This is a genomic window from Microbacterium sp. LWO12-1.2, from assembly GCF_040675875.1.
Lineage (GTDB): Bacteria > Actinomycetota > Actinomycetes > Actinomycetales > Microbacteriaceae > Microbacterium.
Genome location: NZ_JBEGII010000001.1, coordinates 1,631,720 through 1,744,981 on the forward strand (window position 1 = coordinate 1,631,720; position 113,262 = coordinate 1,744,981).

At 67.0% G+C, this 113,262-nt stretch carries 114 protein-coding genes and 1 tRNA gene (2 of these 115 only partly in view); 46 read left to right on the forward strand and 69 right to left on the reverse strand.

Features of this window, described 5'->3' with window-relative positions:
- A protein-coding gene (gene rpsA / locus MRBLWO12_RS07795; RefSeq protein WP_141871675.1) for a 30S ribosomal protein S1 crosses the window boundary here: on the reverse strand, positions 1-917 show its 5' portion. 541 nt of this gene lie to the left of the window's left edge; the window shows 917 of its 1,458 coding nt (coding positions 1-917); it begins with the start codon at positions 915-917; the stop codon falls past the left edge of the window.
- Positions 918-1,153: 236 nt separating this feature from the next.
- Here rpsA and MRBLWO12_RS07800 point away from each other — a divergent pair, with 236 nt between their 5' ends.
- Both MRBLWO12_RS07800 and MRBLWO12_RS07805 read left to right on the forward strand, forming a co-directional pair.
- Complete coding sequence (locus tag MRBLWO12_RS07800) at positions 1,154-1,711, forward strand: hypothetical protein (protein WP_363554266.1); 558 nt, start codon at positions 1,154-1,156, stop codon at positions 1,709-1,711.
- A gap of 35 nt (positions 1,712-1,746) precedes the next feature.
- A complete protein-coding gene (locus MRBLWO12_RS07805) occupies positions 1,747-2,526 on the forward strand; it encodes a hypothetical protein (protein WP_363554268.1) in 780 nt (259 codons plus the stop codon).
- A gap of 30 nt (positions 2,527-2,556) precedes the next feature.
- Here the strand turns inward: MRBLWO12_RS07805 and MRBLWO12_RS07810 are convergent, their stop codons facing one another.
- On the reverse strand, positions 2,557-3,282 hold the full coding sequence (locus MRBLWO12_RS07810; protein ID WP_363554270.1) for a hypothetical protein: 726 nt from the start codon (positions 3,280-3,282) through the stop codon (positions 2,557-2,559).
- Between the two features lie 86 nt (positions 3,283-3,368).
- Between MRBLWO12_RS07810 and MRBLWO12_RS07815 the strand changes: the two genes are divergently transcribed.
- Positions 3,369-4,298 carry a 5'-3' exonuclease gene (locus MRBLWO12_RS07815; protein WP_363554272.1) on the forward strand — a complete coding sequence of 310 codons (930 nt, stop codon included), beginning with the start codon at positions 3,369-3,371 and terminating at the stop codon, positions 4,296-4,298.
- Positions 4,299-4,306: 8 nt separating this feature from the next.
- Here MRBLWO12_RS07815 and MRBLWO12_RS07820 read toward each other — a convergent pair whose 3' ends face one another.
- Together MRBLWO12_RS07820 and trpD are read right to left on the reverse strand one after the other, a co-directional pair.
- Positions 4,307-5,293 (reverse strand): PHP domain-containing protein, encoded by a 987-nt coding sequence (locus tag MRBLWO12_RS07820; protein ID WP_363554274.1) that lies wholly within the window; start codon positions 5,291-5,293, stop codon positions 4,307-4,309.
- A gap of 9 nt (positions 5,294-5,302) precedes the next feature.
- On the reverse strand, positions 5,303-6,367 hold the full coding sequence (gene trpD / locus MRBLWO12_RS07825; protein ID WP_363554276.1) for an anthranilate phosphoribosyltransferase: 1,065 nt from the start codon (positions 6,365-6,367) through the stop codon (positions 5,303-5,305).
- Positions 6,368-6,654: 287 nt separating this feature from the next.
- Here trpD and MRBLWO12_RS07830 point away from each other — a divergent pair, with 287 nt between their 5' ends.
- From MRBLWO12_RS07830 to MRBLWO12_RS07860, 7 genes are all read left to right on the forward strand, one after another.
- Positions 6,655-7,212 (forward strand): cytochrome c oxidase subunit 3, encoded by a 558-nt coding sequence (locus MRBLWO12_RS07830; protein WP_363558556.1) that lies wholly within the window; start codon positions 6,655-6,657, stop codon positions 7,210-7,212.
- Positions 7,213-7,232: 20 nt separating this feature from the next.
- On the forward strand, positions 7,233-8,036 hold the full coding sequence (locus MRBLWO12_RS07835; protein ID WP_363554278.1) for a c-type cytochrome: 804 nt from the start codon (positions 7,233-7,235) through the stop codon (positions 8,034-8,036).
- 36 nt (positions 8,037-8,072) lie between these two features.
- On the forward strand, positions 8,073-9,149 hold the full coding sequence (locus tag MRBLWO12_RS07840) for a ubiquinol-cytochrome c reductase iron-sulfur subunit (RefSeq protein ID WP_363554280.1): 1,077 nt from the start codon (positions 8,073-8,075) through the stop codon (positions 9,147-9,149).
- Positions 9,146-10,960: a cytochrome b gene (locus MRBLWO12_RS07845; RefSeq protein ID WP_363554282.1), complete on the forward strand. Its 1,815-nt coding sequence runs from the start codon at positions 9,146-9,148 to the stop codon at positions 10,958-10,960. The genes MRBLWO12_RS07840 and MRBLWO12_RS07845 overlap by 4 nt, the downstream gene beginning before the upstream one ends.
- A gap of 81 nt (positions 10,961-11,041) precedes the next feature.
- Positions 11,042-11,455, forward strand: coding sequence for a RidA family protein (locus tag MRBLWO12_RS07850; RefSeq protein ID WP_363554284.1), 414 nt, complete (start codon positions 11,042-11,044; stop codon positions 11,453-11,455).
- Positions 11,452-11,955 (forward strand): GNAT family N-acetyltransferase, encoded by a 504-nt coding sequence (locus MRBLWO12_RS07855; RefSeq protein WP_363554286.1) that lies wholly within the window; start codon positions 11,452-11,454, stop codon positions 11,953-11,955. Before MRBLWO12_RS07850 ends, MRBLWO12_RS07855 begins: the two co-directional genes overlap by 4 nt.
- 85 nt (positions 11,956-12,040) lie before the next feature.
- Positions 12,041-12,460: a rhodanese-like domain-containing protein gene (locus MRBLWO12_RS07860; RefSeq protein WP_363554288.1), complete on the forward strand. Its 420-nt coding sequence runs from the start codon at positions 12,041-12,043 to the stop codon at positions 12,458-12,460.
- Positions 12,461-12,520: 60 nt separating this feature from the next.
- Here MRBLWO12_RS07860 and MRBLWO12_RS07865 read toward each other — a convergent pair whose 3' ends face one another.
- The 5 genes from MRBLWO12_RS07865 to MRBLWO12_RS07885 all read right to left on the reverse strand — a co-directional run bounded on the left by MRBLWO12_RS07865 (position 12,521) and on the right by MRBLWO12_RS07885 (position 17,615).
- Entirely contained in the window at positions 12,521-12,955 is a 435-nt protein-coding gene (locus MRBLWO12_RS07865; RefSeq protein WP_363554290.1) for a cytochrome c oxidase subunit 4, read from the reverse strand.
- 3 nt (positions 12,956-12,958) lie between these two features.
- Positions 12,959-14,692, reverse strand: a complete 1,734-nt coding sequence (ctaD, locus tag MRBLWO12_RS07870) for a cytochrome c oxidase subunit I (protein WP_363554292.1) — start codon at positions 14,690-14,692, stop codon at positions 12,959-12,961.
- Between the two features lie 3 nt (positions 14,693-14,695).
- Positions 14,696-15,592 carry a cytochrome c oxidase subunit II gene (gene coxB / locus MRBLWO12_RS07875; protein WP_363554294.1) on the reverse strand — a complete coding sequence of 299 codons (897 nt, stop codon included), beginning with the start codon at positions 15,590-15,592 and terminating at the stop codon, positions 14,696-14,698.
- A gap of 142 nt (positions 15,593-15,734) precedes the next feature.
- The gene (gene erpA, locus MRBLWO12_RS07880; RefSeq protein WP_363554296.1) at positions 15,735-16,103 is read right to left on the reverse strand and encodes an iron-sulfur cluster insertion protein ErpA; all 369 of its coding nucleotides are present in this window, start codon (positions 16,101-16,103) and stop codon (positions 15,735-15,737) included.
- A gap of 102 nt (positions 16,104-16,205) precedes the next feature.
- Positions 16,206-17,615, reverse strand: coding sequence for a dipeptidase (locus MRBLWO12_RS07885; RefSeq protein WP_363554298.1), 1,410 nt, complete (start codon positions 17,613-17,615; stop codon positions 16,206-16,208).
- A 46-nt stretch (positions 17,616-17,661) separates the two neighbouring features.
- Here MRBLWO12_RS07885 and MRBLWO12_RS07890 point away from each other — a divergent pair, with 46 nt between their 5' ends.
- Positions 17,662-18,234: a DUF3043 domain-containing protein gene (locus MRBLWO12_RS07890; RefSeq protein WP_363554300.1), complete on the forward strand. Its 573-nt coding sequence runs from the start codon at positions 17,662-17,664 to the stop codon at positions 18,232-18,234.
- A 66-nt stretch (positions 18,235-18,300) separates the two neighbouring features.
- Here MRBLWO12_RS07890 and MRBLWO12_RS07895 read toward each other — a convergent pair whose 3' ends face one another.
- From MRBLWO12_RS07895 to MRBLWO12_RS08025, 27 genes are all read right to left on the reverse strand, one after another.
- Complete coding sequence (locus tag MRBLWO12_RS07895) at positions 18,301-19,323, reverse strand: quinone-dependent dihydroorotate dehydrogenase (RefSeq protein ID WP_363554302.1); 1,023 nt, start codon at positions 19,321-19,323, stop codon at positions 18,301-18,303.
- Between the two features lie 10 nt (positions 19,324-19,333).
- Positions 19,334-19,804, reverse strand: a complete 471-nt coding sequence (nrdR, locus tag MRBLWO12_RS07900) for a transcriptional regulator NrdR (RefSeq protein ID WP_363554304.1) — start codon at positions 19,802-19,804, stop codon at positions 19,334-19,336.
- A 9-nt stretch (positions 19,805-19,813) separates the two neighbouring features.
- Positions 19,814-21,118: a histidinol dehydrogenase gene (gene hisD, locus MRBLWO12_RS07905; protein WP_363554306.1), complete on the reverse strand. Its 1,305-nt coding sequence runs from the start codon at positions 21,116-21,118 to the stop codon at positions 19,814-19,816.
- Between the two features lie 2 nt (positions 21,119-21,120).
- A complete protein-coding gene (locus MRBLWO12_RS07910; protein ID WP_363554308.1) occupies positions 21,121-22,323 on the reverse strand; it encodes a hypothetical protein in 1,203 nt (400 codons plus the stop codon).
- Positions 22,324-22,395: 72 nt separating this feature from the next.
- Positions 22,396-25,914, reverse strand: coding sequence for a DNA polymerase III subunit alpha (dnaE, locus tag MRBLWO12_RS07915; protein ID WP_363554310.1), 3,519 nt, complete (start codon positions 25,912-25,914; stop codon positions 22,396-22,398).
- 75 nt (positions 25,915-25,989) lie between these two features.
- Positions 25,990-27,003 carry a hypothetical protein gene (locus tag MRBLWO12_RS07920; protein WP_363554312.1) on the reverse strand — a complete coding sequence of 338 codons (1,014 nt, stop codon included), beginning with the start codon at positions 27,001-27,003 and terminating at the stop codon, positions 25,990-25,992.
- A complete protein-coding gene (locus tag MRBLWO12_RS07925; RefSeq protein ID WP_363554313.1) occupies positions 26,978-27,583 on the reverse strand; it encodes an RNA polymerase sigma factor in 606 nt (201 codons plus the stop codon). Before MRBLWO12_RS07925 ends, MRBLWO12_RS07920 begins: the two co-directional genes overlap by 26 nt.
- Positions 27,584-27,634: 51 nt before the next feature.
- Positions 27,635-28,213 carry a GNAT family N-acetyltransferase gene (locus tag MRBLWO12_RS07930; protein ID WP_363554315.1) on the reverse strand — a complete coding sequence of 193 codons (579 nt, stop codon included), beginning with the start codon at positions 28,211-28,213 and terminating at the stop codon, positions 27,635-27,637.
- A gap of 45 nt (positions 28,214-28,258) precedes the next feature.
- Positions 28,259-29,179, reverse strand: coding sequence for an RluA family pseudouridine synthase (locus MRBLWO12_RS07935; RefSeq protein WP_363554317.1), 921 nt, complete (start codon positions 29,177-29,179; stop codon positions 28,259-28,261).
- Between the two features lie 3 nt (positions 29,180-29,182).
- Positions 29,183-29,845 (reverse strand): signal peptidase II, encoded by a 663-nt coding sequence (gene lspA, locus MRBLWO12_RS07940; protein WP_363554319.1) that lies wholly within the window; start codon positions 29,843-29,845, stop codon positions 29,183-29,185.
- A gap of 10 nt (positions 29,846-29,855) precedes the next feature.
- Positions 29,856-30,464, reverse strand: coding sequence for a DivIVA domain-containing protein (locus tag MRBLWO12_RS07945; RefSeq protein ID WP_363554321.1), 609 nt, complete (start codon positions 30,462-30,464; stop codon positions 29,856-29,858).
- 151 nt (positions 30,465-30,615) lie between these two features.
- A complete protein-coding gene (locus tag MRBLWO12_RS07950) occupies positions 30,616-30,912 on the reverse strand; it encodes a YggT family protein (RefSeq protein ID WP_363554323.1) in 297 nt (98 codons plus the stop codon).
- Between the two features lie 3 nt (positions 30,913-30,915).
- Positions 30,916-31,389 (reverse strand): cell division protein SepF, encoded by a 474-nt coding sequence (locus MRBLWO12_RS07955; RefSeq protein ID WP_363554325.1) that lies wholly within the window; start codon positions 31,387-31,389, stop codon positions 30,916-30,918.
- A 42-nt stretch (positions 31,390-31,431) separates the two neighbouring features.
- Entirely contained in the window at positions 31,432-32,136 is a 705-nt protein-coding gene (locus tag MRBLWO12_RS07960; protein ID WP_363554327.1) for a YggS family pyridoxal phosphate-dependent enzyme, read from the reverse strand.
- Entirely contained in the window at positions 32,133-33,275 is a 1,143-nt protein-coding gene (gene ftsZ / locus MRBLWO12_RS07965) for a cell division protein FtsZ (RefSeq protein WP_363554329.1), read from the reverse strand. The genes MRBLWO12_RS07960 and ftsZ overlap by 4 nt, the downstream gene beginning before the upstream one ends.
- Positions 33,276-33,500: 225 nt before the next feature.
- Positions 33,501-34,436 carry an FtsQ-type POTRA domain-containing protein gene (locus MRBLWO12_RS07970; protein ID WP_363554331.1) on the reverse strand — a complete coding sequence of 312 codons (936 nt, stop codon included), beginning with the start codon at positions 34,434-34,436 and terminating at the stop codon, positions 33,501-33,503.
- Between the two features lie 3 nt (positions 34,437-34,439).
- Positions 34,440-35,840: a UDP-N-acetylmuramate--L-alanine ligase gene (murC, locus tag MRBLWO12_RS07975; RefSeq protein ID WP_363554333.1), complete on the reverse strand. Its 1,401-nt coding sequence runs from the start codon at positions 35,838-35,840 to the stop codon at positions 34,440-34,442.
- Between the two features lie 12 nt (positions 35,841-35,852).
- Entirely contained in the window at positions 35,853-36,932 is a 1,080-nt protein-coding gene (locus MRBLWO12_RS07980; protein WP_363554335.1) for a UDP-N-acetylglucosamine--N-acetylmuramyl-(pentapeptide) pyrophosphoryl-undecaprenol N-acetylglucosamine transferase, read from the reverse strand.
- Complete coding sequence (gene ftsW, locus MRBLWO12_RS07985; RefSeq protein ID WP_363554337.1) at positions 36,929-38,170, reverse strand: putative lipid II flippase FtsW; 1,242 nt, start codon at positions 38,168-38,170, stop codon at positions 36,929-36,931. Before ftsW ends, MRBLWO12_RS07980 begins: the two co-directional genes overlap by 4 nt.
- Positions 38,139-39,674, reverse strand: coding sequence for a UDP-N-acetylmuramoyl-L-alanine--D-glutamate ligase (gene murD / locus MRBLWO12_RS07990; RefSeq protein WP_363554339.1), 1,536 nt, complete (start codon positions 39,672-39,674; stop codon positions 38,139-38,141). Before murD ends, ftsW begins: the two co-directional genes overlap by 32 nt.
- Positions 39,664-40,770: a phospho-N-acetylmuramoyl-pentapeptide-transferase gene (gene mraY / locus MRBLWO12_RS07995; protein WP_363554341.1), complete on the reverse strand. Its 1,107-nt coding sequence runs from the start codon at positions 40,768-40,770 to the stop codon at positions 39,664-39,666. The genes murD and mraY overlap by 11 nt, the downstream gene beginning before the upstream one ends.
- Positions 40,767-42,179, reverse strand: coding sequence for a UDP-N-acetylmuramoyl-tripeptide--D-alanyl-D-alanine ligase (locus MRBLWO12_RS08000; RefSeq protein WP_363554343.1), 1,413 nt, complete (start codon positions 42,177-42,179; stop codon positions 40,767-40,769). The genes mraY and MRBLWO12_RS08000 overlap by 4 nt, the downstream gene beginning before the upstream one ends.
- 27 nt (positions 42,180-42,206) lie before the next feature.
- A complete protein-coding gene (locus MRBLWO12_RS08005; protein WP_363554345.1) occupies positions 42,207-43,973 on the reverse strand; it encodes a peptidoglycan D,D-transpeptidase FtsI family protein in 1,767 nt (588 codons plus the stop codon).
- A gap of 43 nt (positions 43,974-44,016) precedes the next feature.
- The gene (locus tag MRBLWO12_RS08010; protein WP_363554347.1) at positions 44,017-44,583 is read right to left on the reverse strand and encodes a hypothetical protein; all 567 of its coding nucleotides are present in this window, start codon (positions 44,581-44,583) and stop codon (positions 44,017-44,019) included.
- Positions 44,580-45,518: a 16S rRNA (cytosine(1402)-N(4))-methyltransferase RsmH gene (gene rsmH / locus MRBLWO12_RS08015; protein WP_363554349.1), complete on the reverse strand. Its 939-nt coding sequence runs from the start codon at positions 45,516-45,518 to the stop codon at positions 44,580-44,582. The genes MRBLWO12_RS08010 and rsmH overlap by 4 nt, the downstream gene beginning before the upstream one ends.
- Positions 45,519-45,620: 102 nt before the next feature.
- Positions 45,621-46,052 (reverse strand): division/cell wall cluster transcriptional repressor MraZ, encoded by a 432-nt coding sequence (gene mraZ, locus MRBLWO12_RS08020; RefSeq protein ID WP_029261553.1) that lies wholly within the window; start codon positions 46,050-46,052, stop codon positions 45,621-45,623.
- Between the two features lie 288 nt (positions 46,053-46,340).
- Entirely contained in the window at positions 46,341-46,715 is a 375-nt protein-coding gene (locus MRBLWO12_RS08025; RefSeq protein WP_363554352.1) for a DUF3040 domain-containing protein, read from the reverse strand.
- A 96-nt stretch (positions 46,716-46,811) separates the two neighbouring features.
- On the opposite strand from MRBLWO12_RS08025, the gene MRBLWO12_RS08030 reads away from it, so the two are divergent.
- Positions 46,812-47,900, forward strand: coding sequence for a polyprenyl synthetase family protein (locus MRBLWO12_RS08030; RefSeq protein WP_363554354.1), 1,089 nt, complete (start codon positions 46,812-46,814; stop codon positions 47,898-47,900).
- Positions 47,901-47,920: 20 nt separating this feature from the next.
- On the opposite strand, the gene MRBLWO12_RS08035 is transcribed toward MRBLWO12_RS08030, so the two are convergent.
- Entirely contained in the window at positions 47,921-48,280 is a 360-nt protein-coding gene (locus MRBLWO12_RS08035; RefSeq protein ID WP_414685459.1) for an Rv2175c family DNA-binding protein, read from the reverse strand.
- Positions 48,281-48,402: 122 nt separating this feature from the next.
- On the opposite strand from MRBLWO12_RS08035, the gene MRBLWO12_RS08040 reads away from it, so the two are divergent.
- The gene (locus MRBLWO12_RS08040; RefSeq protein WP_363554358.1) at positions 48,403-49,569 is read left to right on the forward strand and encodes a LysM peptidoglycan-binding domain-containing protein; all 1,167 of its coding nucleotides are present in this window, start codon (positions 48,403-48,405) and stop codon (positions 49,567-49,569) included.
- A 78-nt stretch (positions 49,570-49,647) separates the two neighbouring features.
- Complete coding sequence (gene pknB, locus MRBLWO12_RS08045) at positions 49,648-51,597, forward strand: Stk1 family PASTA domain-containing Ser/Thr kinase (RefSeq protein ID WP_363554360.1); 1,950 nt, start codon at positions 49,648-49,650, stop codon at positions 51,595-51,597.
- A gap of 82 nt (positions 51,598-51,679) precedes the next feature.
- Here pknB and MRBLWO12_RS08050 read toward each other — a convergent pair whose 3' ends face one another.
- Together MRBLWO12_RS08050 and MRBLWO12_RS08055 are read right to left on the reverse strand one after the other, a co-directional pair.
- Positions 51,680-53,020, reverse strand: a complete 1,341-nt coding sequence (locus tag MRBLWO12_RS08050; protein ID WP_141871630.1) for a class II 3-deoxy-7-phosphoheptulonate synthase — start codon at positions 53,018-53,020, stop codon at positions 51,680-51,682.
- Between the two features lie 37 nt (positions 53,021-53,057).
- The gene (locus MRBLWO12_RS08055) at positions 53,058-53,756 is read right to left on the reverse strand and encodes a lysophospholipid acyltransferase family protein (RefSeq protein WP_141871629.1); all 699 of its coding nucleotides are present in this window, start codon (positions 53,754-53,756) and stop codon (positions 53,058-53,060) included.
- Positions 53,757-53,906: 150 nt separating this feature from the next.
- On the opposite strand from MRBLWO12_RS08055, the gene MRBLWO12_RS08060 reads away from it, so the two are divergent.
- Entirely contained in the window at positions 53,907-55,739 is a 1,833-nt protein-coding gene (locus tag MRBLWO12_RS08060) for an AMP-dependent synthetase/ligase (RefSeq protein WP_363554362.1), read from the forward strand.
- A 90-nt stretch (positions 55,740-55,829) separates the two neighbouring features.
- Here the strand turns inward: MRBLWO12_RS08060 and def are convergent, their stop codons facing one another.
- The 3 genes from def to MRBLWO12_RS08075 form a co-directional block, all read right to left on the reverse strand.
- The gene (gene def / locus MRBLWO12_RS08065; RefSeq protein WP_363554364.1) at positions 55,830-56,321 is read right to left on the reverse strand and encodes a peptide deformylase; all 492 of its coding nucleotides are present in this window, start codon (positions 56,319-56,321) and stop codon (positions 55,830-55,832) included.
- On the reverse strand, positions 56,321-58,318 hold the full coding sequence (locus MRBLWO12_RS08070; protein WP_363554366.1) for a MinD/ParA family ATP-binding protein: 1,998 nt from the start codon (positions 58,316-58,318) through the stop codon (positions 56,321-56,323). The genes def and MRBLWO12_RS08070 overlap by 1 nt, the downstream gene beginning before the upstream one ends.
- A gap of 66 nt (positions 58,319-58,384) precedes the next feature.
- Complete coding sequence (locus tag MRBLWO12_RS08075) at positions 58,385-61,792, reverse strand: pyruvate carboxylase (protein WP_363554368.1); 3,408 nt, start codon at positions 61,790-61,792, stop codon at positions 58,385-58,387.
- A 93-nt stretch (positions 61,793-61,885) separates the two neighbouring features.
- Here MRBLWO12_RS08075 and MRBLWO12_RS08080 point away from each other — a divergent pair, with 93 nt between their 5' ends.
- Positions 61,886-62,698 carry a ParA family protein gene (locus MRBLWO12_RS08080; protein ID WP_141871624.1) on the forward strand — a complete coding sequence of 271 codons (813 nt, stop codon included), beginning with the start codon at positions 61,886-61,888 and terminating at the stop codon, positions 62,696-62,698.
- Positions 62,699-62,771: 73 nt separating this feature from the next.
- On the opposite strand, the gene MRBLWO12_RS08085 is transcribed toward MRBLWO12_RS08080, so the two are convergent.
- From MRBLWO12_RS08085 to MRBLWO12_RS08095, 3 genes are all read right to left on the reverse strand, one after another.
- The gene (locus MRBLWO12_RS08085) at positions 62,772-63,317 is read right to left on the reverse strand and encodes a MerR family transcriptional regulator (protein WP_141871623.1); all 546 of its coding nucleotides are present in this window, start codon (positions 63,315-63,317) and stop codon (positions 62,772-62,774) included.
- A 99-nt stretch (positions 63,318-63,416) separates the two neighbouring features.
- Positions 63,417-64,103: a MerR family transcriptional regulator gene (locus tag MRBLWO12_RS08090; protein WP_363554370.1), complete on the reverse strand. Its 687-nt coding sequence runs from the start codon at positions 64,101-64,103 to the stop codon at positions 63,417-63,419.
- Positions 64,103-64,588, reverse strand: a complete 486-nt coding sequence (locus MRBLWO12_RS08095; protein WP_363554372.1) for an FHA domain-containing protein — start codon at positions 64,586-64,588, stop codon at positions 64,103-64,105. Before MRBLWO12_RS08095 ends, MRBLWO12_RS08090 begins: the two co-directional genes overlap by 1 nt.
- A 100-nt stretch (positions 64,589-64,688) precedes the next feature.
- On the opposite strand from MRBLWO12_RS08095, the gene MRBLWO12_RS08100 reads away from it, so the two are divergent.
- Positions 64,689-65,339 (forward strand): copper resistance CopC family protein, encoded by a 651-nt coding sequence (locus MRBLWO12_RS08100; protein ID WP_363554374.1) that lies wholly within the window; start codon positions 64,689-64,691, stop codon positions 65,337-65,339.
- Positions 65,340-65,348: 9 nt separating this feature from the next.
- Positions 65,349-66,746: a dihydrolipoyl dehydrogenase gene (lpdA, locus tag MRBLWO12_RS08105; RefSeq protein ID WP_141871619.1), complete on the forward strand. Its 1,398-nt coding sequence runs from the start codon at positions 65,349-65,351 to the stop codon at positions 66,744-66,746.
- Positions 66,747-66,798: 52 nt separating this feature from the next.
- Here lpdA and MRBLWO12_RS08110 read toward each other — a convergent pair whose 3' ends face one another.
- From MRBLWO12_RS08110 to MRBLWO12_RS08135, 6 genes are all read right to left on the reverse strand, one after another.
- Positions 66,799-67,923 (reverse strand): FAD-dependent oxidoreductase, encoded by a 1,125-nt coding sequence (locus MRBLWO12_RS08110; RefSeq protein WP_363554376.1) that lies wholly within the window; start codon positions 67,921-67,923, stop codon positions 66,799-66,801.
- Positions 67,910-68,632 carry a methyltransferase domain-containing protein gene (locus MRBLWO12_RS08115; RefSeq protein WP_363554378.1) on the reverse strand — a complete coding sequence of 241 codons (723 nt, stop codon included), beginning with the start codon at positions 68,630-68,632 and terminating at the stop codon, positions 67,910-67,912. The genes MRBLWO12_RS08110 and MRBLWO12_RS08115 overlap by 14 nt, the downstream gene beginning before the upstream one ends.
- Positions 68,622-69,788, reverse strand: coding sequence for a type III polyketide synthase (locus MRBLWO12_RS08120; protein ID WP_363554380.1), 1,167 nt, complete (start codon positions 69,786-69,788; stop codon positions 68,622-68,624). The genes MRBLWO12_RS08115 and MRBLWO12_RS08120 overlap by 11 nt, the downstream gene beginning before the upstream one ends.
- 71 nt (positions 69,789-69,859) lie before the next feature.
- Positions 69,860-70,474: a CYTH domain-containing protein gene (locus tag MRBLWO12_RS08125; RefSeq protein ID WP_363554382.1), complete on the reverse strand. Its 615-nt coding sequence runs from the start codon at positions 70,472-70,474 to the stop codon at positions 69,860-69,862.
- On the reverse strand, positions 70,467-70,679 hold the full coding sequence (locus MRBLWO12_RS08130) for a response regulator (protein WP_363554384.1): 213 nt from the start codon (positions 70,677-70,679) through the stop codon (positions 70,467-70,469). The genes MRBLWO12_RS08125 and MRBLWO12_RS08130 overlap by 8 nt, the downstream gene beginning before the upstream one ends.
- Before the next feature lie 55 nt (positions 70,680-70,734).
- A complete protein-coding gene (locus MRBLWO12_RS08135) occupies positions 70,735-71,205 on the reverse strand; it encodes a prepilin peptidase (protein WP_363554386.1) in 471 nt (156 codons plus the stop codon).
- Between the two features lie 167 nt (positions 71,206-71,372).
- Here MRBLWO12_RS08135 and MRBLWO12_RS08140 point away from each other — a divergent pair, with 167 nt between their 5' ends.
- Genes MRBLWO12_RS08140 through MRBLWO12_RS08150 form a run of 3 tightly spaced genes read left to right on the forward strand, consistent with a single transcriptional unit; the run spans position 71,373 to position 77,205 of the window.
- Positions 71,373-72,206, forward strand: coding sequence for a hypothetical protein (locus MRBLWO12_RS08140; RefSeq protein ID WP_363554388.1), 834 nt, complete (start codon positions 71,373-71,375; stop codon positions 72,204-72,206).
- Positions 72,203-73,741, forward strand: a complete 1,539-nt coding sequence (locus MRBLWO12_RS08145; protein ID WP_363554390.1) for a DNA polymerase Y family protein — start codon at positions 72,203-72,205, stop codon at positions 73,739-73,741. The genes MRBLWO12_RS08140 and MRBLWO12_RS08145 overlap by 4 nt, the downstream gene beginning before the upstream one ends.
- The gene (locus MRBLWO12_RS08150) at positions 73,741-77,205 is read left to right on the forward strand and encodes an error-prone DNA polymerase (RefSeq protein WP_363554392.1); all 3,465 of its coding nucleotides are present in this window, start codon (positions 73,741-73,743) and stop codon (positions 77,203-77,205) included. The genes MRBLWO12_RS08145 and MRBLWO12_RS08150 overlap by 1 nt, the downstream gene beginning before the upstream one ends.
- Before the next feature lie 11 nt (positions 77,206-77,216).
- Here MRBLWO12_RS08150 and MRBLWO12_RS08155 read toward each other — a convergent pair whose 3' ends face one another.
- A complete protein-coding gene (locus MRBLWO12_RS08155; protein WP_363554394.1) occupies positions 77,217-77,600 on the reverse strand; it encodes a hypothetical protein in 384 nt (127 codons plus the stop codon).
- Between the two features lie 462 nt (positions 77,601-78,062).
- Here MRBLWO12_RS08155 and helR point away from each other — a divergent pair, with 462 nt between their 5' ends.
- The 3 genes from helR (at position 78,063) to MRBLWO12_RS08170 (ending at position 82,926) form a co-directional block, all read left to right on the forward strand.
- Complete coding sequence (gene helR / locus MRBLWO12_RS08160; RefSeq protein WP_363554396.1) at positions 78,063-80,207, forward strand: RNA polymerase recycling motor ATPase HelR; 2,145 nt, start codon at positions 78,063-78,065, stop codon at positions 80,205-80,207.
- Between the two features lie 166 nt (positions 80,208-80,373).
- A complete protein-coding gene (locus tag MRBLWO12_RS08165) occupies positions 80,374-81,561 on the forward strand; it encodes a serine hydrolase domain-containing protein (RefSeq protein ID WP_363554398.1) in 1,188 nt (395 codons plus the stop codon).
- Between the two features lie 198 nt (positions 81,562-81,759).
- Positions 81,760-82,926, forward strand: coding sequence for an ice-binding family protein (locus MRBLWO12_RS08170; protein WP_363554400.1), 1,167 nt, complete (start codon positions 81,760-81,762; stop codon positions 82,924-82,926).
- Here MRBLWO12_RS08170 and MRBLWO12_RS08175 read toward each other — a convergent pair.
- Positions 82,880-83,848 (reverse strand): DMT family transporter, encoded by a 969-nt coding sequence (locus tag MRBLWO12_RS08175; RefSeq protein WP_363554402.1) that lies wholly within the window; start codon positions 83,846-83,848, stop codon positions 82,880-82,882. The two genes, MRBLWO12_RS08170 and MRBLWO12_RS08175, sit on opposite strands and share 47 nt — an antisense overlap.
- A gap of 33 nt (positions 83,849-83,881) precedes the next feature.
- On the opposite strand from MRBLWO12_RS08175, the gene MRBLWO12_RS08180 reads away from it, so the two are divergent.
- Complete coding sequence (locus MRBLWO12_RS08180; RefSeq protein ID WP_363554404.1) at positions 83,882-84,478, forward strand: TetR/AcrR family transcriptional regulator; 597 nt, start codon at positions 83,882-83,884, stop codon at positions 84,476-84,478.
- Positions 84,479-84,489: 11 nt separating this feature from the next.
- Here MRBLWO12_RS08180 and MRBLWO12_RS08185 read toward each other — a convergent pair whose 3' ends face one another.
- A complete protein-coding gene (locus tag MRBLWO12_RS08185; protein ID WP_363554406.1) occupies positions 84,490-85,614 on the reverse strand; it encodes an FUSC family protein in 1,125 nt (374 codons plus the stop codon).
- Positions 85,615-85,773: 159 nt separating this feature from the next.
- Between MRBLWO12_RS08185 and MRBLWO12_RS08190 the strand changes: the two genes are divergently transcribed.
- Positions 85,774-86,223: a MepB family protein gene (locus MRBLWO12_RS08190; RefSeq protein WP_363554408.1), complete on the forward strand. Its 450-nt coding sequence runs from the start codon at positions 85,774-85,776 to the stop codon at positions 86,221-86,223.
- A 102-nt stretch (positions 86,224-86,325) separates the two neighbouring features.
- Here MRBLWO12_RS08190 and MRBLWO12_RS08195 read toward each other — a convergent pair whose 3' ends face one another.
- From MRBLWO12_RS08195 to MRBLWO12_RS08205, 3 genes are all read right to left on the reverse strand, one after another.
- Positions 86,326-87,771, reverse strand: a complete 1,446-nt coding sequence (locus MRBLWO12_RS08195; RefSeq protein WP_363554410.1) for a hypothetical protein — start codon at positions 87,769-87,771, stop codon at positions 86,326-86,328.
- 114 nt (positions 87,772-87,885) lie between these two features.
- A complete protein-coding gene (locus MRBLWO12_RS08200; protein ID WP_363554412.1) occupies positions 87,886-88,275 on the reverse strand; it encodes a hypothetical protein in 390 nt (129 codons plus the stop codon).
- A 185-nt stretch (positions 88,276-88,460) separates the two neighbouring features.
- The gene (locus MRBLWO12_RS08205; protein WP_363554414.1) at positions 88,461-88,664 is read right to left on the reverse strand and encodes a hypothetical protein; all 204 of its coding nucleotides are present in this window, start codon (positions 88,662-88,664) and stop codon (positions 88,461-88,463) included.
- A 140-nt stretch (positions 88,665-88,804) separates the two neighbouring features.
- Between MRBLWO12_RS08205 and MRBLWO12_RS08210 the strand changes: the two genes are divergently transcribed.
- Both MRBLWO12_RS08210 and MRBLWO12_RS08215 read left to right on the forward strand, forming a co-directional pair.
- Positions 88,805-89,653, forward strand: a complete 849-nt coding sequence (locus MRBLWO12_RS08210) for a hypothetical protein (RefSeq protein ID WP_363554416.1) — start codon at positions 88,805-88,807, stop codon at positions 89,651-89,653.
- 37 nt (positions 89,654-89,690) lie between these two features.
- A complete protein-coding gene (locus MRBLWO12_RS08215; protein WP_363554418.1) occupies positions 89,691-90,224 on the forward strand; it encodes a hypothetical protein in 534 nt (177 codons plus the stop codon).
- Here MRBLWO12_RS08215 and MRBLWO12_RS08220 read toward each other — a convergent pair.
- From MRBLWO12_RS08220 to MRBLWO12_RS08240, 5 genes are all read right to left on the reverse strand, one after another.
- Positions 90,221-90,553, reverse strand: a complete 333-nt coding sequence (locus tag MRBLWO12_RS08220; RefSeq protein ID WP_363554420.1) for a pentapeptide repeat-containing protein — start codon at positions 90,551-90,553, stop codon at positions 90,221-90,223. The genes MRBLWO12_RS08215 and MRBLWO12_RS08220 overlap by 4 nt on opposite strands.
- A gap of 227 nt (positions 90,554-90,780) precedes the next feature.
- Positions 90,781-91,632, reverse strand: a complete 852-nt coding sequence (locus MRBLWO12_RS08225) for a PhzF family phenazine biosynthesis protein (RefSeq protein WP_363554422.1) — start codon at positions 91,630-91,632, stop codon at positions 90,781-90,783.
- A 79-nt stretch (positions 91,633-91,711) separates the two neighbouring features.
- The gene (locus MRBLWO12_RS08230) at positions 91,712-92,386 is read right to left on the reverse strand and encodes a GNAT family N-acetyltransferase (protein WP_363554424.1); all 675 of its coding nucleotides are present in this window, start codon (positions 92,384-92,386) and stop codon (positions 91,712-91,714) included.
- A 47-nt stretch (positions 92,387-92,433) separates the two neighbouring features.
- Positions 92,434-94,284, reverse strand: a complete 1,851-nt coding sequence (locus tag MRBLWO12_RS08235) for an alpha/beta fold hydrolase (protein ID WP_363554426.1) — start codon at positions 94,282-94,284, stop codon at positions 92,434-92,436.
- Positions 94,281-95,252, reverse strand: a complete 972-nt coding sequence (locus tag MRBLWO12_RS08240) for a TetR/AcrR family transcriptional regulator (protein WP_363554428.1) — start codon at positions 95,250-95,252, stop codon at positions 94,281-94,283. The genes MRBLWO12_RS08235 and MRBLWO12_RS08240 overlap by 4 nt, the downstream gene beginning before the upstream one ends.
- Positions 95,253-95,798: 546 nt before the next feature.
- Between MRBLWO12_RS08240 and MRBLWO12_RS08245 the strand changes: the two genes are divergently transcribed.
- The 11 genes from MRBLWO12_RS08245 (at position 95,799) to MRBLWO12_RS08295 (ending at position 103,740) form a co-directional block, all read left to right on the forward strand.
- On the forward strand, positions 95,799-96,146 hold the full coding sequence (locus tag MRBLWO12_RS08245) for a PadR family transcriptional regulator (RefSeq protein ID WP_363554430.1): 348 nt from the start codon (positions 95,799-95,801) through the stop codon (positions 96,144-96,146).
- Positions 96,143-97,015 (forward strand): DUF5808 domain-containing protein, encoded by an 873-nt coding sequence (locus tag MRBLWO12_RS08250; protein ID WP_363554432.1) that lies wholly within the window; start codon positions 96,143-96,145, stop codon positions 97,013-97,015. Before MRBLWO12_RS08245 ends, MRBLWO12_RS08250 begins: the two co-directional genes overlap by 4 nt.
- A 249-nt stretch (positions 97,016-97,264) precedes the next feature.
- Entirely contained in the window at positions 97,265-97,564 is a 300-nt protein-coding gene (locus MRBLWO12_RS08255; protein WP_363554434.1) for a PLDc N-terminal domain-containing protein, read from the forward strand.
- Between the two features lie 50 nt (positions 97,565-97,614).
- On the forward strand, positions 97,615-98,517 hold the full coding sequence (locus tag MRBLWO12_RS08260; RefSeq protein ID WP_363554436.1) for an ABC transporter ATP-binding protein: 903 nt from the start codon (positions 97,615-97,617) through the stop codon (positions 98,515-98,517).
- Positions 98,514-99,290 (forward strand): ABC transporter permease subunit, encoded by a 777-nt coding sequence (locus MRBLWO12_RS08265; protein ID WP_363554438.1) that lies wholly within the window; start codon positions 98,514-98,516, stop codon positions 99,288-99,290. The genes MRBLWO12_RS08260 and MRBLWO12_RS08265 overlap by 4 nt, the downstream gene beginning before the upstream one ends.
- Positions 99,287-100,222 carry an ABC transporter ATP-binding protein gene (locus tag MRBLWO12_RS08270; RefSeq protein WP_363554440.1) on the forward strand — a complete coding sequence of 312 codons (936 nt, stop codon included), beginning with the start codon at positions 99,287-99,289 and terminating at the stop codon, positions 100,220-100,222. Before MRBLWO12_RS08265 ends, MRBLWO12_RS08270 begins: the two co-directional genes overlap by 4 nt.
- Before the next feature lie 71 nt (positions 100,223-100,293).
- Entirely contained in the window at positions 100,294-101,076 is a 783-nt protein-coding gene (locus tag MRBLWO12_RS08275) for an ABC transporter permease subunit (RefSeq protein WP_363558558.1), read from the forward strand.
- Positions 101,077-101,423: 347 nt separating this feature from the next.
- Positions 101,424-101,753, forward strand: a complete 330-nt coding sequence (locus MRBLWO12_RS08280; RefSeq protein WP_363554442.1) for a hypothetical protein — start codon at positions 101,424-101,426, stop codon at positions 101,751-101,753.
- A 79-nt stretch (positions 101,754-101,832) separates the two neighbouring features.
- The gene (locus MRBLWO12_RS08285) at positions 101,833-102,810 is read left to right on the forward strand and encodes an Ltp family lipoprotein (RefSeq protein ID WP_363554444.1); all 978 of its coding nucleotides are present in this window, start codon (positions 101,833-101,835) and stop codon (positions 102,808-102,810) included.
- A gap of 117 nt (positions 102,811-102,927) precedes the next feature.
- On the forward strand, positions 102,928-103,269 hold the full coding sequence (locus tag MRBLWO12_RS08290) for a hypothetical protein (RefSeq protein ID WP_363554446.1): 342 nt from the start codon (positions 102,928-102,930) through the stop codon (positions 103,267-103,269).
- 87 nt (positions 103,270-103,356) lie between these two features.
- Complete coding sequence (locus MRBLWO12_RS08295) at positions 103,357-103,740, forward strand: hypothetical protein (protein ID WP_363554448.1); 384 nt, start codon at positions 103,357-103,359, stop codon at positions 103,738-103,740.
- A gap of 18 nt (positions 103,741-103,758) precedes the next feature.
- On the opposite strand, the gene MRBLWO12_RS08300 is transcribed toward MRBLWO12_RS08295, so the two are convergent.
- Positions 103,759-104,262 (reverse strand): hypothetical protein, encoded by a 504-nt coding sequence (locus tag MRBLWO12_RS08300; protein ID WP_363554450.1) that lies wholly within the window; start codon positions 104,260-104,262, stop codon positions 103,759-103,761.
- A gap of 502 nt (positions 104,263-104,764) precedes the next feature.
- Between MRBLWO12_RS08300 and MRBLWO12_RS08305 the strand changes: the two genes are divergently transcribed.
- Positions 104,765-105,232, forward strand: a complete 468-nt coding sequence (locus tag MRBLWO12_RS08305) for a hypothetical protein (RefSeq protein WP_363554452.1) — start codon at positions 104,765-104,767, stop codon at positions 105,230-105,232.
- On the opposite strand, the gene MRBLWO12_RS08310 is transcribed toward MRBLWO12_RS08305, so the two are convergent.
- Together MRBLWO12_RS08310 and MRBLWO12_RS08315 are read right to left on the reverse strand one after the other, a co-directional pair.
- Positions 105,222-105,548 carry a hypothetical protein gene (locus tag MRBLWO12_RS08310; protein WP_363554454.1) on the reverse strand — a complete coding sequence of 109 codons (327 nt, stop codon included), beginning with the start codon at positions 105,546-105,548 and terminating at the stop codon, positions 105,222-105,224. The genes MRBLWO12_RS08305 and MRBLWO12_RS08310 overlap by 11 nt on opposite strands.
- 208 nt (positions 105,549-105,756) lie before the next feature.
- Positions 105,757-105,830: transfer RNA gene (locus MRBLWO12_RS08315), tRNA-Pro, on the reverse strand.
- Between the two features lie 107 nt (positions 105,831-105,937).
- On the opposite strand from MRBLWO12_RS08315, the gene MRBLWO12_RS08320 reads away from it, so the two are divergent.
- The 6 genes from MRBLWO12_RS08320 to MRBLWO12_RS08345 are packed head-to-tail and all read left to right on the forward strand — an operon-like array spanning position 105,938 to position 109,772.
- Positions 105,938-106,522, forward strand: coding sequence for a GNAT family N-acetyltransferase (locus MRBLWO12_RS08320; protein ID WP_363554456.1), 585 nt, complete (start codon positions 105,938-105,940; stop codon positions 106,520-106,522).
- Positions 106,519-106,716, forward strand: a complete 198-nt coding sequence (locus tag MRBLWO12_RS08325) for a hypothetical protein (RefSeq protein WP_363554458.1) — start codon at positions 106,519-106,521, stop codon at positions 106,714-106,716. Before MRBLWO12_RS08320 ends, MRBLWO12_RS08325 begins: the two co-directional genes overlap by 4 nt.
- 23 nt (positions 106,717-106,739) lie before the next feature.
- Positions 106,740-107,195 carry a hypothetical protein gene (locus MRBLWO12_RS08330; RefSeq protein ID WP_363554460.1) on the forward strand — a complete coding sequence of 152 codons (456 nt, stop codon included), beginning with the start codon at positions 106,740-106,742 and terminating at the stop codon, positions 107,193-107,195.
- Between the two features lie 41 nt (positions 107,196-107,236).
- Positions 107,237-107,908, forward strand: coding sequence for a lysoplasmalogenase family protein (locus MRBLWO12_RS08335; RefSeq protein ID WP_363554462.1), 672 nt, complete (start codon positions 107,237-107,239; stop codon positions 107,906-107,908).
- On the forward strand, positions 107,905-108,291 hold the full coding sequence (locus tag MRBLWO12_RS08340; protein ID WP_363554464.1) for an RNA-binding S4 domain-containing protein: 387 nt from the start codon (positions 107,905-107,907) through the stop codon (positions 108,289-108,291). Before MRBLWO12_RS08335 ends, MRBLWO12_RS08340 begins: the two co-directional genes overlap by 4 nt.
- A 38-nt stretch (positions 108,292-108,329) precedes the next feature.
- Entirely contained in the window at positions 108,330-109,772 is a 1,443-nt protein-coding gene (locus MRBLWO12_RS08345) for an HNH endonuclease signature motif containing protein (RefSeq protein ID WP_363554466.1), read from the forward strand.
- Between the two features lie 54 nt (positions 109,773-109,826).
- Here the strand turns inward: MRBLWO12_RS08345 and MRBLWO12_RS08350 are convergent, their stop codons facing one another.
- The 4 genes from MRBLWO12_RS08350 to MRBLWO12_RS08365 all read right to left on the reverse strand — a co-directional run.
- Positions 109,827-110,723: an NUDIX hydrolase gene (locus MRBLWO12_RS08350; RefSeq protein WP_363554468.1), complete on the reverse strand. Its 897-nt coding sequence runs from the start codon at positions 110,721-110,723 to the stop codon at positions 109,827-109,829.
- A gap of 60 nt (positions 110,724-110,783) precedes the next feature.
- A complete protein-coding gene (gene der / locus MRBLWO12_RS08355) occupies positions 110,784-112,256 on the reverse strand; it encodes a ribosome biogenesis GTPase Der (protein WP_247630657.1) in 1,473 nt (490 codons plus the stop codon).
- Positions 112,257-112,296: 40 nt separating this feature from the next.
- Positions 112,297-112,974, reverse strand: a complete 678-nt coding sequence (gene cmk, locus MRBLWO12_RS08360) for a (d)CMP kinase (RefSeq protein ID WP_363554470.1) — start codon at positions 112,972-112,974, stop codon at positions 112,297-112,299.
- A gap of 73 nt (positions 112,975-113,047) precedes the next feature.
- Positions 113,048-113,262 carry the final stretch of a prephenate dehydrogenase gene (locus tag MRBLWO12_RS08365; RefSeq protein ID WP_363558561.1) on the reverse strand. Its footprint extends 904 nt past the window's final position, so only the last 215 of its 1,119 coding nucleotides appear in the window; its start codon lies beyond the right edge, outside the window; the stop codon is at positions 113,048-113,050.

Genomic DNA, 113,262 nt, shown 5'->3' on the forward strand with positions numbered 1-113,262 from the left:
AGCTTGGTGACCTTACCCGGCGTGACCTGTCCGATCGCGTGGGTACGGGCGAAGACCTGCCACGGGTCCTCCTGCGTCGCCTTCAGCGACAGGGAGACGCGCTCGCGGTCCAGGTCGACCTCGAGGATCTCGACGGTGACCTCCTGGCCAACCTCGACGACCTCGGACGCGTGCTCGATGTGCTTCCAGGACAGCTCGGAGACGTGCACGAGGCCGTCAACGCCACCCAGGTCGACGAACGCACCGAAGTTGACGATCGACGACACGACACCCTTGCGGACCTGACCCTTGTGCAGGTTGTTCAGGAACGTGGTGCGCGACTCCGACTGCGTCTGCTCGAGCAGCGCGCGGCGGCTGAGGACGACGTTGTTGCGGTTCTTGTCGAGCTCGAGGATCTTCGCCTCGATCTCCTGGCCCAGGTACGGCGTGAGGTCGCGGACGCGACGCAGCTCGATGAGCGAGGCCGGGAGGAAGCCACGGAGTCCGATGTCGACGATGAGGCCACCCTTGACGACCTCGATGACGGTACCGGTGACGACGCCGTCGTTCTCCTTGATCTTCTCGACATCTCCCCAGGCACGCTCGTACTGTGCGCGCTTCTTGGAGAGGATCAGACGGCCTTCCTTGTCCTCCTTCTGGAGAACGAGGGCCTCGACCAGGTCGCCGACAGCGACGACCTCGTTGGGGTCGACGTCGTGCTTGATCGAAAGCTCGCGCGAGGGGATGACACCCTCGGTCTTGTATCCGACATCGAGGAGGACCTCATCGCGGTCGATCTTGACGATCGTTCCTTCGATGATGTCGCCGTCGTTGAAGAACTTCAGGGTCTTCTCGACCGCGGCCAGGAAGTCCTCAGCAGATCCGATGTCGTTGATGGCGACCTGCTTGGTGGCCGGGGCGGTCGTTGCGGTAGTCATGTAGTGGGTTGTCCTTGTTGAATGGGAACTCAGGGCTGCGATGCAACGGCCGCGCACGGCCGACATCATGCTTCACAGCGGATGGATTGGGATTGCACGTCACGAGCGCATGCAAGTGCACGCCACGAGTGACACTTCAGATTATCAGAACTTCGGATGTCGATGGCGTCGGTGTCGCCATCGACGTGCTGTGGATAACTCCGGCGGGCCCGGGGCCGTTCCATTAGCGTGACCGGGTGCCTCGCTTCCACTCCACACATCGCCGTTCCCTCGCCCGCCCCGCTCTTGCCGCCTGCTGCGTTGCGCTGTCGGCCGTCGGGATCCTCGGATGCTCCCCCACACCGGAGCCCGAACCGACACCGACGCCCGCTTTCGCCTCGGAGGAAGAGGCGTTCGCCGCGGCGGAGGAGACGTACCGGGCCTACAACGACGCGCTCAACGCCGAGCGTGCAGGTACGTCTCCGTCTATTCCGTCGCACGACTTCCTTGCGGGCGAAGTTCTGCGGGCCGAGGTCGCAAACGAAACCAAGCTGCGAGAGGACGGGATCCGCATAGAGGGATCCACGACGGTCTCGGCCATCCAAGGACTGGATGCCGACTTAGTTTCGCCGGTCGGCGAGGTTCTGTCTCGAGTCTGTCTCGACATCACCGACGCGCGGGCTATCGATACGACAGGCGTGGACGTGACCGCTGAGGGGCGAAGCGACATCTACGCAGTTGATGTCCGTTTCGCAGGAGGGCCGCAATCTCTGCTAATCACGGACTTCGAGATCACGGCGGACTTTGAATGCTGACGTCTTTGTGGGCAGCTGTATTCACTGCTGTCATCGTGGCCAGCTCCCCTGGCAACACTGGTTGTTCTCAGTCCGGCCTCGTCGCTGGGGGTTGCGGAGCCACCAACACGGGCACCTCCCTCAACATCACCGGTGAACGCAACACCCCCGGCTCGAGCGGCCCGTCCACTCCGAACGGCACCTCCCCCGATTCGAACACCGGCACCGGGTACCCGCCGAACGAGGTCGACTTCGACGAGTGCCTCGCGAACTGGAATAGCGACATCCGCTGCTTCCGCGCTTATGAGGCGCCCACGAAGGCGGACCCTGCGGCTCCGGACGGGCCGGCACGCCCCGCGATCACGATGACCGATCTTGCCACCTTCGCCCCCGAGCCGGTGACGGCCGTCGGGGAACCAGGCAATGTGGGTATCGCTGGCATGCCGACGAACTTCGTCGCTGCGGCGTCCGTCCACACTCGCGCCGGAACGCTCTTCGGTTTCCCGATCTCCGTGCGCTTCACGCCTGTGGGGTACGAATTCGACTACGGCGACGGCGACCGCGCGAGCCTGACGACCGGCGGTGAGACCTGGAACCGCCTCGGTCAGGCGCAGTTCACGCCCACCTCCACGAGTCACGTCTACCAGGAGCGCGGGACCTATCTGGTCGACGTCGATGTGCGCTACTTCGCCGAAGTCAATCTCGGCAACGGCTGGGTGCCGGTGTCTGGCGAGCTCACGACGGACGGCCCCGACCAGGCGATCCGCATCTTCGAAGCCCACACGGCACTCGTGGCCTTCACCTGTGACCAGAAACCGACAGCACCCGGATGTTGAGACCCATGGCTGCGAGAAGGACCGACCGGCTCAGCTGACGACCCTCAACACCACCGGAGCACCATCGGCGTCCACGTGATCCGCGAGCATCAACACGGCGTCCGCAGCGACGCCCTTCGCCGGCACGAAGGTGATCTGCGGCACCAGGTCCCTCGTGCAGATCGTGTCGGTGTGCGCGTGCAGTCGGACGATGGCCTCGGTCTCACTGACCGCTTCCACGTCGCCGGACCCCGGCATGCAGGTCGACGATCCCCAGGTGAGCACGGCGAGCTCCTGATCCCCGATCCATGTCGCCGCAGGAATCTGCTCCGGCATCCTGTCCGCCGGAATGATCCCGCCGTCGTCGAGCCCGGGCAGCGTGAGCTCCGTCTTCTCCCCTGCCGCGTCGACGACGGTGAGCTCCACCGGACGTGAGGAGTCGAATCCAGCGGGCAGGCCGATGTAGGTGCCATGCGCGGTCTGCACCATCGCGCACATCTCGTCCTCGCTCGAAACGAGCACGATCTCGAGCGACTGGTCACCGGCGATGAGGTCGCCCAGCTGCGGCGCGCAGGCGTCGCCCCAGGACTTCAGCACGAACGCCGTCGAGTCCAACCACCCGGCTTGGGGCACGTATGACATGTCGGAGGAGGCCTGTTGGGCTGTCGATTCAGGCGCCGGGGAGCTCCCGGCGTTCGTCGAGCACCCCGTCAACACGGAGGCCAGCAGCAGCCCGCCCAGAGCGAGGATGGAGAACGCGCGAAGAGAGACCGTCATACCTCTGAGTGTCAGGTCGACGGGAACCGTCTCAGACCTGACGCCGCATCCTGCCCCTGTCGGCTGCCCGTGCCAGACTGTGGTTCGTGACCGACCGTCTCATGTTGCTCGATACCGCCAGCCTCTACTTCCGCGCCTTCTACGGTGTACCCGACAAGGTGACCGCACCCGATGGCTCCCCCATCAACGCGGCTCGTGGGCTGCTCGACATCATCGCGAAGCTGGTCACGCTGTACGAGCCCACGCACGTGATCGCGTGCTGGGACGACGATTGGCGTCCACAGTGGCGGGTCGACCTGATCCCCAGCTACAAGTCGCACCGGGTGGTCGAAGTCGTCGCCTCCGGTCCCGACGTCGAAGAGGTGCCCGATCCGCTCGAGGCGCAGATCCCTCTCATCCGCCAGACGCTCGAGGCGCTCGACATCCCGATCATCGGCGTCGCCGAGCATGAGGCCGACGACGTGATCGGCACGCTCGCCACAGACGCCGACATGGCCGTCGACATCGTCACGGGCGACCGTGACCTCTTCCAGCTCGTCGACGACGCCCGCGAGGTGCGCGTGATCTACACCGCACGGGGCATGAGCAACCTCGAGATCGTCACCGACGCCACGGTCGTCGCCAAGTACGGGGTGCTCCCCTCGCAGTATGCGGACTTCGCGACGATGCGCGGTGATGCCTCAGACGGACTGCCCGGAGTCGCCGGCGTCGGCGAGAAGACCGCAGCGACCCTGCTGCAGAACCATGTCGACCTCGGCGGGATCCGTGCAGCCGCCGAAGCGGGTGAAGGCATGAGCGCCGGCGTCCGCGCCAAGGTTATCGCCGCGTCCGCCTATCTCGACGTCGCGCCGACCGTCGTGGCGGTGGCGACGTCCCTGCCGATCTCCGCACCCGACACACGTCTGCACGCGCTCGACGAGGAAGAGTCCGCAACAGCGCTGGCGCTCGCGGCGAAGTGGAACCTGGGCGGCTCGATGGACCGCGCGATCGCTGCGGTCTCCGCCGCGGCACGCTGACGCGGGAGTCACTCGGCCCAGGCCAGCAACCGCTCCACCCCCCACGTGGTGACGATACGCGCGGCAGGAACGCCTGCCCGCTCGGCTCGCTCAGCGCCGTGGTCGAGCAGCGAGAGCTGTCCCGGCGCATGGGCGTCCGAATCGATGGAGAACAGACACCCCGCAGCCAGCGCGATCGCGATGAGCTCGTCCGGCGGGTCCTGACGTTCTGGGCGCGAATTGATCTCCACCGCCACACCGTTCTCCGCGCAGGCGGCGAAGACGGCAGCCGCATCGAAAGCCGAGGGTGGTCGCGTCCCACGCTCCCCCTCGACGAGACGACCGGTGCAGTGACCGAGCACGTTGACACGCGGATGCGAGACGGCGGCGATCATTCGTGCCGTCATCGGGCGGGCGTCCATTCGCAGCTTCGAGTGCACGGACGCCACGACCACGTCGAGCTCCGCAAGCAGGTCCGGATCCTGATCCAGCGCGCCGTCTTCGAGGATGTCGACCTCGATTCCCGCGAGCAGAGTGAATCCCTCGCCCGACTCGGCGCGCACGAGGGGGATCTGCTCACGCAGACGTTCGGCGGACAGGCCACGTGCGACGCGCAACCGCGGCGAATGGTCCGTGATCGCCTGGTACTCATGCCCCTGCGCACGTGCCGCCGCCGCCATCACCGCGATCGAGGTGGTGCCGTCAGACCAGTCCGTGTGGGCGTGCAGGTCGCCTCGAAGCTTGCCGCGCAGCTCTGACGCCCGCTCGGGCTCGACATCACCGCGCAGTTCCACCAGGTACTCGGGCACCTTCCCGTCCTGCGCCTGGCGGATCACGGCGAAGGTCGACTCGCCGATCCCGCGACTCGCACGCAGACGCGTCGGGTCAAGACGCACGTCTTCCGGGAGCTCCTGGAACGTCGCCGCGGCCTGGCGGAACGCCTTGGCCCGGTAGCGGGACGCCCGCTCGCGCTCGAGCAGCGAGGCGATCTCGAGCAGAGCAGCGACCGGGTCCACGTCGAGCTCCTAGGCCGTCGCGAGCTCGCGACTCACGCTGATCCACTGATCGAGCTTGGCGGCGGCACGACCGTCATCCACCGCCGCCGACGCCCGAAGGTAACCCTCGCGCAACCGCTCGAGGATCGGAACCTGCACCTGGGTCGCGTCCTGCGACAGCTCGTATGCCACGATGCCGGCAGCGGCGTTGAGCAGCACGATGTCACGAACGGCTCCGACCTCCCCCTGGAGTGTGCGTCGGAGCACCTCCGCGTTGTGCTCGGGTGCGCCACCGAGGAGGTCGGCGAGTTCGGCGAGGGGAATGCCGAGATCACGAGGATCGAGGTCATGCTCGTGGATGTCGCCGCGGGTGACCTCCCAGATCCGGCTGTGACCGGTCGTGGTGAGTTCGTCGAGCCCGTCGTCACCGCGGAACACGAGCGCCGTGGCACCACGGGTGCGGAACACTCCCGTGATCAGAGGCACGCGCTCGATCTGCGCCACACCCACGGCGTTGGCCTCGGCGCGGGCGGGATTGCAGAGCGGTCCCAGCATGTTGAAGACGGTGGGCACGCCCAGCTCGGCACGCACGGGACCCGCGTGCTTGAAACCGGGGTGGAAGGCGCCTGCCCATGCGAAGGTGATGCCGGTGCGGTCGAGGATCGACGCGACCGCCTCGGGGTTGAGCGACAGCTCGAGGCCGAGCGCCCCCAGAACATCCGACGACCCCGATGCGGAGCTGGCGGCGCGGTTGCCGTGCTTGACGACGGGGATGCCGGTGGCACCGATGATGATGGCCGCGGTCGTGGAGACGTTCACCGTGCCCACCCGATCGCCACCGGTACCGACGATATCGAGGACGTTCGGGGAGACAGGCAGCGGAACGGCGGCCTCGAGGATGGCATCGCGGAAGCCGACGATCTCGTCGATCGTCTCCCCCTTCGCCCGGAGGGCGATGAGGAACCCGCCGAGCTGGGCTTCCGTGACGTTGCCGTTCATGATCTGACGCATCGCCCACGTCGACTCCCAGACGCTGAGATCGCGGCGCTCCAGTAGAGAGGTGAGCACATCGGACCAGGTCAGCGAATCAGCCATGTGTGCGATCCTATCGGCGCGGGAAAACGTGCAGATCGTTCCGAACGTGTGACCGCCACGACGGCATCCCCTGTTTCCCGCGGATTCACCGACTATTCGCAGCCTTTTCTTAGGGTTACCTAAGTCAAATACGGGCAAAACGAGGGCTGCCGGTGCAAGAATCATGCCTGGGGATCGGCCATAATGGAAGAGTGACGACCTCAGCGACGTATGCCCCGGCGGCGAGAACCATTAAGCGGCCCAACCCGGTAGCTGTCGGCACCATTGTGTGGCTCGGCAGTGAAGTGATGTTCTTCGCGGGACTCTTCGCGATCTACTTCACCCTCCGCAGCACATCCCCCGAGCTCTGGGCGGATCGCACCGAACTGCTGAACGTTCCGTTCGCGTTCGTGAACACCGCGATCCTGGTGCTCTCCTCGTTCACGTGCCAGATGGGCGTGTTCGCTGCCGAGGACCTTCAGCCGTACAAGATCGGCAAGGGCCAGAAGAACGGCGCCGGTCGCCGTCGCCTCTTCGGCTGGGGCATGGTCGAGTGGTTCTTCCTCACCTTCGCACTCGGAGCCATCTTCGTCTCCGGCCAGGTCTGGGAGTACGCGCAGCTCGTGGCCGAGGGAATGCCCATCGGAGCAGATTCCTACGCTTCTGCGTTCTACCTCACCACCGGCTTCCACGCCCTGCACGTCACCGGCGGACTCATCGCGTTCCTGCTCGTCATCGGACGCGCATACGCGGTCAAGAATTTCCGGCACAAAGAGGCGACGTCCTCGATCGTGGTGTCCTACTACTGGCACTTCGTCGACGTCGTCTGGATCGTGCTGTTCGTCGTTATCTACTTCCTGAAATAAGAGCGGAGCTGATCCCCGAGATGGCACGAGAGAAGAAGCGCCGTTCGAATGGCCGTCGCAGTCCCCTGGCTGCGGCAGCGCTCATCGGAGCAGGCCTCATGATCACCGGCGCGGTATACGCCGGCACGACCGCCGCATTCGCTGCGACCGACACCCAGACGGCTGCGACCTCGCAGCTCACCGTCGAAGACGGCGAGAAGCTGTTCCAGGCGAACTGCGCGACCTGTCACGGTCTCGACCTGCAGGGCACGCCCAACGGTCCGAGCCTCTACGGAGTGGGCGAGCTCGCGACCGAGTTCCAGCTCTCGACCGGTCGTATGCCTCTGCAGATGCAGGGACCGCAGGCACCGCAGAAGTCGCCGCAGTTCACCGAAGACCAGATCCTCGCGATCTCGTCCTTCGTGCAGGAGTCCGCTCCCGGCCCGACCTTCCCCTCTGACCACATCCTCGATGGTGGCGGCGACGTGGCGAACGGTGCCGAACTGTTCCGCGTCAACTGCGCGATGTGCCACAACGTGGCCGCCGCCGGTGGTGCACTCACCGAGGGCAAGTACGCCCCGGCTCTGACCGAGACCAGCGCGCTGCACATGTACGCAGCCATGGTCACCGGCCCCCAGAACATGCCGGTCTTCGGAGACATGAACCTGTCGGACGAGGACAAGCGCGACATCATCTCCGCGCTCCTCTTCCAGCAGGAGTCCGTGCAGATCGGCGGATTCTCGCTCGGTTCGCTGGGCCCCGTCTCCGAGGGCCTGTTCGTGTGGATCTTCGGCATCGGCGCGCTCGTCGCCATCACCGTGTGGATCACGGCGAAGTCCAACTGACGCTTATTCATCGAAGAGGAACGTACGAGGAGCACCATGGCACACGACGACGACTCGCAGGCTCTTGACAGGGCCTACCAGCCCTCTCCAGGGCTGGGTGTCGCAGTCAGCGATCCCGTGCAGAACCCGGGGCTTCCGCCGCACCGCGAGCGGATGACCGACAAGGACCCGCGCGCTGAGAAGACCGCGGACCGCACTGTCTACACCCTGTTCTACCTCTCGCTCGCGGGCAGCATCTGGGCGGTCGCCGCCTACATGCTGTTCCCGATCGAGAGCGGCGCGCTCATCGACATCCGTCAGAACAACCTCTTCATCGGCCTGGGTATCGCCCTCGCCCTGTTGAGCATCGGCATCGGCGCGATCCACTGGTCGAAGGCTCTGATGTCCGACAAGGAGCACATCGAGTACCGCCACCCCACCCGGGGCAAGGACTCGACGCGCGAGGCGGCCATCAAGGCGTTCTCCGACGCGAACGAGGAGTCCGGTTTCGGACGCCGCACGATGATCCGCAACTCGCTGTTCGCCGCGGTCGTGGCGTCGATCATCCCGGGTGTCACCCTGTTCCGTGGCCTCGCTCCGCACTCGACTCCTGACGACCCCACTGCGGGCGACCCTGTCGCGCTGCTGAAGCACACGATGTGGGACGAGGGCATGCGACTGGTCCGCGACCCCGACGGCACGCCGATCCGCGCATCGGACGTCACGCTCGGATCCGCATTCCACGTGATCCCCGCCGACCTCGCCGAGCTCAGCCACCACGATGGTTATCTCGAGGAGAAGGCCAAGGCCATCGTGCTGATGATGCGCCTGCGCCCCGAGCAGCTCATCGAGGCCGAGGACCGTAAGGACTGGTCGTACGACGGCATCGTCGCGTACTCCAAGGTCTGCACGCACGTCGGCTGCCCGGTCGCCCTGTACGAGCAGCAGACCCACCACCTGCTGTGCCCGTGCCACCAGTCGCAGTTCGATGTCACCGATCACGCCAAGGTGATCTTCGGGCCGGCTGCACGTCCGCTGCCGCAGCTGCCCATCACGGTCGACGACGAGGGCTACCTCGTCGCACGCAGCGACTTCAAGGAACCCGTCGGCCCGAGCTTCTGGGAGCGCCATTGAGCACCGCAACGCTGTCCAAAGACGACAAGGAAACCAAGGCACCGCTCGGCGGTCGCTTCGTCGGTGCCGCGTCGAACTACATCGATGAGCGCACCAGCCTGTCTGGCTTCGTCAAGGAACTCGGTCGCAAGATCTTCCCTGACCACTGGTCGTTCATGCTCGGCGAGATCGCGCTATGGAGCTTCGTGGTCGTGTTCCTCTCCGGAACCTTCCTGACGTTCTTCTTCCAGGCATCCATGGTCGAGACCCACTACACCGGCGCCTACGCTCCGATGCGTGGAATCGAGATGTCCGCGGCTCTCGAGTCGTCGCTGCACATCTCGTTCGACCTTCGCGGTGGTCTTCTGGTCCGCCAGATCCACCACTGGGCCGCACTGGTCTTCGTGGCCGGCATCGGCGTGCACATGCTCCGCGTGTTCTTCACCGGCGCCTTCCGCAAGCCGCGCGAGCTCAACTGGGTGATCGGCTTCGTGCTCTTCATCCTGGCAATGGCTGAGGGCTTCACCGGCTACTCGCTCCCCGACGACCTGCTCTCGGGCAACGGTCTGCGCATCATCGACGGCATGATCAAGGGCTTCCCGATCGTCGGCACGTGGATCTCGTTCCTGCTCTTCGGTGGCGAGTTCCCCGGCACCGACATCGTCGGCCGTCTGTACACGCTCCACATCCTGCTGTTGCCGATGCTGGTCATCGCGCTCATCGTGGTGCACCTCATGCTGATGATCATCAACAAGCACACGCAGTTCGCCGGCCCCGGTCGCACGAACGACAACGTCGTGGGCTACCCGATGATGCCGGTGTACATGTCGAAGATGGGCGGCTACCTGTTCATCGTCTTCGGCACGATCGTGCTGATCGCGACGTTCTTCCAGATCAACCCGATCTGGAACTACGGCCCCTACGACCCCTCCCCTGTGTCCGCCGGTACCCAGCCCGACTGGTACATCGGCTTCGCGGATGGCGCGCTGCGTCTGGCTCCGTCGAACTGGGACATCGTCTTCCTCGAGCGCACGCTGTCGCTCGGCATCCTGGTGCCGGTCGCGGTTCTCGGTCTGTTCATCGTGCTCGTCGCGATCTACCCCTTCATCGAGGCGTGGGTCACGGGCGACAAGCGCGAGCACCACATCGCTCAGCGTCCGCGCAACGCGGCTACCCGCACCGCCATCGGCGTCGCTGGTGTCGTCTTCTACGCGGTGCTGTGGGCTGCGGCATCCTCCGACCTCATCGCGACGCACTTCATGCTCACGATGGAAGGTGTCATCCACACGCTGCAGGCACTGCTGATCATCGGACCGGTTCTCGGGTACTTCATCACGAAGCGCATCTGCATCGCGCTGCAGAAGAAGGATCGTGAGATCGTGCTGCACGGCTTCGAGTCGGGCCGCATCGTCCGCCTCCCCGGCGGCGAGTTCATCGAGGTGCACCAGCCGGTCGACCAGTACGACCGTTGGAAGCTCATCGATGTCGACGGCTACGAGCCGCTCGTCGTGCGCCCGAACGCCAAGGGCCGTATCCCGTGGACCGAGAACCTCCGTTCCTCGATCTCGCGCTGGTTCTTCGAGGACCGTCTGGCTCCGCTGACGCAGGCGCAGATCGAAGAGGCCGACGCGCACCAGCACCACGTCACGGCTCACAACGACGAGACCGAGGCCGCCGAGATCCAGGGCGCTCACGAGCGTGCCGGCTTCCCGGATGCTCCGCTCACCGTTGATGAGACACACGTCGACGAGACGCCGAACACTCCGAGCACGGTCATCGCGACCGAGCCGGTGAAGAAGCCTCGCAAGAAGAAGTCGGAGGACGGCGAGTAGACCTCGTCCGCTCCCCTCGCTGAAAGGGCCCTGTCCATCCGGACAGGGCCCTTTCATGTACTCCATGGAAGGATCGAAGGTATGACATCCGCAGTCAGACTCATCCGTTCCGAAGCCCTCGCCGATGCCCCCTACGCCTACGCCGCAACCGCCCCGGCAGGCTCGCGCCTCATCTTCCTCGCCGGCGCCTGCCCTCTCGAAGAGGACGTGACGACCACTGCTCCCGGCGACTATGCCGCACAAGCCGCCCGCTGTGTGGAGACTCTCCAGACCGCGCTCGCGGCGTCCGGCGCCGCACTGACAGACATCATCAGCACACGCGTTCTGGTGGCCTCCACACGACAGCAGGACCTCGTGACATCCTGGGACGTCATCCATGCGGCCTTCGGCGCACACGACGTCCCGAGCACTCTCCTGGGCGTCACCGTCCTCGGCTACGACGACCAGCTCGTCGAGATCGAAGCGATCGCGGCGGTGGCAGGAGACGCATCGTGAGTGGCACCGTACGCGCGGCCGAAAGTACCGATGCCGAGGCGATCCACGCGATAGAGACGGCCGCCGACGCACTGCTCATCGATGCTCTGGGCGCGTGGCAATGGCCGCCTGCCGGCGACGGCGCCGCACGTCTGTCGAGTCCCGGTTTCGTGCTCGTCGGAGAGGATGATGCGAACCGCTCCCCCGTCGGGTTCGTCCATGTGCTCGACGTCGACGGTCACGCGCACCTCGAGCAGCTGTCCGTGGTCCCATCTGCGGGTCGCAAAGGTCATGGTCGTGGCCTCGTCACCGCTGCGCTCGACGAGGCTCGCGAACGCGGCTATACGCGTGTCACGCTACGCACATACGCAGAGGTTCCCTGGAATGCACCCTTCTATGCCTCGTGCGGCTTCCTCGAGAGCATCCCGGAGACGCCGTTCCTGCGGGATCTGGTCGACGTCGAAGCATCGCTGGGCCTGGACCGCTACGGTCGCCGCGTGCAGATGACCGTCGAGCTCTGACACGAGCGGTCAGTGGCGGAATTGCGCTCATCAGCGTCCGGATGACGGCGGCGGACCACACACGCCCACTCCTAGGCTGGGGAGCATGATCGACCGCTCCGACTACTACGCCGCCAAGCTCGCCTATGAGACCGACGCCAGCGACGTTCATGCTGCTCTGAAGGCCGGCGAGAACATCGTCGTCATCGATGTGCGCTCCGCAGAGGCCTGGGCCCAGGGGCGCGTCGCGGGCGCCACGCACATGCACTACAGCGAGATCGCCGCGCGAGCCCCGCGCGAGATCAGCGTCGATGCGGAGGTCGTGGTGTACTGCTGGAGCCCCGGCTGCAACGCCGGCGCGAAGGGAGCCCTGGAGTTTGCGAAGCTCGGGTATCGGGTACGCGAGATGATCGGCGGCTTCGAGTACTGGGTCCGTGAGGGGTATGCCGTCGAAGACGCGGATGGCGTGCATCACCGGCCTGTCGACCCGCTCACCGGGATCGCGCGTATCCGATCGCGCGCCTGACCGTCTCACCACGAAGAAGGCCCCCGGACTAATCCGGGGGCCTTCTTCATTGGATGCTGCTCAGCGGGCGAAGTTGCCGCGGTAGTACTCGTATACCCAGCCGACGATCGCGACGACGAAGATCGCGAGCCCGATCGGAAGCAGGAAGTGTCCGACAGCCAGACCCACCACGAAGACAGCGGCAGAACCGGCGAGCACGATCGGCCACCAGGACCACGGGCTGAACTCGCCCAGCTCGGGGTCACCGTCGTCGATGTCCGAGGTCAGGATGTCTTCCGGGAGCTCCCCGCCCTGCGCGTTGTGCGTGCGATCAAGGTAGAACGCGATCATCGCGCCCATGAACGCCGAGAAGAACAGGGCGACCGTGCCGACCCACTCGATCTGGTTCACGAGCGGGAGGCTCGGGTGCGCCAGGATGTTCCAGCCCGTGTAGACGACGCCGATGAGGGCGAAGAACGCGGTCAGGACCCACCAGAGAATGACGTTATCGCGCATGACTCAGTGCACCTCTCGCTCGCCGGGAGCTGTGGTGGCGAACTCGGCCGCCTCAGGATGGTTCAAGTCGAACGCAGGACGCTCACTGCGGATGCGCGGGATCGACGTGAAGTTGTGTCGCGGCGGCGGGCAGGACGTCGCCCACTCGAGCGAAGCGCCGTAGCCCCACGGGTCGTTGACCGTGACCTTGGGCGCCTTGCGAGCCGTGATCCAGACGTTCAGGAAGAACGGGAGCATGGAGGCACCGAGGATCATCGCGCCGATGGTCGACACCTGGTTCTGCCAGGTCCAGCCGTCAGCCGCCGAGTAGTCCGCGTAGCGACGCACCATGCCGTCGACGCCCAGCCAGTGCTGGATGAGGAACGTCATGTGGAAGCCGATGAACAGCATCCAGAAGTGCACGTAGCCGAGACGCTCGTTGAGCATGCGCCCCGTCCACTTCGGCCACCAGAAGTAGAAGCCGGCGAACATCGCGAACACCACGGTGCCGAAGACGACGTAGTGGAAGTGCGCGACCACGAAGTAGGAGTCGGAGAGCGCGAAGTCCAGCGGCGGAGCCGCGAGGATCACACCGGTCAGACCACCGAACACGAAGGAGACAAGGAATCCGAGGGCGAAGACCATCGGAGTCTCGAAGGTCACGGAGCCTCGCCAGAGCGTTCCGATCCAGTTGAAGATCTTCACACCCGTCGGCACCGCGATGAGCATCGTCATGAGGGCGAAGAACGGCAGGAGCACCGATCCGGTCACGTACATGTGGTGAGCCCACACTGCGACGGACAGGGCAGCGATCGCGATCGTCGCGTACACCAGAGTCTTGTATCCGAAGATCGGCTTGCGGCTGAACACCGGGAAGATCTCCGAGACGATGCCGAAGAACGGCAGCGCGATGATGTACACCTCGGGGTGTCCGAAGAACCAGAACAGGTGCTGCCAGAGGAGCACGCCGCCATTGGCCGGGTCGTAGATGTGCGCACCGAGGATACGGTCGGCGGCAGCGGCGAAGATCGCGGCGGCGAGCACGGGGAACGCCATCAGGATCAGAAGGCTGGTGATCAGCGTGTTCCAGGAGAAGATCGGCATGCGCCACATCGTCATACCGGGCGCGCGCATGGTGATCACGGTCGTGATGAAGTTGACCGCACCGAGGATCGTGCCGAAGCCCGAGATTCCGAGACCGACCATCCAGAGGTTGCCACCGACTCCAGGCGAGAACGACGCACTGGCGAGCGGCTGGTACGCGAACCATCCGAACGAGGCCGCACCCTGCGGGGTGAGGAAGCCAGCGACGGCGATCGTGGAGCCGAAGAGGAAGAGCCAGAACGCGAAGGCGTTCAGACGCGGGAACGCGACGTCCGGCGCACCGAGCTGCAGCGGCAGGATCGCGTTCGCGAAGCCGGCGAAGAGCGGCGTCGCGAACATCAGCAGCATGATCGTGCCGTGCATCGTGAACAGCTGGTTGTACTGCTCCTTGGTCGGGATGATCTGCATTCCCGGCGCGAAGAGCTCGGCGCGGATGACGAGAGCCATCACGCCGCCGAGGAGGAAGAACAGCACAGAGGCGATCAGGTACATGTACCCGATGGTCTTGTGGTCGGTGGAGGTGATCCACTTGACGACGATGTTGCCCTTCTGCTCGACACGCGAGGAGCTCATCAGAGCGGCCTGGCGAGCGGGAAGAGCAGTGGGTCGGGAGCGAGGGGCCTCGTCGGTGCGGGGGGCTTCAGTTGTCGACATGGCTTACTCCTCTCCTTCCTCGGAGTCGGTCTTGGGCGTGGTTCCGGGGAGGTTCGTCAGACGGTCGTACTCGTCCGTGATGTCACCGGTGTTGCCCTTCTCCTTGAGCTGCTGGAGATAGGCGTCGTACTCGTCCTGTTCGACGACCTTGACGTTGAAGAGCATCATCGAGTGGTACTCACCGCAGAGCTCGGCGCACTTGCCGGCGTACTCGCCGACACGCGTCGGGATGAAGGACCAGGAATTGTCCTTCCCGATGTACATGTCCTTCTTGTAGAGGAAGTCGATGATCCAGAAGGAGTGGATGACGTCGCGCGACTGCAGGTTGATCGTGACCTTCTGGTCGACCGGCAGTACGAGCGTCGGCAGCTGCGCCTGGTCGATGTTGCCGTCCTTGTCCGGCTGGCCCTGAATTCCCATCGTCCACACGGTGTCTTCGTCCGAGTCGGCGTCGTACTGGAAATCCCACGCCCACTGCTTGGCGATCGCGGTGATCTCGACGTCAGGGTCGTCCCACTTGGCTTCGATCTCGGACTGATCGCGAGCCGTGAAGAAGAACATTCCCAGCACGAGGATCAGCGGCACGATCGTGTAGAAGATCTCGATCGGCATGTTGTACCGCATCTGCACGGGCAGACCGGTCTGGCCCTTGCGGCGGCGGTAGGCGATCGCGGCCCAGGCCATCAGGCCCCAGGTGATGACGCCGACGGCGAGCAGGACGATCCAGGAGTTGACCCACAGCGAGGACACTCGCTCGGTCTGGTTCGTGGCAGCGGGGCCGTCATCCACGAAGCCCGGAAGATAACCGTTCAGCTCGGTGGTGGTACATCCCGCCAGGACCACGGCTGCCACGACTCCCACAGGGAGTGCGGCCCAACGAAGGCGGTGTTTCGAGGGCACGATGCACCTTTCAGATTGCGGACAGGGCACATCCAAGTCTAGGGCAACCTCACACCTGATTCATGCCAACCACGCAGGTTGCGGAGGGTTCCGGGCGCCGTTTCGAACGACGAAGCCGCGCACGGCACCCGAAGACCGCAGGTCAGTGGAAGCTGTCTCCGCAAGCGCAGCTGCCGGCAGCGTTCGGGTTGTCGATCGTGAAGCCCTGCTCCGAGATCGTGTCCTTGAAATCGATGGATGCGCCATCGAGATACGGCACGCTCATGTTGTCGACGATGACCTCGACGCCGTCGAAGTCGACGGTCTCATCACCCTCGAGGTAACGCTCGTCGAAGTAGAGCTGGTAGATCAGGCCGGAGCATCCGCCGGGCTGAACGGCGACGCGCAGACGCAGGTCGTCACGGCCCTCCTGCTCGAGCAGGTTCTTGACCTTGAGGGCGGCAGCGTCAGTCAGGCTGATGCCGTGGGGCTTGGTGGCGGTGGTGTCCGAAGTCAGTGTGGTGTCGCTCATGTCGCTCCTTGTGACGGGCCGCGGTGGCACGGCTTTCCCGCAATTCTACCGTCGCATGGGTCGAAGGCGGCGAGATCGCGGGAGAGCCGTGCGCGGTCGCGCTCAGAGCGGACGTTCGAGCCCGTTCATGCGCGTGAGCAGCAGCGCCTCTGTGGCGACGGCGTGACGGAACGTGTCCAGATGCAGCGACTCGTTCGGGCTGTGGGCCCTGGAGTGCGGGTCCTCGACTCCCGTGACCAGGATCTGCGCCTCGGGGAACTCCCGCACGAGGTCGGCGATGAACGGGATGGAGCCGCCCACACCGAGGTCGACGGGTGCGACACCGTACCCGTCGCGCATCGCGTCCCGGGTGAGACCGACGGCCCACCCGCTCGTGTCGACGAGGAACCCGTCACCGAGATCGACATCAGAGAACGTCAGCTCGGCTCCGTACGGCGCATGTGCGCGGAGATGCCGCTCGAGAGCGGCGTAGGCGTCCGCGCCACTCTGGCCGGGGGCGACACGGGCGCTGAGCACCACCGTCGTCTCGGGCAGCAGCGTGTTGGACGCGGATGCCACGCTCGTCGTATCGATGCCGATGATGGTGACGGCCGGCTTGTTCCAGATACGGCTCAGGATCGTCCCGTTGCCGATCGGCTGCGTCGTCGGCAGGAGCCCTGCCTCGTCGCGGAGTGTCTCCTCCGAGTAGTCGGGTGTCGGCGAGTCCCGCTCCGTGAGCCCCTCGACGGCGACCGATCCGTCGTCGTTCCAGAGCGTCGAGAGCAGCTTCACGGTCGCCATCATCGCGTCGGGCACCGCTCCCCCGAACATCCCGGAGTGGGAGGCATGATCCAGCGTGCGCACACGGAGGATGAAACGGGCGTTGCCGCGAAGCGAGACGGTCAATCCGGGGGTGACGGAGTCCCAGTTCCCCGAATCCGCCACGACGATGGCGTCGGCACGCAGCGCCTCCTTGTTGTCCGAGAGGAACTGTGCGAACGAGGCGGAGCCGTACTCCTCCTCGCCCTCGATGAACAGCGCGATGCCCAGATCGAGGTCGTCGCCCAGCACGTCTGACACGGCGCGGATCGAGGCGATGTGCGCCATGACACCCGCCTTGTCGTCTGCGGCGCCGCGGCCGTAGAGGCGCCCGTCGCGCACGGTGGGCTCGAACGGTGGCGTCTCCCACAGCGCGTCGTCTCCCGGAGGCTGCACGTCGTGGTGTGCGTACAGAAGGATCGTGGGTCGGCCGTTGCGGGCCGCCCGGCTCGCGAGGACCGCCGGCTGGCCGAGTTCCTCGGTGCCGGGGATCGCGGCGCGGAGCACACGCACGTCGTCGAAGACTCCGGTGTCCCGCGCGAGCGCCGCGACGGCATCCGCGCTGCGCTGCAGCTGGGTCTGATCGAACGCCGGCCAGGCCATGCCGGGGATGCGCACCAGGTGGCCGAGGTCGGAGAGCGCAGCAGGGATTCCCGTCGCCACCGCCTCGAGGACGGCCGAGTCGGAAGCACTGGGAAGAGCAGGAGAGGTCATGCGAGTAATCTTAAGGTGATCCATCATCAGCGAACCGAGGAATCTCGTGGCCACTACCCCTGTCCCCCCATCGACGAACGACGACGCCCCTGAGACGACCGCCGTCGGAAAGGGCCGTGCGACACCGACCCGCGCGGAGCAGGAAGCGGCACGCCGCCGCCCCCTGGTCGCGAACACCAAGGAAGCGAAGGCCGCCGCGCGCGCCGAGCTCAACGAGCGACGCAACCGCGCACAGGCGGGCATGGCCGCCGGCGAGGAGAAGTACCTTCCCGCCCGCGACAAGGGCCCCCAGCGGCGATGGGTCCGCGACTACGTGGATGCCGGCTGGCACCCCGCAGAATTCGTGATGGCGGTGATGGTGCTCGTCATCCTCGCCTCGCTCGTGCCCGCACAGCTCGCGGTCGCCTACTACGCGTACATCGCCATGATGGCCTACCTCCTCATCGCGATCGGCGGCATGATCCTGCTCGGCCTGCGCGTCAAGCGCAAGGTCGCCGAGAAGTTCGGCAAAGAGCGCATGGAGCGCGGTCTCGGCTGGTACGCCGCGATGCGCGCGCTCCAGATGCGATTCATGCGCCTGCCGAAGCCGCAGGTCAAGCGCGGCCAGTACCCGGCCTGACACTCCGCTCTTCACGAAGAAGGCCTCCGTGCTCGACAGAGCAGGAGGCCTTCTTCGTATGTCACGTCAGCGGGCGACGAGTCCGCGGTTGATCTCGCGTCCCCAGAAAGGTCCACGGTAGAGGAACGCGGTGTACCCCTGCACCAGATTCGCGCCGGCGTCCAAGCGCTCCTGCACATCGGCGGGGGTCTCCACTCCCCCGACGGCGATCACGCAGAAATCGGCCGGAACCGCTGCGCGTACGAGGCGCAGCACCTGCAGCGAGCGTTCCTTGAGAGGAGCGCCCGACAGTCCGCCGGCGCCTGCCGCCTCGACCGCAGCCGCATCGGTCAGCAGCCCCTCTCGACTGATGGTCGTGTTGTGCGCGATGATGCCGTCCAGTCCTTCGGCGACCGCCAGCTCGGCGATCGCCGTGATCTCCTCGTCCGGGAGATCGGGGGCGATCTTCACCAGGAGCGGGGTCGCACCGGCGGCTTCTCGTACAGCCCGGAGCAGTGGAGCGAGCGTCTCGACGGCCTGCAGCCCGCGAAGTCCCGGAGTGTTCGGAGAAGAGACGTTGACCGCGAGATAGTCCGCCAGCGGAGCGAGACGTGTGGCAGAGGCCACGTAGTCCGCGGTGGCGTTCTCGACGTCGACGACCCGGCTCTTACCGATGTTGACGCCGATCACGGTGTCGGGTGCGCCTCGGCGCAGCGACGCCAGCCGACGTGCAGCGGCGTCGGCCCCGGCATTGTTGAAGCCCATGCGGTTGATCACCGCACGGTCGGCGATCAACCGGAACAGACGCGGCTTCGGGTTGCCCTCCTGCGGAATGGCCGTCACGGTGCCGACTTCGACGTGACCGAAGCCGAGCGCGGCGAGCCCGCGCACGCCGACGGCGTTCTTGTCGAAGCCTGCGGCGACGCCGAACGGCGAAGGGAACGTCAGCCCGAGCGCCTCGACCCGCAGCGACGGATCGGGACGGGTCAGCGCACGCGTCGCCCAGGAGAACGGGGGCGTGCCGAGCACACGGATCACCGCCATGCCGGCGTGATGGGCGAACTCGGGGTCGAAGCGCGACAGGACAGCGCGAAAGAGCAGCGGATACATCCCTGCCAGATTACCGGTCGACGGACTCCTGCTCCGCGTGATCGGCACGGAGGTCGGTGATCGCGCTCTCGAAGTCCTCGAGCGAGTCGAACGCCTGGTACACGCTCGCGAATCGGAGGAAGGCCACTTCATCGAGATCGCGCAGCGGACCCAGGATCGCGAGCCCGATCTCGTTCGTGTCGAGCTGGGACACCCCCGTCTGGCGCACGGCTTCCTCGACACGCTGGGCGAGTATCGCGAGGTCCGCCTCGGTCACCGGGCGCCCCTGGCATGCCTTGCGGACGCCGGAGATCACCTTCTCGCGACTGAACGGCTCCATGACGCCTGAGCGTTTGATGACGTTGAGGCTCGCGGTCTCGGTCGTGGTGAATCGTCCCCCGCACTCGGGGCACTGCCGACGTCGACGAATCGACAGGCCGTCATCGCTGGTACGCGAATCGATCACGCGAGAGTCGGAATGGCGGCAGAAAGGGCAATGCATCTTTCTAACCTACGCCGTGAAACGAGCCTCGATCGCCTCACCGTGCGCGGGGAGCACCTCGGCGTTCGCGAGCGCGACCACGCCCTCCCGCACTGCGGCGAGAGCATCGCGATCGTACGAGATGACCTGCTGCGGGCGCAGGAAGGTGTAGGCGCCGAGTCCAGGGGCGTAGCGCGCCTGCCCGCCCGTGGGCAGGACGTGGTTGCTCCCTGCCATGTAGTCACCCAGGCTGACCGGCGTCTGATCTCCGACGAAGACAGCACCGGCACTCGTGAAGCGGGATGCCGCCCCGGCCGCATCCGCGACGTGCAGTTCCAGGTGCTCCGGCGCGTAGGCATTGCTGAAAGCCGTCGCCATCGCCAGGTCATCGACGAGCACGATCGCCGACTGCGGTCCGTCCAACGCCACTCCGACGCGGACACTGTGCCTCGTGGTCGCTGCCTGGCGCTCCAGCTCGGCATCGACGGCCGCAACCAGCTCCGGAGCATAGGTGACGAGTACAGCGGATGCCTGCTCGTCGTGCTCGGCCTGGCTGATCAGGTCGGCTGCGACGAGACGCGGGTCTGCGTCGGCGTCGGCCACGATCAGGATCTCGGTCGCTCCCGCTTCCGAGTCCGTTCCGACGACGCCGGCGACGGCGCGCTTCGCGGAGGCGACGTAGTTGTTCCCCGGACCGGAGACCACGTCCACCGGGTCGAGTCCGATGGCGGGCACGCCCCAGGCGAGAGCACCGATCGCGCCTGCTCCCCCGATCGCGTACACCTCGGTGACTCCGAGCAGCCCTGCGGCGGCGAGGATGGTCGGGTGGATCCGCCCGTCGTGGTCCGCCTGCGGCGGGGAGGCCAGCGCGATCTGCTGCACTCCGGCCACCTGGGCGGGAACCACGTTCATGACGACGCTGGAGGCCAGCGGGGCCTTTCCGCCGGGGATGTACACGCCGGCGCGCGAGACCGGCTGCCACCGCTGGAGGATCTGGGCTCCCGGCCCGATCACCGTGGTCTGAGCGGCGGGAACCTGCGCCGCGGACCCCTGGCGCACGCGGACGATCGCCTCCTCGAGCGCAGCTCTCACGGCCGGTTCGACCGAAGCCAGTGCCTCTTCGATGTGCTCGGCGGGCACCCGCACCGCATGCCCCGAGACGCGGTCGAACTTCTCCGCCTGCTCGCGCAGCGCTTCCTCACCGCGCTCGCGTACGTCCTCGACGATGCGGGCGGCGGTCTCGAGAGCTTCTGCTCTGGCCTGAGTGGCGCGAGGTACTGCCGCGAGCATGCCTGCCGGCGAGAGCTCGCGCCCCCGCAGATCGATGGTGCGCACTGTCAACCCTTCGTGATGTCTGAGATGTCGTGGAGGTAGCCGATGCGTCCGTCGTCATGACGGACGACGAACGCGCCACCGCGGTCTTCGATCACGAGAGCCCAGGCGCTCGGGCCGATGCGGAACAGCGGCTCGCCGCGCTCATCATGCACATCCCGCTCGGAGGGAGCGAGGATCCAGAACGGCTGCGCGGCCACCACAGAAGCTTCGCGAGGGTTCGTGGCATCGACATCGGACTCCTCGGCGAACTGTTCGTCGCCGATCACGTCGGTATCCGCGGAGCTGTGGGTCTCCACCGTCTGCGCGGTCTCGAGAAGAGACTCGATGCTGCCCGTGTCGGAGACGATCTCCTGGTTCCGGGAGCGTCGGGAGTAGGTCGGCACATACTCCTCATCGACGGCCGCATCGGCGGTTCCGGTGTCGCCCCCGGACGCGTGCGACGCGATCGGTACGTGTGCGGCGAGGTCGAGCCGCGCCACTTCATCGGTCGCCTGCTCTCCGGAGAGCTCGACATCGAGCTCTACCACGTCGACGGTATGGGTCTCCGGCTCCGTGTCAGCGGCAGGTGCGGACGCGTCAGGAGCCGGGTCGGTCGCCCCCTCCTCGGTCGCGACAGGCGCCTGCTCCGGTCGCGGGCGAGGGATCACCGGACGTACCGGGTTGGCGTTGCGGTGCGCGAGCGTCACCAGACGCCCGTGGAAGTCTTCCTTCAGCCCGGGGATGATCGGGGCGAAGACGGTGAGCACCACGAGAGCCAGCGCGGCCACCAGCTGGACGACACCGCCCCACCACAGACTGAACACGCCCACCTCGATCACGGACGACACCGCACTCCACAGCAGACCGACCCAGAAGACCGCGGCGACCGAGAACGCCACAGAGGCGAACTGATCGATGCCCAGGGAGCCGACCCTGCGGATCCCGTCCGGCGAGAAACGGCGCAGGACCAGGAGGAACACCGCGACCGTCGGCACGCCGATGGGGAGGATCCACTGGATTCCGGTCCCCCAGATCGAGACACCCTGCGCGAACGGGAAGAAGGAGATGACGAAGGCAACGAGCCAGACGCCGACGATGAGAAGCTCTCGAAGCGTGAAGCCGAGGATGCCGAACTCGGGTGTGACGTCGTCGTCGTAGAGCACACCGTCATCGTCGAGGAACGGCTCGTTCTCCGCGTCCGGGATCTCAGGGAGTTCCGTGCTCATCAGTAGTCCTTTCGTCATGGTGCATGACAGGGAGGGGCGTCATGCTTCCCGACGGCTCACGATCCTACCCGCTCACCCCAGACAGTTAGGTCCGAGGAGCGACTTGAGGTCGCCGAACAGGTCGGCCGTGACCTTCACCGGCATCGGCACCTCGAAGACCTTCGCCGTTCCCCCGCGGTGCACACGCAGCATCACCTCCGTGTCGCCGTTGTGGCGTCGAAGGATCTCCGCCAGCTCGCTCATCACGCGCTCGGTGGCCCGCTGTTCTGCGAGTACGAGCGAGAGCGGCCCCGCGGCGTCGAAGGATCCGATGTCCGGGGAGAACGCCGACTGCGCGTGCAGGTTGAGCCCGTCGTCACGCCGGGAAACACGACCGCGGACCGCGAGGATCGAGTCCTGCTGCAGGGTGTGCTGGAACTCGGTGTATGTCTTGCCCATGAACATGACGGTGACCTCACCGTTGAAGTCCTCGACCGTGATCATGCCGTACGGATTTCCGCTGGCCTTCGCGACGCGATGCTGGACGCTGGTGACGAGTCCGGCGACGGTGACCTGGTCACCGTCCTGCAGGTCCTCCGAGTTGTTGAGGTCATGGATGGAGATGGACGCGTGCTTCGCCAGCGGAACTTCCAGGCCGGCGAGCGGGTGGTCCGACACGTACAGGCCGAGCATCTCGCGCTCGAAAGCGAGCTTGTCCTTCTTGATCCACTCGGGGCGCGCCGGAACCTTCGCCGGAGCCGCCTCTTCCATGCCGTCGTACAGGCTGTCGAAGTCGAAGCCGATGGCTCCTTGGGCTTCGTTGCGCTTGCGGTCGACGGCTGCTTCGACGGCGTCCTCGTGCACTTCCATGAGAGCACGGCGGGTGTCGCCCATCGTGTCGAAGGCACCGGCCTTGATCAGGGACTCCACCGTGCGCTTGTTCGACACGTGCAGCGGCACCTTGTCGAGGAAGTGGTGGAACGACGTGAAGCGCTCGTCCTGCCGGGCATTCACGATGCCCTCGACCACGTTGCTGCCGACGTTGCGGACGGCGCCGAGGCCGAAGCGGATGTCGTCGCCGACTGCCGCGAAGAAGTTGATCGACTCGGAGACGTCGGGCGGGAGCACCTTGATGCCCATGCGGCGGCACTCGTTCAGGTACAACGCCATCTTGTCCTTGGAGTCGCCGACGCTGGTGAGGAGCGCAGCCATGTACTCGGCCGGGTAGTGCGCCTTGAGGTAGGCGGTCCAGTACGAGACGACGCCGTACGCCGCGGAGTGCGCTTTGTTGAAGGCGTAGTCGGAGAACGGGAGCAGGATCTCCCAGAGCGCGTTCACCGCTCCATCGGAGTAGCCGTTCGCGTGCATTCCCGCCTGGAAGCCCTCGAACTGCTTGTCCAGCTCCGACTTCTTCTTCTTGCCCATCGCGCGACGAAGGATGTCTGCTTGACCGAGCGAGAAGCCGGCGACACGCTGGGCGATCGCCATGACCTGCTCTTGATAGATGATCAGACCGTAGGACTCCTCGAGGATGTCGGCGAGCGACTCCTCGAACTCCGGGTGGATCGGCGTGATCGGCTGCGCACCGTTCTTGCGAAGCGCGTAGTTCGTGTGCGAGTTCGCACCCATGGGCCCAGGACGGTACAGAGCGATGAGCGCCGAGATGTCACCGAAGTTGTCAGGCCGCATGAGGCGCATGAGCGAACGCATGGGTCCGCCGTCGAGCTGGAACACGCCGAGGGACTCTCCCCGTCCGAGCAGGTCGTACGCCCCCTGATCGTCCAGCGCGAGGTGCTCGAGGTCGAGCTCCTCACCACGGTTCGTGCGGATGTTGTCGAGCGCATCGGAGATGATCGTCAGGTTGCGCAGCCCGAGGAAGTCCATCTTGATCAGGCCGAGCGACTCGCACGACGGATAATCGAACTGCGTGACGATCTGGCCGTCCTGCTCGCGACGCATGATCGGGATGATGTCGAGCAGCGGCTCCGACGACATGATCACACCGGCCGCGTGCACGCCCCACTGGCGCTTCAGCCCCTCGAGGCCGATGGCACGATCGAATACCGTCTTCGCTTCGGGATCGGTATCGATCAACGCGCGGAACTCGCTCGCCTCCTTGTACCGAGGGTGCGAGGAGTCGAACATGCCGTCGAGGGGCATGTCCTTGCCCATCACGGGCGGCGGCATCGCCTTGGTGAGACGCTCCCCCATGCTGAACGGGAATCCGAGCACGCGACCCGCGTCCTTCAGCGCCTGCTTGGACTTGATGGTGCCGTAGGTGACGATCTGCGCGACGCGCTCGGAACCGTACTTCGCCGTGACGTAGTCGATGACCTCGCCACGACGACGGTCATCGAAGTCGACGTCGAAGTCAGGCATCGAGACGCGGTCGGGGTTGAGGAACCGCTCGAAGATCAGGCCGTGCTCGAGCGGGTCGAGGTCGGTGATCTTCATGGCGTAGGCGACCATGGATCCGGCACCGGAACCACGGCCGGGACCGACCCGGATGCCGTTGTCCTTCGCCCAGTTGATGAAGTCGGCGACCACCAGGAAGTAGCCGGGGAAGCCCATCTGGAGGATGATGCCGGTCTCATACTCGGCCTGCTTGCGCACCTTGTCGGGGATGCCGGCGGGGTACCGGTAGTGCAGGCCGTCCTCGACCTCCTTGATGAGCCAGCTGTCCTCGGTCTCGCCGTCGGGCACGGGGAACCGGGGCATGTAGTTCGCCGCCGTGTTGAACTCGACCTCGCAGCGCTCGGCGATCAACAGCGTGTTGTCGCAGGCCTCGGGGTGGTCGCGGAAGAGCTGCCGCATCTCGGCGGCGGTCTTGATGTAGTACCCGTCGCCGTCGAACTTGAAGCGGTTCGGATCGTCCATGGTCGAACCGGACTGCACGCAGAGCAGAGCGGCGTGCGCGTCGGCCTCGTGCTGGTGCGTGTAGTGCGAGTCGTTGGTGCCGACCAGCGGGATGTTCAGGTCTTTCGCGAGACGCAGCAGATCGGTCATCACCCGCCGCTCGATCGACAGACCGTGGTCCATGATCTCGGCGAAGTAGTTCTCTTTGCCGAAGAGATCCTGGAACTCGGCGGCAGCGGCTCGGGCCGCGTCGTACTGTCCGAGGCGAAGACGCGTCTGGATCTCGCCGGAAGGGCATCCGGTCGTCGCGATCAGGCCCTTCGAGTACGTCTGGAGCAGTTCGCGGTCCATGCGCGGCTTGAAGTAGTAGCCCTCCATGCTCGACCGTGAGCTGAGCCGGAAGAGGTTGTGCATCCCCTCGGTGCTCTGACTCCACATCGTCATGTGGGTGTAGGCACCGGAGCCCGAGACGTCGTCGCTCTTCTGGTCGGGAGAGCCCCACTGCACTCGCGTCTTGTCACTGCGGTGGGTGCCGGGGGTGACATACGCCTCCAGGCCGATGATGGGCTTCACGCCCGCCGCATTGGCGGCTTTGTAGAACTCGAAGGCGGCGAAAGTGTTGCCGTGGTCGGTCACAGCGATGGCCGGCATGCCGTACTCTGCGGCGGCCTGAGTCATGGATCCGATCTTCGCCGCGCCGTCCAGCATCGAGTACTCGCTGTGGACGTGCAGGTGGACGAAGGAGTCGGATGCCATGGGTTCGATTCTACGGCGAGGCCCCGACATCGGAGGTCGATGTCGGGGCCCGTGAGCAGCCGGGTAAGCCCGGTGTCATCCCTCCGGTTGGAGACGCACGCCTTCCGGCGCGGAATCCACGATCGAGATCTCGAGGGAGCCGTGCGACTCGGGCGTGTCCAGCGACCCGCGTCCCACCATCAGCCCCCGCCGCATGTCGATGGTGACGGTCTCCATCCAGTTGCTCTCGCCACCGTCCGGGATCGCGACGGTCGTGAAATCGCCGTCCTCGGAGACCACCTTGGCGCCGGGAAGGAGCGCCATGGTCTGGAACATCGCCGCCCGCAGGTCGGCGGGCGCGAGGTTGAAATCGACCGGCTCGGTCAACCGCGGCGGGGCGTATCCGGACTCCGGCTCGTAGGTGGCCAACCATTCCCGCAACGCCTCGGGCTCCCGGGGCATCTCGTCATACAACCGGGACATCGGGCTCAGGTGGTAGTAGTGCGTCTCCCAGCCGTCTCCTCCCATGATGCGGCCGCCGGGGTGGGCGACGATGTCAGGCATCTTTTCACCTCCGGACAGCTCCTGCTCTTCGATCCGGCTCGTCCACTCGGGCGCGGAGACGTCTGTGATCCGCTCGGCATCGGTGTTGTCCTCGATCCAGTCCGCGCTTCGATCGGCTGGGACGTAGAGCGTCCGCGTGCGGGACAGCGTGTAGGTGACATCGATCTCCGTCCCCTCTTCCGGGACGAAGCCCCGCATCGGTTGCGCCCATGTCTCGGAGATGCGGATGTACTGCCCGGGAGCCGGCGTCAGTGCCTCCGTCGTGAGCGTGACCTCGGCCGCTTCTGTCAGCACGTCAGCAGCGGAGGCGATCGGTGCGCTCGGAGGAGCCACCACGGATCCGACCACGATCGCCGTGACCGCCGCCCCCGTAACCAGGCCGCCGATGCCGATGCCGGTCCAGGCGCGACGGCGCCGACGGCGGGCTCCCGGCGCAAGGCCCCCCGCGATCTCACGGTTCAGCAGCCGACGGGCCTTCTGCACCGACGCTTCTTCCACACGGGCCTCGTCGGCCCCGATCTCACGCACTCGCTCCAAAAGCAGCATCGTTCTCCTCCTTCGCCATCCAGGTCAATCGGGCCGCGGAGTGCGACCCAGGCGGTGCGAGCTTGCGGCGGACGCGGTTCAATCGCGATCGAACCGTCCCCACGGGGACGCCCAGCGCTTCGGCGATCTGCTCGTACGTGAGGTCTCCCCAGGCGTGCAGCAGCAGCGTGTCGCGGTCACGGGTGGCCAGAGCCGCGATCCGAGGCGCCAGTCGTCGCAGTGCGGCATCGGCATCGAGACGCGCGTCCGCCATCGCATGCTCCGGCTCCTGAGCCACGGCATCTGCCGAGGATGATGCCTGGAACGCCCTCCACTGACGTGCTTCATCGGCCCGATGGCTCTTGACCACCTTCGTCGCGATACCGAGCAGCCACGGACGTGCGGAATCCCAGCAGATGTCGAACGTGGCGCGGCGCCGGAAGGCGACCAGGAACGTCTCGCTGAGGACGTCATCGACGGCATCGGCACCGACTCGTCGCCGAATGTAGCCGCCGACGGGTCGGACGTGCCGCTCGAAGATCTCGGAGAACACTCCGGGTTCATCGAGCGACCGCTGAATGATCTCGCTGTCTGTACTCACACTGGGTATTGCCCCGGAGCGCGAAAACGGTTCACGGAATCTTCGTCAGTCTCATCCATTCTTCAGATCGAGCCGCATCAGCACCCGCGGAAAGCCGTCGAGCACCGACCCGGTATCGGCCGCTTTCGTGAAACCCGCGCTCTCGAAGAGCGCCCTCGTGCCGACGTAGGCCATCGTCAGGTTCACTCGCTCGGAGCCGTTGTCGACCGGATACGCCTCGATCGCCGGAGCGCCGCGCTCCTTCGCATAGGCGGCAGCCCCCTCGATCAGCGCGTGCGAGATGCCTTGCTTGCGGTGCCCTGGACGCACGCGGATGCACCACAACGACCAGACGTCGAGGTCGTCGATGTGTGGGATCAGCCGATTGCGCGCGAAGCTCGTGCCGCTGCGCGGATACACAGCCGCCCACCCGACCGGCTCGTGCTCCAGGTAGGCGATCACCCCCGGCGGCGGATCCTCATGGCACAGCTCCCGTACTCGATCAGCGCGTGCGGGGCCCTTCAGGGCGACGTTCTCCTTACTGCCGATGCGGTAGCTCAGGCAGAAGCACACGTTCGACGTCTGCTTCTTCGGCCCCACGAGCGTCGCGACGTCGTCGAACTCGGTCGCGGGGCGAACCTCGATGTCCATGCGACCAGTGTCGCGCACACCGCCGACAACGTGCCGCAGTTCGGGCTACTCGCCGCGCAGCACGTCGAGCGCGTGCCGGAAATCCGCGGGATACGGCGACTCGAACTGCACCCAGTCGCCCGTGGCCGGGTGCGCGAAGCCGAGCTTGTGCGCGTGCAGCCACTGGCGGGTCAGGCCCAGCCGCGCGGACAGCGTCGGGTCCGCGCCATAGAGCGGATCCCCGACGCACGGATGCCGATGCGCGGCCATGTGCACGCGGATCTGGTGCGTGCGCCCGGTCTCGAGGTGGATCTCGAGGAGCGACGCGCCGGGGAAGGCCTCCAGCGTCTCGTAGTGCGTCACGGAGGGCTTGCCGTCGGGGACGACGGCGAACTTCCAGGAGTGGTTCGGGTGGCGACCGATCGGTGCATCGATAGTGCCGGCCAACGGATCCGGATGGCCCTGCACGACGGCGTGGTAGATCTTCTCGACCGTGCGCTCCTTGAACGCCCGCTTGAGAGCCGTGTACGCCTGCTCGGACTTGGCGACGACCATCAGTCCGCTGGTACCGACATCCAGTCGATGCACCACACCCTGCCGTTCCGGAGCACCGGTGGTGGCGACGCGGAAACCTGCGGCGGCGAGTGCGCCGACGACGGTGGGCCCCTCCCACCCGAGCGAGGGGTGAGCGGCGACTCCGGTCGGCTTGTCCACGACCACGATGTCATCGTCGTCGTAGACGATGCCGAGTTCCGGCACCGCGATGGGGACGACCTTCGGCCCCTCCTTGGGGGCCCACTCGACCTCGAGCCACGCGCCACCGCGCAGCCGGTCGGACTTGTCGAGGGTCACGCCGTCCAGACGCACCCCGCCGGCAGCGGCGACGTCGGCGGCGAAAGTGCGCGAGAAGCCCAGCATCTTGGCCAGGCCAGCATCGACGCGTGCGCCTTCCAAGCCGTCAGGTACGGGAAGAGACCGCGATTCCACGGGTCAGCGTCCTTCTGCGGCCGGTGCGCTGTCTTCAGTGGTGGCGTCGGTCCTGCTATCCGTGAGGGACGCGTCGACAGCGCCCGCACGAGTGTTCGCGGCGTCAGCGATCGCTGCCGCCTCCGCTTCCTCCTCGGTCTCGACCGCGACGTGATCGCGCTCACGTGAGCCGTCGAATCGCAGGCCGAAGACCACGAGAAGCGCGACGGAGATCATGCCCGTGACGATGAACACGTCGGCGACGTTGAAGATCGCCGGCATCATCCACGGCATCGAGATCATATCGACGACATGGCCGACGGGGAATCCCGGTTCGCGGAACAGACGGTCACCGAGGTTACCGAGCACTCCGCCCAGCAGACAGCCGAGAACGACGGCCCAGAGACGCGAGCGCAGCCCGAACGCCTTCCAGATGATCACGGCCGCCACCACCGACAACGCGATGGTGAAGATCCAGGTGACCTCGGAGCCGAGCGAGAACGCTGCTCCGGGGTTTCGCACGTAGTACAGCTGGAGGAACTCTCCGAGCACGGGCACGGGCTCCTGCAGCGGCAGGTTCGTGATCGTGAGGTACTTCACAAACTGATCGGCGGCCAGGACGACCGCTGCGAGAATCGCAACGATCGCACCGGCCGCCGACCGACGAAGGGGACGACGTCGTGTCAAGACCTACGACCTACAGTCCGATCGCGGAGACCGGCGTGGAGTCCGTGGACGCCGACTTCTCGTCGAGGTCGCGAAGCTGACCCTCGATGTAGCCGCGCAGCTGCGAACGGTAGTCGCGCTCGAAGTTGCGGAGCTCGGTGATGCGGGCCTCGAGCGTGTTGCGCTCGCGTTCCAGACGGGCGGCCTCTTCACGCTGCTTGGCCTCGGCCTCGCTGCGGATGCGGTTCACCTCGTTCTCGGCGTCGGCGATCAGCTGGTTGCGCTTCGCCTCACCCTCGGCGACGTGCTCGTCGTGCAGGCGCTGGGCAAGCTCGATGATGCCGGCGGTGGCAGTGGCGGACACCGTGGGTGCCGGCTCTGCCGGGGTCTCGACGGCAGCAGCCGGAGCAGGTGCGGGGACCTCGGCGACGGGCGCCTCGGCGGCCGGAGCGGCAGCAGGAGCCTCACCCGACTCGTATGCGGCCAGCTTGGCCTTCAGCTCGACGTTCTCCTCGAGCGCCTTGCGCCACTCGATGACGATCTCGTCGAGGAAGTCGTCCACCTCATCGGGGTCGAACCCGTCCTTGAAGCGGACGTGCTGGAACTGCTTGGTGACGACGTCATCCGGGGTAAGTGCCATGAGTGGCTCCTCTTTCGATGAGTTCGGTTGCCAGTTTTGTATGGCGCGGTCGTGATGTGGCGCGAACCCGGGGGGCGCACCTGGGTGCCAGCATAGCCCCCGCACCTTTGTGGCGCGATGACGCGACACCCGAAGAGGGCGAACTCGCGGTTCAGATGAACAGTCTGACGATGTTCATCAGAATCAACACGATGAGCATCGTGAGCGCGAATCCGAAGTCGAGCGAGAGAGACCCGATACGCAGAGGAGGGATGATCCGCCGGAAGAACCGGATCGGCGGGTCGGTCAACGTGTACACGGCTTCGGCAGCGACGAGACCGAATCCCTTAGGACGCCATTCCCGGTTGAACAGCGGGATGTAGTCGAGGATCAGGCGCGCGAAGAGCACGAAGATGTAGAGCAGCAGAACCAGGTGGACGATGCTCGCGACGACGGAGAGCAGTTGCACGGGCTACGACTGGTCGAAGCCCGCAGACTCGGCGTCTGCGTGGGCGATGCCGCCGTGACCCGACACCGCGATGTTCTCCGGCGAGAGCAGGAAGACCTTCGAGGTGACGCGCTCGATGCGGCCGTAGAGGCCGAGCGAGAGACCACTGGCGAAGTCGATCAGTCGACGCGCATCCGCGTCGCTCATCTGCGACAGGTTGATGATGACCGGCACGCCTTCGCGGAAGCTCTCCGCGATGAGCTGCGCGTCGCGGTACTGCTTCGGGTGCACGGTGAGGATCTCGTTCACAGCGCCTGCCGCAGGCTGTCGCACGGCGACAGGTCGACGCAGCGGGGTGACCGGAGCCGGAGCGGGCTCCTCACGGTCACGGTCGCGCTCACGGTGAGAGCGGGCGGGCGCCGGCTGCTCTTCTTCATAGGCTTCTTCCTCATCGGCGAGGCCGAGATACACCATGGTCTTCTTCAGCGGGTTACCCATCGTGTCCTCCGGTTCGAACGTTCGGGCTGGTCTGGTTAGAGGTTAGCCCCGGGCGGGCCGGGGTCCCGTGATTGCGGAGCCGATCCGCAGGTGTGTCGCGCCTGCGGCGATGGCTTCGACGAAGTCGCCTGTCATCCCCGCGGATATCCACGTAGCGTCAGGAGCGAGTGCTCGAACGCGATCCGCCACGTCGTGCAGACGGGCGAAGGCGGATGCCGGTTCCTCATCGAGTGGTGCCACGGCCATCACTCCACGCAGGCGCAGCGATGGCAGCGAGAGAACATGCTCCGCGAGCGCGGTCGCGTCCGCAGGAGCGACTCCCCCGCGCCCCTCGTCGGCGGTGAGGTTGATCTGCACCAGCACGTCGAGCACGTCGTCGCTGTCGGCCGCTCGGTCCAGGGAATCCGCCAGGCGGTCGCGGTCGATCGAGTGGACGACGTCGGCGCTGCGACGGATCGACGCGGCCTTGTTGGTCTGCGCCTGGCCGATGAAGTGCCACCGCAGATCGAGCTGCGTGAGCTCGCCCTGCTTCGATGTGAGCTCCTGCTGCCGGTTCTCCCCGACTTCCCGGACTCCCAGCTCGCGCAGCTCACGCACGAGGGACGCCGGATGGAACTTCGTCACGACGATCCGGGTGATCTCGGCAGGGTCACGGCCGGCGAGCCGCGCGGCGTCGGCGATCCGTGTGTCGATCGCCGACAGCCGCGCTGCCAGGCTCGGAGACTGCTGAGCCTGGTCGAGCGTCACTTCAGGAATTCGGGGATGTCGATGTCGTCATCGGCGAATGCCGGCTCGATGCTGGTCGCCGTCACGCGCTGCGGGGTGGGCTCGGACTCCGTGGCACCGGCGGCGGGTGCCGCCGTGTCGTCGGAGAGCGCCACCTCGGGCAGCGTCGCGGCAGGGCGGCTCACGACCATCGGGTCCAGCCGCAGCGAGGGCTCGCCGCCGTCAAAGCCTGCCGCGATCACTGTCACGCGCACCTCGTCGCCGAGGCTGTCGTCGATGACGGTACCGAAGATGATGTTCGCCTCCGGGTGCGCCGCCTCTTTGACGAGGTCAGCCGCATCATGGATCTCGAAGATGCCGAGGTTGGATCCACCCTGGATGGAGAGCAGCACACCGTGCGCACCTTCGATGCTCGCCTCCAGCAGCGGAGACTCGACCGCCAGCTCTGCAGCCTTGATTGCTCGATCGGCGCCGCGTGCGGAACCGATACCCATGAGCGCGGAACCCGCGCCCTGCATGACCGACTTGACGTCGGCGAAGTCGAGGTTGATCAGACCGGGCGTCGTGATCAGGTCGGTGATGCCCTGCACACCGGCGAGGAGCACCTGGTCGGCGGTCGCGAACGCCTCGATCATCGAGATGCCGCGGTCGCTGATCTCGAGGAGACGGTCGTTCGGCACCACGATAAGGGTGTCGACCTCTTCCTTGAGCTTCGCGACGCCCGCTTCGGCCTGGCTCTGACGGCGACGGCCTTCGAACGAGAACGGCTTCGTGACGACACCGATCGTGAGGGCGCCGATCGACTTCGCGATGCGAGCGACGACCGGGGCTCCACCCGTTCCGGTGCCACCGCCTTCACCGGCGGTCACGAAGACCATGTCGGCGCCGGTGAGCGCCTGCTCGATCTCCTCGGCGTGGTCTTCTGCGGCACGACGACCCACCTCGGGGTCGGCGCCGGCACCGAGACCGCGCGTGAGTTCGCGACCGACGTCGAGCTTGACGTCGGCGTCGCTCATGAGCAGTGCCTGCGCGTCGGTGTTGACGGCGATGAACTCGACTCCGCGGAGACCGAGATCGATCATGCGGTTGACGGCGTTGACGCCGCCACCGCCGACGCCGACGACCTTGATCACGGCGAGGTAGTTCTGGTTCTGGCTCATGGCCGGCCTCCGATTAGTCGAGCCTTGGAAGTGGGTGAACCTTAAACCTCAACTAGAGGTGTAAAGTATTTCCCGGTATTGCGTTCTCTTGATCGAAGGTAAGCGCCGTGCGAGCTCGCGGGCGCAGCGTTCTGGGCGTGTCGCTTCATTCCTTGCGGAATGCGCCGCCACTGCACGTTCTGCGTGCCGGGGAAGCCTCGAATCCCGCCGCGGAAGTCCGTCTCGCTAGCCGACGACGGCAGTCTCGGCGGACGAGACATCGACGGTGGCGGCATCCGGCTTCGCGGCCAGCGCCTTCTCGAGCACGAGTGATTTGAGCGCGGACTTCTCCGCGCTCCCCCACACGACCGTCAGCCCGCTGCTGAGTGTGAGGGTCACATCGTCGGCGGTACTGGCACTCACGCCTGTCAGCTGTGCGCGCAACTCGGCAGGCAGCGAACGCACGACGAGCCCAGCGCTCTCGAACGCCGTCGAATCGGTGCCGGCAGCGATGTCGATCAGGGGCTGTCCTGCTGGCTGGTCGGAGGTCGTCGAGAGCGCGACACCCGCGGCGTCAACGAGCGTGTAGCCGGCATCCGAACGGATCACGCCGATCGGCGTGCGCTCGACGATCCGTACGGTCAGATCATGCGGAGGCCTGGCCTCGAGCGCATAGGTCTCGATCAGCGGGAAGGCCAGCAGCGCCGCCTTGACCTCGCTCGAATCCACGAGAGCCAGCGGAGTTCCTAGCTGACCGCTGAGCGCGGCCTCCACGGCGGCCGGGTCCAGGGTGGATGCTCCGGCGACCGTGATCCTCTCGACAGCGAACAGCGGGCTGTACGCGGCAGCGACGCTCCCTCCCACGAGGAGGACGACGGCACCGATAGAGCTCCACCAGATGATCCGGCGGCGCCGGGAACGCTGGGTGAAGCGGCGGATCTCCGCCCGTAGCGCCTTTCGTCTGGCACGTGCGGCCCGCCACACGTCTCGCGTGGAGGTCGGCGGCGTCTCCGCACCCCGTTCTCCTGTGACGACGTCCGCACCCTCATCCGGGGCTGAGGTCGAATCCGACGGCTTCGGCACCGACGGCCCGCGCCGCGCAGGGCGGAGGACCGACGGCGAGGCGTACTCCTGCTCCCCCTGGCTCTCCGGGGAGCTCGGAAGCGGTGGGGGCCGACGCACGGACTACGCCTCGACGGTCTGGCGCAACGACTCCAGCACCTGCGGGATGATCTGGTAGACGTTGCCGCAGCCGAGCGTGATCACGAAGTCGCCATCACGGGCGACGGTCGCGGTGTAGTCCGCCGCCTCCTGCCAGTCGGCGACGAAATGCACATGGGCGGGGTCCCGGAAGGCGCCGCTCACGAGCTCGCCCGTGACTCCGGGTACCGGGTCCTCACGAGCGCCGTACACGTCGAGCATCACCGTGTGATCGGCGAACTCCTCGAGCACATCGGCGAACTCCTGGTACATGTGCTGCGTGCGCGAGTACGTGTGGGGCTGCTGGATCGCGATGATGCGTCCTGACCCCGAGATGCTGCGCATCGCCTCGAGTGCGGCACGGACCTCGGTGGGGTGATGAGAGTAGTCGTCGTAGACCGTGACCCCCCGCTCGACGCCATGCTGCTCGAGACGGCGCACCGTGCCGGCGAACCCCTCCACCGCGTGGACCGCATCGGCCAGGGCGAAGCCCAGCGCGCGCAGTACGGCGATCGATCCTGCGGCGTTGATCGCGTTGTGCACTCCGGGCACGGCGAGCTGCATGCGCACGCTGTCGTCGCCATGGGTGATCGTCGCTGCCACCGGCCCGTCGGCGACGATCTCCGTCACGCGCACGTCGGCATCGGCGGCCTGGCCGAAGGTGAGCACGTTCGGGTGGGAGAGGTCGGCGCCGACGCGCTGCGCACCGGCATCGTCGCTCGAGATCACGACGGCCTCACTGGCGGCATCCGCGAATCGCACGAATGCGTCGTGGAACGCCTCCTCCGATCCGAAGTGATCGAGATGGTCGGGATCGACGTTCGTGATGAGCGCCACGGCGGTGTCGTACAAGAGGAAGGTGCCGTCGGATTCGTCGGCCTCGATCACGAAGAGTTCGCCCGTGCCGGTCGCGCTGGAGATGCCCAGCTGCTCGATCACCCCGCCGTTGACGAAGTGCGGGTCGAGACCGAGGTCACGCAATGCGGTGACGATCATGCCCGTCGACGTGGTCTTGCCGTGCGCGCCGGCTACGGACACCAGGCGGCGTGAGCCGATCAGCCAGTACAGGGCCTGCGAGCGGTGGATGACATGGAGCCCGCGCTCCTTGGCGAGAAGGAACTCCGGGTTCTCCGGCCAGATCGCCCCGGTGTGCACGACGGTGTCGGCATCGCCGAGATGCGCCGCGTCATGGCCGACGTGTACGGTGGCCCCGGCAGCAGCCAGCGCGCGGAGATTGTCGCTGTCGGCGCGGTCGGAACCGGACACGCGGATGCCCGCATCGAGGTACATCTTGGCGAGTCCGCTCATGCCGGAACCGCCGATGCCGATGAAGTGCGCGGAGGTGATCGTCTCGGGAATCGGGAGGGAGAGGTCGGGTCTGATCATGTCCAGCTCAGTCTAGTTCGAGGCGCCGACGGCGCGATCGATGAGCGCGATCACGTTCTCGGTGCCGGTGCGGGTGCCGACCTTCTCGGCCGCTGTCGCCATCGTGGCGATGCGTGCACGGTCATGCAGCAGGGGGACGACGATCCGCCGGACGGCGTCGCCGTCGAAGGTGGCGTCATCGAGCAGTTCCGCAGCGCCCGCCGCGACGGCAGATGCCGCGTTGAGGCGTTGCTCGCCGTTTCCCACGGAGTAGGGCACGTAGAGGGCGGGGATACCCAGGGCGCTGACTTCGCTGACGGTCGCTGAGCCAGAGCGCGAGACGATCAGGTCCGCGAGCGCGAAGGCGAGGTCCATGCGGTCGACGTAGCGGCGCATCGTGTAGCCGTCAGCACCGGGGTCGGGCATGTCGCTGCGCTCACCCGTGACGTGCAGCAGCTGCCAGCCCGCCTCGAGGATGTCTCGCCAGGAGTCCGCCAGGGCCTCGTTCAGCCGTTGCGCGCCGAGCGATCCACCGAACACGAGCAGCACGGGGCGTCCGGCGTCGAGTCCGAAGGCGGTGGCCGCCTCGCCGCGGAGCGCGGCACGATCCAGCGCGATGACCTCGCGCCGCAGGGGCATTCCGACGACCTCGCCGCCGCGCAACGGGGTCCCCTCGAAGGCGACGCCGACGGCAGCGGCCCAGCGCGCACCCAAGACGTTGGCCAGTCCGGGCTTGGCGTTCGCCTCGTGCACCACGAACGGGACGCGCTCACGGCGTGCCGCGACGTAGGCCGGAGCCGAGGCGTATCCCCCGAACCCGACGACCACGTCTGTGCCGTGCGTGCGGATGTGCGCACGCACCTGCGCGATCGCCTTGCGGAAGCGCCCGGGGAACGCGATCGCCTGCCGGTTGGGGCTGCGAGGGAACGGAACCTTGTCGACGACGAGCAGCTCGTAGCCGCGGTCGGGGACGAGCCGGGACTCGAGTCCTTCGGCCGTGCCGAGCACGAGTACATCGGCGTGTGCGTCGCGTTCACGAAGTCCGTCGGCGACGGCGAGCAGGGGGTTGACATGGCCGGCGGTTCCTCCGCCGGCGAGCAAGTACGAGGTCACTTGGTGACCCTACCCCGCCCTGCCGAGGAACCCCGGGGAGCCGTGGGGCGCTGCGTCGCGGCGCCCGGCTCCACCGCGGGAATGGTACGTGCGAACGCCAGCAGCACTCCGCAGGCGAGCAGCACAGCCAGCAGCGCGGTGCCACCCTGCGACATGAACGGCAGCGGCACACCCATCACCGGGAAGATGCCGATCACGACGCCGATGTTGAGCACGGCCTGCCCCACGATCCACACCGTGATGCCACCGGCGGCGACGCGGATGAAGGGATCGTCGGTCTTGCGGATGACGTGGAACGCGCCGATCGTGAAGAACGTGAACAGCGCCAGCACGACGATGCAGCCGATCAGTCCGAGTTCCTCGCCGACGATCGCGAAGATGAAGTCGTTGCCCGCAGCGGGCAACCACCCGTACTTCTCCTGCGAGTTGCCGAGGCCGAGGCCGAAGATCCCGCCGCTGGCCATTCCCCAGACGCCATGGATCGACTGATAGCAGTCGTCGAAGTAGCGGCTCATGTCGTTGCACGGAGCCAGGATGCGGCGCATCCGATCACCGCTTGTCAGCGCCAGAGCCAGCACAGCCACCACGCCGAGGATGACGGGAATGATGAAGAGTCGCAGCTTCACCCCGGCGAAGAACAGGCAGCCCAGCAGCACGAGGACCAACACCATCGCGGTCCCCAGGTCGTGACCTGCCAAGACCGTTCCGATGGCCAGCGCACCGACCGGCACCACGGGGATGAACACCTGGTGCCAGGTACCGAGCATCGCGTGTTTGCGCAACAGCACGTAGGCGACCCACAGGGCCAGAGCGAGCTTGAGGAACTCCGAGGGCTGCAGGGTGAAGCCCGCGATCTTGATCCAGTTCCGGTTGCCGCCGTCCTCGACACCCAGAGGCGTGAACACGAGCAGTTGGAGGGCGATGGCACCGAACAGCGCCGGCCATGCCATGCGCTTGAGGAAGGTGATCGGGAGTCTGCTCACGAGGAACATCAGCGGCACGCCGAGCACGGCGAAGATCCCCTGCCGGAGTGCAGCGCTCCAGGGGCTCTCACCGTTGCCGATCGCCGTGGCGCTGGTCGCCGACAGCACCATCACGAGTCCGAACAGCGTCAGCAGCAGCGCGGTCGACGCGATCATGAGGAACTCGCTCGAGACCGGCACGAAACGACGTCCGAGCGATACGCGAGCTGCGAGACCGCCGGACTCAGATCCCGGAGGGCGGGCCACCTGCGTCATCGTCGCTCCCCCGGTCGATCCACTCACGCACCGCTTCGGCGAAGCGATGGCCGCGATCCGCGTAGCTGGAGAACTGGTCGAAGGATGCCGCAGCAGGAGCCAGCAGGACTGTTCCCTCGCCGTCGACGATCCCGGCCGCGATCTCCACGACGCGATTCATGACCTGTCCAGTGTCACCGGCATCGACCTCGAACACCGGCACCCCGGGCGCGTGTCGTCGGAACGCCGTCACGACCTCGACTCGCTCGACGCCGATCACGACGGCAGCGCTCGCGGTGCGGCCGGCATCGGCGACGAGATCCGAAAGGTCGACCCCCTTGAGATCGCCGCCCACGACCCATACGGCACCCGGATAGGCGCGGAGCGATGACGCCGCGGCATGCGGGTTCGTCGCCTTGGAGTCATCGACCCAGGTGATACCACGATGCCGGGCGATGATCTGGATGCGATGCGCGTCGAGACGGAAGCCCTGGAGAGCCGAGTGGATCGCCTCCGGCTCCACTCCGAGCGACCGCGCCAGAGCGCTGGCAGCCAGGATGTTCTGCACGATGTGCGGAGCGGCGAGTCCGACCCGATCGAGATCGGCGAGCGTGGTCAGTTCGAGGGCGCTGCGAGACCGATCGTCGAGGAACGCGCGGTCGACGAGCAACCCCTCCACGATTCCGAGGTCGCTCGGACCGGGAATTCCGAGGTCGAAGCCGATGGCACGGGCGCCGTCGACGACCTCCGCGTCCTCCACCATCAGCCGGGTGGCCTCATCTGCCTTGTTGTACACGCACGCGACCCGGGTATTGCGGTAGACCAGCGCCTTCGCATCGCGATACGCCTGGGCACTGCCGTGCCACACCAGATGGTCGTCTGCGAGGTTGAGGCACACCGAGGCGTGCGGGAACAGCTCGCCTTCGGCATCGGACTGCCCGAGGTACCAGAGCTGGTGGCTGGAGAGCTCGACGACGAGAACGTCGAAACCGGCGGGGTCGCGCACCGCGTCGAGCACCGGCACACCGATGTTGCCACAGGGCGCCGCGCGTAGTCCCCCTTCGACGAGCAGCGTCGCGGTGAGCTGCGTCGTGGTGGTCTTGCCGTTGGTGCCGGTGATCAGCACCCAGTCGGCCGGAGAGCCATCCGCGCGTACGACCTTGTCGCGCAGGCGCCAGGCGAGCTCGACGTCGCCCCAGAGCGCGATCTCGGACTCCTGGGTCCACCGGATCACGGGATGCGTCGGCGAGAAGCCGGGAGAGGCAATCACGAGCTCGGGGTCGAAGTCGACCAGCGCGGCGGGGACCTCGGCGAGGGAGCCGAGCTCCAGCCGTGCACCGATGATCGGCAGCAACCGGGCGTACTCCTCTTCGGCGGACTCGCTCAGCACCAACACGTCCGCACCGAGCTCCGCCAGCGTGTCTGCGACCGAGAAGCCGGTCATCGACAGGCCGAGCACCGCGACGCGCAGGCCCTTCCAGTCGGCATGCCAGCTGGTCAGGCTCCGCAGACGCTCAGCCGACACGTGTCAGCCACTCCACGTAGAACAGTCCGACGGCGGAGACGGCCAGCAGACCTGCGATGATCCACAGGCGCACCACGATCGTCACCTCGGCCCAGCCCCGCATCTCGAGGTGGTGGTGGAACGGGCTCATCAGGAACAGCCGCTTGCCGCGCGTCAGCTTGAAGTAGGCGCGTTGCAGGATCACCGATCCGGAGGAGAGCACGAACACCCCGGCGATGACCAGGAGCAGGAGTTCGGTGCGGGTCAGGATCGCCATCGCGGTGATCACTCCGCCGATGGCCATCGAGCCCACGTCGCCCATGAAGACCTTCGCCTTGGGGGCGTTCCACCAGAGGAAGCCGATCAGACCGGCGGCGACCGATGCCGCGATGATCGCGAGGTTGAACGGATCGCGCACCTCGTAGCAGCCGCCGAGCGACCCGGGGTCTCCCCCGGCGCAGGGCTGCTTGAACTGCCAGAAGGCGATGACGCTGTATGCACCGACGACGATGACACCGGCGCCGGCAGCGAGTCCGTCGAGTCCGTCGGTGAGGTTGACGCTGTTGGATGTCGCGACACCGATCACGGCGATCCAGGCCAGATACAGAGCCCAGCCGAGCACGATCCCGAAGGCGAAGAGGTTCAGCCAGGTGATGTCACGGAACAACGAGATCGACTCGCTCGCCGGAGTCTGACCGAACTTGTTCGGGAAGTTGAGCGCGACGATCCCGAAGGGAATGATGACGAGCAGCTGGCCGATCACCTTGCGCCAGCCCGACAGCCCGAGACTGCGCTGGCTGCGCACCTTCATGTAGTCGTCGATGAAACCGACTGCGCCGAAGCCGACCATGAGCCAGATGACCAGGAGCGCCGACAGCGCGGGCTGCTCGCCGCTCACGTAGACACCGGTGAAGTAGCCGACGATCGAGCCGGCGATGAAGATCACGCCACCCATCGTCGGGGTGCCACGCTTCGCCTCGTGGCTCGGATTCTCGACGGCCTCGGGGGTGCGGATGACCTGCCCCCAGCCCCACTTCCGGAAGAGCCGGAGGAAGACGGGAGTCAGGAACAGGGTGAAGGCGAGCGAGATCGCCGCCGCCATGATGAGTGACCTCACGAGAACAATTCTCCCAGACGATCGCCGAGATGCCGAAGGCCCACGGAATTGGATGACTTGACGAGCACGCGATCACCGTCACGGAGTTCCGTGCGGAGGTACTCGAACGCCGCGTCCTGGTCGGGCAGGTGGACTGCCTCGCTGTCCCAGGAGCCTTCGCCGACGGCGGAGAGATAGAGCCTGCGGGCTTCGGGGCCGACCACCACGATGCGCTGGATGTTCAGGCGCACGGCGAGCAGGCCGATGCGGTCGTGCTCCTCTCCTGCGCTCTCGCCGAGCTCGCTCATGGCGCCGAGGACAGCGACGGTCCGCTCGTCCGGCCCTGTGATCTGCGCGAGGGTCCGCAGCGCTGCGGCCATCGAATCGGGGCTGGCGTTGTAGGCGTCGTTGATGATGCGCACCCGATCGCTGCCCATCGGCTGCATGCGCCATCGTTCGGCGATCTCGACCGTCTCGAGACGCGCGACGGCGTCTGCGGTCGTGACACCGAGCACGCGAGCCGCGGCGATGGCCGCGAGGGCGTTCGTGATGTGGTGGGCGCCGAGCACGCGCAGGTGCAGGGGGATCCGTTCGCCGTCGGCTTCGATCACGCAGCGGGTTCCCGCAGCGGTGACCTCGATGTCCTGCGCACGCACGTCGGCGGCAGGTCCCTGTCCGAAGCCGACGACGCGCATGCCGCGCGATTCGGCGAGCTCACGCATCGCCGCGACGCGGGAGTCGTCGATGCCCAGCACGGCGGTGCCGTTCGCCATCGCCGCGGAGACGAGCTCCGACTTGGCTTTGGCCGTCTCCTCGATGCCGCCGAATCCTCCGGCATGTGCCATACCGACCATCAGCACGACGGCGATATCGGGCTCGACCAGGCCGGCCAACCGGGCGATGCTGCCCGGAGCCGCGGCGCCGAACTCGCTGACGAGGAAACGGGTGCTCCGAGTGACACGGAGCATCGTGACCGGAGCGCCGACCTCGTTGTTGTACGAGTTGATCGGTGCGACCGTCTCCCCCTCATCGGTGAGGATGCGGGCGAGGAAGTTCTTGGTGGTGGTCTTGCCGTTCGAGCCGGTGATGCCGACGATGCGCAGGTCGCCGTCGGCACGCACCCGTGCGACGACCTCGCGAGCCAGCTCGGCCAGAGCGGTGATCACGTCGGCGACCACGATCTGCGTGACGTCCTCATCGACCGGGCGCTCGACGATCGCGAGAGCGGCTCCTGCCTCGACGGCTGCCCCGACGAACCGGTGACCGTCGGTCTCGGCGCCGGGTTTCGCCACGAAGATCGACCCCGGCGCCATGACGCGGGAGTCGGTGTCGACGACGCCGTCGACGACGCTCTCGGCGGAATCGGTTCCGGCGAGGCGCAGTTCACCGCCGACAGTTGCGGCGATCTCAGCAAGCGACAGGGCGATCATGACATCTCCAGGCGCGGCTTTCGCCGGCTATTCGAACTTGGGAAGCAACTCATCCATCGGTACGGAGGACGGCATCACGCGATAGGTCTTCATCACCTGCGTCATCGCCTTCTGGAAGGCGGATGCGGTGGCCGCGGACGATACAACCTTAGTCGGCTCGTCCAGAGTGACCACGACGACGTACTGCGGATCGTCCACGGGCGCGAAGCCCACCATGCTCGTGTAGTACACCCCGGCCTTGTATCCGCCCTTGCCGTCGGGAACCTGCGCGGTACCGGTCTTGCTGGTCACGCGATAGCCGGGAACCTGGATGCGCTCGGCGTTGCCGCCCTGCACCGCGACGTTCTCGAGCATGCGCGTGAGGTCGGCGGCTGTCTGCTCGGTGACGATCTGCTCGTGCTTCGGCTCCTCGGCCGCGACCACGGTGCCATCCGGCTGAGTGCAGGACTCGATCAGCGACAGGTCGATCTTCTCGCCGCCGTTCGCGATCGCCTGGTACGCCCCGGCGACCTGTGCGGCGGTGACGGTGAAGAACTGGCCGAACGTGGTGGTGTACAGCGACTGGTTGTCCCACTCGCTCACGGGGTGCAGGGTGCCGGAGACCTCGGTCGGGAAGCCGATCGTGTCCGTACCGACACCGAACCGCTGAAGATAGTCGTAACGCACCTCGGGGCTGACCGTCGTACCGAACTTCGACAGGGCGACGTTCGACGAGTCGATCAGCGCACCGGCGAGCGTGTAGTTGTAGGCCGCATGCGAGAACGCATCGTTGATCACGGCGCCGTTCGGGAACTTCTCTCGAGAGGATGCGCTCACCGTGCTGAGGGGTGTGAGGCCTGCCCCCTCCATCGCGGCTGCCGCGGTGATGGCCTTGAAGGTCGATCCGGGCTCGAAGTCGTGGTGGAAGATCTCGCTGCCCCAGTCGTCGGCCGTCATCGACCCGAGGTCGTTGGGGTCGAGCGCCGGCCACTCCGCCGCAGCGCGGATCTTTCCGGTCTTGACTTCGACGACCGTCACCGTTCCGCCCTTGGCGCCCTGCTTCTGGGCCTCCTCGGTGATCATCTGCTGCAGGTACCAGTTCAGGTCGCTGTTGATGGTCAGTTGCACGGTGCCGCCGTCGACCGCGTTCACGGTGCGTTCGCTCCCGGGGATGACGACCCCGTCCTTGCCGATGCGGTAGCTCTCCTCGCCGTCGACGGGCGCGAGGCAGGACTGCTCCATCTGCTCGATGCCCGCCTGTGCCTTGCCGCTGCCGTCGAGGAATCCGACGATGTTCCCCGCGACCGCGCCGTTGGGGTACACCCGGGTCTCGCGCGCTTTCATGTGCAGGTAGGCGAGCTTCAGGTCGCGCAGCTCGATGTACTGATCCGTCGTGAGCGACTTCTTCAGCTGGACGTACTGGCTCTCGGGGTTCTCGGCGAGAGCGTTCGCCACGAGCGCGCGCACCTCGTCGCCGGTCTGGCCGGTGACCGCTGCGATCTTGTCCGCGGCTTCGTCCCAGGGGACCTTGGGCTCCTTCTTCTCCAACTCGGTGATCACGAGCGGGCTGAGCTCCGCGTCGTAGACCATCACGCTCGAGGCGAGCACTGTGCCGTTCGAGTCGACGATCGCCCCCCGTTGCCCGGGGATGCTGTCGCCCTTGCCGATGTGCTTGAGCGAGTTGTTGACGTGCTCGTCGGCGCTCACGACCTGGATGTCGACCAGACGCACGACGAAGACGGCGAGCACCGCGAGGATCACGGCGAGGGCGACGACTGTCCGTCGCCGCGGTCCGCGGGTGGCTCGTGTCGTCATGGGATCTCTCCGTCGGATCGTGTGCGGTCTGCGTGCGGGTCGGCTAGTGCGTCGTGGGGCTGGGGAGGCCGTCGGTGATCGCCGGCGGAAGGTCCTGCGTGGCCGGATCGACCGCGCTGTTCTCCGGCACAGGGGTGTCGACGGGAGGAGCGGTGATGAGCGCGTTGCTCACGGCACCGCTGCCGTTCGGGTCGACGGTCGATGTCCAGTCCGCGCCGGATCCGACACCGAACACCGCACCGTCGCTCAGGCGCAGGTACGAGGGAGACCCTGCGACCACCATGCCGAGATCCGAGGCCGCACTCGCGAGCGCCTGGGGAGAGCTGAGCCCTGTCAGCTCCTCTTGGAGGGCGTGTGTGCGCAGGTTGAGCTCGCGCTGCTGCGATGACAGGTCGGCGAGTACGAACGAGTCCTGCGTGATCGCGAGAGACAGCCCGATCTGCGCTGCTCCGATCGCGAGCGCTCCGCCGAGCGCCATGAGCGCGTACGCCAGCTTGGGCTTGCGACGAGGCTTGCTCTCGGTGACCGGGCGCAGCCGGCGCTCGGGTGCGCGTGCGGGTGCCGGCGTGACCGGCAGCGCCGGCTTGCGGACGGTGGCGTTCAGGCTCATGCGCGGTCCCGCACCTTCTCGGCGGCCCGCAGCCGCACCGGGATCGCCCGGGGGTTGCGTGCGCGTTCGGCGTCGTCGGCAAGCTCTGCGCCCTTGGTGAGGATGCGGAAGCGAGGAGCGTGCTCAGGCAGTTCGACCGGAAGCCCCGCAGGGGCGGTCGAGGCGGCAGCCGCGGCGAACGCCTGCTTCACGAGGCGGTCCTCCAGCGACTGGTACGACATCACGGCGATGCGACCGCCGACGTTCAGTGACTCCATGGCTGACGGGATGGCGTCGGCGAGGACGTTGAGCTCGGCGTTGACCTCGATGCGCAGCGCTTGGAAGACCCGCTTCGCCGGATGCCCAGCGCGCTGAGCGGCTGCCGGTGTCGCGGCGATCAGGATCTCGACGAGCTCGCCCGACCGCAGGATCGGCTTCTTCTGCCGAGCATCGATGATGAAGCGCGCGTAGCGGCCGGCCAGCTTCTCCTCGCCGTAGCGCTCGAAGATGCGGCGGAGGTTTCCCTCGTTGTAGGTCGCGATGACCTCGGCGGCGGTGATGCCCTTGGTCTGATCCATCCGCATGTCGAGCGGCGCATCCTTGGAGTACGCGAAGCCGCGCTCGGCCTCGTCGAGCTGCAGCGAAGAGACGCCGAGGTCGAAGAGGATCGCCGAAGCTCCCTGCGCGTGCAGCCCGATCTCGTCGTAGACGGTGTGGACGAGCGTGACGCGGTCCCCGAACGGGGCGAGCCGCTCCCCCGCGATGCGCAGGGCATCGGTGTCGCGGTCTAGTCCGATGAGTCGGATGTGGGGGAAGCGCTCGAGGAATGCTTCGGAGTGGCCGCCCATGCCGAGAGTGGCATCGACGAGCACGGCTCCGTCCGCGTGCAGGGCAGGGGCGAGCAGCTCGACGCAGCGGTCGAGCAGTACGGGGGTGTGAATGTCTCGGAGGTTCATGATCTTTCTCGGGGTGACCTTCGGCTCTGATCCCCCTCCGCTTCTCGACCCGGCACCGGGGAAGTGTGTCGGGGCGGGAGCGGCGGGGCATCACAGCCGTGGTCAGAAGAGTCCCGGAATCACCTCCTGCTCGAGGTCGGAGTAGGTCTCCTCGCCGGCGGCGAGGTAGGTGTTCCAGCTCTCGGCGTCCCAGATCTCGGCGTGGGCGCCGACTCCGGTGACGATGAGTTCCTTCTGCAGCCCTGCGTACTGACGCAGGTGGGCGGGGATGGTGATGCGGTTCTGGCTGTCTGGCATCTCCGCACTCGCACCGGAGAGGAACAGTCGCATGAAGTCACGCGCCTGCTTGTTCGCGAGCGGAGCCTGACGGATCCGCTCGTGCATCGCCTCGAACTCGGCCGTGCTGAAGACGTAGAGGCAGCGTTCCTGACCTCGGGTGACGACGATGCCGCCGCCGAGGTCTTCACGGAACTTCGCGGGAAGGATGACCCTTCCTTTGTCGTCCAGCTTCGGTGAATGCGTCCCTAGCAACATCGGCCATCACCCCCTCTGCGTCCGGCCAACTCGAGGTGCGCCCCACTTTACTCCACTTTCCTCCACATTCCTACGGTCAATCGCGGCGAAGACGCCCATCACGGCACGGCGTCGCTTGAGATTCCGCGGAATCTCGCGGTGGAGGAAGGTGGAGGGCCAGTGGAGGGACCACAGGGCAGGCCGGCGTAATCGCGCGCGCCGAAAACCGGCGTCATGCGACCGCATATACGAAGAAGGCCCGGATGCTCAGAGCATCCGGGCCTTCTTCAGAAGTAAGTGGAGGGGCGGTCAGCGACCGTCCTGTCGCCGATCCCATCGGTCGTTCATGCGATCCATGAAGGATGCGGAGTCCTGCCGCTTGGCGGAGGCGGCTTCACGCGGCACAGCCGGAGTGGTGCGTCGCACGGGCGTGACGGCGAACATCACACCGGCCAGCATGGCGGCGAATCCGATGACACCGACCACGATGCCCCAGACGTCGCCGATGATCACTCCGGCGACCAGCGCACCGACGCCGGCCAGCAGCAGCAGTGCACCGTAGACGAGGTTGCGATAGCTCAGTGTGCGATCACCTGACGGCGCGCTCACGACGTCTGCGTCGTTGTGGAGGAGATGGCGTTCCATCTCATCGAGCAGACGCTGCTCCTGTTCGGAGAGTGGCATTTCGTCCCCCTCGGGTATTCGTTCATCCATTCTACGCGCGCCCGGGCATCCGGGGCTAGCAGTTCGGCTCCTCCTTGCTTTACGTATGCTGGGAGTGTGCCATCCCCCACTCCGATCCAGGACGCCGTCGCCCTCCGTCTGGAGCGATTCATCGCACAGATGCGTAGCGAATCCGACGAGTACGGCCCCGATGCCGCGAGCTTCCTCGACGCGGCGGCGGAGACGCTGATCGGGGGCAAGCGACTGCGCGCTCGTTTCTGCCACGCCGGGTGGCGAGCAACCGCACGTTTCCTTGACCGAAGCGCCATCGAGACCGACACGCTGTGGGATGTCTGCGCCGCATTGGAGATCTTCCAGTCGGCCGCGCTCGTCCATGACGACCTGATCGACAACTCCGACACCCGCCGCGGCCGACCCGCTGCGCATCGAGCTCTCGAGAACTCGCACCGAGCCGCGCGCTGGACAGGCGACGCCGCCGCATTCGGCCGCGCATCGGCGATCCTGCTCGGCGACCTTCTCGTAGCCTGGAGCGACGATCTGCTGGAGTCCGCGCTCGATTCCCATCCCTTCGCCCGCACGGTCCGCGCCGAATATGCGCGCATGAGGCGCGACGTCACGACGGGACAGTTCCTCGACATCGCGGAGGAGTCCGCCTGGATAGTGAACGAGAACGGCACTCATGCCGACCGCGCGCTGCGCATCGCATCCCTCAAATCGGCGCGATACAGCATCGAGCAACCGCTGATCCTCGGCGCGGCCCTCGCCGGCGCTGATGCCGACCAGGTGCAGGCGCTGCGCCGATTCGGCCGACCGGTCGGAATGGCGTTCCAGCTGCGCGACGACGTCCTTGGCGTGTTCGGCGATGCCGCCGTCACCGGGAAACCCGCGGGCGACGACCTTCGGGAGGGAAAGCGGACGGTTCTGGTCGCCCTCACCCGCGAAGCCCTCGATTCCCCCGCACGGACCGTCTTCGACGAGATGCTCGGCGACCCGGAGCTGACCGCGCAGCAGGTGTCGTTCCTGCAGGCGACCATCGAAGGGTCAGGCGCTCTGGAGCGCATCGAGACGATGATCGCCGATTACGCGCGAGAGGCCGATCAGGCCCTCAGCGGCGCGCGGCTCGACAACGCCGCCGTCGGGGATCTGCGCGATCTGGCGCGCGCAGCGACCGTCCGTTCCGCCTGAAGCGACCGAAGGATTCGGCCTCAGACGAGCGTCCGGGCCACGCGACGGACTTCGCTCTTGTGCCCTGCCAGCAGCGCGGCGATCGGGGAACGGCCGAGGCTCTCGTCTTCCTCGAGCAGCCAGTCGATGAGCTCGTCATCGGTGAATCCGGCGTCCTGCAGCACGATGATCGTGCCACGCAGAGAGCTGAGCGGCTGGCCGTCGACGATGAACACGGCGGGAACGGCGAAGACGCCCGTACGGCGAGATCCGACGAGGTAGTGGTCGTCGATGAGTCGGCGCACACGTCCGAGCGGTTCATCGAGCGCTTCGACCAGGTCGGGCATCGTCAGCCACTCGGCGGCAGGGTTCACAGCAACGTTCTCAGACACGTTGCCCACTATCTCACCTCAGAACGCGCACCGCATATCGGCACTCCAGTCACATCCGTCACTTCAGTCACTTCTGTTGACTTCTATTTACTTCCGTGTCAGCGTGTCAGGAGCTCGAAAAGGGGGCAACCTTGAGACTGCACACCGCCACGCGTCGCACGCGTCACATTCAGCTGGGAGTGCCCGCAGCCGTGTTGGGGGCATTGGCCGGGACCCTCGCCGTGTCTCCCGCAGCCGCCGCTTCGCAGGAGACCGCGCCGATCGAACGATTCCACGGCTCCGGCCGCCTCGTGCCGGCGCAGTCGGCGCCGGCGAGCTACGTCGTGCGCGCCGGGGACACGATTTCGGCGATCGCGGGACGCTACGGCCTCCGCACTGCCGACGTGCTGACCTGGAACGGCCTCTCTTGGCGCTCGGTGATCTACCCAGGGCAGACGCTCAGGCTCCTCGCCCCCGCGACAGCCCCGGCACCGGTGGCCTCGCCCGCCGCCGCCCCCTCGACCTCCGCGCACACCGTCGTCGCCGGCGACACCGTCTACGGCATCGCGAACAAGTACGGCACGACCGTCGACGCCGTGCTGGCGGCCAACGGGCTCACGCGCGCATCGATCATCTACCCCGGGCAGAAGCTCGCCGTCTCGGGCGGTTCGACGCCGTCGACGGCCGCCGCACCGGCAGCGGTCGTGGCTCCCGCAGCCACGACATCCACGCGCACGCACACCGTCGTCGCCGGCGACACAGTCTTCGCGATCGCTCAGAAATACGGTACGAGCACGCAGGCGCTCTTCGCATTGAACGGCCTCGCCTCGTCGTCGATCATCTACCCTGGGCAGCAACTGATCGTCGAACAGGCTGCCGCGACGGCAGCGGCAGCCACTCCGCCCACCACCTCCCTGGACGCCGAGCAGATCGCCGCTGCGACCCTCATCATCCGCATCGGCCGGGAACTCGGCGTCTCCGACCGCGGGATAGCGATCGCCCTGGCGACCGGGATGGTCGAGTCCGGTCTGCGCAATCTCGGCTGGGGCGACCGGGACTCCCTCGGGATCTTCCAACAACGGCCGAGCACTGGATGGGGAACTCCCGCCCAGGTACAGGATGCCGACCGCAGCACACGCGTCTTCTATGGCGGGCCGCACGACCCCAACGGCAGCGTGACGCGCGGACTGCTCGACATCCCCGGCTGGGAGCAGCTGTCGTTCACCGACGCCGCTCAGGCGGTCCAGATCTCGGCATATCCGAACCGATACGGCCAGTGGGAGACCCAGGCGTACCAGTGGCTCGCCGCACATGGATGAGTGCGGTTCAGAAAACCCGAAGGCCTCAGGGGTGAGCCGTTCCCCAGGCTTTCAGGCAGTTCTCCATAGAATTCTGACGTGACGTCCAATCAGCAGGCCGACCCCCTCATCGGGCGGCTTGTCGACGGCCGCTACAGAGTGAGGGCCAGAATCGCCCGAGGCGGCATGGCCACCGTGTACGTCGCGACCGACCTGCGCCTCGAGCGACGCATCGCGCTCAAGGTGATGCACGCGCATCTCAGCGACGACTCCGCCTTCCAGAGCCGCTTCATCCAGGAGGCGCGCTCCGCCGCCCGCCTCGCGGACCCCCACGTCGTCAACGTCTTCGACCAGGGACAGGACGGCGAGCTCGCCTACCTGGTGATGGAGTATCTGCCGGGAATCACCCTGCGCGAGCTGCTCCGTGAGCAGAAGCGCCTCACGATCCCCCAGACCATCACGATCATGGATGCCGTGCTCGCGGGGCTGTCCGCCGCCCATCGCGCCGGCATCGTCCATCGCGACGTCAAGCCGGAGAACGTGCTGCTCGCCGAGGACGGCCGCATCAAGATCGGCGACTTCGGCCTGGCGCGAGCGACCACGGCCAACACCGCCACCGGTCAGCAGCTTCTCGGTACGATCGCCTACCTCGCGCCGGAGCTCGTGACGCGGGGAACCGCCGATGCCCGCAGTGACATCTACGCGCTCGGCATCATGCTCTACGAGATGCTGGTCGGCGAGCAGCCGTACAAGGGCGAGCAGCCGATGCAGATCGCGTTCCAGCACGCGACCGAATCCGTGCCACGACCGAGTGTGCGCAACCCCGCCGTGCCTGAGCAGCTCGACGAGCTCGTGCTCTGGGCGACGGAGAAGTCCCCGGACGAGCGTCCTGACGACGCCCAGCAGATGTTGGAGCGCCTCCGCGAGATCGAGCGCTCACTGGGGGTCGCGCCCGCCGCCGCCACTCCCCACACGCAGCCGATGCGTTCTCAGGCGGACTCGGGCGACCTCACGAAGGTGATGCCCGGAACCATGGTCATCACCGATCCGACGGCTCCCGCGCCGCAGACGATCGACAACGCGACCATCCTGCGCCGACGCGCCTCGAAGCGACGAGCCCGCGGAGCGTTCCTGCTCACCCTCGTACTGCTGCTGGCCGTGCTGGCCGGTGGCGTCGGATGGTGGTTCGGTTCCGGTCCTGGATCGCTGATAGCCGTGCCCGCCATCGCCGGAGACACGTACGAAGATGCCTCCGCTGCCCTCATCGACGCCGGCTTCGTACCGGTCAGGGCCGAGGAGAACTCCATCGACGTCGATCGCGACATCGCGATCCGCTCCGACCCCGACACGGGCGCACGCCTCGACAAGGGCGCCGAGGTGACCGTCTATGTCTCGCTCGGGCCAGCGTCGCACACCTCTGACGCGCTGAACGGCAAGACCGAGAGCGACGCCAGGGAGTATCTCAGCGGACTCAACGTGAACGTGACGGATGATCCGCTCATCCTGTTCTCCGATGCCGATGCCGGCATCGTCATCAACGCGTACGTCACCCCGCGGGCCGGCGGTGAGGCCTACGCGTGCGGCGATGGATGCGAGATCCTCGAGGACGACACGGTGGAGCTCTATGTCTCCGCCGGCGCCTTCCCCGATGTGTCTGGCATGAGCGTGGATGAGGCCACGTCGACGCTGACCGACAAGAAGCTCCTGGTCGCCGACGAGTCCCGTTACGAGTTCAGCGGCAGTGTCGAGAAGGACCGCGTGATCGGGGTCTCGGACCGGGCTTCGGAAGGCAACTGGCGTCCCGGCGACACCGTGCAGCTCATCGTGTCGAAGGGCCCGGAGCTCTTCCCCGTCCCCGATGTGGAAGGCATGACTCGAGATGTCGCCGCGCAGACGATCAGGGACGCAGGTTTTGAGCCAGTGTGGAACGGCATCTGGAGCGCTTTCCCGAACGACTTCACCGAAGTCACCGGTTCAGATCCCGGTGCCGGCGATCAGCGCGTGAAGGGAACCAAGATCACGCTCCAGATTCGCAGTAGTCCCTTCTAGCCGTTCAGCGGCTGCTAACCCCACGACAATGCGAAATGCCCCCGCCATTCCTTGACGGGGGCATTTCTTTGCGTGCGGCGCGTCAGCGCTTCTCAAGCTCCTCGGCCACGAGGAAGGCGAGTTCGAGCGACTGCATGTGGTTCAGACGCGGGTCGCACAGGCTCTCGTAGCGGGTGCCGAGTGCGGCCTCGTCGATCTGCTCCGAACCGCCCAGGCACTCCGTGACGTCGTCGCCGGTCAGCTCGACATGGATGCCACCGGGGAACGTGCCCACCGCGCGGTGCGCCTCGAAGAAGCCACGGACCTCGTCGACGACGTCGTCGAAACGACGGGTCTTGTATCCGGTCGGCGTGGTGATGCCGTTGCCGTGCATCGGGTCGGTGACCCACAGCGGCTGTGCACCAGAATCGCGGACGGCTTCCAACAGCGGCGGAAGTGCATCGCGGATCTTGCCGGCGCCCATGCGCGTGATGAAGGTCAGGCGACCCGGCTCACGGTTCGGGTCGAGCTTGTCGATCAGCGCGAGGGCGGTGTCCGGCGACGTGGTCGGTCCGAGCTTGACGCCGATGGGGTTGCGGATCTTGGAGAAGTAGTCGACGTGCGCGCCATCGAGTTCGCGCGTGCGTTCACCGATCCAGAGGAAGTGCGCCGAGGTGTTGTACGGGGTGTCCGTGCGGGAGTCGATACGTGTCATCGGCCGCTCGTAGTCCATGAGCAGACCTTCATGACCGGTGAAGAACTCGACGCGCTTCAGCTCGTCGAAGTCCGCGCCGGCGGCCTCCATGAACTTGATGGCGCGGTCGATCTCGGCGGCCATGCGCTCGTAGCGCTGGTTCGCCGGGTTCTGCGCGAAGCCCTTGTTCCACGAGTGCACCTCGCGGAGGTCGGCGAAGCCGCCCTGCGTGAACGCACGGATGAGGTTCAGGGTGGATGCCGCGGTGTGGTAGCCCTGGAGCAATCGACCAGGGTCAGCCTGGCGCGAGCCCTCCGTGAAGTCGTACCCGTTGACGATGTCACCGCGGTAGGCAGGCAGCGTCACGTCGCCACGCGTCTCGGTGTCGCTCGAGCGCGGCTTGGCGAACTGCCCGGCCATGCGGCCCATCTTGACGATCGGCATCGATGCGCCATAGGTCAGCACGACGGCCATCTGCAGAACGGTCTTGATGCGGTTGCGGATCTGCTCCGCGGTCGCACCGGCGAAGGTCTCTGCGCAGTCGCCACCCTGGAGCAGGAATGCCCGACCGGATGCCGCGCGAGCGAGGCGATCCCGAAGGTTGTCGACCTCACCGGCGAACACCAGGGGCGGAAGCCCGGCGATCTGCTTGGAGACCTCGGCGACGCGGGCGGCGTCATGCCATTGCGGCTGCTGTTTGATGGGGAGCGAGCGCCACGCGTCCAGGGCGTCGATGTCGTGCGGGAGCATCCTCCCAGCCTAGTGGGCGCGCGGTGTGCGGGACGCCTCAGGAGCGCTGTGTGACGCGCGACGGAAGACGGTCCTTCACGGTCGACGCGTAGACGTCCTCGTAGTGCTGTTCGCCGAGCCGCTGAAGGGCGACCATGATCTCATCCGTGACGGAGCGGAGGATGTAGCGATCGTTCTCCATGCCCGCGTAACGGGAGAAGTCGAGAGGCTCACCGATCACGATTCCGACACGCACGACCCGCGGCAGCCGTTGTCCGATCGGCATCGCGGTATCGGTGTCGACCATGACGACAGGGATGACCGGGACCTTGGCCTCCAGTGCCATCCGGGCGATGCCCGTGCGCCCGCGGTAGAGCTTGCCGTCGGGGCTGCGCGTGCCCTCGGGGTAGATCCCGAGAAGGTCGCCTCCCCCGAGCACCTGCAGCCCCGTGTTCAACGACGCCTCGGACGCTTTGCCGCCGGAGCGGTCGATCGGCAGCTGTCCGGTGGCCTTCATGAAGAACTTCGTCGCCCAGCCCTTGGGACCTCGACCGGTGAAGTAGTCGCTCTTGGCGAGGAACGACATCCGCCGATCGATCACCAGGGGAAGGAAGATCGAGTCGGCGAAGGAGAGGTGGTTGCTGGCCAGGATCGCCGCACCGTTCGCGGGCACGTTGTTGCGACCCACGATCCAGGGACGGAAGATCCCTTTGACCAAGGGGCCGATCACCACGTACTTCATCAGCCAGTAGAACATCGAGGTGAAGTCTAGCGCCGCGCTCGGCGTCCGCCATGGCCTCTCGCTTGCGAAGCGCTAGATAGCGACTGGGTTTCACCTTCTGTGCGACCGCGTCTCATGCTCTAGACTCGAACGCAACCCGTCCTGACAGGTACCGAAGGAGCTGCCGTGGTCCAGTTCGAAGTCCCCGCGATCGTCCCCGCCGACCCCCAAGCGAACATCGCCGATCTCCTGGTCGAGCGTGTCAAGGCCACCCCGGATCGGGCTCTGTTCTCCGTGCCTGACGGCGACGGATGGCGTGACATCTCCGCCGCCGACTTCCAGACCGCGGTCATCGCCGTGGCCAAGGGATTCGTCGCCGCCGGCATCCAGCCCGGCGAGAAGGTCGGATTCCTGGCGCGCACCACCTACGAGTGGACGCTGATCGACTTCGCCCTCTTCTATGCAGGAGCGGTGATGGTCCCCATCTACGAGACCAGCTCCCCCTCGCAGATCCAGTGGATCATGGAGGACTCGGGAGCGATCTCGCTCATCGTCGAATCCCCTGAGCACTTCGCCCGGGTCGACGAGGTGCGCAGTGAGCTGCCGCTCATCCGCGAGATCTGGCAGCTGCACCTGGGTGCCATCGACTCCCTCACCGCGCAGGGAGCATCAGTCGACGACGCCGAAATCGAACGACGCCGCAACCTGGCCGTCGGATCCGACATCGCGACGCTGATCTACACGTCCGGCTCGACCGGCCGCCCCAAGGGCTGCGTGCTGACGCACAGCAATTTCGTCGAGCTGTCCCGCAACTCGGCGAAAGCACTGAACGACGTCGTGCAGACGCCGGGCGCATCCACGCTGCTGTTCATCACGACCGCGCACGTGTTCGCGAGGTTCATCTCGATCCTCGACATCCACGCCGGTGTGCGCACGGGACACCAGCCGGACACCCGTCAGCTCCTCCCGGCGCTCGGTTCGTTCAAGCCCACCTTCCTCCTCGCCGTGCCGCGCGTCTTCGAGAAGGTGTACAACTCGGCCGAGCAGAAGGCGGAGGCCGGCGGCAAGGGCAAGATCTTCCGTGCGGCCGCAGACGTCGCGATCGAGCACTCCAAGCTCGTCGAGGCCGGCTCGAAGATCCCCTTCGGGATGAAGCTGAAGTTCGCGCTGTTCAACAAGCTGGTCTACAGCAAGCTGCGCGAGGCCATGGGCGGCAACGTCGTCTATGCCGTCTCCGGCTCCGCTCCCCTCGGCTCGCGCCTGGGGCACTTCTTCCACAGCCTCGGCGTCGTCATCCTCGAGGGCTATGGCCTGACCGAGACGACCGCCCCCGCGACAGTGAACCTGGCAGACAAGTCGAAGATCGGCACGGTCGGCCCCGCCCTCCCCGGCGTCGGAGTCCGGCTTGCGGACGACGGCGAGATCGAGGTGCGCGGAATCAACGTCTTCAAGGAGTACTGGAACAACGAGGCGGCGACGGCAGAGGCGTTCAGCGAGGGCGGCTGGTTCCGCACCGGCGACATCGGCAGCTTCGACTCCGAGGGATTCCTGACGATCACCGGCCGCAAGAAGGAGATCATCGTGACCGCCGGCGGCAAGAACGTCGCCCCGGCCGCGCTCGAGGACCCCATCCGCGCGAACCCGATCATCGGACAGGTCGTCGTGGTCGGAGATCAGAAGCCGTTCATCTCGGCGCTGATCACCCTCGATCCGGAGATGCTGCCGACCTGGCTCGCGAACAACGGACTTCCGTCCGACCTGTCGCTCGCGGATGCCTCGAAGAACGCGGCCGTCCGCGCCGAGATCCAGAGCGCCGTGGACGCGGCCAATGCGCGGGTCTCCCGCGCCGAGTCGATCCGCAAGTTCACGATCCTCGACTCCGAGTGGACCGAGGCATCCGGGCATCTCACTCCGAAGCTCTCGATCAAGCGCAACGTGATCATGAACGACTTCGCCGATGAGATCTCCGCGCTCTACGACGAGCCGGTCGCCACGACCAACATCGCGATCGGCGGCTGACGCCACGGGGCGACCTGTCCCCCTCTCTACGAAACGGCCCCCTTGCGCACGAGCGCGAGGGGGCCGTTTCGTGTCAGAAGGAGGAACCGGTCAGAACCACTCGCTCTCGCGGACCTCACGCATCGCGGTCCGCCGAGTCTCGGCGTCGAGCCGCGAGAGATAGAGCTTGCCGTCGAGATGATCCGTCTCGTGCTGGAGGGCCTGCGCCAGCAGCCCCTCCCCTTCGAGCACGACCGGCTGCCCGTCGAGATCGATGCCTTCGACTCGCGCCCACGGATGCCGCTGGGCGTCATGCCAGAGACCCGGCACCGAGAGACAGCCTTCACCGGTCGGCACCGGCTCGCCTCGAACCTCGGTCAGCACCGGATTCAGCACGTAGCCGATGTCGCCGTCGATGTTGTAGCTGAAGGCCCGCAGGGCCACGCCGATCTGCGGAGCGGCAACGCCGGCGCGTCCGGGGAGTTCGACAGTGTCGATGAGGTCTGCGACCAGCGCCCGCACTCCGTCGTCGATGTCGTCGATCGGGGCGCACACGGTGCGCAGCACGGGGTCTCCGAAGATGCGGATCTCGCGCACCGTCATCAGGCTGCCTTGCCCCGAAGGCCCTCGACCAGCAACGCGGCGAGCTCTCGCGCCGCCGCCCTGGTCTCCGGCTGCAGATTCGCGAAGACGATCGTGCCGCCTCCCGCGATCTGGGTGTCATACGGCATCCGCACCACGCGCTTGGCGCGGGTCGCGAAGTGGGACTCCAGCTCATTCAGGCGCACGAGCGGAGCGCCGGGCGTCGACTGGTTCAGCACGACGATCGCATCGCGCGCCTGCTCCGCATACCCGTTCGTCTCGAGCCAGGTGAGCGTCTCGGAGGCGAGTCTGGCCTCGTCGACGCTGAGACCCGACACGATCACGATCTGATCGGCCAAGTCGAGCGTCGCCGCCATCACAGAGTGCACGATCCCGGTACCGGTGTCGGTGAGTACCAGCGAGTAGTAGTGCGCGGCCACGCCCGCGACATCGCGGTAGTCGTCGTCGCTGAACGCCTCGGCGATACGGGGATCCGCGTCGGACGCCAGGACGTCGAGCCGCGTCGCATCTCGGGCGACGATCGCCGAGATGTCGTGGTAGCCCTTCACCTCGTCGTGGATGCGGACGAGATCTCGCACCGACTTCGAGTGGTGCGGGCGCACCACACGGTCGGCGAGCGTGCCGCGGTCAGGATTGGCATCGACCGCGATCACGCGGTCCTCTCGCGCATCCGCGAGCGCCATCCCCAGCAGTGCGGTGATCGTCGTCTTGCCGACGCCGCCCTTGCGGGACAGCACCGGGACGAATCGAGCACCGCCGACGAGCGGCGCGGCGATCCGTGCGGTCAGCGCCTTGCGATCCTTGGCTCGCTTGCCGTCGCCGATGTTGATGCGACGACCGGACACTGTGTAGAGGAAGTGGCTCCACGCCCCCTCCGGCTCCGGCTTGGCGACGCGATGCGGGTCGAGGAGCCGATCCGCGGTGAGCAGGTCGGCGGTCTCCCGACCCGACTCGCTCAGGTCGTCCAGTCGCTTCGAGGTCAGCGTCACCTCCGCACGCGCTGCGGCGCGCGTGGGCTGGGTGACGACCGCCTTCTCTTCGGGGGTGGTCACGGGGGCGGTCTCCTTCTCGATCGGCGCGGATGCGGCCGGCGCGAGCGTCGCCTTCTCGGCCGACGCATCGGCATTCGCTCTGGCCAGGAATCGCGCGGCGATCGCGGCTTCCTCGGCCGCGGACGTCTCGTCGTCGACGACGACCGCATCCGTGATGGTCTCCGCGGGCGCGATGATCGGCGACCGCGACCCGGGTGTCTCTTCGATCACCGCGTCGATGACGATATCGTCCGCGGGCGCTGGGGTCGTGGAGGGGCGGGGCGCGGGCTTCGCCGCGGCCGCAGCGGGCGTCAGCGCAGGTGACGGCGCTTCGGGTTCGGGGGCTGCCGGAGTCTGCACCTCTGACCCCGTCACCTCGGGAGTGTTGATCTCGGGGACCTTCACCGCCGGAGCCTCGACTTCAGGCACCGTGGCCTCAGGAGCCTGGCGCTTAGGAACCTTCGCGTCAGTCCGGTTCTCCTCGGGTGCCTTCGCTTCGGGTACGACGGCCTCGGTCGCCGGCTCCGCAGGTGCCGGATTCGTGGCCGTCGCCGGCTTCTTCTTCGACTTCTTCGTGGTGCTCGCCTTCGACGCCGACTTGAGGAGGCCGGTGGTGGCCGTCTCGGACACGAGCGGATGCGGTTCCGGTTTCGCCGCCGACGCAGCGGATGCCGAGACCGGTGCCACGGCCTCGGCCTCGAGCGGCGAGATCGCGGTGGTCGACGCCACCGCGTCGGGCATCTTCACGCTTTCTATGGACACCTCGTCGACGATGAGATCCGCCACGACTTCGCCGTCCAGAACGCCGTCGTCATCGAGATCGTCGTCCTCGTCCTGAGGAAGGACGACGTTCACCTGCGCGGTCCCGCTGAGGATGCCGATGACGGCCGTGTCCACGGACGCGGCGTCATCGAGCACCCCCAACGAGTTCTCATCGAGAGGGTCTGAGGTGTTCTTCGGGGTCACGGTGTCACTCCAAGCCTGTGCGGGCCTCGGGTGCGCACATGGTGCGCGGCCCTCGCCCGCACAAGATTAGTGCGAGGGACGGATCACGACCAAAAGATCTCCCGCATCCACCTGCTGCGTCTCGGCGATCGCGTGGCGCTCGACGACTCCGTCGACGGGCGAGGTGATGGCCGCTTCCATCTTCATCGCCTCGATCGAAGCGACCGGTTCGCCGGCCCTGACGACAGCACCGATCTCGGCCTTGAGCGTCACCACACCCGAGAACGGAGCGGCCACCTGACCGGGCACCGAGGTGTCGGCCTTCTCGACCTCGTGCGCGTCCACCGCGATGGAACGGTCACGGATGAACACCGGGCGCAGCTGACCGTTCAGCGTCGTCATGACGGTGCGCATGCCCCGATCGTCGGCGTCGCCGATGGCTTCGAGCCCGACGTAGAGCTGCACGCCCCGATCGATCTCGATCAGGTGCTCCTGTCCCTGCACCAGGCCGTAGAGGTAGTCGCTCGTGTCGAGCACCGAGAGGTCGCCGAACAGCTCGCGCATCTGCGTGAACTCCTGGGTCGGCGCGGGGAACAGCAGCGTGTTCAGCCGCGCGCGTCGCGTGACGCTGTCGCCGCCGAGGGCCGCTTCGTCGTCCGCTGTGAGGGCCGTCACACCAGGCCGCACCGAGCGACCGGCGAGGACCTTCGTGCGGAAGGGCTCCGGCCATCCGCCCGGCAGGTCGCCCAGCTCTCCGGCCATGAAGCCCACGACCGAGTCCGGCACATCGTACTTCTCGGGGTTCGCCTCGAAGTCGGCGGGGTCGGCCTTGACGGCGGCGAGGTGCAGGGCGAGGTCGCCGACCACCTTCGACGACGGCGTCACCTTCGGCACCCGTCCGAGGATGCGGTCCGCCGCGGCGTACATGTCCTCGATGAGTTCGAAGTCGTCGGCGAGACCGAGCGCCTTCGCCTGCTGGCGCAGGTTGGACAGCTGGCCGCCAGGGATCTCGTGGTGGTAGACACGGCCGGTGGGGCCGGGCAGGCCAGACTCGAAAGGCGCGTACTGGTGACGGACCGCCTCCCAGTAGGGCTCGAGATCGGATACTCCCGCGAGATCGATGCCGCTGTCGCGGTCGGTGTGCGCGAGTGCGGCGACGAGTGCGGACAGCGAGGGCTGGCTGGTCGTTCCCGACAGCGGGGCGGATGCCGCATCCACGGCATCGACTCCCACCGCGCTGGCGGCGAGCAGGGTCGCGAGCTGACCGCCGGGCGTATCGTGCGTGTGCAGGTGCACCGGGAGGTCGAAGCGCTCGCGGAGTGCAGCGACGAGCTTCGCTGCGGCCGCAGGACGCAGGAGTCCCGCCATGTCCTTGATCGCGATGATGTGCGCTCCGGCGTCGACGATCTGCTGGGCGAGCCCCAGGTAGTAGTCGAGCGTGTAGAGATCCTCGGCCGGATTGAGCAGGTCGCCGGTGTAGCACAGCGCCACTTCGGCGACCGCGGTGCCGGTGCGGCGCACCGCGTCGATCGCCGGTCGCATCTGCTCGACGTCGTTGAGCGCGTCGAAGATGCGGAAGATGTCGACTCCGCTCGCCGCGGCCTCGGCGACGAAGGCATCGGTCACGGCCGTCGGGTACGGCGTGTAACCGACCGTGTTGCGCCCCCGCAGCAGCATCTGGATCGCGACGTTCGGCAGCGCGGACCGCAGCTTGTCGAGACGCTCCCAGGGATCTTCGCCGAGGAACCGGAGAGCGACGTCGTAGGTCGCGCCACCCCACGCCTCGACAGAGAGCAGGCCAGGGGTCAGCTGTGAGATGTACGGCGCGGCAGCGACGAGGTCCTTCGTACGCACACGCGTGGCGAGCAGCGACTGGTGAGCGTCGCGGAACGTCGTGTCGGTGATCGCGAGCGCGGTCTGCTCTCGCAGGCTGCGCGCGAAGCCCTCGGGGCCGAGTTCGAGCAGTCGCTGGCGAGAGCCGGGGACCGGCTGCGCGGTCAGGTCGACGGCCGGGAGCTTGGTCCGCGGGTCCACGACACCGGGGTGCGCGCCGTGCGGCTTGTTGACGGTGACGTCCACGAGCCAGTTCAGCATCTTGGTGCCGCGGTCCTTCGACACCCGACCACGCAGGAGCTCAGGGCGCTCGTCGATGAACGAGGTGCTGACGTCACCGGCGATGAAGGCCTCGTCCTCGAGCAGCGCCTGGAGGAACGGGATGTTGGTGGAGACGCCGCGGATGCGGAACTCGGCCAGCGCACGGCGCGCACGCGCGACCGCTGCGGGGAAGTCGCGCCCGCGACACGTGAGCTTGGCGAGCATCGAGTCGAAGTGCGGGCTGATCTGCGCACCCTGGTGCACGGTTCCGCCATCGAGGCGGATGCCGGCGCCGCCGGGAGAACGGTATGTGGTGATCTTGCCCGTGTCGGGGCGGAAGCCCTGGGTCGGATCCTCCGTGGTGATACGGCACTGGAGCGCCGCCCCACGAAGGTGCAGGTTCTCCTGCTGCAGCCCCAGCTGCGCAAGGGACTGCCCGGCGGCGATCCGCATCTGGCTCTGGACGAGGTCGACGTCGGTCACCTCCTCGGTCACCGTGTGCTCGACCTGGATGCGCGGGTTCATCTCGATGAACACGACCTCGCCGGCGCGCTCCCCCGCGGTCTCCAGCAGGAACTCGACCGTTCCGGCGTTCTCGTAGCCGATCGACCGTGCGAATGCGACCGCGTAGCCGTGCAGGGCGGTGCGGATACTGTCATCCAGGTTCGGGGCCGGAGCGATCTCGACGACCTTCTGGTGACGACGCTGCACCGAGCAGTCGCGCTCGAAGAGGTGGACGGTCTCGCCGGTCTTGTCAGCGAGGATCTGCACTTCGATGTGGCGTGGCCGCACCACCGCCTGTTCCAGGAACATGCGCGCGTCGCCGAACGCACTGGCCGCCTCGCGCATCGCCTCCGCGAGCGCCGGCGCCAGCTCATCGGCCGTCGCGACACGCCGCATACCGCGACCGCCACCGCCGGCGACGGCCTTCGCGAAGAGCGGGAATCCGATCTCCTCCGCCTGGGATACCAGGAGCTCGACGTCGTCCGAGGCCTCGGTCGATCGCAGCACCGGCACGCCGGCTTCGATCGCGTGCCGCTTGGCCTCGACCTTGTTGCCCGCCATCTCGAGCACCGCGGCCGGCGGTCCGATGAAGACGATGCCGTTCGCGGCTGCCTTCTCCGCCAGCTCAGGGTTCTCGGACAGGAACCCGTATCCCGGGTAGATCGCATCGGCGCCGGACTCGCGCGCGACGCGGATGATCTCGTCGACGCTGAGGTAGGCGCGCACGGGGTGACCGCGCTCGCCGATCTCGTAGGCTTCGTCCGCCTTCAGCCTGTGCACGGAACCGCGGTCCTCGTGCGGGAAGACGGCGACGGTCCTGGCTCCGACTTCGACAGCCGCACGGAAGGCACGAATTGCGATCTCGCCGCGATTGGCCACAAGGATCTTCTTGAACATGCACACCTCTGATAGCTCGATGTGCGGCGTTTTCGACGCACATGGGGCGGGGCTGAGTGTTCCCCCAGCCTAGGGGAAGGTAACGTGGAGTCCGTGCACGTACTCAGCGTCAGCTCTCTCAAGGGAGGCGTCGGCAAGACGACCGTGACCCTCGGCCTGGCCTCAGCGGCCTTCGCCCGGGGCGTCCGTACTCTCGTCGTCGACCTCGACCCTCAGTCCGATGTGTCCACCGGGATGGATATCCAGGTGGCAGGTCGGCTCAACATCGCCGATGTCCTGGCGAATCCGAAGGAGAAGGTCGTCCGACAGGCGATCACCTCCAGCGGGTGGGCGAAGGTGCACCCCGGCACCATCGACGTGCTGATCGGCAGCCCGTCGGCGATCAACTTCGACGGGCCGCACCCCAGCGTGCGCGACGTGTGGAAGCTCGAAGAGGCACTCGCCGCCGTCGAAGCCGACTACGACCTCGTGCTCATCGACTGTGCGCCGTCGTTGAACGCTCTGACGCGCACAGCGTGGGCAGCCAGTGACCGTGTCATGGTCGTCACAGAGCCCGGTCTCTTCTCCGTGGCCGCCGCGGACCGCGCCCTCCGCGCGATCGAAGAGATCCGTCGTGGTCTCTCGCCTCGTCTGCAGCCGCTGGGCATCGTGGTGAACCGCGTGCGTCCGCAGTCCATCGAGCACCAGTTCCGCATCAAGGAACTCCGCGACATGTTCGGACCGCTCGTCCTCTCGCCCCAGCTCCCCGAGCGCACCTCGTTGCAGCAGGCGCAGGGCGCAGCGAAGCCTCTGCACATCTGGCCCGGCGATTCCGCACAGGAACTCGCCGCGGACTTCGACCAGCTCCTCGACCGCATCATCCGCACCGGGCGCATCGCCGTCGCGGACAACGGAACGCAGAACTGACGACCACACGCGCACACAGCAGAACGGCCATCCTCATCGAGGATGGCCGTTCTGCGTGAAGCGGAAGTCTCTTCTAGGCGGAGCGCTGAGAGCGGCGTGCGCTGAGTTCGTCGACGGGATCGGGCACGGTCGCGTCGAACTGCACGAGCGTGGACTCGACCTCACGCAGCACCTTGCCCACGGCGATGCCGAACACACCCTGACCGCGGCTGACCAGGTCGATGACCTCGTCGTTCGAGGTGCAGAGGTAGACAGAGGCACCGTCGCTCATCAGCGTCGTACCTGCGAGATCGCGGATGCCTGCGCGGCGGAGTTCCTCCACCGCGGTGCGGATCTGCTGCAGGGAGATGCCGGTGTCGAGCAGGCTCTTGACGAGCTTGAGCACGAGGATGTCACGGAAGCCGTACAGACGCTGCGAACCGGAGCCGCTGGCGCCGCGCACCGTGGGCTCTACGAGCTCGGTGCGAGCCCAATAGTCGAGCTGGCGGTAGGTGATACCGGCGGCACGTGCGGCGACAGCGCCGCGGTAGCCGACCTCGTCATCCATGGCCGGAAGACCGTCCGTGAAGAGGAGTTCGGGCACGAAGCGCGGGTCTCCTGCGAGCTCATCCGCATTCATCTGAAATCCTCCCTGGAACGGTTATCTCCACGGTAGAGCAGTGCCCAGGCAGCGGCAATGACATCCGTGCGACACCGAAGGTGTGTCGCAATCAGTTCGTTACGAAAGGACCCGCGACAACGCATCCTTGACGAAGAGCGAGCGCACCTCGTCGATCTTGGTGGCCAGTTCAGGAGCCAGTTCACTCGCCTTGGCGCGAGAGGCGGCATCCGTCCGGCGGAGCAGAGCCGACATCGCCGACTCGATGAGCGCGACCTCGCGCTCGGCGCCCTGGCGCAGCGAGCGGAGGTGACGGGGCTCGATGCCGTGACGGTCGAGCGCCACGAGGCCGCGCAGCAGCGTGACGACCGATTCTGAGTAGGTCTCCTGTGCCGTGATGACGCCCGTGCTGATCGCATCGTTGAGCAGCTGGGGCCCCGCTCCGGCGGCGGCGAGGAGCTCATCGCGACGGTAACGACGCGGCGTCGGCGCGATCGAGGGAGGCGGTGCGAGTACGGCCCCTTCGCCGCGCGCATCCGCTTCGTCGAGCTGCTCGCGGATGACGCTCAACGGAAGGTAGTGATCGCGCTGCAGCGTGAGGCCGAGACGGAGCCGTTCGATGTCAGCCGTGGAGAACTTGCGATACCCGGACTCGGTCCGTGAGGGAGTGACGATGCCCTGGACCTCGAGGAAGCGCAGCTTGCTGGAGGTGAGCTCGGGGAACTCCGGTGTGAGCCTGGCCAGCACCTGGCCGATACTCAACAGGCCCGCGGACGCAGAGCGTTCGCGGGCGGGAGAGGCCGCCATCAGATGTTCGCCGTGGGGCGATCGACAGGTGAGACGAAGAAGTTGAGGCGGAACTTGCCGACGCGAACCTCGGAGCCGTCCACCAACGGGCTGCGGTCGACGCGTTCGCCGTTCACATAGGTGCCGTTGAGGGAGCGCTGATCGATGATCTCGAAGGTCGATCCGTTGCGGGTGACCTCAGCGTGACGACGAGACACGGTCACGTCGTCGAAGAAGATGTCGGCCTCGGGGTGGCGTCCGACCGTGGTCACGTCGGTGTCCAGGAGGTACCGCGCACCGGCGAGGGCGCCGGATCGCACCAGGAGAAGTGCGGATCCCGAAGGAAGCGCCGCGATCGCGGTCTGTTCCACATCGGTGAGTTCCACACCGAACGGCACGAAGGACAGGTCCGAATCGTGTCCGAACGTCTGTGTCACGTCGTGTCGTTGTTCGCCGGAACGGTGAATGGCCGAGTCACCTGCCGGTCGGCTGTCGCTGTCTGTCACTGTGCCCTCCTCACGATCCAGACTAACGGATTCCGAGGCCCTCCTGGGAGGCCGCGTTCACACTCAGGCATCCCATACCGGAGATTCATAGGCTGGGAGCGTGCAGACCACAGCCCGCCGCCTCCCCCTCGTCCCCGTCGCGCTCGCCGCGACCCTCCTCGCCGCGTTCCTGGTGCTCTTCTCACCGCTCGCCGCCTCCGCGCACGACGCCTTGGTGTCGTCGTCTCCGGAGGCCGACAGCACGGTCGAGACGCTCCCGAGCGAGCTGACGCTCACCTTCAGCGCCAAGCTGATCACCGGAGACGGCGCGACCGAGGTCGTCGTGACCGATGCCGACGGCAACGCGGTCACCGACGGCGCCCCGACGGTCGACGGGGCGATCGTGACGCAGCCGCTGAAGGCCGAAACAATCGCCGGCGAGTACCACGTCATCTGGAAGGTCGTCTCGAGCGACGGTCACCCGACGTCGGACGAGTTCTTCTTCACCGTGACCAGCGGCTCCGTCGAGCCCCCTACTGCCATCCCCACGACGGCCCCCGCCACGGCCGCCCCTTCGCCGGACGCGACCACGACCCCGGGTGCGACGACCACGCCGGCACCGGATGCCGAGGCCTCGTCCGGCGCATCAGCCTGGATCTGGGCTCTCTCGATCGGCGGCATCGCGGTCATCGCGGCGCTGATGGTCTGGTTCACCGTTCGCGCCCGGAAGAACGGCTCCGCGACCGATTCCGACCCCTCCGCGGAGCGATAGGCTTAACTCATGCCTCATTACGACGTCGTCATCCTCGGTGCAGGTCCTGGTGGATACGTCGCTGCGGTTCGCAGCGCGCAGCTCGGCCTGTCCACCGCCATCATCGAGGAGAAGTACTGGGGCGGTGTCTGCCTCAACGTGGGCTGCATCCCCTCCAAGGCCCTCCTGAAGAACGCGGAGCTCGCGCACACCCTGAACCACAAGGCCGAGTTCTTCGGCATCTCGGGTGAGTTCACGATCGACTTCGGCAAGGCGTTCGATCGCAGCCGCGAGGTCGCCGAGGGTCGCGTCAAGGGCATCCACTTCCTGATGAAGAAGAACAAGGTGACCGAGTACAACGGTCGCGGCACCTTCACCGGCCCCAAGGCGATCTCGGTCGCCAAGGCCGACGGTTCGACGGAAGAGGTTACGTTCGACAACGTGATCATCGCCACCGGCTCCAAGGTCCGCCTTCTGCCGGGTGTCACGCTGAGCGAGAACGTCGTGACCTACGAAGAGCAGATCATGACCCGTGAGCTGCCCGAGTCGATCGTCATCGTCGGCGCCGGCGCGATCGGCATGGAATTCGCCTACGTGCTGACGAACTACGGCGTGAAGGTCACGATCATCGAGTTCCTCGACCGCGCGCTCCCCAACGAGGACGCGGATGTGTCGAAGGAGATCACGAAGCAGTACAAGAACTACGGCGTCGACATCCTCACCTCCACCAAGGTCGAGACGATCGTCGACAACGGTTCCTCCGTCACGGTCACCTACACCGGCAAGGACGGGCAGCAGAGCTCGATCGATGCCGGCAAGGTGCTCATGTCGGTCGGCTTCGCCCCGAACATCGAGGGCTTCGGCCTGGAGAACACCGGCGTGAAGCTCACCGAGCGCGGTGCGATCGACATCGACGACCACATGCGCACCAACGTCGAGGGCATCTACGCCATCGGTGACGTGACCGCCAAGCTGCAGCTGGCCCACGTGGCCGAGGCCCAGGGCGTCGTCGCCGCCGAGACCATCGGCGGCGCGGAGACCCAGACGCTCGGCGACTACCGCATGATGCCGCGCGCGACGTTCTGCTCGCCGCAGGTCGCATCGTTCGGTCTCACCGAGCAGCAGGCGAAGGACGAGGGACGAGAGATCAAGGTCGTGTCCTTCCCGTTCATGGCCAACGGCAAGGCGCACGGTCTCGGCGAGCCCGTCGGCTTCGTCAAGCTGATCGCCGACGCCGAGCACCTCGAGCTCATCGGCGCACACATGATCGGACCGGACGTCTCGGAGCTCCTGCCCGAGCTGACCCTGGCGCAGAAGTGGGACCTCACGGCTCTCGAACTGGCACGCAACGTGCACACGCACCCGACGCTGTCGGAGGCGCTGCAGGAGGGCTTCCACGGCCTCGCCGGTCACATGATCAACTTCTGATCCATCCGCATCACGAAGGCCCGGTCCGCTCACGCGGATCGGGCCTTCTGCGTCAGATGCCGCGCATCGTGATCATCCCCGCGCTCCCCCGCCGCAGCGGAGCACTGCCGAGCGTGCGGATGAGGATGTCGCGAGCCACGAGCGATGCTCCGTGCACCGGTCTGCCCATCGACATGTAGAACGCTGACCGCCGCTGCGCGACCCGCGCGGATCGACGCGTGCGCCGCCCGTAGCCGCGGAAGTCATAGCGCCCTCCGGCGCGATCGCGCACGATCGTCTCGGCGAGGCGCACGGCGTCCATCCACCCGAGGTTCATACCCTGCCCGCCGATCGGGCTGATCTCGTGCTGTGCGTCGCCGAGCAGGACCACCCGTCCGCGTCCGTGAGATCGTGCCGTGTGCTGAGCGGCGTCGAAGACGCTCGGCGCCACTTCGTCCGGCATCTCGGGCCGGACACCGGTGCGGGTCTCCACGACGTCCAGGAACGCGGCAGCGGTCAGCAGCTCGGCGTCCGCGGATCTCCGACGCACGACCCAGCGCCGACGGCCCGCCGGCAGCGGAAAGGACTCGACCAGACCGTCGGGTTCGCAGTACAGGCGTGCACGTCTGTCGCCTGAGACATCCACGGCGTCCGCCATCGCGTAGGTGCCGGCTCCCGCGCGCGGCCGCCAGGCGATCCCGAGCTCCTCGCGTCGCGGGCTGCGCACGCCGTCCGCCGCCACGACCAGCGCCCCGGTGATCTCGCGGACACCGTCGCTCATGTCGACGGACACGCGCACGAACGGCCCCTCATCACGCACTCCCCGCACGGCATGCGCCGAAAGCAGGGCACCAGGCGAGAGCATCCCCAACCGCTCCCGCAGCAGCGCATCGGTCTGCTGCTGCGGGAGGACGAGGACCGGCCGATCCGAGGTGAAGGAGAGCGAGGCCAGGGTGCGTCCTCGGCTGATCACATCACCGCCGTCCAACCGGAGAGCCCGCTGCCGGACCGACGACCCCAGTTCCACCGCGTCGAGCGCGTCCTGACCCGGCCGGTGGATGCCGATCGCCCGCGTGCGAGGGTCAGCCTCAGCGCGCCGCTCGCACACCACGACGTCGATCCCCTCCTGCACCAGCAGACAGGCGAGCAGCAGGCCAACGGGACCCGCGCCCACGATCACGACCTCATGGTCGGGCATGGCCCGGCTCCCACCGCAGTTCGAGCCGGAAGGGCGCCCTCGCGCGTACGGTCCATCCTTCCGGAGCAGCGGCCGCGAGCTCCTCCCGCGTGTACGAGCGGCGGATGCTGATCAATCCGTCCTCGCGGATGAAGGTCCCGGCCAGGACCGTGCGGGCGAAGGGGGCGGTAGCGCCGCGGAAGAGCGCGTAGGCCGCGCCGGCCCGCGCGATGTCGTGGTGGACGACGACCCCGGTATCGCCGACGAGCCTCCGGGTGTCGTGGAGCATCTGCGGCAGCTCGGCATCCGAGAGATGGTGCAGCACGTGGTTGGACAGCACCACGTCGAACTGCGCCCCTTCCTCCACCAGCTCGTCCGCCAGTGCGCAGCGGTAGCCGATCCCGGCGCCGTCGTCGTGCGCCTCCGCCCACCGGATCGCCCGCTCGTCGGCATCCAGCGCCGTGATGTCCGCCGTCAGCCCATCGCGTCGGAGGCGTCGGGCGAGATCACGGCACAGGTCTCCACCCCCGGCTCCCACATCGAGGATGCGCACGGGGCCGCGACGGGCCCGTGCGCGGATGTCGCGTCGATAGACACCGCCGGGGCGCGAGACCAGGGCGTTCACGATGCGGAATCGGTCGTAGGTGAGACCGAGCATCCGCTCATCGGCGTCGGGCTCGTCCATCAGCTCGCGAGCGTCGACGGCCCGGGCCGACAGGTCAGGCCCCACGGGTCCCAGACTCTTCGACCGTGAAGAGTGCGCTCTCCGCGGTCAGCCCCGGCCCGAACGCCATGGCGGCCACACGCTCGCCCGGCTGCGCACCCTCCTGCTCCAGGATGCGCTTCAGCACGAACAGCACGGTCGCGCTGGACATGTTGCCGTTCTCGCGGAGCACCTCCCTGGCCGGATGCAGTTGCGCATCGCTCAGGTGCAGTCGATCCTGCACCCGATCCAGGATGCTGCGGCCCCCGGGATGGATCGCCCAGTGCGCGACGCGCTCGCCGATCGCCCCGCCGTCGAAGGCCGAGACCAGGCCGTCCTCCCTGGCGTAGAGCGGGCGAAGAGCGTCGATGATGGTCTCGCCGATGATCTGCGGCACCGAGGTCGACAGGATCATCTCGAACCCGGAGTCGCCGATCATCCATGCCATGTCGCTCTCGCCCTGTGGAGCGATCGCGGTGTGGAATCCGTCCAGCCGCAGGCCGGCCACCACGGATGGGAGGGAGCGCGCGGTCACGATGCCGGCTGCCGCCCCGTCTGCGAACAGCGAGGAGGCCACGATCGTGTCGGGGTCATCGGAGGAACGCAGATGCAGTGTGCACAGCTCGACGCTGACGATCAGGACGACCGCATCCTGGTCGGCCGCACAGAACTGGCTCGCCGCGCGCAGAGCGGGCATCGCCGCGTAGCACCCCATGAAACCGAGGTGATAGCGCTGCACACCGTCGCTCAGCCCGAGCGCGCGCGCGATCTCGTAGTCGGGGCCGGGGGCGAAGAAGCCGGTGCACGACACCGTGATGACATGCGTGATGTCGCTCGCCGAGATGTCCGGATCCGCCTCGACCGCGCGGCGGGCCGCAGCGACGAAGAGCGGGAAGGCCTCACGGACGTAGACCTCATTGCGTGTCTTCGTGCTCGGAGACAACAGGCCGCCGGTCGCGCGGTCGAAGAACACCGGGTTCTCGGTCGCGGCGGTCAGCGACAACTCGTCGATCACGGTATGGCGGGTGTCGATGCCCGAGACGTTGAAGGATGTGGAGACGATCCGTTTGGCCAACCGGCCCAGGTCGGGCTGCGAGCCGAAGACATCACGGACCTCGTCCTGCCGCAGCACCGTGTCGGGAACGATCGTCTGGAGTGATCTCAGCACGGCAGGGCGACTCATGATGTCACTCAAGCATGCCGCCGGTCAGGGCGGAAGGGGCTTGCGTGCCTTGTCGCTGTCTGCGAAGCGAGTCAGAATCCCAGGGCGCGCGCGAGCTTGGAACCGGAGGCGGAGTCGCGTCCGCCGGCTGCGCGCACCGCGCGCTCGACCGCGGCGAAGAAGGACTCCCTACCCGCGAGATCCGCCGGCGCTGCCGGACCGAGCTCCATCTCCCACTCGCGCCATTCGCGCTGCACGCCCAGGCGCAGATCGGTGGCGCGGACGTGATCGTCGACGAACTCCGCCACGACACCGTCGGGCCCGGTGAGGAGATAGGCCGTGCGGTCGTTCTCGATGCGGGCGAGCGGGGTCAGCGGCGCTGTGGTCCAGCGGGCGATCGTGGTCGCGACGGCCTCAGGAAGACCCTCTCCCTCACCGAGGGGCCAGCCGAGTTCGAGTCGGCCGTCGCCCTCCCGCGGGCCCTTCACGTGCCAGCCCTCGTCCGGACCTCCGGTGCGGCGGCGTAGAGCCACCCCTTCGCGGGCGAGTGCTCCGTCTTCGGTGTCGAAGTAGCGGGCATCGAGCGCACGCGCCTCCCCCGCCGTCACGGCATCGACCCCCGGGATCCCCTGCCAGAGCGGCAGCGGCGTGGCGACGTCGACGTCGTACTTGCGCTCGACCTCGACCGTACGAGACGGCTCAGTCATCCGAAGGACTGATGTCCTCGAGCGCCTCGTCGTACCAGTAGTCGATCTCGGTGGGACCGTCTGCGGAGCCGGTGTTCGTCGGCTCGCCGCGGCGGTTGTACACCACCTGCGTCTCGCTGTAGGGGACGATCAGCTTGTCGTCCGCATCGCCCAGAGGAATGATCTGCCCGTCCAGCGGGCCGCCGTGAAGTCGCGCGAGTGCCATGACATCACCCTAGCCCCGACCTCCCCCGAAGAGGCGAGGACGAGCGGCGTTCCCTTCAGGGGAACACGATGCCCACGACAGCGCCGGCGATCATCCACGGTCCGAAGGCGATGCGCGTCTTGCCGTCTGCACGGCGCAGCACGATCAGCATCAGCGCGTAGAACGCCCCGAGCACGAAGGCCGAGGCTGCCCCCACCGCCAGCTCCTGCCAGCCGTGCCACCCGAGGAGGAGTCCGATGACAGTGGCGAGCTTGACATCACCTCCCCCCATCCCTGCGGGGCTGACCAGTCGCAGCACGGCGTAGAAGCCGCCGAGGATCAGCGCTCCCAGGAGGGCGCGGACCAGACTGAGCGTCCCACCGGCGACCACCGCGTCGAGGAGCACGAGCATGAGCAGTCCCGCCAACGTCGGCAGCACGATGCGATTCGGCAGCCGATGCGTGCGGGCGTCGATCACGATCAACCAGACTCCGATACCGACCAGCGCCAGATGGGCGAGGGCCACGAGCACGGTGCGCAGATCCATGTCCGCAGGCTAGGAGAACCTCGCTCCGCGTGTCGGACGGCTGTGGATAACCGCGTCGCAGGTCCGCATCGCCCCTGCTCCACAGCCTGTTCCCGCGATGTCCGATGTACGAATTATCGTGATCGGAACGACTTGCTTTATTCGAATATATCTTCGAGGATGGAATCATGGGGATCGGGCTCGATGCGGTGACCGCGCTCTCTCCGACGGGCGACTCCCGCGCCGGAGAGGTGCTACGACTGCGCCGCGAGATCAGCAGGATGCAGCGTCGCCGCAGCGACGATGCGCTGCTCCCCCTCGATCCCGCATTCGCCTCGTTGCTGCCGGAGGAGGGGCTGCTGACCGGCACCGCGTACACCGTCTCCCCCTCGCCGAGTCTGGTGCTCGCCCTGCTCAGCGCCGCCTCACGCAAGGGACACTGGAGCGCTGTCGTGGGCATGCCGACACTGGGCGTGGAGGCCGCAGCCGCCTTCGGGATCGACCTCTCCCGGCTGATCCTCGTCCCCGAGCCCGCCGAACGCTGGCTCGCCGCGACCTCCGCCCTCGCCGAGGTCGTCCCCCTGATCGTCGTCCAGCCGGGAAGCCGCGCACGTGATGCCGACGTCTCGCGTCTGAACGCACGTCTGCGCGACCGCGGCTGCACGCTGCTCGTCGCCGAATCCTCCGCCGGAGAATGGCCGCAGAGCGAGGGTTCGATCCGCATCGACGACCCGCACTGGCATGGCCTCGGTGCTGGCTGGGGGCTGCTCTCCGACTGCACGGTCACGGTCACCGCCCGCACCAGGCGCGCCCCCATGCCCTCTCGCGTGCAGGTGCGCCTCCCCGGCAGTCGCGGCATCGTCGAGCCGTTCATCGCCGAACAGCAAGGCGTCGAGCAGCGGGACATCGAGCAGTCGCTGCGAGGACCCGAGCTCACCGCGCTGCCGTCCCTGTCCTCCGAGGCCTCCCCGCGGAACACCATCCCCGACCTCGAGCTCTCCCTCTGGGCGGAGGCCGGATGAACGCACCACTCCGCGTCCTCGTGCTGTGGTTCCCCGACTGGCCGCTGCGCGCCGCCCTCGGCGGGCCGCCACCACACCCACCCACCGCGCTGGTGCAGGCGAACGCCGTCGTGGCCTGCACTGCCTCGGCGCGGGAGCACGGCGTGCGGTCGGGGCAGCGACGACGGGTCGCCCAGGGGCACCTCTCCTCCCTGCAGATCCTGCCCCACGACGCCTCCCGCGACGAGCGCGCCTTCCTCCCCGTGCTGCAGCTCATCGAGAAGCACGCGCCAGGGGTCGCCCAGCTCCGCCCCGGGCTGGCCGTGCTGCGTGCCAGGGGCATCGCCCGCTATCACGGCGGCGAGGCGGAAGCGGCGGAGGCACTCGCCGCCATCCTCACGGAGGGGGGTCTGCCCGAAGTACGCATCGGGGTCGCGGACGGTCCCTTCACCGCCGAGATCGCAGCCAGAGGGCCTCGGCCCCGTACCGTCGTCCCCGCCGGACTGTCGAAGGACTTCCTGGCCCCGTATCCCGTGCAGGTGCTGCGAGACGAGCAGATCCCCGACCTCCTGATCAGGCTGGGGGTGCGCACGCTCGGCGAGTTCACGGCGCTCCCGGCTCTCGAGGTACGCGACCGTTTCGGCGAGCGCGGAGCGCGACTGCATGCTCTCGCCGGCGGCGCGGATTCACGGCCGTTGACCCCGCGTCCACCCGACCCCGAGCTGGTGCGCAGCGTGGAGTTCGAGACCCCTCTGGCTGGAGCCGACCAGGTGGCCTTCGCCGTGCGGCAGACCGCCGACGGGGTGCTGGTGGCCCTGGGCGAGGCGTCGCTCGTGTGCACCGAGGTGCGGATCGACCTGACCGATGACAACGGACTGGTGTTCTCCCGCGCCTGGCTGCATCCGACCTGCTTCGACGCCTCCGATCTGGTCGACCGCATCCGCTGGCAGCTCGAGTCCCTGGCCGCGCAGAACGCGAAGGATCCGGTCGACGAGGCCAGGGCGTTCGGCGGCATCGCCGCGGTGCGCATCGTTCCCGTCGCGGTGGACGACGCGGCCCATCATCAGCCGGGACTGTTCGGTTCGGGCACGGATGAGCGTCTGCACCATGCCGTCTCCCGGGTGCAGACGATGCTCGGTCACGAGGGAGTGGTCACCGCCGCGCTCTCGGGTGGGCGCTGGCTCGCCGACCGACAGGTGCTCACCCCGTGGGGAGAGCGTGCGGTCGCCCCGCGTGATCCTGCTCGCCCCTGGCCGGGGAGTCTGCCCGCTCCGCTCCCCGCCGAGGTGTTCCGCCCTCCGCGCCCCATCGGAGTGGACGCGGCAGACGGGGGCGGGATCAGCGTCGATGAACGCGGGGCGCTCTCCGCCGCCCCCGCGCGCATCGACGGGAGCGCCGTGCAGGGGTGGGCAGGTCCGTGGCCGATCCATGAGCACCGGTGGGCGGCAGGCGGAGGCAAGAAGGGCCATCGGCTGCAGATCGTCGATGACCACGACCGCGCCTGGTTGGTGTTCTGCACCGGCGAACGCTGGTGGGCTGAGGGGAGGTACCGCTGATGGGCTGGCACAATCCGCCCCTGTCCTGGAACGAGCTGGAGCGCACGCTCAGCGGGGAGGAGCCCCCTGCGCACCCGACCGTCGCCGAGCCCCGAGGAGGGCGCGCCGACCCCGGACCGGTGAGCCGAAGACGACAGCGGACCCCACCCGCCCCCATCCCCCGCCCCGCGGATGCCGTGCCCTACGCCGAGCTGCACGCGCACTCCTCCTATTCCTTCCTCGACGGCGCCTCGTCGCCCGAGGAGCTTCTCGCAGAGGCCGAACGGCTCGGCCTCACGGCTCTGGCGCTCACGGATCATGACGGCTTCTACGGGGCTGCCCGCTTCGCTGAGGTCGCCGACCTCATGGAGGCGCCGTTGCAGACCGTGTTCGGCGCCGAGCTGTCGCTCGAACTGCCCGCTCCACAGCGGGGCACCCCCGATCCGCTGGGAGAGCATCTGCTGGTCCTCGCCCGCGGGATGGAGGGGTATCACCGGCTGTCGGGTGCCATCACCACCGCCCAACTGCGCGGTGGCGAGAAGGGGCGTCCCGTCTACGACCTCGACGAACTCGCGGCGAGCGCGGGCGGTCAGTGGACGATCCTCACCGGATGCCGCAAGGGCAGCGTGCGCCGGGGACTGGAGCGCGGGGACGCGGAGACTCCGCTCCGCCTGCTCGTCGACCTGTTCGGCGCGGATCACGTCGCCGTCGAGCTCTTCGACCACGGCGACCCGCAGGACAGCCGCCGCAACGACGCCCTCGCCGAGCTCGCCACCCGGATGCATCTGCCGGTGGTGGCGACGAACAATGTGCACTATGCGACGCCGGCCCGTGCCCCACTGGCTGAGGCCGTCGCCGCGGTGCGAGCGGTGCGCAGCATGGACGATCTCGATGGCTGGCTCCCCGCTCACGGCGGCGCACACCTGCGCAGCGGCGCGGAGATGACGGCACGCTTCCGGCGCTACCCCGGAGCGATCTCCTACGGTCTCGAGCTGGCTGCCGCGTCGGCCTTCCCGTTGCGCAGGGCCCGGCCTGCCCTTCCGCAGCAGGAGGTGCCGGATGGGCACACGCCGATGAGCTGGCTGCGCTCCCTGGTCTGGGAGGCCGTGCCCACGAAGTACCCGCGCCTGGATGACGACGGTCGGCGCCGCATCGGCCGCGAGCTCGACGTCATCGAGGAGAAGGACTTCCCGGGGTACTTCCTCATCGTGCATGACATCGTCGCGGAGGCTCGCCGGCGCGGCATCCTCTGCCAGGGGCGCGGGTCGGCCGCGGCGAGCGCCGTCTGCTATCTGCTGGGGATCACCGCCGTGGATCCGATCCTCTACAAACTCCCATTCGAACGCTTCCTCGCGACCACCCGTCAGGAAGAGCCGGACATCGATGTGGACTTCGACTCCCGTCGGCGCGAGGAGATCATCCAGTGGGTGTATCGCCGCTACGGGCGCGAGCGGGCGGCGCAGGTCGCGAACGTCATCCAGTACCGCCCGAAGAACGCCGTACGCGACATGGCCAGGGCTCTCGGGTTCTCCCCCGGCCAGCAGGACGCGTGGTCGCGGCAGGTCGACGGGTGGAGCACAGGGCTGGAGGTCGCCGACGAGCATGACATCCCCGCGAACGTGATCGAGTACGCGGGCGAGCTGTTGAAGGCACCCCGCCATCTCGGCATCCACTCCGGCGGGATGGTGCTCACCGCCCGCCCCGTCGGCGAGGTCGTTCCCGTGGAGCACGCCCGGATGGAGGATCGCACCGTCATCCAGTGGGACAAGGACGACGCGGCGTGGATGGGGCTGGTGAAATTCGACCTGCTGGGATTGGGGATGCTCGCCGCCCTGCAGCACTGCTTCGATCTGATCCACGAGGCCACAGGCGAGAGATGGACTCTGGAGACCATCCCGAAGGAGGAGCCCGCCGTCTACGACATGCTCTGCCGCGCGGACTCGATCGGGGTGTTCCAGGTCGAGTCCCGTGCCCAGATCGGCCTGCTCCCCCGCCTGCAGCCGCGGAGCTTCTACGACCTCACGATCCAGATCGCCCTGATCCGGCCCGGCCCCATCCAGGGCGGAGCAGTGCACCCCTTCGTACGCCGCAAGATGGCGAAGGACCGCAACGACGAGGAGAACCGGGAACGGATGGCACGAGGCGAGAAGCCGGTGGACTTCTCGATCCCCTACCCGCACCCCGATCTGGAGGACATCCTGAAGCGGACCCTGGGCATCCCGATCTTCCAGGAGCAGCTGATCCAGATGGCGACCGCCGTGGGCGACTGCACGGCCGACGAGGCCGATCTGCTGCGGCGGGCCATGGGCTCCAAGCGTGGTCTCGAGAAGATCGAGAAGGTCAAGGCGAAGCTCTATGCCGGGATGACGAGGCGCGGCCTGATCGGCGACGATGCCGACCGCATCTACGCGCAGATCCAGGCGTTCGCGAACTTCGGCTTCGCCGAGTCGCACTCCCTGTCGTTCGCCCTGCTCGTCTACGCCAGCTCCTGGGTGAAGCTGCACTATCCCGGAGCGTTCCTGGCGGGGCTCCTGCGCTCCCAGCCGATGGGCTTCTACTCGGCGGCGACGCTCACCGCCGATGCGCGGCGCCATGGCGTGGAGGTACGGCGTCCCGATCTGCAGACCTCGGGGGCGACCGAGACGATGGAACCGCTCACCGCGGTCACGCCGCACACCCCCACCGGTCTCGACTCCTGCCTCGCGGATCCGCAGCCCCCCACGCTGCGCTTCAACAGGGAGGCTCCGGACGAGGCCGCAGCTCACCGCAGAGACGGCGGGTATGCCGTGCGCCTAGGGCTCGGCGGGGTACGCGGGATCGGCGCCCCACTGGCAGAGCGGATCGTCGCCGAGCGTGAGGAGAACGGCCCCTACCGCGACCTGCATGATCTGGTGCGGCGCACGGATGCCACCGCCGCGCAGCTGGAAGCACTCGCCACCGCCGGAGCCTTCGCCTGTCTCGGGCTGGAGCGGAGGGAGGCGATCTGGCTCGCAGGTGCCGCAGCCGAGGACCGTGCCCGATTCCTGCCGGGCACGACGGTGTCGGTGCAGCCGCCGCTGTTCTCCGATCAGACCAGCTACGAGCAGCTCTCGGCTGACCTCTGGGCGACCGGTGTCTCCACCGACGACCATCCGATGGCGCACTTCCGCTCGGCGCTCACGGAGCGCGGAGTGCTCACGGCACTGGATCTGCAGGAGCACGAGGTAGGCCGCCGGATCGAAGTCGCCGGGCTCGTCACGCACCGCCAGCGTCCGGCGACGGCCGCTGGTGTCACCTTCGTGAACCTTGAGGACGAGAGCGGTCTGGTCAACGTCGTCTGCTCGACGGGTGTGTGGAATCGCTACCGCCGCGTTGCACGCGACTCCCCTGCGCTGATCATCCGCGGCATCCTCGAGCGTTCACCCGAGGGCGTGGTGAACGTGCTGGCCGACGCTTTCGAGGATCTGCGCACGGGCCTGACCCATCGCTCACGGGACTTCCGATGACCGATGCGGCATCACCAGAACCGCTCAGGCTCCTCCGCCGGAGGACGATCGCTCCCGCCCCAGCGGTCGGCCTCCGCCTTCGCCGCATCCGCTGCCGCATCTGCGCCGCGCAACGCCACCTTCGCCCCCACCTCACCGGGTCCGAGGGGATCGACCATGAAGACCGTGCGCGCACCGCGGTCGCCGAAGATCACCGTGCACTCGAGGACCCGCCCCACCCAGCGCGCGAGATCACCCCGCGGCTCTTCCGCACGCCGGTAGTGGATGCCGGTGTCCAGGTCGAGAAGGGACAGGAGCACCGGCTCCTGGGTGAGCGGATCGACGCGCTCGGTCACCTCGACCCGATGGCCGGTGGGGATCGCGACCTGAGCTGCAAACACGAGCGTTCTGTCCATGTCTCCACCTTAGGAACGCGGGCCGTCGAGGCAAACACCTTGTGTGTCGAACAGATTTCTTCAAGAAAGTTTGTCCCCCAAATGGCGGACATGACGAAATCGCGATACTCTGCTATGCGTAGCGGGGGCTACAGGCTGAAACCTGGGGAATCAGCCAAAGAGAGCAGCGAGATCTTCGCCGCCTCCCCTACCGTCCGGGTTGGGCGGTGCGCCCTCTCGAGCTCACGCTGGGGCGGAGACTCGAGAGGGCAAATCCCCGCCGTCTCGCGCCGTCGACCGCCGATCTGCACGGTCCGTCGTCATGTCGGCGTCTCGCTCGCACCCAGGGCACGAAAAAGAGGAACACGAAGTTCCTCCACTTTCAGGATATCTCCGACAGGGGGGCTTGCCACAAGGCCCCCTGCATGGGGCAGGATCGATCCTCGCTCATGCCGCCATCGCCTGAGCGCGAAGGAGACTCCCATGCCCACGACTCCCCTCGACCCGTTTCACCTCCCGCTCTCGTCACACCGCAAGACAGCATCCGCACTCATCGATTCCGACCGCACGCACTTCCTCCGCATCGCCGACGCCCTGCGCCGTCAGCGTGAGGAGACGGAGTCGCGCCTCGCCGCCGCACGACAGGCGCGCCCCGGTACCGGCGGTGCCGCCGTCGATCGTGATCTGGAGATCCGCCGACTCAGCGGTCGTCTGCGGCTGCTCGACAGGTTCGGCCTCGACCTCTGCCTGGGGCGGATGACGCCGAGCGACGGCAGCGCGCCGCTCTACATCGGCCGTTCGGGCCTCGCCGCCGCCGACGGCACCCGACTCCTCATCGACTGGCGCACCCCTGCGGCCGAACCGTACTTCGCCGCCACGATGGAGGACCCGCGCGGCATATCCTCGCGACGCCGCTACCGCTGGAGTGACGGGCGCATCACCGACTACTGGGATGAGGCACTCACCGAGGATGCTCTCAGCGCCCCCGACGCCCTCGACGACCAGTCCGCATTCATCGCGAGCCTGGGCTCCGACCGCTCCTCGCGGATGCGCGACGTGCTGGCCACGATCCAGGCCGACCAGGACGTCATCATCCGCACGCCGTCACCGGGAGCTCTGGTCGTCGACGGCGGACCGGGCACGGGCAAGACGGTCGTCGCCCTGCATCGCGCGGCGCACCTGCTCTACGCCGAACCACGCCTCACCGACGGCGGAGGCGGGATGCTGCTCATCGGCCCGAATGCGCACTACCTCTCGTACGTCGAGGATGTGCTGCCGAGCCTCGGCGAGGACAGCGTCCGGCTGAGCACGCTGCGCGACCTCGTGCCGGAGGGGCATGAGGCGGTGGCCGAGACGGATCCCCGTGTCGCGCGACTCAAGGAGACGCTGGATCCCGGCGCGATGATCGATGCCGCGACCGCCGCGTACGAACGGCCTCCCCAGCACGCACTGAGGGTGGAGTCTCCCTGGGCGGACCTGTGGCTGAGCCGCGAGGAATGGGCCGAGGCCTTCTCCGCCGCCGACCCCGCCGCCGCGCACAACGACGCGCGCGACGAGGTGTGGGAGGAGCTTCTGGAGATGCTCTTCGATCAGATCCACGACGACGAGGTGCCCCCGCACGCCGTCAGACGATGGCTGCGGCAGGACGAGGACCTCACCGGCACATTCGTGCGCGCCTGGCCGCTGCTCTCCCCCGCATCGGTCGTCCGCCGGCTGTGGAGCGACCCGGTCTTCCTCGCACGCTGCGCGCCGTCGCTGAGCGCCGGAGAGGTGGCCCTCCTGCAGCGGGACGAGACCGAGGCCTGGACCGACGCCGACCTCCCTCTTCTCGACGCCGCACACCGCCGGATCGGTGACCCTGCGGCGACGCGGGCGGAGCATCGCCGTCAGGCGGTGATCGCCTCGGCGCAGGAGCAGATGTCGCACGTCGTCGACCATCTCATCGAGGACGACGACAGTGAGATGAAGGTCATGTCGATCCTGAAGGGCCAGGATGCGCGGAATGTGCTGATCGGCGTCGACGCTCCCCCGGTCTCCGATCCGGACGAGCTCGCCGGTCCGTTCGCACACATCGTGATCGACGAAGCGCAGGAGCTCAGCGATGCGGAATGGCGGATGCTGCTGGCCCGCTGCCCCTCGCGCAGCCTGACCGTCGTGGGCGATCGTGCGCAGGCACGACACGGCTTCACGGAGAGCTGGACGGCGCGCCTGGAGCGCGTCGGGATCCGCGACGCGCAGATCGCGCATCTGGGAGTGAACTACCGGACGCCGGCCGAGGTGATGACCGTGGCCGCACCCGTGATCCGCGCGGCGATCCCCGATGCGAACGTGCCGAGCTCGGTACGAGAGAGCGGCATCCCGGTGCGGGAGGCATCGACGTCGGCGCTCGAGAACGTCCTCGAGGATTGGCTGTCCACGCACGCACAGGGAGTCGCCTGCGTGATTGGCGATCCCTCGTTCACGCCCACCGCACGCGTACGCGCGCTCTCGCCGGAGGGTGCCAAGGGACTGGAGTTCGACCTCGTGATCCTCGTGAGGCCCGAGCAGTTCGGCGAAGGCGTCACCGGCGCCGTCGACCGTTACGTGGCGATGACCCGCGCCACGCAGGAGCTCATCATCCTGCGGTGAGCAGGCTCAGCATGCCGCGGCGCCCGCATCGTGTCCCCTGGTGCCGAGACGATCCGGGAGCCCCCTCCCGCGGTACCACCCGGCTCGGCACCCCCGCACGATGTGGGCGACCCGCGGCGCGACGGACGATGGGAAGACACCCGTCACTCACCCCGGAAAGCAGATCGTGAACCTCCACGTACCGTCTCCTCGTCCCGTCGTCGCCCTCATCGCCGGCGTCACCCTCGCCACCGTCGTACTCGCCGGGTGCTCGACGACCGCATCACCCCCGACCCCGTCATCGGGAACAGCAGCCCCGACGGAATCGACGTTCGACGCCGACACCGTGAAGCAGCTCGACAGCATCCTCGAATCCGCGGTGACGACGGGCGGCATGCCGGGTGCGGTGGTCGCGATCTGGAGCCCCGAAGGCGACTACGTGTCGGCCGCCGGCTATGCCGACAAGGCCGACAAGACCGCGATGACCACCGACCTGAACCATCGCATCGGCAGTGTGACCAAGACGTTCACGGTCACCGCGTTGCTGCGACTGGTCGACACCGGCACGGTGTCGCTCGACGATCCGATCTCGGACTACGTCGACGGCGTGCGGGACGGAGACCGCATCACTCTGCGGCACCTCGCCGGAATGACCGCCGGCATCGCCGACTATTCGCAGGATGAGGAGTGGGTGGGCACCCTCCTCGCGGACCCGCGCACGCCGCTCAGCCCGCAGAGCCTGTACGACGTCGTGAAAGACGAACCTCTGCATTTCGAGCCGGGGACGACGTTCGAGTACTCCAACACGAACACTGTGCTGATCGGACTCGCGATCGAGAAGGCGACGGGGAAGAGCCTGGCCGAAGTCCTGCAGGCCGAGATCGCCGCGCCCCTCGGGCTGACCCACACCTTCCTCCCTGTGGCTGAGGAGTTCCCGTCGCCGCATGCCGAGGGATACACCCGGCAGACGCTCGACGGTTCCGAGGCCGTCGCCACCGACTGGAATCCTTCCTGGGGTTGGGCTGCCGGCGCGATCATCTCGAACCTCGACGATCTGAAGGTCTGGGTTCCCGCGCTCGCGACCGGCGAGCTGCTGTCGCCGGAGCTGCAGAAGGAGCGGCTCGACGTGACACCGTTCTCGCCCGAGGATCCGGATTCCGGCTATGGGCTCGGGCTGTTCACCCTCGACGGCTGGATCGGTCACAACGGCAGTCTTCCCGGCTACAAGACCGTCACCGTCCATCTGCCGGAGAAGGAGATGACCGTGGTCGCCTTCGTCAACTCCGACGTCGACGACGAGTCCGATCTGGCGGGTCGGCTGCTGACGCCGATCACCGAACTGCTCACCCCCGAGAACGTCTACGCGATGGGCTGAGCGGCCGAGCCGGGGAGCAGCGCCGAGTGCTTCCCGGCCCCGCTGCCATCCGTGCACCGTGATCGGCGGAGGTAACGGTTGTCCTGTCAGTTTCCCGTCCGGCCGTCGTGCACCGCACCGTACTGATAGACCTGCGAGTAGGCGCGGATTTGTTGACCGCTGTTGATGACGATGCCCCTCCCTATCGGAAGGATCGTCATGTCCCCTATCGGCGGACGCACCCCAGTCGTCGCTGCCTCTTTCCTCGCAGCACTCATCCTGCTCTCCTCCGCGTCGTCGGCGAACGCTGCCACGACCATCGACGGCCCGATCGACCTCGGAACGGCGGCCCCCTTCGCCGTTCTCGGCGCATCGGCCGTGACCAACACCGGTCCGTCGGTACTCAACGGCGACGTCGGGCTGAGCCCGGAGACGTCCGTGACCGGCTTCCCGCCGGCCGTGGTGAATGGAACGCTGCACCAGACCGATGCGGTCGCCGCCCAGGCGCAGGCCGACCTCACCACCGCGTACAACGTGGCAGCGGGGCTCACGCCGCTCCAGTCCGGTCTCGGCGACTTGACCGGAGCGTCCCTCGTGCCCGGGGTCTACTCGGGCGGCGAACTCGCGCTGACCGGCGCGTTGACGCTGTCCGGCACCGCCGAATCCGTCTGGATCTTCCAAGCAGCCTCCACCTTGACGATCGGCTCCGGCGCGATCATCACCCTCGTCGATGGCGCCAGCGCCTGCAACGTCTTCTGGCAGGTCGGCAGTTCCGCGACGATCAGAACCGGTGCGCAGTTCGTCGGCACCGTGATGGCGGATGTCTCGGTCACCGCGCAGACGGCGGCGACGGTGACCGGTCGCCTCCTCGCCCGCACGGGCGCCGTGACGCTCGACACCAACACCATCACCGCTCCGACCGGCTGCACGACCGAACCAGGCACCGTGCGGACGAGCCCCACCATCACGTCTGCCGCACCCCCGAGCGGCGTGGTCGGTACCGACTACTCGCACACGATCACCTCCTCCGGCTCGCCGTCGTCGACGTATACCGTCGGCTCCGGGTCCCTCCCGCCGGGACTGACGTTGACCGAGACCACCGGGGTGGTCAGCGGCCAACCGACGACTCCCGGCACGTACACCGCCACGATCGTCGCGGCGAACGGCACACAACCCGATGCCACGGTCACGTACGAGCTCACGATCGCTCCTGCGGCAGTACCCGAAGGCCCCTCAGGTCCCGCGCCCGGGGCGGGTTCCGGCGATCAGCTGGCCGAGAGCGGGATGGAGATCGGAGCTTCGCCGGTCATCGCGGTCATCGCGGTCATCGCTGGCGGGCTCATGGTCGGCCTGCTGCGGGTACGCCGCTCCCGCGCCGTGACCTGAGCGTCAGTGGATGCTGGTGGCGAGTTCGCGACGCACGTGACTCGCTCGCCAGCACCATGGCCACGCCGGCGCCACACAGCACGAATCCGATGAGCGTCATGGCGGTGAGCTGCTCGCCGAGCAACAGCGCTCCGACCGCAGCCGTGGCGGGAGCGACCAGGAACAGCAGCGCGTTGAGCGCCGTGATGCCGACCCGGCGCAGCAGCCACCAGTAGAGGCCATAGGCGGCAAGGGTCGGGAAGACGGCGGAGAACGCTGCGGCGATCCAGAACGACACGGATGCCGGCGGCACGAGCGCTCCGGCGAATGCGGCGATCAGCACGAGCGCCACGGCGGTCACCGTCACGTGGATCGTCAGTGTCAGGAGCACTCCTGTCTGCACCGCGGACCGCCTCTGCAGGAACGTGCCCACGATCAGGCACGCCATCGCGAGCGCCGGGAGCAGGTACGCCGAAGGCGGGGCGTCGGAGCCGCCGAGCTGCGAACGGACGACCAGGAGGACGCCGACCGCTCCGAGTACGAGCCCCGCCCACTGCGCTGCGCGCACACGGAGCCCGAGCAGCGGCCCGACGAGCATTGCGACGACCAGAGGCTGCACGGCGTCGATCAGCGCCGTGGTGCCGGTGGCGACGCCGGCCGCGATCGCCGCGTAGACAGCGGCGCAGTAGCCGAACTGTGCGAAGACGCCGATCAGAGCCTGACGGCGCACGTCGGCGCGCGGCACCCCTCGCGCGGCCCCCGATGCGAGCACGATGACGATCAGCACCGCCGCGAGCGGGACGAATCTCCACACGAGCAGAGTCAGCGCGGAGGCTTCAGTGGCGATCGCCGGCACGAGGAACCCGGAGCTCCAGGTCGCGACGAAAGCTGCGGCTGCCGCGACCGTCACACCGATCCGAAGTATACCGATCTGTTTACTCATTGGACCGACTATACAGGTTGGTATACTCACCACATGACCACCTCCGTTCCCGAGCTCGCTCCGCTGACCCCCGGTGCCGCGCGGGTGCTCGACGCCGCATCTCGACTGTTCTACGAACGCGGCATCCACGCCGTGGGCGTCGACACGATCGCCGACGCAGCGGGGGTCACCAAGAAGACTCTCTACGACCGATTCGGATCGAAGGAGGCACTGGTGGTCGCCTACCTTCAGCACCGAGATGCGAAGTGGCGGGCGCACGTCGCCGACCACCTGTCCCGCGTGGCAGCCCCGGGTATCCCCCGCGTGTTGGCGATCTTCGATGCCGCGATCACCTGGTCGGACGAGTACAGCCCGAAGGGCTGCAGCGCGATCAACGCCCGCGCCGAGATCGGCGACGGTCACGACGGGCATCCGGTCTTCCCCGAGGTGGCCAGACAGAAGGCCTGGCTGCTCGACGTGTTCACCGACCTCTGCCGCGAGGCGGGGGTGGCGGACGCCGCGTCGATGGCGCAGGCGATGATGCTGCTCTACGAGGGCGCCATCGTCACGGTCGGGATGGAGACGTTCGCGCAGCCGTTCGAGGTCGCGCGCCGCCTGGCCGGCGGACTGCTCGAGCAGGCCAGGGCGTGACGCACCTCCGGTCACTCGTCCGACTCGTCCACCCCAGGAACCGGGCGGGCGAGGATCAGGATCCTTCGCAGGTGCATCGCCGTGAGCACGCCCGGCCCCATCGACCGGCGCACTTCGATCGTGCGGTCGTCGACGGTCTCGAGAAGGTGCCGCAGCGCCCGGGCGGCCCGGCCTCGGGCGAGGTGCGCCTCTGAGCTGTCATCGGCGCCGAACGCAAGGGCATCGGCGACCGCGTGGCAGGCTACGGTCAGAGGTTCAGGAAGCGCGGCGTCGAGCGCGAGGGCTGCGCGGCGTTCCCAGATGGTGTCGGCGATCGCATCCGAGATGTCGCGGATGTGGTGCGTGATCGCATCCAGGGCGTCCATCTCCGCCCAGGTGTCGCTCGGACAGGCGCGCGTGAGAAGGGCCCGAGGATTCCCGCGGCGGCTGTCCTCGGCATCCGCCAGTGCCATGCGGATTCCGCGAGTCGTCTCGGCGAGCGCCGCGGCATCCCCGGCCCACTGATCCTTCTCGGGCGGCCATGACGCGGAGACGGCGTCGCCGATGTCATGCAGATGCGTCGCGAGCTGCGCCCGAAACGCATCGACGCGTGCCGCAGCCTGGGCGGTGAGCGGAGCGGGTGCGATCAGAACGTTGACGAGCAGGCCGATCGTCACTCCCACCGCCGTCTGCACCAGATATCCGAGCGAATAGTCGTCGGCGTCCTGTCCGCCGATGATCAGCACGAAGAGCGCCGCTATCGGCACGTACTCACGGCCGGAGCCGAACCATCCGGTTCCGGAGATCAGCACGGCGAGCCCGACGACGACGGGGATCGTCCACCAGTTCGGCCCCACGGTCAGGATGACCAGCGTCGCGAGTCCGATGCCGGCGGCCAGCCCGAGGACCGTCTGCAGACCCGAACGCACCGATCCCATCAGCGTCGGGTACATGCTGATCAGTGCGCCGAGCGGCGCGTAGTACGGGTACTCGTCCACGACACCGGGCATATGCGGCGCCACCAGCCAGGCGAGCCCCACAGCCAGGGCTGTCTTGACGACCAGGAGCAGTCGGGCCGGCTCCGTCGCCTGACGGACCGCTCGTCGAACGGCGGATGCGCGAGCGCGCACGCGGTCGTGCGGTGCGGTGCCTGCCATGGGTGTCGCCTCCTCTGCGGACGTGGGTGGCCGCGTGCCGGGTGACACGAGTGCCCCACCCTACGAGGTGCACGTCAGTGCACCGATCGGGTTGACAGGACGGATGCGAGTCATGCCGACCGAGAATCGGGCGCTGCGGACACCCCGTACGGTAGACGGATGCCGTTCACCGCCTTCGACCGATTCCTGGACATCGTCGGAAGCCGGTTCGGCGAAGCGGAACGCCCGCAGCCGGAAGAGCAGAGCGGGGAATACGAGTCGGGCATCGTGAGGATCGGAGCCGAGCTGTGGCGATTGCGCACAGCGCGGGTGACCCCCACGAAGCCCGGAGCCTTCGTCGCCGTCTGGACGCGCGATGAGGGTGGGGAGACTCGACCTTTCGCATCGGACGATCCCGCAGATGGCCTCCTCCTGTTCGTGCCGGATGGCGAACGGTTCGGAGCCTTCCGCTTCACGACTCTGCACCTGAGGCAGCTCGGCGTGACTTCGCCCTCAGTCCACCCGGGCAAGCGAGGCTTCCGCGTGTACCCGGAGTGGAGCGAGGGCTTGAACCCGCAGGCAGCACGAACACAGAGGGCTCAGGCGCCTGCATTCCTGCGGCTCGAATAGGTATCGCGAACGGCGCGGTCCCGGTCTGCAGATGGGTGTTCCTCGATAACTCGCACCGCGTCGCTGGCGCCCATCGCTCTGCCCATCGGCGTGGGAACACGGCTAGTCCGCGCGAGAAATCCCCAACGCTCGCAGTTGCTGGATGTAGCGGAGGTCGTCGCTGGCGCGCGCACCATGGGTGTCGGCGATGAGGGTCACGTCTTCCCAATCGGATCGGACGAGTTCGTGGAGAGCGATCCTGAGCGAAGAGCGTCCTGGATCGACCGCGCGCCAGTCGAGGGCGTGGGCGGCCTCGGCGGTGACGACGGCCTGGAGCTCGGGGTTGCGGCGGATGAATCGTGACGGGTATCCGCGGATGGTGATGTCCCCCGTGGCTTCAGTGAGGTCGAGCATCCATTCGGGGTCCTGCATGCGTTCGCGCTGCCATTGCGCGTACAGAGCGGTCGTCGCGGGGTCGGGATCGTCGAGGGTCGGGTTGAGGATCAGTCCACGCACGCGTCCTCGCAGAGTGACGCGGCGAAGTTCGCAGCCGAAGAGGAACCCGGAGCCATGCGGGCAGCGCAGACCATCGACGGTGACATCTTCGAGCACGGCGCCGTTGAGCGAGCTGGACTGCAACTCGAGGTCGGTGATCTGCACGCGTGAGATCCGGGGGCGCTCGTGGCGTTGCGTGGCTCTGGCTGCGACACAGTTCTCCAGGGTGACACGACGACCGGTCACATCAGCCAGTTCGTGGCCCGGTTCGAGCCGGCGGTCACGATAGACGGTGCGCGGCGGATTCCGGCGAGCACCCTTCTTCCGCAGCTCCACGGCCGATTCGTTCGCGGTGCGCACCACTTCGGCGAGGGGCACGGAACCTGGATCCGAGACGCGAGGAATCAGCCCCGGCATCGCTGTGAGGGCGCGGGCGCGTCCGATGTCCGGACCCGCGGCGATCACGCCGTCGCCGACGACGTGCGCACTGGCCAGCCCGAGCGGGAAATCGACGGAGGCGATCTCCGCATGATCCTCCGCAGAGAGCACGAGGAGGCGCTGGGGAGCAGACTCGCGGATCTGCGTGGCGGCGACCAGCAGCACCGGCCCATGATGCAGGATGCGCGCAGCACCCGCTCGCGCTGCCCCCTCAGGAATCGTGTCCGGCAGATGCGAACCTCGACGCCTGCGCTTCGACACGGTCATCGTCGACAACGAGACCAGCGACTCCGTGGCGGCGCCGGAGTTCCCGACCGCGACGACGTCATCTCCCTCGCGACGGAGATAGGTGTTGTACTTGCCGATCCCCGCGGTCAACCGGCGAATGATCTCCGGTTCGGTCACGTCGATCTCGGTCAGAGCGTGGTCGGTCAACACCAGCACGCGTTGATCGGAGAGGGCGAGAGCGTCGCGCAGCATCCCGCGGAGTCCCGGCAGCACGCGCCACTGTCCGGTGTGCAGGTCGAGTATGCCGAGTCGGTGCGTTGCGCGGCCCTCGACCCAGGAGGTGAGCAGGATGCGGCTGTCCAGCAGCACCGTGGCCGTGGAGAAATGATGCGGAGCGTCTTCCGACACCGGAACGTGAAGCTTCTGCGTGTCAGCAGGCGTCTCTGTCGGCCGGAATCCCACGGGTCACAGAGTATCGCAGCCGCACTTTTCACGCTTCTGGCACACCTGCACGAGATCCCGTCAGCGATCGAAGGTGAACCACGCCGTGGGCCCGTTGGTGAGCATCGGAGCGTCCTTGGCGCCGAAACGCGATGCGGCGTCCGGCCACGCGACGAAGTTCCTCTCCGCGCGACGCGAGGTGTCACTCGTCAGCGGGTCGACGGCGAACACGCCCATCCCGCCGGTGCGCACCAGGTGCATCAGTTCACGGATGTACTCGTCGGTGCGGGTGTCACCTGCCGTCACGGATGCCCGCAACTCTCCGTTTCGCAAAACGTCATCCTCGGGACGCGACCGCACGAGGCTCGCGAGGCCGGCACCGACGATCGCGTACACCCACCCCCGACCGGACGGGTGATCCACCACATAGTCACGATGGAACATGCTCTCGGAAGTGATGCTCGTGTCCACGAGGGTGACGTGAGGACCCGCGCATTCGCTCAGCGACGAGCGAAACGTCGGGGTGCGCGTCTCGGGCTGTTGAGATGCGTCGATGAACCTCACCGCGGGAAGACGGGTTCGCAACGCGTCGCTGAACTGTGCTTCATCCGCGGGCGTCAGGAAGACGCAGAGTCGATGGAGTTTCGAAGGCGTGCTCATGACACCAGTGGTGACGCGATCTTGGACGCACGGTAGGACTGTCCATCCTTGGTGGCACTCCACCGGCGCCAGTGCTTCGTCGACATCCGGAAAGGCAGGTGCTTCTGCACGTGAGCGGCCGCATCGTGCGACCGGTCGTCGGCACCTCCCGCCGAGGCCGGCAAGCCGTCGTAGGTCACGACCTCCTGATACACCGTCACCCCTCCATTATCCCGATGACCGGGATGCGCGCGAAGCGTGCGCACCCGTAGCGGGAGCGGCACGGTACGAACGACGACAGCACGCACCGATAACGTGGGTTGAGGCGTGGACGACAGCCGGCAGAGTCAGGAGTGAGTGGATGAGCCCGTCGACGAGCAACCGGACCATGGTGTTGCACAGCGCGTACAAGGACCAGTTCGACGTGCCGGACAGGGACCTCGTGTTCTACGACCAGCCCTGCGACCCCGAGCATCTCGCACGCGTCACCGATGTGCACCTGTGGTCTCCCCTCGAGGGGCCCATCGACCGTCTCCCCGAGATCATCACAGCGATGACGGGCTTGAAGATGCTCAGCATCGGTCCAGGGCGGGTGCTCCCCACCGTCATCACCGGACTGCGGCAGGGCGACCTCCCCGAGAGCCTGGAAGAGCTCTCGGTGCACATCAGCGATCGAACCCTGGTGTGGCCGGATGTCGTGGTGCCGAACCTGAAGACCCTCTACGTCGGCGAACCCTTCCGCTTCAAGAACGAGCACTTCCCCCTGCTCCGCGCGCTCTCCCTCTACCCGCAGAGATCCCTGAACAATGTGCGGCAGGCGCTCGAACTGCCGCTGGAAGAGCTGAACCTGTTGAACGTGCCCACTGATGAGCAGATCTTCCGCCTCGTCGAACCGGTCGGGCTTCGCCGCCTCGGACTGATCGGTGGACGCACGCTGACAAGCCTCACCGGGATCAGCGCGCTCCCCCAGTTGGAGTCCTTGCGGCTGAAGAACCTCACCTCTCTGGGCGACATCTCGGAACTCGCTGCTCTCCCGCAACTCGAAATCGTCAACATCCAGTACTGCAAGAAGATCACCGGCATCGCCGCCATCAACGACCTCCCCCGACTGCGCAGGCTCACCCTGGTCGGATGCGGGACCATCGGCCTCGAGACGATCGAGGCGAAGTTGTCGACACTGGAATGGGCCAACACCGGCGCGACCTGGTGACCGCCTGCCCAGAGAGACTGCTCGGTAGCCTGGGAGCATGACGGAACTCTTCCGAAGTGCCATCGGATGCGTGCAGGAAGCCGGGTGGACGTACGAGCCTGCTCCGTCCACGGGAGGCGGAATTCCCGCCTCGCTGCGCACGGCATCCGAAACGGTGATCCACTGGGTGTCCTCGTTCTCACTGCTGTCGAGCTCAGACGAGACGGTGTGGTTCTTGTCCCGCGATGACTACTCGGCCGGCGCGGAGGGGGCGTTCGCGTGGAACGAGTGGGAACAGCTGAGCATCCAGGCTGCGACGACGGATGACGAGGCGGACGCGGTCTCCCGTTTCTGGAAGCACCACGTGCCTGTCCTGCTCTCCGTGCGCGACGGATACGAGTACCTGGCTGTGCGAGACGATGGAGCGGTCGTCCACGGAGCGGAGCCGGAGTTCGAAGAGGCCGTTGTCGTGTTCTCCCAGTTCGAGGATCTGCTGAGGTACACCACCACGCGGCCGGCCCGACCCGTCCACGTCGTCGACAGACTGCTGTTCGGTGCCACCAGCAGCGCTGACACGACGCCAAGCGGCTAGCTCTCGACGTCCGGGTCCAAGGGCAGATCATCCGCGCGCCCCGCAGCTGCCGCACGCGCATAGCGCTGCGCGAACGAGTCACGCGCGGCGTCGGCGTCCTGCTCGCCGTCCCATTGATCCGGCACCGGCTCGCTCTCGCGACGGGAGCGTGACACACGCGCGAGACCGAACGCGACGGGAGTACTCAGAAATGTGCACCGGGCGAAGCTTGTGCTCGCCGAGAAGCGTGCGTCGACGAACGTGCAGTCCGTGAAGGTGGTATCCGAGAAATCTGCTCCGCTGAGATCGGTGCCATCGAAGATGCAGCGTTCGAATCGAGTATTCGGCAACGACCTCAATCTACGCAGAGTGTCCACTGGCATTCCGCCAGTACACCACGAGTCGTGGGAGCACCTCATGAACGCGGCTTCGCCGGTCGGATCTCGGGGCGCTGCAGTCCAGAAGAACAGCGGCGATGAAGAGAGGCAGCCTCGAACCAAACGCGAGTCCGGTGCACGTCATGACACTTGGCAGGCGATCCACGCGATCGGCTGCGTGTCTGCGGCACGCAGAGGGCTCACTCGAGGGATTCAGGAACCAGGTCGGCGACGGCGACGAGGTGGACATCACCGCCGACCTCGATGCGGCCATCACTTGAGCGACGGGTGGTCATTCGGCTCGGTCTCCCCGCGAAGCGTCCCTGGCTGATAGTCACGATGTCGCTCCCAAGGGCACGCCGGATGTCGTGAAGGTACGCGGCGACGGGACCTGCGGCGCTGCCGGTAGCGATGTCCTCCACTACTCCGTCCGGATCCCATGTGCGCCCCTCACGTGCATCGACATCCAGCAGATAGACGAATGCGGCTCCGACCGCAGCGAGCCGCGGTTCGAGGCTGTGGCGTTGACGCGCGTTGGCGAGACCCGCTGCAGTGACCGGGAGGATCAGGTACGGCAGTCCGGTACTGATCACCCGAGCGGGATGCCGCATATCCGGCTCCGCAGAGAACGCATCGGTGAACCAATGCACGTCCCCCGCGGACAACTCTCCGATGGTTGCGGGGACCCCCTGGTCCATCCGTGCCGTGAATGCGTTCCCGACCCGTACTGTCTCGACGGACACTTCCTTCCCGGGGAGCCGGATTCTCCAGTGCGCCGCAGTCTCGCCTCCGTGGAGGTGGTGCAGGAGCGCCGCCGACCCGAGGACGGGATGTCCGGCAAACGGCAGCTCCTCTTCCATGGTGAACACTCGGGCATCGAACAGGCCCGCCTCCGCGGTCGGTCGCAAGAACGCAGTCTCGAACTGACGCAGTTCCCGCGTCAGCGACTGCATGCGCTCGGCCGACATACCCGAAGCATCGGGGAACACCGTCAGACCGTTGCCCGTCAGGGGGCTCTCCGCGAAGACATCCATCAACCAGAATCGCATCATCGACTCTCTTCCTTCCTGTCGTTGGGGAGATGGCGCCCTTCTCCTGTCGTCGCCACGCAGGAGGGGCGCGGGTTGCGCGTCAGAACGCGGTCCGCGCATCCTGCGGATCGCGCCAATAGGTCTGCACTCGCGCGCCGCCGGCGAGTTCCACGATCGCGTGGGGACGGTATTCGAGCCTTTCATACCGCGCATCGTTCGCTGGGTTGGACGATTCAAGGTAAGTGGGGATACCTGCCTGGTCGTAGTCGGCGAGTGCCGCCCGGAGCAACGCCATACCGTACCCGCCGCCCCGGGCCTCGGGAGCCACACCGAGCAAGGTCAGGTAGGCGTGCGGATCGCTTGGCCGGGCCTCAGCGAACCGGGCACCAGCCTGGTGCAAAGCGGCAGCCGCCTCCGCGCCGAGCAACTCGCCGACCAGTGCCTCGTATGCAGGATGGGCCTCATCGGAGATCTCGTCCTCACCGGGCGGATACCACACGGACACCGCACGAAGAGATCCGCGCCCGCCGATAGGTGTCGAGTCGGCCTCGCCCTCATGAGCCCTTTCGAGAACTCGGGATTCGGAAAAACGCAGGGACTCTCCGACCATGAACCGCCAGTATGCACCGGCGACATGCGGGCGCGTCGCGACATCGGGAAACGAAAGCCCCCAGACCGGGTCATCCAAGAAGGCCGACGTGAGAATCCGTGTCATCTCGTCGAGATCAGTCAGCGCTGCCTGCCGCACTCCATGCGGGCGTGGTTCGTTCTTCATACGGTGCTCATTTCGGTTCTGGTGTGATGGACGCTCACTCGTCGGCGCTAGCGCCTCTGTGTGTGACGCTGGCTCGTAGCGCCGTGAGGCGTCAACCGCCCTGCTCGTGCGGGCGGCGTCGCAAGGAGCTCGACAAGGGTTGCACTGTGGGTGAGCTGCGGATGGTGCCCGGCTCCCGGGACTGAGATCAGCTCGAGGTTCGGATGCGCATGGAGCTGTTCCACCGCGCCCGGGTCGAGCGGGTCGTCGCTTCCTGTGATGATGCGAACGGGGCCGCTGAACCGATCGAGCGCTTCTCGGAGTTCCGCTCGCCACTGCTTCGATCCCGCGCGCGCAAGCTGCTCGGCCGCCCGCTCGGCGCGGCTTCGCTGGAGATCTCGGACGCTGGACACGAGCGCCGTGGCGCTCGCCTCCGATCCAGTCAGCCTTCGCGAGAGACGGGCCGCGTCCGTGCGCCGCAGATAGTTGCGCACGAGCGGTCGCAGCCGGGTCGAGGCATCGGCCAAGGGCTGGAGGAAGAACGGTGCGATCAATGTAAGGGACTCGACCTGCTCGGGGAATCGGTCGGCCGCGACGAGCGCCGCGGCCGCGCCGATGGAATGGCCGACGAGCTCGACGGGTTGATCGCCGAGCACCGCGGGCAGCCACCGCTCCCAGTCCTGAACGCCTGCTCCGCCGCTGAGCCCGATCCCGGGCAGGTCGACCGCCCGCGCGCCGATCCCTGCCGCCACTTCAGCCCATGTGTCGGCGTTGACCGGCAGGCCGGGCAGGATCAGCCGAGAGGATCCGGGCGCGCCCAGTTCGAATGTCCGCACACCTCCGGCGTCGACGAATCGCCGGTCGCCGCCCTTCGCCGCTCCGAATCGGTGCGCGGCCATGTAGTCGGCCCAGCGCTCGATCGCGGCGCGCGCGTCGGGCATGGCGATCCCGTGCCTCGCGGCGAGCTCAACGGCGGGTGCCGTCGGGTAACGGTCGGCGGACAGGAACCCGAGAGTCTCGGGTTCGGCGTGGGTGATCCGCTCAGGGAGTTGCTTGATCAGGCCGACCGGGATCCTCAGGCGCGGGACCTTCACCCCGAGGTGCCTGCCGACGTGCGCGAGCATCTCCGCGAGTGGCGGTGTCGCGTCGTCCAGGACCCAGAAGGACTGCCCGACAGCATCGGGATCGATCGCCGCTGCAGTCATGAACGCGGCCATGTAGTCGACGGCGAGGACCGGCACGAAGGTGGATCTCCCGGCGGGAAGCGCGGTCGCAGTGCCGTCCCACATCTGCTCGATCGTGTGTGCGATCCCGATGTGCTGGTCGGACTCCCCTGTCTCGCTGTGTCCGATCACGGTGGCCGGATTGATGATGGTCCAGGGGATTCCGCGTTCCCGCGCGAGGGCCTGGAAGATCGCGTCGGACTCCACCTTCGACGCCTCATACCCGCCCATCTCCGCGTAGACCGCCGCGCGGTGTTCCTTCGACCACGGAACCGACGCGGGGTCCTGTCCGCCGACGCGGTAGCCGGAGATGTGAACCACTCGCTGCAAGTTCGGGAGGTCCGCGGCGAGATCGATGAGCCTCTCGACGATGCCGACGTTCGCGCTCCGCGCTTCCTCCGCCGGCATGCCGAATCGGAAGGAACCTGCGCAGTTGTGGATCTCGGTGATGTGCGGGAACTCTGCCGCGCCGCCCACCAGGATCTCCGGCGCGTCGAAGTCGACGATCACCGTGCTGATGGACTGTGTCAGGCCGTGCTCCCGCAACCAGGCCTCGACGCTTGCTCCCGACGCAGCGCTCCGGACCGCCGCCGTTACGTGCGCCCCCGCCCCCGCAAGGGACAGGATGAGGTGCCGACCGACCAGCCCCGAGGCCCCGAAGACCAGGGCATGGCGGGGCAGCACATCAGCACTCATCGGGTCCCCTCGGCCTTCTCGACGCGCTGCTCGATCAGCTCGGCCACGACGTCGGCGGCCGATACCAGAGGCTGTGTACTCCGCGTGGCGCGGGAGACGATGACCGCGCCCTCGATCATCGAGACGACGGCGGTCGCCAGGGCGCGAGCCTCATCGGCGGCAAGACCGCTGCTCTCGAGGAGCGACGCGGTCGGTGCGATCCACGACTCGAACGCGCTGGCGCAGGCCTGCCGCAGCCGCTCACTCTCGGCACCCATCTCCAGAGCCACGACGGAGACCGGGCAGCCCAGTCGGTAGTCGCTCTCACCCACGATCGCCGCCAGCGCCTCGATCGCGGCGCGGGCGGCTCCTGCGGCACTGCCTGTCGAGGCCACGGCCTCTACGATCAGCGCCTCGAACTGCGTCGCGGCGAGCTCGACGGCCGCGATACCCAGCCCCTCCTTACCGTCGGGGAAGTGGAAGTAGATCGAACCCTTCGGAGCGGCAGCGTGCTCGATCACTGCGTTCAAGCCCGTGCCGCTGTAGCCGCTGGTCTGGATGAGTTCGAGCATCGACGCAGTCAGCCGCGCTCGGGTCAGGTTTCCCTTGGAGGTCATGTTCAAAATAATAGACCGGTCTACATATTCTGCGCAATCGACCAAGCGATCCTGCGCAACCCGGGCGATCACCTGCTCACCCGGGAGTTCGTCGGCACCGACTACGCGGGGATCATCGTGCGCATCCTCGTTGACCCCGCGGATGCCGAAGACGTGGCGGCAGTGAACGAGCTGCAGCGCTTGCTCCGCCGCACCACCGACGAAGTTGACCCGATCATGCACCTGCTCGGCACTGCCCGCGGGTGGGGCGGCCTCCCCGAATACGAAGCCACGCAAAATCAGTGTCGACAAGAGTCTCCCCGTCGAGAAGTACCAGCTCCGCCTGAGGGACGTTCCTGTCGACTCATTCTGGTCGGTGTCGCTGTACGACACGCTCCGCCTCTACCGGCCACACTCGAGCCTGTCGATGCCGACCACGCGCGAGCCCTCGTACCTCAACAAACGGCGAAGAGCGCCACATATCGCGATCGATGCTCCCAGCGCAGCGCGTCGCGCTCCTGCATCGGAAAGACTCCGACATGCGACCGTTTCCGTGCTGCTGTCCAGTACTGGGTCGGTGCAATGCCGTAGATGTGTTTCAGGGTTCTGGTGGCGTGACTCACGTCCGGCCACCCCAAGGCCTCCGAACACCGCTGGACACTCCCGTCCGTCGCGTGAAGTAGTTCCGCGAGTCTCAGCGCGCAGTCGAGTGAGCACCCTCATCGGTGAGACGCCGAACCCAGCGTTGAAAACCCGGATGAGCTGCGAGGCAGACACGTTGACCGGCCACTCAGATCGGCGATCGTCCAGCGCCGCGCGACATCGTCCTGAGTGCGGCCACCACGGCTCGCGCTGGAAGAATCGCACGCGGTTCTCGCTCAGCGTTCGTCTCGACGGACTGTTTGACAACAGCTACTTTGTATTGCAAGGCTTGTTCACATGGCTGCGAGGGACCGGACTGCGCAACTCCGCAAGGGAGTGCTGGAGTTGGCGATCCTTGCTGTGCTTGATGGTGACGAGTACTACTCGATCGAGATCATCGAGCAGTTGGGCGCACAGCCCGCGTTGACCGCGACTCCGGGGACTGTGTATCCGCTGCTTGCACGCCTGGACAAGGCCGACAAAGTCACGACTCGTTGGGTTGAGGCGGGAAGCGGCGGCCCTCCGCGGAAGTACTACAGCCTCACCGATGAGGGCCGCGCGGCGCTCCAAGAGGGTGCGGCGGCTTGGGAAGCGCTGAGCGGCGCGATGGGCGAGCTTCTCCGGAAAGGCGGCCATCTCTCGTGAAGTCATATCTGCGAGCGGTTGGCGCCCACCTCGGAAGCCTCAGCAGGACAGACCGCCTCCTCGCTCTGGAAGGGCTCGAAGCTCAGCTCGGCGAACTGCTGGAAGCCGGCCTCGATCCCCGGGAAGCGCTGGGTGCTCCTGAGGACTATGCGGGCGAGCTGCTCGACGCGCTTGCGAGCGATGCACCCGCTGACGAGCCCCACCTGCGCGTGCTGGGGCTCCCCTTGGAAACCCGGGGCCCTGTGAGCGCCAAGGTCCGTTCGCGGACCTGGAATCCGGAGAGCCCGCGCCTCGTGGTCCCCCGACTGCTCGGAGTCGGCTGGACTCTCAACCTCGGCGCTCTCGCCGTGAGACTCAGGCTCATCCGCCCTGACGACGCGACCAACGAAGTGCTCGATCAGATACCCGAACGCTCAGTCCGCACCGCGCAGCTCGCACCGCTCCTGGTGGCAGGTGCGACCGCAGGCGCGTTGGCACTCATGTGGAAGAAGATGCCCGACAGGGTTGCGTCTGGTTTTGATGCCTTCGGGCGGCAGAATCGCACGAGTTCCAAGATTTCGATGCTCGGCAGCCTCATGCTGGGCGTCGCGCCAGCGATATGGGCGCTACGTAGGCAGGCTTCGACAGAGGATCGGCTCGTGAGCGCCGCAAGCGCGACGACACTGGCTACTGTTTCAGCCTCAGCCGTCGCGGCTTCACTTCTCAGCGCGCGTGGGCCCCGTGGCCGATGGGGTCTGCTCGTTCCTGCGGGAGCCCTACTCGGGATTGCGGCATCACTCGGAGTGATCGTGCTCCCACTTCGCGCGGGCCTGCGTCACGCCTGGCGCAACGTCGCGGCGAGCCGCGAGCACACCGGACACGAGCGCTGAGAGTCTCCACAGGGACTCCCGGTGAGCGCCATGCGCGCTTCACTGCTGACGCTTCGACCTCTGGGCCCACCGGGTGCGCCGTCTCCAGGCTGACGCGAGGGCACCTTTGAGACGCAACGGCTGAGGATCCCTCCAGGGAGAGCGGATCGATTTGTCTCCACTAGTATGTAATGCAAGGATGTATGCCATGCATGGGACATGTGACTTACACGCTCTTGTTCGATCCATCGCCCAGAAGGCGGTCTACTCATGAATCTCGACACCTCCGCCCTGTCCGGCACGACGGGCCTGATGATCGTGATCGCCCTGGGACTGCAGGCGCTCTTCGCCGTGATCGGCCTCGTCGCGCTCGCTCGTACACCTAGCGATCGGCTGGTGTTCGGTCGCAAGTGGCCGTGGGGGCTCCTCATCGTGTTCATCAACACGATCGGAACGATCCTGTTCCTTGCTCTCGGACGCCGCCCCGCCCCGATCGCGGATGCGCCGCCAGCGACTTCGGCCACCACGGCCAACGCCGTGCGGAATCTGTATGACGGCGAGCAACAGTGAGCGCCCGCCGTAGGCCCGACCTGGAAGCCTCTGCCATCGCCGTTCGCGGCGTGACGAAGAAGTATGGGGAACGGCGTGTGCTCGACGGGCTCGACCTCTCTGTCGAACCAGGATCAGTGTTCGGCTTTCTCGGCGCGAACGGCGCGGGGAAGACGACCACTATCCGGATACTCCTCGCGCTGGCTCGCGAGAACAGCGGGAGCGTGCGCATCTTCGGGAATGCTCCGGGGAGCGCAGAGGTTCGGGCACTCATCGGTTACTGCCCGGACGTCCCCGGGTTCGCGCCATGGATGACGGCCCGAGAAGTACTCGAACAGGCAGCGTCACTGTTTCAGCTTTCTCCGCAGACGGTTCGCCGTCGCGTACCCGACCTCCTCGACCTCATCGGACTGGCTGATACGAAGGCCAGGGTCGGAGGCTACTCCCGCGGAATGCGCCAACGGCTCGGCTTGGCCCAAGCTCTGATCAACAGTCCGCGACTCCTGATCCTTGACGAACCGACCTCGGCGCTGGATCCGATGGGTCGTCGTGCCGTGCTCGAACTCATCACCGAGCTCAAAGGCAAGACGACGGTCTTCTTCTCCACGCATCTTCTTCCCGATGTGGAACGCGTCTGCGACGACGTGGCGATACTCAACGCCGGTCGCGTCGTCACTGCCGGTTCGATCGCTGAGGTGCGCGGGACGTTCGCACGCACTCGCGGACGACTCATCGTCGAGACGGATGAGCCAGGCCGCCTACGCGAAGAGCTCGAAGCCGAGCCCTGGGTTTCGGAGATCGACTTCACGGAACGAGACTCGCGCGCTCTCCTGCTCACGGTGGATGACATCGAGGAAGGTGCGGCTCGGGTCGCGACCAAGGTCGCCTCCTGCGGCCTCCGGTTGTACCGGCTCGAACCGCGCGAGGCGAGCCTCGAAGACGTGTTCGTTGACCTTGTGGAGGTGGGCCGATGAACGCGATGCGACCGCTACTGCTCCTGCGCACTCGCGAGGTGGTGCGCACCTGGCGCGTCTGGGTTCTCCCTGCAGTACTGGTGTTCCTGGCTACGACGGGTCCAGTCATCACTCGGTTCACGAAGGAGATCCTTGCCGGGGCGCTCGGGAGTGGTGAGGCCGGCGCGATCATCTTGGCCGATCCGACAGCGGCGGATGCGGCCGGGCGTTGGATCTCCGATATCTCCCAACTCGCCGTCTTCGTGGTGGTCGTCATGGCGGCGGGGGCGATCAACAGCGAAGTACGCTCTGGGGTCGCCTCGCTGATGCTCGTGAAGCCCGCATCCCGCACCGCATATGTCGTCAGTCACGCCATCGTCCTGGTGCTGTTCGTCGCAGTGTCCGCGCTCATCGGCGCGGTCGCCTCGTGGGCGGTGACCCGGCTCCTGTGGGGGGACGGCGGGCTCGGCACGGTGCTCGGCGCGACGGGGATGTGGATCGTCCTGGCGGCTGTACTCATCACCGCGTCGATGCTGGCATCCGTCGCCTTCGATGCACTGGCCGCTGCGGCCGGCATCGGTATCGGCGCCTATTTCCTCCTCATCCTCGCAGGAACCCTGCCCCGCCTGGCCGAGTACACCCCGGCAGGTCTCATCCCCACGTCGTCGGCGATCGCCACCGGCGCACCAGTGGACGATGCCGCGATGTGGTGGCCTGTCATCACTGGCGTGATCCTGGCCGCGGTTCTTCTCGCTTCCGCCGTGCTCGTCTTCCGTCGAAAGGAACTCCGATGACCCACTCGGCCATCACCGCAGACCACCTCACGAAACGCTTCGGCGAACGCGAGGTCGTCTCGGACCTCTCCTTCACCGTCGCCCGCGGGCGAGCGTTCGGGCTGCTCGGCCCGAACGGTTCGGGCAAGACCACCACCATCCGACTGCTCAACGGTCTGCTCACTCCCGAGGGTGGCAGGGTCAGCCTGTTCGGTGAACAGGTGACCGCGAAGAATGCGGACCGGCTCAGGCAGCGGATCGGCGTGCAGACGGACACGAACCTCTACGACACGCTCTCTGCCCGCGAGAACCTCCGCACCTGGGGTGCACTTTACGGCGTCGACCGGCGCTCCCTCGATCATCGGGTGGACGAAGTCCTGGCCGCTTTCGGCCTAGACTCCCGAGCGGAATCCCTGGTGGGAGAGTTCAGCAAGGGGATGCGACAGAAACTCGCGATCGGACGCGCCGTCATCCATGAGCCAGAGCTGCTGTTCCTCGATGAACCGACAGCCGGCTTGGACCCGGAAGCAGCTGCCGAACTGATCGCCTACCTGAAGCGAATGATCCAGGCCCGGAGCACCACTGTCGTGATCTCCACGCATCAGCTCGCGGGCCTGGAGTCTCTCTGCGACGACATCGGCATCATCAGACAGGGCAGGCTTCTCACTGCTGGCTCTGTCGATGACCTCCTGCGGCACGAATGGCCTGGCAACCGCTACAGCCTGCGCGTCGAGGGTGACCGAGATGTCGCAGACCGAATCGTGGCGGCGCTCGCGATTGCCGATGGCGGAGCGGATGACGAGCTGTCGTTTCACACGGAGGACGAGGGCACCGTTTCAGAGATCGTCGCAGCGCTCGTGCGGGCGGGGATCGCGGTGCGAGCAGTCGTCCCACAGCATCCCACGATCGAAGAGTTCTACTTCACCACGCTCGACAAGGAGACCGGAGCATGATCCCCCACCCCCTCACTTCACAGGCGTCAGGGATCCGCGGCGGGATCGGTTGGAGACGAGTCGCGGCAGTGATGCGAAAAGACTGGCTCGAGGTTCTCCGCAACAAGCAGGTACTCGCGTCGCTGATCGTCGTTCCTCTCGTGTTCGCGGTCCTGCTGCCCGCGGGGATCATCCTGCTCGGTGGCTCCGGGATCCTCACCTCCACGATCGCGGGCCTGCAAGGTTTCCTCGACAATCTCCCTCACGGCGTTGCACCGTCTGGGTACACACCGGACCAGACCGTCGTGTACGCGGTGATCGTGTACTTCCTCGCGCCGTTCTTCCTGGTCATCCCCGTCATGACCGCATCGATCACCGCCTCCTCCAGCCTCGTCGGCGAGAAGGAGCGCCGCACCATCGAGGGCCTGCTCTACACGCCGCTGACGAACCGGGAACTCCTACTCGCCAAAGTCCTCGGCTCGGTGATCCCCGCAGTCGCGCTCACCTGGATCGCATTCATCGCGTATGCAGTGATCGTGGGAGTGCTCGGTGCACCGATGATGGGCGGCGTCTTCTTCCCGACCTGGACATGGGCCGTGCTGGTCATCCTTCTCGTGCCACTCGTCGGGTTTCTGGCCACCAGCCTGATCGTCGCGGTCTCAGGCCGCTCGACCACCATGCAGGGCGCCCAAGGCACGGCGATGTTCGTCGTGTTCCCGATCCTCGCCCTCGTGATCGGCCAAGCCACCGGACTCATGCTCTTCAACGTCACAGTCGCCCTCATCGCGGCTGCGGTGCTCGCGATCGTTGATCTGCTCGCTTTTGTCTTCGTCGTGGCGAAGTTCCAGCGAGAACGCATCGTCACGAAGCTCTGAAACGCAGAACCATTGTCGACTGCTGTCGTCTGCCCATTGAGGAAATGACAGAGGCTCGGAATCTCGCGACTTCCGCGTGATTCCGAGCCTCAATCTGGTCGGGCTGACAGGGTTTGAACCTGCGAAACCTTGTTGAGTCAGGCCAATTCTGCTTCAACGATCGATCGACAACGTCGGCTTGCTTTTCTCAATCTGATCTGGCTATTCCCGGGCCGGCAGCACCACATCGAGGAGCATCAGGAATCATCGCCGATCAATGCCATGTGGACTGAGGGTGGACTGAGATCTATGACCTCGCCGGTGCAACGTAGACTCGTCACCTCGGCCGGAGGAAGACACAGCCGGTCATGGGAACCAGCAAGCGACTCGCGCCGCTCTACGATCGCTACGCGCAACACGGGGAGATCCTCGCCGCCGCGAAGCACGGGCCGCTGCAGCCGCTAACCGATTGGGAACTCGACCGCACGGAACAGCCGATGACTACGTGCCCGCGCCCGAAGAAGGTCCGCGCATGGGTGCGATTCGGCCCCGAATCGATCCGCGTCGAGGCCTACCTCCTCCGCTCCACTCCCCTCGCCGCAGGTATCCAGTTCAGCGCCAGCGACGAGACGTTCCTCTGCTGGGTTGGGGCAACGCCGTCGTCCTCGCAGAGGACGAGTGAGACGTTCCTCCATTGAATGTCCGAACTCCCGATAGGATCTCGAACATTCGACCTATGAGTTTCCTGGGAGGTCGAGAGCACTCGAGAGGAACCTCATGTCAGACCCTACGCCCGCGCCCGGGTGGTACCCGGCACCGCACGCCAACAACGAGCACCGGTACTGGGACGGCACACAGTGGCTCGAGCCGCAGCCCGCGGCTCCGACCCCTGTCCTGACCGACGCCGCGTCCGTCGCGCCTGAGCCGGCCGGACTAGCGACTGATCCCGCGCCCGGGCCGAAGCCGACTTCGGTCCTGTCGATCGTCGCGCTCATCGCTGGCATTATCGCGTTCTTCACCGGAATCGTCCCGATTCTGGGAGCGATCCTCGGCCTCGGCGCGATCGCGCTGGGCGTGTTCGCACTCGTGAAGAAGCAGCGCAAGGGTCTCGCCGTAGCAGGCATCGTGCTCGGCACAGTCGCCGTCATCACCTCGATCGCCGTCACCGCCGGGATCTCCGCCAACCTTCCAGCATCTGACGAGAAGCCAGTAGCAACCGTGCAGGAGACGACCGAGCCGGCCGACGAAGTCACCGAGGAGCCGCCCGCCACGATCGTCGTCCCCGACGTCGTCGGGCTGCCCGTCGCAGACGCGATCACCGCCCTCGAGGCTGCCGGACTAGACGCACCGGCGTTGGCATCATTCGAAGACCCGGCCGCTCTGGTCGTTTCGACCAGCCTCGCGGCAGGATCAGAGGCAACCGAAGGTGCAACGATCACTATCGTCGTGCCGGAAAAGCCCAAGCTCACACTGGGCCAGCAGAACGCGATCGCGAAGGCACAGGACTACCTCGACTACTCCGGGTTCTCACGTACAGGCCTGATCGGCCAGCTCGAATACGAAGGCTTCTCAACTGCGGACGCCACGTTCGGCACCGACAATGCCGGCGCAGACTGGACCGCCGAAGCCGCCGAGAAGGCCGCCGACTACCTCGCCTACTCCTCGTTCTCGCGCCAGAGCTTGTATGACCAGCTCGCCTACGAGGGATTCCTCGACGCCGAGATCGTGTACGCACTCGGCCAGGTCGGCTACTGACGCTCCCCTGCAACGCAAAGAGAGACGCCCCCGCACAGCACGGATGCTTCACGGGGGCGTCCTCTGTCTGTTACGACGTTCAATTCTCGAGGGTGTTGGCACTTTCCATCGTCACCATTGCGTAACTGGCCGGTGCTCGCTGGCTGCAGCGTCTCGACCGATGCCGCGTGCGGTGAGACCGAGACGGCCGGCAAGAAGGTCGCGATTACCGCGAGCGATCTGCTGACGCAGGAGGTCAGCGCCGGGAAACTCAAAGCGGCGGCGGCGGAGATCGAGGAGTATATCGAGCCGCTGCGGGCACAGCCGATGCCCGATTCGCTGTTGACCTCCCACGCCGCCTTGGTCGACGACATGGATGAGCTTGAGATCACGATCCGCGCCTACGATACCGGCTGCTTGGGCGACATCACTCTGAGGATTGCGAAGACCACCGTGACGTGGAAAGTCGTCTGCGACTGATCCGATACGGCGCTGCCGAGTGTCGGTAGCGTGCGCCACTCTGTCGGCGTACCGAAGCGCTGGGCTTGGGACAGAGGGGAACACCGCATGACTTACGAGCAGAAGCCGCAGTACCTCACGTCCGTGCTGGTCGAAGAGCGGGACGGATCAGTCACCGTGACTCTCGGCCTTGGCGACCCGATACCCGGCGAGGCCGAAAACTTCGGATATGCGGTCGACTACTACGGTCAAGACGGGAACGGCGGGAAGCGGTTCGGCGTCCGCTTTGGCAGCGAGGCGACTACACACGTCTTCGACTGGTCGAGCTCGACCCAGGCGAACGTTGGAAGACTCTCACACATCGAGGATGGGCTCGTGATTTTCTACCCGGACGCCGGTGTCGGTCTGGATGCAATCGGGAAGATCAGCGCGTTCTCGCACCTCAACGGGCAGGATGTTCAGACCGATTTCCCTGTCACGCTGCTCCGGTGACGGGGAAAGTTGCCATCGTCAGAAGAACTTGTACCCGCTCACGACGGTCAATGTGACCAGAGCGACCTGAGCCGCGATCAGGATCGTGATGGTGACAACTGACCGCGAACCGATGGCGCCGCTGCCCACAGACTTCAGCATGTCCGGCCTCGCGCTCACCTCCGACTGGCTGATGCGCTCATAGGCCTCAAGGAGTCCGGGTGTTCTCGACGCTGCGTAGGTGATGCCAAGTGGGGTACCGCCAGCCAGGATCTTCTCGTTCGCGAAGATGACGTAGCCGACAGGGACGAGGTGGCGATGCACGCTGACCGAGCTAATCAGGAGGGCAACGAGGACGAGGATGCCGAAGGCGACTGGTCCGGCGAGTTTGATGTACAAGCCGTAGGCAACGAGCAGCACGTCCGTTGCGGCGAACACCGACCATGCCTGCCGTTCGAGGTTCACGAGGGTCCGGAACGTCTCAAGCGCTTCGCGATGGTGCAGCTCTGCCATCCGCTGCTGATGTTGCTCGCCCTTACGCATGCGGTCATCGTATCCGTGCGGGCGACCAGTGAGGCGAAGCCGGCCGCCCTGCTGGGATGAGATGGCAGTAACGACTGATTCAGCCACGGCTCCCCCTGTCAGTCCGACGACACCAGCGCCGGGACACATGAGCGACTCAACTGAGTGCGTCCCTGTCCGCCGCCCGACGACATGGTTGAGGTAGGGCGTCACGGCTACGCTGCGCGAATGCCCGGCAACGAGAACGACGAGATCCGCGCACTGTGGCTCCGACTCGCCGAAGCGCGGCGCGAGCGCCTCGCTGTCACTCTCGGCGCTCGCAGATACCCGCGAAACTGCAGATCCTCCGCTGCACGTTCTTCGTTGACACCTTGGTCGCTACCTCTCGCGAATCCCCGGTTCGAGCACGGCCACAAGTTCTGAACACGCAGCATCGGTTTCTCCTCGGAAACTGGCGGACCGACTTCGCCTCGGTCGCCGCGTGACGGTTGCCCCCCCCTAGCCCCCCGATAGAGTGCGACGCGTGACCCCAGAGAGCTTGACCGACTTCATCGTGGCCGTTGCACCACCCGTCACTGCCGCCTTGGTCGCGCTGGCGACCGCGATCTTGGCGTTCGCGTTGAGCGATCGAGCGGCGCGAAAGCGGCAGCTGAGGGAGCGCCAGGACTCTGCGATGGAACACATCATGGATGCCTTTGCGGTCATGCAACGATCTCCTGTGCTGGACCCTGCGACCACGGACGCATTCATCGATTCGCTACTTCGCTTCACCTGGATGCTTGACGGTCGCGACGAGATCGTTACGAACTGGGTGAATGCGAAGGGCAACGAAACAGTGAGGGGACTACGCACCGCGAAAAGTCGCGGAGAATGGATCGGGCACCAAAAGGCCGTTGTTGTCTTGAAGCTCCGAGATTGGCGGCTGCGCCCCATTCGAACGCGGCTTGAGATGCGGGAGCAAATGCCCGCACTGGAGACATTCATCGACTAGCTCCGAACTGGTGCGCGATGGCACGGTTGAAGCTGAGCATCGAGTTAACCTCTGTGCGCAGCGAACGCTCGGCGCCTGCGGCGCAGTGGTACCCGGCCTTGACGTTGTGCCATACCTCGAGTTCGGCATGCGCGTCGACTTCGGCCATCGCGCGGGCCAAGGTCGCGGGCACGTTGTTGCGGCCGTATTGGGCGAGCTGTGTCTGCTTCCTCGCGATGTGAGCACGCTCAACGTCGTAGCGACGGTTGTTGATCTCGAGCATCACGTCGGGCAGCTTCTCCATCAGCCCGACCGCCTTGCGGATGAAGTACTCCATCTCGGTCGGGTTGGTCGGATGGTAGTCGAGCAGCTACGCACCAGTCTTGATCGCGACGCCGCCGCGAGACTCGCGCCGCCGCGCTCGGTCGCGCCGCCTGACACCTACGCGTCTGCGCCATGTGGACTGGCCGCCTCGGCAGCTCCCCTCCGGACATAGAAAGAGCCCCGGAGATCCGCGTGTTTCCGCGGTTCTCCGGGGCTTTCGGTCGGGCTGACAGGATTTGAACCTGCGACCCCTTGACCCCCAGTCAAGTGCGCTACCAAGCTGCGCCACAGCCCGTTGTTCTGCACTCTCGCGCAGGCAACTCCCCTATCTTAGCCTGACCCGGCGGCGCTCCGCGAACCGGGCCGTTGCGAGTGTCGGATGCCCCGCGTAGCGTGCCGTGCATGGTGACGATCACGACCGAGGTGGCTACAGCGGCGCGGTGGGATGACGTGCAGCACGCCCTCACCGGCGGGGGCGATGGCGCAAGCTGCCAGTGCATCTGGCCTGTGTTGAGCAACAAGGACTGGAACCAGACGAACACGCAACAGCGCACGGAGATGTTCCGCGACGAGATCGACGACGGACCCCCGCCCGGCATCATCGTGTACGTCGACGGCGAAGCAGCCGGATGGATCCGCATCGGGCCACGCACCCGTCAGGCCCGCATCCCGCGCACGCGCATGATCGCCGCCGCGACCACCGAGCCGTTCGACGACGAGTCGGTCTGGGCCGTGACGTGTTTCGTGGTGCGCCGGGAACACCGCGGCATTGGGCTCAACGGCGAACTCCTCCGTGCCGCCGTCGGCTTCGCCCGCGACTCGGGTGCCCGCGTGATCGAGGGCTACCCCGTCGACACGGCAGGCCAGAAGAAGCGCACCAACGACCTGTTCCACGGCACGCTCGGCACGTTCACGGCCGCCGGCTTCACCGAGACGGCAGAGCTGAAACCAGGTCGCACCCTCGTGACGATGGATCTGACTCGATGACCGACGACTCCGACCTCCCGCTCTCGATGGGAAAAGTGGCTCGACGCGAGCTCGCCCTGCAGGGCCTGACACGTCTCGCTCAGTTCGACGGGCTCTCCGCGAAAGACCTCCTCGCCATCCACGGCGTCGGTCCGAAAGCGATCCGCATCCTCCGCGAGCACCTCGACCAGGAAGGACGCGCTCTCGCCCCGTGACACCGGAGCAGTAGCGTGGAGCCATGAGCGACGAGCACCCGACCATCGACCACCCCGCACTCGGCACCTTCACTCGCGCGTCGACAGAGATGACCGACGGCACGGTGCTCACGCACGACTGGTACGTCGGTTCCCTCTCTGCAGACGGCACAGAACTCGAGCTCATGGTCGAGGCCACCGCCCCTGAAGAGGCACGCGCACTCCTCCCCCGCCTGCAGGCGACCATCGCCGACCTCGCCGCGCGTCGGCGGCTCGCATCGGATGCCGTCGTCGCCGAGTTCAGCCAGGGCGAGCCCGAACCGTCTGAGCTCGATGAGGCTGCCACCGATCTCGCGCTCGAGACGATCGAGGTAGAGGCCGATGGCACTGTCATCCTGCATCTGACCGACACCTGCGGCTCCCACTTCCCCGAGGGCTACTGGCCGGCCGTTCACTTCGGCGCGGACGACGACATCGCCCAGGTCACTGTCGAGTCGTGAGCACCCCCAGCGGGCGCGTGCGCCGACCATACGATGGGGAGATGCCGCACCGCGCCTCGATCTCGCCGCTCGCCTGGTCGTTCCTGCCGTTCATCATCGTCTCTGTGGCGCACGTCATCCTGCTGGCAACAGGCAGCCCCCTTGCCGGTCCCACGAAGCTGCTGCTGATGCCGCTGCTCGCGGTTTCGGTCGTCACCGCTGCATCCCGGCTGAGGCCCCGATCGGCGATGATCCTCCTGCTCGCCGCACTCCTGTTCTCCTGGCTGGGCGACAGTGTGGGTGCGTTGTTCCCGACCGCCCCCGAGCTACCGCTGATGCTCGGATTCTTCGGCATTGCGCATCTGGCATATATCGCGCTGTTCGCTCGCCACCTCGCGCAGCGCCCGTTCCCGTGGTGGGCGCTGGTCTACGCGGCATGGTGGATCGGGATGCTGGTCGTGCTGGGCCCGCACACCGGCGGCCTCCTGATCGCCGTCGCCGTCTACGGACTCGTGCTCGCGGGAACCGCGGCCTTCTCCGCGCGCTGCCATCCCCTGACCGCCACCGGTGGCGCCTTCTTCCTCACGAGTGACACGATCCTGGCCTTCCGCCTCTTCCTCCCGGACTCGTTGCCCGCCTGGAGCAACCCCGCGATCATGCTCACATACACGCTGGGGCAGGGACTCATCGTCGCCGGCGCACTGATCGCTCTGAAGAAGCGGGGCGCCGCATGACCGGTTCCGTACGTATCGACAGCTGGCTCTGGGCCGTGCGGGCATACAAGACCCGATCAGCCGCGACCACCGCATGCCGCGCCGGGCATATCCGCCTCAACGGCGACAAAGTCAAAGCTGCGCAGCCCGTACGAGTCGGCGATGAGGTGCGCATCCGCATCGCCGGCTTCGACCGGATCCTCATCGTTCGACAGCTGCTCGTCAAGCGCGTGGGGGCGCCCGTCGCCGCCCTCGCCTTCGACGACCGCACGCCCGAACGTGAGCCCCAGGCCGCGCTCGGACTTCGCGATCGCGGAGCAGGGCGACCGACCAAGAGGGAACGTCGCGACATCGACAAACTCCGCGGACGCAGTGAGCCGGAGAGCGAAATCTTCCGAGATTGACCTTTCCAAAATTAGAACATATGTTCTAAACTAGAGTCATGTCCGAACACCCCGATCCGCACCACGACCTTGAGGAGCACCGCCGACTCCTCGACGAGTGGCTCGAGGTCCGGCGACAGATCGCGGCGTTGGAGGCCACCTCGGCGGCTCTGCTCAGCGAGCGGGCGATCATCCATGACGACGATGTCGCAGAAAGCCCCTACCACCGCGACGCGATCTACCGATCGATGGTCGCGGAGTACTCGGCGGCCGGCCACGTCTCGAAGGGGTCCATCGAGTTCGCGTTCGCCGATGCGCATGCGTTGAACGCCTACTTCCCTGCGGTGCGCGAGGCGTTCGAACGCGGCTCGATCACCGCCGCGCACGTGCGCGAGATCGCCAGGGCCGGCGCTCTCGTCAGCGAAGCGGTACGCAACGAGCGGGTGGATGCCGCAACGCTCGCGCTCTACGAGACCGCGATCCTCGTCGTCGCCGAAGAAGACACTCCGGCGCGGACCCGCGCGCATGCACGCCAGGTCGCTGCTGCGCTCGTGGGCGAATCGATCCAAGACCGTCATGCGCGCGCGGCCGACGAGAGGTGCGTACGGGTGCGCTCACTCGACGACGGTCTCGCCCTGCTGACAGCGGTGCTTCCGGAAGAGCTCGCCGTGGCGATCCAAGATCGGCTCACGCAGATGGCTCGGCAGATCACTCGCACGCGCGCCGACCGGGATCCTGTCCTCGACCCTGCGGAGCCGGACTCGGATGACCTCATCCGACCGGAAGACATCCCACTCGACGACCCCTCCTTCGCGATCTTCGGCGAGTCCGACACCTTCACCACCGATCCCCTGGCCGGGCACACCGATCCGCTCGACGCCCCGGCCCACAGCGACGCGGTTGAGCACATCCCCGCCGATAGCCGCACGATGGATCAGATCCGCGCCGACCTCTTCATCGACCTCCTGCTCGCCGCAGACCCCGGTGAAGCGCACGGCAGCGGACTCGACAACATCCAGGCGCGCATCCAGGTCACCGTCGCAGCCACCGCTCTCGCCGGCATCGATGATCGAATCGCCGAACTCGACGGCCACGGCCCTCTCCACCCTGATGTCGCCCGCGAGCTCGCCGGACGCAATACCGGATGGAGCAGGCTGTTCCTCGATGCCGAGGGCATGATCATCGAGACCGACACCTACACCCCGACCGAGGGGATGCGCCGCTTCCTCCGCGCCCGAGACCAGCATTGTCGATTCCCCGGCTGCCGCATGCCGGTGCACCGCTGCGAGATCGACCACAACCATGACCATGCCAAAGGCGGCAAGACCAGGGTCGACAACCTGAGCCACTTCTGCACCGGGCATCACGCGCTCAAACATCCCGACGTCGACGACCGGCACCGATGGAGTGCCCGCGCACGGCCGGACGGGACCATCGCGTGGACGAGCCCCCTGGGCAACGTCTATCAGGATCGACAACCGCGACGAGTGATGTTCGTCTGAGCGGAACGGAGCGCGAGCTCAGTCCGAGAGCAGTCCGCGCAACCGAGCGCGAGCTCAGTCCGAGAGCACTCCGCGCAACCAGCCGGCGGATTGCACGCGGGCTCCGATCTCCTCGACACGGGCACGGAGTCCACGGTCGCTTGTGATGACGAGCACGGCCTCTCCCCCGGCCACTCGTCGTGACGCCTCTTCGACGATCGCATCGTCACCCGATGCTGCCGCACGGATGACGTCGATGCTGTCAGCCACATCCTCCAGAGCACGGGCCTGACCTTCGACGACGAGCGCGACCTGCGGGAACCACTGCGTGCCGCCCACCCCGAACGCGTCGGCCGGCACCGAGATGCCAGCGAGCTCGGAGCGCAGACGTCCGGCGGCACCCGCACGATCCTTCCACCATCCGTCGGGTACGGAGCCGACCACGTTCGCGGCGTCGACGACCAGTGACGGGCGCACAGCGAGCAGAGCACGCAATGACGGCCACGCACTCCCGAACCCGGGGTGCAGCGGACGGGCGTCGACCTCGTCGATCGGCACCCATTCGAGGGCCACGCTCTCGGGGTCACTGATCACGGGCTCGAACGGCTCGTTCACATCGGCGACGACCGTGGTGTATGACCAGATGTCGAGATCCAGCACACTGGTCAGGCGCGGACGCACCGCGCCGTCGGGAACTCCGGCTTCCTCCTGCGCTTCCCGCAGCGCACCGACGATGGCTCTCTCGCCCTCGTGCAGCGCACCTCCGGGCAGACCCCAGGTGCCGCCGAAATGACTCCACGCCACCCGGTGCTGCAGCAGCACACCGCGCTCGGCATCGACGACCAGCAGGCCGGCGGCGCCGAAGCGCCCCCAGTACCGCTCGCCGGAATCCGCGATCACCCAGGCATCGCCCGGGTCACGCGGCCCCTCAGGACGACGGGGCTCGCCGGGGGCTGGAGGAACGATCGTCACTCCCCCAGCCTTTCACAGCATCGGCGACACGGCATCCGGACGGTCACAGACCGGAACAGCTCAGCGCTGGCGCTTCTCGCGCACGCGCATGTTGATCACGATCGGAGTGCCGTCGAATTCGTACAGCTCGCGCAGGCGGCGCTGGATGAACCGGCGGTAACCCGGGTCGAGGAACCCGGTCGTGAACAGCACGAACGTCGGCGGACGCGTCGAGGCCTGGGTGCCGAACAGGATGCGCGGCTGCTTGCCACCACGCAGCGGGTGCGGGTGCTCGGCCACGAGCTCGGCGAGGAACGCATTGAACTTGCCGGTCGGGATACGACGGTCCCAGTTCTCCAGCGCGGTCTCGAGCGCCGGCACGAGCTTGTCGAGGTGGCGACCGGTCTTGGCGGAGATGTTCACGCGAGGCGCCCACGCGACGTGCGCGAGGTCCTGCTCGATCTCACGCTCGAGGTAGCGACGGCGGTCAGCGTTCTCGAGGTCGTCGTCGTTCAGACGGTCCCACTTGTTGAACGCGAGCACGAGCGAGCGTCCCGACTCCAGCACCAGGTCGATGATGCGCACGTCCTGCTCGCTGATGGTCTCGGAGACATCGAGCACCACGACGGCGACCTCCGCCTTCTCGAGCGCCGCGGAGGTACGCAGCGAGGCGTAGAAGTCCGCCCCCTGCGCCATATGCACGCGGCGACGGATGCCGGCGGTGTCGACCAGGCGCCACAGCTTGCCGCCGAGCTCCACGATCTCGTCAACCGGGTCGCGGGTCGTGCCGGCGAGCTCGTTCACGACGACGCGCTCTTCGCCCGCCGCCTTGTTCAGCAGCGAGGACTTGCCGACGTTCGGGCGACCGAGGATCGCGACGCGGCGCGGTCCACCGATCTCGGCCTTAGCGACGGCAGAGATCTCGGGAAGCTTCTTCAGCAGGGCGTCGAGCAGATCGGCGACACCGCGACCATGGATCGCGGACACCGGGTGCGGGGCACCGAGGCCGAGGCTCCACAGGGCTGCGGCTTCCGGCTCCTGGCGCGCGTCGTCGATCTTGTTGGCGACGAGGAACACCGGCTTGCCGCTCTTGCGCAGCAGCTTCACGACGTGCTCGTCGGTCGACGTGGCGCCGACCATCGCGTCGACCACGAACAGCACCACGTCGGCAAGGTCGATCGCGACCTCGGCCTGCATGGCCACCGAACGGTCGATACCGCGGGCGTCGGGCTCCCACCCACCGGTGTCGACCAGCGAGAATCGGCGGTCGGCCCACTCGGCCTTGTACGTCACGCGGTCGCGGGTCACACCGGGGGTATCCTCCACGACGGCCTCACGGCGGCCGAGGATGCGGTTCACCAGCGCGGACTTGCCCACGTTCGGCCGTCCGACGATCGCCACGACGGGCAGCGCCGGCATGAACTGGATGCCGTCCTCGCCCATCGTGATGCCGGCGAGCAGCGCGGCATCCTCGTCATCCAGGTCGTAGTCGGCGAGACCGGCGCGCAGGGTCTCCGCGCGCTGCTCTGCGAGCTGCTCATCGAGCTGCTCCATCTTCTCGGCGAGCTGGTCAGGGCCGCCTTCGTATTCGGCGTCAGCCACGGTGTGCTCCTCGGAGTCGTTCGATCACCGTGAGCACGGCGTCGATGGTCTGGGGGAAATCGAGCTCCGTCGAATCGACGACCTCGACGCCTTCTGCGGCGTTCAGGAAGTCGACGACGGCGCTGTCGGATGCGTCGCGCTTGTACAGTGCAGCCGCGACGGCTTCCGCGTTCTCACCGGCGAGTTCGCCGGCGCGTCGGGCGGCGCGCACTTCGGGCGCCGCGGTGAGCAGGATGCGCACGGGCGCATCGGGAGCGACGACCGTGGTGATGTCACGGCCTTCGACGACGACGGCGGGATACGGCGCCTCGGCCACGAGCGTGCGGAACAGCTCGTTCACCTGCGCGCGTACCTCGGGGACGCGAGCGACGCCGCTCACGGCGCCGGACACACGGGTCTCGCGGATCGCATCGGTGACATCCGTCTCGCCGACGCGCACCGTGCGGTCATCGGGGTCGAGTCCGAGACGCACCGGGAAATCGGATGCCGCGGCGATGACGGCAGCGGCGTCTGCTGTGTCCGCCCCACGGTCGAGCACATGCCAGGCGAGTGCCCGGTAGGCGGACCCGGTGTCGAGGTAGCCGAAGCCGAGCTTGCGGGCGACGGCCTTGGAGACGCTCGACTTGCCCGATCCGGCGGGGCCGTCGATCGCGATGAAGTCGGTGGTCATCTGGGTCCCTGAGCTTGTCGCCCCGTGGGTCCCTGAGCTTGTCGCCCCGTGGGTCCCTGAGCTTGTCGAAGGGTCAGTCATTCGTGGTCCCCGCAATCCGCCAGCCGCGCTCCTGCAGCCCCGAGATGGCACCGTGCAGTGCCGCCGGCTCGACGCTGATCTCGGCGAGGCCGAATTGGGCGCCTGGAGAGTGCTCGAGACGCAGATCTTCGACGCTGACGCCGAGGTCGCCGAGGTCGCCGAAGAGACGACCGAGTTGTCCTGCCCTGTCGTCGACCATGACGATGA

Coding starts and splice junctions, on each gene's coding strand:
- MRBLWO12_RS07810 (WP_363554270.1), bottom strand. CDS start 3,282: ATGACGGTCTCTCTTCGCGCGTTCTCCATCCTCGCTCTGGGCGGGCTG.
- trpD (WP_363554276.1), bottom strand. CDS start 6,367: ATGGCTGATTCGCTGACCTGGTCCGATGTGCTCACCTCTCTACTGGAG.
- MRBLWO12_RS07830 (WP_363558556.1), top strand. CDS start 6,655: ATGTTCTTCGCGGGACTCTTCGCGATCTACTTCACCCTCCGCAGCACA.
- MRBLWO12_RS07835 (WP_363554278.1), top strand. CDS start 7,233: ATGGCACGAGAGAAGAAGCGCCGTTCGAATGGCCGTCGCAGTCCCCTG.
- MRBLWO12_RS07840 (WP_363554280.1), top strand. CDS start 8,073: ATGGCACACGACGACGACTCGCAGGCTCTTGACAGGGCCTACCAGCCC.
- MRBLWO12_RS07850 (WP_363554284.1), top strand. CDS start 11,042: ATGACATCCGCAGTCAGACTCATCCGTTCCGAAGCCCTCGCCGATGCC.
- MRBLWO12_RS07860 (WP_363554288.1), top strand. CDS start 12,041: ATGATCGACCGCTCCGACTACTACGCCGCCAAGCTCGCCTATGAGACC.
- MRBLWO12_RS07865 (WP_363554290.1), bottom strand. CDS start 12,955: ATGCGCGATAACGTCATTCTCTGGTGGGTCCTGACCGCGTTCTTCGCC.
- ctaD (WP_363554292.1), bottom strand. CDS start 14,692: ATGTCGACAACTGAAGCCCCCCGCACCGACGAGGCCCCTCGCTCCCGA.
- erpA (WP_363554296.1), bottom strand. CDS start 16,103: ATGAGCGACACCACACTGACTTCGGACACCACCGCCACCAAGCCCCAC.
- MRBLWO12_RS07885 (WP_363554298.1), bottom strand. CDS start 17,615: ATGACCTCTCCTGCTCTTCCCAGTGCTTCCGACTCGGCCGTCCTCGAG.
- MRBLWO12_RS07895 (WP_363554302.1), bottom strand. CDS start 19,323: ATGTATCCGCTGCTCTTTCGCGCTGTCCTGTCGCGCTTCGACCCCGAG.
- nrdR (WP_363554304.1), bottom strand. CDS start 19,804: ATGCATTGCCCTTTCTGCCGCCATTCCGACTCTCGCGTGATCGATTCG.
- MRBLWO12_RS07910 (WP_363554308.1), bottom strand. CDS start 22,323: ATGAGCACGGAACTCCCTGAGATCCCGGACGCGGAGAACGAGCCGTTC.
- dnaE (WP_363554310.1), bottom strand. CDS start 25,914: ATGGCATCCGACTCCTTCGTCCACCTGCACGTCCACAGCGAGTACTCG.
- MRBLWO12_RS07920 (WP_363554312.1), bottom strand. CDS start 27,003: ATGCTGCTTTTGGAGCGAGTGCGTGAGATCGGGGCCGACGAGGCCCGT.
- MRBLWO12_RS07930 (WP_363554315.1), bottom strand. CDS start 28,213: ATGGACATCGAGGTTCGCCCCGCGACCGAGTTCGACGACGTCGCGACG.
- MRBLWO12_RS07945 (WP_363554321.1), bottom strand. CDS start 30,464: ATGGCACTTACCCCGGATGACGTCGTCACCAAGCAGTTCCAGCACGTC.
- MRBLWO12_RS07955 (WP_363554325.1), bottom strand. CDS start 31,389: ATGGGTAACCCGCTGAAGAAGACCATGGTGTATCTCGGCCTCGCCGAT.
- ftsZ (WP_363554329.1), bottom strand. CDS start 33,275: ATGAGCCAGAACCAGAACTACCTCGCCGTGATCAAGGTCGTCGGCGTC.
- murC (WP_363554333.1), bottom strand. CDS start 35,840: ATGATCAGACCCGACCTCTCCCTCCCGATTCCCGAGACGATCACCTCC.
- ftsW (WP_363554337.1), bottom strand. CDS start 38,170: ATGACGCAGGTGGCCCGCCCTCCGGGATCTGAGTCCGGCGGTCTCGCA.
- MRBLWO12_RS08000 (WP_363554343.1), bottom strand. CDS start 42,179: ATGATCGCCCTGTCGCTTGCTGAGATCGCCGCAACTGTCGGCGGTGAA.
- MRBLWO12_RS08005 (WP_363554345.1), bottom strand. CDS start 43,973: ATGACGACACGAGCCACCCGCGGACCGCGGCGACGGACAGTCGTCGCC.
- MRBLWO12_RS08010 (WP_363554347.1), bottom strand. CDS start 44,583: ATGAGCCTGAACGCCACCGTCCGCAAGCCGGCGCTGCCGGTCACGCCG.
- rsmH (WP_363554349.1), bottom strand. CDS start 45,518: ATGAACCTCCGAGACATTCACACCCCCGTACTGCTCGACCGCTGCGTC.
- mraZ (WP_029261553.1), bottom strand. CDS start 46,052: ATGTTGCTAGGGACGCATTCACCGAAGCTGGACGACAAAGGAAGGGTC.
- MRBLWO12_RS08025 (WP_363554352.1), bottom strand. CDS start 46,715: ATGCCACTCTCCGAACAGGAGCAGCGTCTGCTCGATGAGATGGAACGC.
- MRBLWO12_RS08050 (WP_141871630.1), bottom strand. CDS start 53,020: ATGCTCCCGCACGACATCGACGCCCTGGACGCGTGGCGCTCGCTCCCC.
- MRBLWO12_RS08055 (WP_141871629.1), bottom strand. CDS start 53,756: ATGTTCTACTGGCTGATGAAGTACGTGGTGATCGGCCCCTTGGTCAAA.
- def (WP_363554364.1), bottom strand. CDS start 56,321: ATGACGGTGCGCGAGATCCGCATCTTCGGAGACCCCGTGCTGCGCACC.
- MRBLWO12_RS08075 (WP_363554368.1), bottom strand. CDS start 61,792: ATGTTCAAGAAGATCCTTGTGGCCAATCGCGGCGAGATCGCAATTCGT.
- MRBLWO12_RS08085 (WP_141871623.1), bottom strand. CDS start 63,317: ATGAATGCGGATGAGCTCGCAGGAGACCCGCGCTTCGTGCCCGAACTC.
- MRBLWO12_RS08090 (WP_363554370.1), bottom strand. CDS start 64,103: ATGGCGGCCTCTCCCGCCCGCGAACGCTCTGCGTCCGCGGGCCTGTTG.
- lpdA (WP_141871619.1), top strand. CDS start 65,349: ATGCCTCATTACGACGTCGTCATCCTCGGTGCAGGTCCTGGTGGATAC.
- MRBLWO12_RS08110 (WP_363554376.1), bottom strand. CDS start 67,923: ATGCCCGACCATGAGGTCGTGATCGTGGGCGCGGGTCCCGTTGGCCTG.
- MRBLWO12_RS08120 (WP_363554380.1), bottom strand. CDS start 69,788: ATGAGTCGCCCTGCCGTGCTGAGATCACTCCAGACGATCGTTCCCGAC.
- MRBLWO12_RS08125 (WP_363554382.1), bottom strand. CDS start 70,474: ATGACTGAGCCGTCTCGTACGGTCGAGGTCGAGCGCAAGTACGACGTC.
- MRBLWO12_RS08130 (WP_363554384.1), bottom strand. CDS start 70,679: ATGGCACTCGCGCGACTTCACGGCGGCCCGCTGGACGGGCAGATCATT.
- MRBLWO12_RS08135 (WP_363554386.1), bottom strand. CDS start 71,205: ATGGATCTGCGCACCGTGCTCGTGGCCCTCGCCCATCTGGCGCTGGTC.
- MRBLWO12_RS08140 (WP_363554388.1), top strand. CDS start 71,373: ATGGGGATCGGGCTCGATGCGGTGACCGCGCTCTCTCCGACGGGCGAC.
- MRBLWO12_RS08145 (WP_363554390.1), top strand. CDS start 72,203: ATGAACGCACCACTCCGCGTCCTCGTGCTGTGGTTCCCCGACTGGCCG.
- MRBLWO12_RS08150 (WP_363554392.1), top strand. CDS start 73,741: ATGGGCTGGCACAATCCGCCCCTGTCCTGGAACGAGCTGGAGCGCACG.
- MRBLWO12_RS08155 (WP_363554394.1), bottom strand. CDS start 77,600: ATGGACAGAACGCTCGTGTTTGCAGCTCAGGTCGCGATCCCCACCGGC.
- helR (WP_363554396.1), top strand. CDS start 78,063: ATGCCCACGACTCCCCTCGACCCGTTTCACCTCCCGCTCTCGTCACAC.
- MRBLWO12_RS08170 (WP_363554400.1), top strand. CDS start 81,760: ATGTCCCCTATCGGCGGACGCACCCCAGTCGTCGCTGCCTCTTTCCTC.
- MRBLWO12_RS08175 (WP_363554402.1), bottom strand. CDS start 83,848: ATGAGTAAACAGATCGGTATACTTCGGATCGGTGTGACGGTCGCGGCA.
- MRBLWO12_RS08180 (WP_363554404.1), top strand. CDS start 83,882: ATGACCACCTCCGTTCCCGAGCTCGCTCCGCTGACCCCCGGTGCCGCG.
- MRBLWO12_RS08185 (WP_363554406.1), bottom strand. CDS start 85,614: ATGGCAGGCACCGCACCGCACGACCGCGTGCGCGCTCGCGCATCCGCC.
- MRBLWO12_RS08190 (WP_363554408.1), top strand. CDS start 85,774: ATGCCGTTCACCGCCTTCGACCGATTCCTGGACATCGTCGGAAGCCGG.
- MRBLWO12_RS08210 (WP_363554416.1), top strand. CDS start 88,805: ATGAGCCCGTCGACGAGCAACCGGACCATGGTGTTGCACAGCGCGTAC.
- MRBLWO12_RS08215 (WP_363554418.1), top strand. CDS start 89,691: ATGACGGAACTCTTCCGAAGTGCCATCGGATGCGTGCAGGAAGCCGGG.
- MRBLWO12_RS08225 (WP_363554422.1), bottom strand. CDS start 91,632: ATGATGCGATTCTGGTTGATGGATGTCTTCGCGGAGAGCCCCCTGACG.
- MRBLWO12_RS08230 (WP_363554424.1), bottom strand. CDS start 92,386: ATGAAGAACGAACCACGCCCGCATGGAGTGCGGCAGGCAGCGCTGACT.
- MRBLWO12_RS08235 (WP_363554426.1), bottom strand. CDS start 94,284: ATGAGTGCTGATGTGCTGCCCCGCCATGCCCTGGTCTTCGGGGCCTCG.
- MRBLWO12_RS08245 (WP_363554430.1), top strand. CDS start 95,799: ATGGCTGCGAGGGACCGGACTGCGCAACTCCGCAAGGGAGTGCTGGAG.
- MRBLWO12_RS08255 (WP_363554434.1), top strand. CDS start 97,265: ATGAATCTCGACACCTCCGCCCTGTCCGGCACGACGGGCCTGATGATC.
- MRBLWO12_RS08265 (WP_363554438.1), top strand. CDS start 98,514: ATGAACGCGATGCGACCGCTACTGCTCCTGCGCACTCGCGAGGTGGTG.
- MRBLWO12_RS08270 (WP_363554440.1), top strand. CDS start 99,287: ATGACCCACTCGGCCATCACCGCAGACCACCTCACGAAACGCTTCGGC.
- MRBLWO12_RS08275 (WP_363558558.1), top strand. CDS start 100,294: ATGCGAAAAGACTGGCTCGAGGTTCTCCGCAACAAGCAGGTACTCGCG.
- MRBLWO12_RS08280 (WP_363554442.1), top strand. CDS start 101,424: ATGGGAACCAGCAAGCGACTCGCGCCGCTCTACGATCGCTACGCGCAA.
- MRBLWO12_RS08285 (WP_363554444.1), top strand. CDS start 101,833: ATGTCAGACCCTACGCCCGCGCCCGGGTGGTACCCGGCACCGCACGCC.
- MRBLWO12_RS08295 (WP_363554448.1), top strand. CDS start 103,357: ATGACTTACGAGCAGAAGCCGCAGTACCTCACGTCCGTGCTGGTCGAA.
- MRBLWO12_RS08300 (WP_363554450.1), bottom strand. CDS start 104,262: ATGCGTAAGGGCGAGCAACATCAGCAGCGGATGGCAGAGCTGCACCAT.
- MRBLWO12_RS08310 (WP_363554454.1), bottom strand. CDS start 105,548: ATGGAGTACTTCATCCGCAAGGCGGTCGGGCTGATGGAGAAGCTGCCC.
- MRBLWO12_RS08320 (WP_363554456.1), top strand. CDS start 105,938: ATGGTGACGATCACGACCGAGGTGGCTACAGCGGCGCGGTGGGATGAC.
- MRBLWO12_RS08325 (WP_363554458.1), top strand. CDS start 106,519: ATGACCGACGACTCCGACCTCCCGCTCTCGATGGGAAAAGTGGCTCGA.
- MRBLWO12_RS08330 (WP_363554460.1), top strand. CDS start 106,740: ATGAGCGACGAGCACCCGACCATCGACCACCCCGCACTCGGCACCTTC.
- MRBLWO12_RS08335 (WP_363554462.1), top strand. CDS start 107,237: ATGCCGCACCGCGCCTCGATCTCGCCGCTCGCCTGGTCGTTCCTGCCG.
- MRBLWO12_RS08340 (WP_363554464.1), top strand. CDS start 107,905: ATGACCGGTTCCGTACGTATCGACAGCTGGCTCTGGGCCGTGCGGGCA.
- MRBLWO12_RS08345 (WP_363554466.1), top strand. CDS start 108,330: ATGTCCGAACACCCCGATCCGCACCACGACCTTGAGGAGCACCGCCGA.
- der (WP_247630657.1), bottom strand. CDS start 112,256: ATGGAGCAGCTCGATGAGCAGCTCGCAGAGCAGCGCGCGGAGACCCTG.
- cmk (WP_363554470.1), bottom strand. CDS start 112,974: ATGACCACCGACTTCATCGCGATCGACGGCCCCGCCGGATCGGGCAAG.